The 115343-nt window shown below is 72.7% G+C and carries 93 protein-coding genes (2 of these 93 only partly in view); 42 read left to right on the top strand and 51 right to left on the bottom strand.

The features are described 5' to 3' along the window. From SCK26_RS08655 to SCK26_RS08665, 3 genes are all read right to left on the bottom strand, one after another. Positions 1-1145 carry the 5' portion of an SAV2148 family HEPN domain-containing protein gene (locus tag SCK26_RS08655; RefSeq protein ID WP_318200686.1) on the bottom strand. The gene continues 94 nt to the left of window position 1, outside the view, so only the first 1145 of its 1239 coding nucleotides appear in the window; it begins with the start codon at positions 1143-1145; the stop codon falls past the left edge of the window. Positions 1146-1267: 122 nt separating this feature from the next. Next, positions 1268-2644 (bottom strand): copper amine oxidase, encoded by a 1377-nt coding sequence (locus SCK26_RS08660; RefSeq protein WP_318200687.1) that lies wholly within the window; start codon positions 2642-2644, stop codon positions 1268-1270. 50 nt (positions 2645-2694) lie between these two features. Beyond that, positions 2695-3507, bottom strand: a complete 813-nt coding sequence (locus SCK26_RS08665) for a Tat pathway signal sequence domain protein (RefSeq protein WP_318200688.1) — start codon at positions 3505-3507, stop codon at positions 2695-2697. Positions 3508-3706: 199 nt separating this feature from the next. On the opposite strand from SCK26_RS08665, the gene glgX reads away from it, so the two are divergent. Beyond that, positions 3707-5818 carry a glycogen debranching protein GlgX gene (gene glgX, locus SCK26_RS08670; RefSeq protein ID WP_318200689.1) on the top strand — a complete coding sequence of 704 codons (2112 nt, stop codon included), beginning with the start codon at positions 3707-3709 and terminating at the stop codon, positions 5816-5818. Positions 5819-5848: 30 nt separating this feature from the next. Here glgX and SCK26_RS37950 read toward each other — a convergent pair whose 3' ends face one another. Continuing rightward, positions 5849-6445, bottom strand: coding sequence for an MFS transporter (locus SCK26_RS37950; protein ID WP_412080721.1), 597 nt, complete (start codon positions 6443-6445; stop codon positions 5849-5851). A gap of 119 nt (positions 6446-6564) precedes the next feature. Then, positions 6565-7311: an MFS transporter gene (locus tag SCK26_RS37955; RefSeq protein WP_412080722.1), complete on the bottom strand. Its 747-nt coding sequence runs from the start codon at positions 7309-7311 to the stop codon at positions 6565-6567. 133 nt (positions 7312-7444) lie between these two features. On the opposite strand from SCK26_RS37955, the gene treY reads away from it, so the two are divergent. Continuing rightward, a complete protein-coding gene (treY, locus tag SCK26_RS08680) occupies positions 7445-9811 on the top strand; it encodes a malto-oligosyltrehalose synthase (protein ID WP_318200690.1) in 2367 nt (788 codons plus the stop codon). 244 nt (positions 9812-10055) lie between these two features. After that, entirely contained in the window at positions 10056-11306 is a 1251-nt protein-coding gene (locus SCK26_RS08685) for a M14 family zinc carboxypeptidase (protein WP_318200691.1), read from the top strand. Positions 11307-11445: 139 nt separating this feature from the next. On the opposite strand, the gene SCK26_RS08690 is transcribed toward SCK26_RS08685, so the two are convergent. Both SCK26_RS08690 and SCK26_RS08695 read right to left on the bottom strand, forming a co-directional pair. Next, a complete protein-coding gene (locus SCK26_RS08690) occupies positions 11446-11859 on the bottom strand; it encodes an SSI family serine proteinase inhibitor (protein ID WP_318200692.1) in 414 nt (137 codons plus the stop codon). A gap of 106 nt (positions 11860-11965) precedes the next feature. Then, positions 11966-12517, bottom strand: coding sequence for a DUF1707 and FHA domain-containing protein (locus tag SCK26_RS08695; RefSeq protein ID WP_318200693.1), 552 nt, complete (start codon positions 12515-12517; stop codon positions 11966-11968). A 177-nt stretch (positions 12518-12694) separates the two neighbouring features. On the opposite strand from SCK26_RS08695, the gene treZ reads away from it, so the two are divergent. Next, positions 12695-14440: a malto-oligosyltrehalose trehalohydrolase gene (treZ, locus tag SCK26_RS08700; RefSeq protein WP_318200694.1), complete on the top strand. Its 1746-nt coding sequence runs from the start codon at positions 12695-12697 to the stop codon at positions 14438-14440. A 16-nt stretch (positions 14441-14456) separates the two neighbouring features. On the opposite strand, the gene SCK26_RS08705 is transcribed toward treZ, so the two are convergent. The 4 genes from SCK26_RS08705 to cyc2 form a co-directional block, all read right to left on the bottom strand. After that, positions 14457-15392, bottom strand: a complete 936-nt coding sequence (locus tag SCK26_RS08705; RefSeq protein WP_318200695.1) for an aminoglycoside phosphotransferase family protein — start codon at positions 15390-15392, stop codon at positions 14457-14459. A 53-nt stretch (positions 15393-15445) separates the two neighbouring features. Continuing rightward, entirely contained in the window at positions 15446-16567 is a 1122-nt protein-coding gene (locus tag SCK26_RS08710; protein WP_318200696.1) for an aminopeptidase P family protein, read from the bottom strand. A 181-nt stretch (positions 16568-16748) separates the two neighbouring features. After that, positions 16749-17294, bottom strand: coding sequence for a PDZ domain-containing protein (locus SCK26_RS08715; protein ID WP_318200697.1), 546 nt, complete (start codon positions 17292-17294; stop codon positions 16749-16751). Between the two features lie 197 nt (positions 17295-17491). Next, positions 17492-19654 (bottom strand): germacradienol/geosmin synthase Cyc2, encoded by a 2163-nt coding sequence (cyc2, locus tag SCK26_RS08720; RefSeq protein WP_318200698.1) that lies wholly within the window; start codon positions 19652-19654, stop codon positions 17492-17494. Positions 19655-19807: 153 nt separating this feature from the next. On the opposite strand from cyc2, the gene SCK26_RS08725 reads away from it, so the two are divergent. Together SCK26_RS08725 and SCK26_RS08730 are read left to right on the top strand one after the other, a co-directional pair. Then, positions 19808-20617, top strand: a complete 810-nt coding sequence (locus tag SCK26_RS08725) for an alpha/beta hydrolase (protein ID WP_318200699.1) — start codon at positions 19808-19810, stop codon at positions 20615-20617. After that, complete coding sequence (locus SCK26_RS08730; protein ID WP_318200700.1) at positions 20614-21879, top strand: cytochrome P450; 1266 nt, start codon at positions 20614-20616, stop codon at positions 21877-21879. Before SCK26_RS08725 ends, SCK26_RS08730 begins: the two co-directional genes overlap by 4 nt. A gap of 124 nt (positions 21880-22003) precedes the next feature. On the opposite strand, the gene SCK26_RS08735 is transcribed toward SCK26_RS08730, so the two are convergent. Both SCK26_RS08735 and SCK26_RS08740 read right to left on the bottom strand, forming a co-directional pair. After that, the gene (locus tag SCK26_RS08735; RefSeq protein ID WP_318200701.1) at positions 22004-22651 is read right to left on the bottom strand and encodes a ScbR family autoregulator-binding transcription factor; all 648 of its coding nucleotides are present in this window, start codon (positions 22649-22651) and stop codon (positions 22004-22006) included. A gap of 439 nt (positions 22652-23090) precedes the next feature. Then, entirely contained in the window at positions 23091-23741 is a 651-nt protein-coding gene (locus SCK26_RS08740) for a Tat pathway signal sequence domain protein (RefSeq protein ID WP_318200702.1), read from the bottom strand. A gap of 622 nt (positions 23742-24363) precedes the next feature. Here SCK26_RS08740 and SCK26_RS08745 point away from each other — a divergent pair. The 3 genes from SCK26_RS08745 (at position 24364) to SCK26_RS08755 (ending at position 26268) form a co-directional block, all read left to right on the top strand. Continuing rightward, the gene (locus SCK26_RS08745) at positions 24364-25062 is read left to right on the top strand and encodes a DUF6230 family protein (RefSeq protein WP_318200703.1); all 699 of its coding nucleotides are present in this window, start codon (positions 24364-24366) and stop codon (positions 25060-25062) included. Next, on the top strand, positions 25062-25529 hold the full coding sequence (locus tag SCK26_RS08750; RefSeq protein WP_318200704.1) for a DUF6114 domain-containing protein: 468 nt from the start codon (positions 25062-25064) through the stop codon (positions 25527-25529). The genes SCK26_RS08745 and SCK26_RS08750 overlap by 1 nt, the downstream gene beginning before the upstream one ends. Positions 25530-25812: 283 nt before the next feature. Beyond that, positions 25813-26268 (top strand): TerB family tellurite resistance protein, encoded by a 456-nt coding sequence (locus SCK26_RS08755; protein ID WP_318200705.1) that lies wholly within the window; start codon positions 25813-25815, stop codon positions 26266-26268. A 78-nt stretch (positions 26269-26346) separates the two neighbouring features. Here SCK26_RS08755 and SCK26_RS08760 read toward each other — a convergent pair whose 3' ends face one another. The 8 genes from SCK26_RS08760 to SCK26_RS08795 all read right to left on the bottom strand — a co-directional run bounded on the left by SCK26_RS08760 (position 26347) and on the right by SCK26_RS08795 (position 33846). After that, positions 26347-27303: an ABC transporter substrate-binding protein gene (locus tag SCK26_RS08760; RefSeq protein WP_318200706.1), complete on the bottom strand. Its 957-nt coding sequence runs from the start codon at positions 27301-27303 to the stop codon at positions 26347-26349. Positions 27304-27463: 160 nt separating this feature from the next. Beyond that, positions 27464-28135: an ABC transporter permease gene (locus SCK26_RS08765; protein WP_318200707.1), complete on the bottom strand. Its 672-nt coding sequence runs from the start codon at positions 28133-28135 to the stop codon at positions 27464-27466. After that, positions 28132-28785: an ABC transporter permease gene (locus SCK26_RS08770; RefSeq protein ID WP_318200708.1), complete on the bottom strand. Its 654-nt coding sequence runs from the start codon at positions 28783-28785 to the stop codon at positions 28132-28134. The genes SCK26_RS08765 and SCK26_RS08770 overlap by 4 nt, the downstream gene beginning before the upstream one ends. Continuing rightward, positions 28782-29915 carry an ABC transporter ATP-binding protein gene (locus SCK26_RS08775; RefSeq protein ID WP_318200709.1) on the bottom strand — a complete coding sequence of 378 codons (1134 nt, stop codon included), beginning with the start codon at positions 29913-29915 and terminating at the stop codon, positions 28782-28784. Before SCK26_RS08775 ends, SCK26_RS08770 begins: the two co-directional genes overlap by 4 nt. 512 nt (positions 29916-30427) lie before the next feature. Further along, entirely contained in the window at positions 30428-30835 is a 408-nt protein-coding gene (gene msrB / locus SCK26_RS08780) for a peptide-methionine (R)-S-oxide reductase MsrB (protein WP_318200710.1), read from the bottom strand. 19 nt (positions 30836-30854) lie between these two features. Continuing rightward, positions 30855-32246 (bottom strand): UDP-N-acetylmuramate--L-alanine ligase, encoded by a 1392-nt coding sequence (murC, locus tag SCK26_RS08785; RefSeq protein WP_318200711.1) that lies wholly within the window; start codon positions 32244-32246, stop codon positions 30855-30857. 148 nt (positions 32247-32394) lie between these two features. Next, on the bottom strand, positions 32395-32868 hold the full coding sequence (locus tag SCK26_RS08790; RefSeq protein ID WP_318200712.1) for an indole-3-glycerol phosphate synthase: 474 nt from the start codon (positions 32866-32868) through the stop codon (positions 32395-32397). Between the two features lie 129 nt (positions 32869-32997). Continuing rightward, a complete protein-coding gene (locus SCK26_RS08795) occupies positions 32998-33846 on the bottom strand; it encodes a pyrimidine reductase family protein (protein ID WP_318200713.1) in 849 nt (282 codons plus the stop codon). A gap of 36 nt (positions 33847-33882) precedes the next feature. Here SCK26_RS08795 and zapE point away from each other — a divergent pair, with 36 nt between their 5' ends. The 8 genes from zapE (at position 33883) to SCK26_RS08835 (ending at position 41588) form a co-directional block, all read left to right on the top strand. Further along, positions 33883-34986 (top strand): cell division protein ZapE, encoded by a 1104-nt coding sequence (zapE, locus tag SCK26_RS08800; RefSeq protein WP_318200714.1) that lies wholly within the window; start codon positions 33883-33885, stop codon positions 34984-34986. 200 nt (positions 34987-35186) lie between these two features. Next, complete coding sequence (locus SCK26_RS08805) at positions 35187-35582, top strand: hypothetical protein (RefSeq protein ID WP_318200715.1); 396 nt, start codon at positions 35187-35189, stop codon at positions 35580-35582. An 86-nt stretch (positions 35583-35668) separates the two neighbouring features. Continuing rightward, complete coding sequence (locus SCK26_RS08810; protein WP_318200716.1) at positions 35669-36247, top strand: carbonic anhydrase; 579 nt, start codon at positions 35669-35671, stop codon at positions 36245-36247. Positions 36248-36255: 8 nt separating this feature from the next. Next, positions 36256-37734 (top strand): SulP family inorganic anion transporter, encoded by a 1479-nt coding sequence (locus SCK26_RS08815; protein WP_318200717.1) that lies wholly within the window; start codon positions 36256-36258, stop codon positions 37732-37734. A 105-nt stretch (positions 37735-37839) separates the two neighbouring features. Further along, positions 37840-38832, top strand: coding sequence for a slipin family protein (locus SCK26_RS08820; protein WP_318200718.1), 993 nt, complete (start codon positions 37840-37842; stop codon positions 38830-38832). Positions 38833-38922: 90 nt separating this feature from the next. Further along, positions 38923-40446 carry an FAD-dependent oxidoreductase gene (locus SCK26_RS08825; protein ID WP_318200719.1) on the top strand — a complete coding sequence of 508 codons (1524 nt, stop codon included), beginning with the start codon at positions 38923-38925 and terminating at the stop codon, positions 40444-40446. 95 nt (positions 40447-40541) lie between these two features. Continuing rightward, positions 40542-41387, top strand: coding sequence for a polysaccharide deacetylase family protein (locus SCK26_RS08830; protein WP_318200720.1), 846 nt, complete (start codon positions 40542-40544; stop codon positions 41385-41387). 18 nt (positions 41388-41405) lie between these two features. After that, positions 41406-41588 carry a hypothetical protein gene (locus SCK26_RS08835; protein ID WP_318200721.1) on the top strand — a complete coding sequence of 61 codons (183 nt, stop codon included), beginning with the start codon at positions 41406-41408 and terminating at the stop codon, positions 41586-41588. Here the strand turns inward: SCK26_RS08835 and SCK26_RS08840 are convergent. Further along, a complete protein-coding gene (locus SCK26_RS08840; protein ID WP_318200722.1) occupies positions 41580-42251 on the bottom strand; it encodes an ABC transporter in 672 nt (223 codons plus the stop codon). The two genes, SCK26_RS08835 and SCK26_RS08840, sit on opposite strands and share 9 nt — an antisense overlap. Continuing rightward, positions 42248-43135 (bottom strand): ATP-binding cassette domain-containing protein, encoded by an 888-nt coding sequence (locus SCK26_RS08845; protein ID WP_318200723.1) that lies wholly within the window; start codon positions 43133-43135, stop codon positions 42248-42250. Before SCK26_RS08845 ends, SCK26_RS08840 begins: the two co-directional genes overlap by 4 nt. Positions 43136-43252: 117 nt before the next feature. On the opposite strand from SCK26_RS08845, the gene SCK26_RS08850 reads away from it, so the two are divergent. The 5 genes from SCK26_RS08850 to SCK26_RS08870 all read left to right on the top strand — a co-directional run bounded on the left by SCK26_RS08850 (position 43253) and on the right by SCK26_RS08870 (position 49053). After that, positions 43253-43978 (top strand): aminoacyl-tRNA hydrolase, encoded by a 726-nt coding sequence (locus tag SCK26_RS08850; protein WP_318200724.1) that lies wholly within the window; start codon positions 43253-43255, stop codon positions 43976-43978. 147 nt (positions 43979-44125) lie between these two features. Beyond that, entirely contained in the window at positions 44126-45448 is a 1323-nt protein-coding gene (locus SCK26_RS08855; RefSeq protein WP_318200725.1) for a DUF692 domain-containing protein, read from the top strand. Between the two features lie 196 nt (positions 45449-45644). Next, the gene (locus tag SCK26_RS08860) at positions 45645-46370 is read left to right on the top strand and encodes a DUF4142 domain-containing protein (protein WP_318200726.1); all 726 of its coding nucleotides are present in this window, start codon (positions 45645-45647) and stop codon (positions 46368-46370) included. Between the two features lie 97 nt (positions 46371-46467). Then, a complete protein-coding gene (locus SCK26_RS08865) occupies positions 46468-47256 on the top strand; it encodes a TIGR04222 domain-containing membrane protein (RefSeq protein ID WP_318200727.1) in 789 nt (262 codons plus the stop codon). 180 nt (positions 47257-47436) lie between these two features. Next, on the top strand, positions 47437-49053 hold the full coding sequence (locus SCK26_RS08870) for an alpha/beta hydrolase (protein ID WP_318200728.1): 1617 nt from the start codon (positions 47437-47439) through the stop codon (positions 49051-49053). Between the two features lie 76 nt (positions 49054-49129). Here SCK26_RS08870 and hemQ read toward each other — a convergent pair whose 3' ends face one another. Both hemQ and hemG read right to left on the bottom strand, forming a co-directional pair. After that, positions 49130-49861, bottom strand: a complete 732-nt coding sequence (hemQ, locus tag SCK26_RS08875; protein WP_318200729.1) for a hydrogen peroxide-dependent heme synthase — start codon at positions 49859-49861, stop codon at positions 49130-49132. Positions 49862-49866: 5 nt separating this feature from the next. Further along, the gene (gene hemG, locus SCK26_RS08880) at positions 49867-51318 is read right to left on the bottom strand and encodes a protoporphyrinogen oxidase (RefSeq protein WP_318200730.1); all 1452 of its coding nucleotides are present in this window, start codon (positions 51316-51318) and stop codon (positions 49867-49869) included. 295 nt (positions 51319-51613) lie between these two features. On the opposite strand from hemG, the gene SCK26_RS08885 reads away from it, so the two are divergent. Together SCK26_RS08885 and SCK26_RS08890 are read left to right on the top strand one after the other, a co-directional pair. Continuing rightward, the gene (locus SCK26_RS08885; RefSeq protein ID WP_318200731.1) at positions 51614-52999 is read left to right on the top strand and encodes an FAD-dependent oxidoreductase; all 1386 of its coding nucleotides are present in this window, start codon (positions 51614-51616) and stop codon (positions 52997-52999) included. Between the two features lie 51 nt (positions 53000-53050). After that, positions 53051-53875: a rhomboid family intramembrane serine protease gene (locus SCK26_RS08890; protein ID WP_318200732.1), complete on the top strand. Its 825-nt coding sequence runs from the start codon at positions 53051-53053 to the stop codon at positions 53873-53875. 1 nt (position 53876) lies between these two features. Here the strand turns inward: SCK26_RS08890 and hemE are convergent, their stop codons facing one another. Further along, on the bottom strand, positions 53877-54944 hold the full coding sequence (gene hemE, locus SCK26_RS08895; protein WP_318200733.1) for a uroporphyrinogen decarboxylase: 1068 nt from the start codon (positions 54942-54944) through the stop codon (positions 53877-53879). Between the two features lie 128 nt (positions 54945-55072). On the opposite strand from hemE, the gene SCK26_RS08900 reads away from it, so the two are divergent. The 6 genes from SCK26_RS08900 to SCK26_RS08925 all read left to right on the top strand — a co-directional run bounded on the left by SCK26_RS08900 (position 55073) and on the right by SCK26_RS08925 (position 62991). Next, positions 55073-55702 carry a DUF3000 domain-containing protein gene (locus SCK26_RS08900; protein ID WP_318205962.1) on the top strand — a complete coding sequence of 210 codons (630 nt, stop codon included), beginning with the start codon at positions 55073-55075 and terminating at the stop codon, positions 55700-55702. A gap of 294 nt (positions 55703-55996) precedes the next feature. Then, positions 55997-56653 carry a response regulator transcription factor gene (locus SCK26_RS08905; protein ID WP_069778144.1) on the top strand — a complete coding sequence of 219 codons (657 nt, stop codon included), beginning with the start codon at positions 55997-55999 and terminating at the stop codon, positions 56651-56653. A gap of 147 nt (positions 56654-56800) precedes the next feature. After that, positions 56801-58090, top strand: coding sequence for a ribonuclease D (locus SCK26_RS08910; protein WP_318200734.1), 1290 nt, complete (start codon positions 56801-56803; stop codon positions 58088-58090). A gap of 403 nt (positions 58091-58493) precedes the next feature. After that, on the top strand, positions 58494-59531 hold the full coding sequence (locus tag SCK26_RS08915) for a LacI family DNA-binding transcriptional regulator (protein WP_318200735.1): 1038 nt from the start codon (positions 58494-58496) through the stop codon (positions 59529-59531). A gap of 116 nt (positions 59532-59647) precedes the next feature. Then, positions 59648-60865, top strand: coding sequence for a thiolase family protein (locus SCK26_RS08920; RefSeq protein WP_318200736.1), 1218 nt, complete (start codon positions 59648-59650; stop codon positions 60863-60865). Further along, on the top strand, positions 60862-62991 hold the full coding sequence (locus SCK26_RS08925; RefSeq protein ID WP_318200737.1) for a 3-hydroxyacyl-CoA dehydrogenase NAD-binding domain-containing protein: 2130 nt from the start codon (positions 60862-60864) through the stop codon (positions 62989-62991). The genes SCK26_RS08920 and SCK26_RS08925 overlap by 4 nt, the downstream gene beginning before the upstream one ends. A 53-nt stretch (positions 62992-63044) precedes the next feature. On the opposite strand, the gene SCK26_RS08930 is transcribed toward SCK26_RS08925, so the two are convergent. Next, positions 63045-64061 carry a hypothetical protein gene (locus SCK26_RS08930; protein ID WP_318200738.1) on the bottom strand — a complete coding sequence of 339 codons (1017 nt, stop codon included), beginning with the start codon at positions 64059-64061 and terminating at the stop codon, positions 63045-63047. 73 nt (positions 64062-64134) lie between these two features. On the opposite strand from SCK26_RS08930, the gene SCK26_RS08935 reads away from it, so the two are divergent. Further along, positions 64135-64527 carry an NTP pyrophosphohydrolase gene (locus SCK26_RS08935; protein WP_318200739.1) on the top strand — a complete coding sequence of 131 codons (393 nt, stop codon included), beginning with the start codon at positions 64135-64137 and terminating at the stop codon, positions 64525-64527. Positions 64528-64596: 69 nt separating this feature from the next. On the opposite strand, the gene SCK26_RS08940 is transcribed toward SCK26_RS08935, so the two are convergent. The 10 genes from SCK26_RS08940 to ngcE all read right to left on the bottom strand — a co-directional run bounded on the left by SCK26_RS08940 (position 64597) and on the right by ngcE (position 78317). Continuing rightward, complete coding sequence (locus SCK26_RS08940; protein WP_318200740.1) at positions 64597-66072, bottom strand: ArnT family glycosyltransferase; 1476 nt, start codon at positions 66070-66072, stop codon at positions 64597-64599. A gap of 63 nt (positions 66073-66135) precedes the next feature. Beyond that, positions 66136-67659 carry an amino acid permease gene (locus SCK26_RS08945; RefSeq protein WP_318200741.1) on the bottom strand — a complete coding sequence of 508 codons (1524 nt, stop codon included), beginning with the start codon at positions 67657-67659 and terminating at the stop codon, positions 66136-66138. Between the two features lie 146 nt (positions 67660-67805). Next, on the bottom strand, positions 67806-69770 hold the full coding sequence (gene dxs, locus SCK26_RS08950) for a 1-deoxy-D-xylulose-5-phosphate synthase (RefSeq protein WP_318200742.1): 1965 nt from the start codon (positions 69768-69770) through the stop codon (positions 67806-67808). 157 nt (positions 69771-69927) lie between these two features. Further along, entirely contained in the window at positions 69928-71244 is a 1317-nt protein-coding gene (locus tag SCK26_RS08955) for a sugar ABC transporter permease (RefSeq protein WP_412080723.1), read from the bottom strand. Beyond that, positions 71241-72041 (bottom strand): ATP-binding cassette domain-containing protein, encoded by an 801-nt coding sequence (locus SCK26_RS08960; protein WP_318200743.1) that lies wholly within the window; start codon positions 72039-72041, stop codon positions 71241-71243. The genes SCK26_RS08955 and SCK26_RS08960 overlap by 4 nt, the downstream gene beginning before the upstream one ends. Positions 72042-72328: 287 nt before the next feature. Then, a complete protein-coding gene (locus SCK26_RS08965; RefSeq protein ID WP_318205964.1) occupies positions 72329-73438 on the bottom strand; it encodes a substrate-binding domain-containing protein in 1110 nt (369 codons plus the stop codon). 133 nt (positions 73439-73571) lie between these two features. Then, on the bottom strand, positions 73572-74771 hold the full coding sequence (locus SCK26_RS08970; RefSeq protein ID WP_318200744.1) for an ROK family transcriptional regulator: 1200 nt from the start codon (positions 74769-74771) through the stop codon (positions 73572-73574). Positions 74772-74976: 205 nt separating this feature from the next. Continuing rightward, a complete protein-coding gene (locus SCK26_RS08975; RefSeq protein ID WP_318200745.1) occupies positions 74977-75909 on the bottom strand; it encodes a carbohydrate ABC transporter permease in 933 nt (310 codons plus the stop codon). Between the two features lie 5 nt (positions 75910-75914). After that, a complete protein-coding gene (locus SCK26_RS08980; RefSeq protein WP_318200746.1) occupies positions 75915-76841 on the bottom strand; it encodes a sugar ABC transporter permease in 927 nt (308 codons plus the stop codon). A gap of 30 nt (positions 76842-76871) precedes the next feature. Next, positions 76872-78317 (bottom strand): N-acetylglucosamine/diacetylchitobiose ABC transporter substrate-binding protein, encoded by a 1446-nt coding sequence (gene ngcE, locus SCK26_RS08985; protein WP_318200747.1) that lies wholly within the window; start codon positions 78315-78317, stop codon positions 76872-76874. A gap of 351 nt (positions 78318-78668) precedes the next feature. Here ngcE and SCK26_RS08990 point away from each other — a divergent pair, with 351 nt between their 5' ends. From SCK26_RS08990 to SCK26_RS09000, 3 genes are all read left to right on the top strand, one after another. After that, positions 78669-82472, top strand: a complete 3804-nt coding sequence (locus tag SCK26_RS08990; RefSeq protein WP_318200748.1) for a GH92 family glycosyl hydrolase — start codon at positions 78669-78671, stop codon at positions 82470-82472. A 72-nt stretch (positions 82473-82544) separates the two neighbouring features. Next, entirely contained in the window at positions 82545-83540 is a 996-nt protein-coding gene (gene rfbB / locus SCK26_RS08995; RefSeq protein ID WP_318200749.1) for a dTDP-glucose 4,6-dehydratase, read from the top strand. Between the two features lie 171 nt (positions 83541-83711). After that, positions 83712-84662 carry an alpha/beta hydrolase gene (locus SCK26_RS09000; RefSeq protein ID WP_318200750.1) on the top strand — a complete coding sequence of 317 codons (951 nt, stop codon included), beginning with the start codon at positions 83712-83714 and terminating at the stop codon, positions 84660-84662. Between the two features lie 64 nt (positions 84663-84726). Here the strand turns inward: SCK26_RS09000 and SCK26_RS09005 are convergent, their stop codons facing one another. From SCK26_RS09005 to SCK26_RS09015, 3 genes are all read right to left on the bottom strand, one after another. Next, positions 84727-85314 (bottom strand): NAD(P)H-dependent oxidoreductase, encoded by a 588-nt coding sequence (locus SCK26_RS09005; protein WP_318200751.1) that lies wholly within the window; start codon positions 85312-85314, stop codon positions 84727-84729. A gap of 639 nt (positions 85315-85953) precedes the next feature. Continuing rightward, complete coding sequence (locus SCK26_RS09010) at positions 85954-88764, bottom strand: aconitate hydratase (RefSeq protein ID WP_318200752.1); 2811 nt, start codon at positions 88762-88764, stop codon at positions 85954-85956. A gap of 1542 nt (positions 88765-90306) precedes the next feature. After that, positions 90307-91173, bottom strand: coding sequence for an AraC family transcriptional regulator (locus SCK26_RS09015; RefSeq protein ID WP_318200753.1), 867 nt, complete (start codon positions 91171-91173; stop codon positions 90307-90309). Between the two features lie 285 nt (positions 91174-91458). On the opposite strand from SCK26_RS09015, the gene SCK26_RS09020 reads away from it, so the two are divergent. Further along, positions 91459-92988 carry a helix-turn-helix domain-containing protein gene (locus SCK26_RS09020; RefSeq protein ID WP_318200754.1) on the top strand — a complete coding sequence of 510 codons (1530 nt, stop codon included), beginning with the start codon at positions 91459-91461 and terminating at the stop codon, positions 92986-92988. A gap of 160 nt (positions 92989-93148) precedes the next feature. On the opposite strand, the gene SCK26_RS09025 is transcribed toward SCK26_RS09020, so the two are convergent. Continuing rightward, complete coding sequence (locus SCK26_RS09025) at positions 93149-94918, bottom strand: glycoside hydrolase family 32 protein (RefSeq protein ID WP_318200755.1); 1770 nt, start codon at positions 94916-94918, stop codon at positions 93149-93151. Further along, positions 94861-96039, bottom strand: coding sequence for a LamG-like jellyroll fold domain-containing protein (locus SCK26_RS09030; protein WP_318200756.1), 1179 nt, complete (start codon positions 96037-96039; stop codon positions 94861-94863). Before SCK26_RS09030 ends, SCK26_RS09025 begins: the two co-directional genes overlap by 58 nt. A 210-nt stretch (positions 96040-96249) precedes the next feature. Here SCK26_RS09030 and SCK26_RS09035 point away from each other — a divergent pair, with 210 nt between their 5' ends. Continuing rightward, a complete protein-coding gene (locus SCK26_RS09035) occupies positions 96250-97227 on the top strand; it encodes a carbohydrate kinase (protein WP_318200757.1) in 978 nt (325 codons plus the stop codon). Positions 97228-97516: 289 nt separating this feature from the next. Here SCK26_RS09035 and SCK26_RS09040 read toward each other — a convergent pair whose 3' ends face one another. From SCK26_RS09040 to SCK26_RS09060, 5 genes are all read right to left on the bottom strand, one after another. Continuing rightward, complete coding sequence (locus tag SCK26_RS09040) at positions 97517-98098, bottom strand: SRPBCC family protein (protein ID WP_318200758.1); 582 nt, start codon at positions 98096-98098, stop codon at positions 97517-97519. A 283-nt stretch (positions 98099-98381) separates the two neighbouring features. Then, a complete protein-coding gene (locus SCK26_RS09045; protein ID WP_318200759.1) occupies positions 98382-99413 on the bottom strand; it encodes a medium chain dehydrogenase/reductase family protein in 1032 nt (343 codons plus the stop codon). A 103-nt stretch (positions 99414-99516) separates the two neighbouring features. After that, complete coding sequence (locus tag SCK26_RS09050; RefSeq protein WP_318200760.1) at positions 99517-99753, bottom strand: hypothetical protein; 237 nt, start codon at positions 99751-99753, stop codon at positions 99517-99519. A 142-nt stretch (positions 99754-99895) separates the two neighbouring features. Next, a complete protein-coding gene (locus SCK26_RS09055) occupies positions 99896-100501 on the bottom strand; it encodes a lytic polysaccharide monooxygenase (protein WP_318200761.1) in 606 nt (201 codons plus the stop codon). 156 nt (positions 100502-100657) lie between these two features. Next, positions 100658-102034, bottom strand: coding sequence for a GH1 family beta-glucosidase (locus tag SCK26_RS09060; protein WP_318200762.1), 1377 nt, complete (start codon positions 102032-102034; stop codon positions 100658-100660). Positions 102035-102266: 232 nt separating this feature from the next. Here SCK26_RS09060 and manA point away from each other — a divergent pair, with 232 nt between their 5' ends. After that, on the top strand, positions 102267-103451 hold the full coding sequence (gene manA, locus SCK26_RS09065) for a mannose-6-phosphate isomerase, class I (RefSeq protein WP_318200763.1): 1185 nt from the start codon (positions 102267-102269) through the stop codon (positions 103449-103451). A gap of 362 nt (positions 103452-103813) precedes the next feature. Next, positions 103814-105175 (top strand): cellulase family glycosylhydrolase, encoded by a 1362-nt coding sequence (locus tag SCK26_RS09070; RefSeq protein WP_318200764.1) that lies wholly within the window; start codon positions 103814-103816, stop codon positions 105173-105175. A 262-nt stretch (positions 105176-105437) separates the two neighbouring features. Here SCK26_RS09070 and SCK26_RS09075 read toward each other — a convergent pair whose 3' ends face one another. Together SCK26_RS09075 and SCK26_RS09080 are read right to left on the bottom strand one after the other, a co-directional pair. Continuing rightward, positions 105438-106475 (bottom strand): LacI family DNA-binding transcriptional regulator, encoded by a 1038-nt coding sequence (locus tag SCK26_RS09075; protein WP_318200765.1) that lies wholly within the window; start codon positions 106473-106475, stop codon positions 105438-105440. Continuing rightward, on the bottom strand, positions 106472-108907 hold the full coding sequence (locus SCK26_RS09080; RefSeq protein ID WP_318200766.1) for a glycosyl hydrolase 2 galactose-binding domain-containing protein: 2436 nt from the start codon (positions 108905-108907) through the stop codon (positions 106472-106474). The genes SCK26_RS09075 and SCK26_RS09080 overlap by 4 nt, the downstream gene beginning before the upstream one ends. A gap of 268 nt (positions 108908-109175) precedes the next feature. Between SCK26_RS09080 and SCK26_RS09085 the strand changes: the two genes are divergently transcribed. The 3 genes from SCK26_RS09085 to SCK26_RS09095 all read left to right on the top strand — a co-directional run bounded on the left by SCK26_RS09085 (position 109176) and on the right by SCK26_RS09095 (position 112473). After that, positions 109176-110510: an ABC transporter substrate-binding protein gene (locus tag SCK26_RS09085; protein WP_318200767.1), complete on the top strand. Its 1335-nt coding sequence runs from the start codon at positions 109176-109178 to the stop codon at positions 110508-110510. 164 nt (positions 110511-110674) lie between these two features. Next, entirely contained in the window at positions 110675-111634 is a 960-nt protein-coding gene (locus tag SCK26_RS09090; RefSeq protein ID WP_318200768.1) for a sugar ABC transporter permease, read from the top strand. After that, positions 111631-112473 carry a carbohydrate ABC transporter permease gene (locus SCK26_RS09095; RefSeq protein ID WP_318200769.1) on the top strand — a complete coding sequence of 281 codons (843 nt, stop codon included), beginning with the start codon at positions 111631-111633 and terminating at the stop codon, positions 112471-112473. The genes SCK26_RS09090 and SCK26_RS09095 overlap by 4 nt, the downstream gene beginning before the upstream one ends. A gap of 386 nt (positions 112474-112859) precedes the next feature. Here the strand turns inward: SCK26_RS09095 and SCK26_RS09100 are convergent, their stop codons facing one another. Both SCK26_RS09100 and SCK26_RS09105 read right to left on the bottom strand, forming a co-directional pair. Continuing rightward, positions 112860-113498, bottom strand: a complete 639-nt coding sequence (locus SCK26_RS09100; RefSeq protein WP_318200770.1) for a hypothetical protein — start codon at positions 113496-113498, stop codon at positions 112860-112862. Next, on the bottom strand, positions 113495-114250 hold the full coding sequence (locus SCK26_RS09105; RefSeq protein WP_318200771.1) for a DUF2071 domain-containing protein: 756 nt from the start codon (positions 114248-114250) through the stop codon (positions 113495-113497). The genes SCK26_RS09100 and SCK26_RS09105 overlap by 4 nt, the downstream gene beginning before the upstream one ends. A gap of 244 nt (positions 114251-114494) precedes the next feature. Here SCK26_RS09105 and SCK26_RS09110 point away from each other — a divergent pair, with 244 nt between their 5' ends. Beyond that, positions 114495-115343 carry the 5' portion of a hypothetical protein gene (locus tag SCK26_RS09110; protein WP_318200772.1) on the top strand. Its footprint extends 351 nt past the window's final position, so 849 of the gene's 1200 nt are visible here — the first part of the coding sequence; the start codon lies at positions 114495-114497; the stop codon falls past the right edge of the window.

Genomic DNA, 115343 nt, shown 5'->3' on the forward strand with positions numbered 1-115343 from the left:
AGGCGGCTGCCGTTGCGCAGCACCAGGACCGGCGACTCCATCCCGCGCGCCCCGCGCAGATAGGACTGCACGACGGCGACACCGTCCGCGCCGTCGCCGTCCACCAGGTAGGCGGTGAAGCGGGGCGTCTCGTCGTACACCTGGATCTCGAACGCGCCCGGGTCGCGCAGCCGGGACCGCACCCGGCGCACGTGCAGGATGTTCATCTCGACCGAGCGGCTCAGTTCGCCCCGTTTCATCCCCAGTTCGCGTTCGCGGCGCTTGACCGAGCTGGAGGCCGGATTGAGGAAGAGCAGCCGCACCCGGCAGCCGGACTCGGCGAGCCGGACCAGGCGGCGCCCGGAGAAGTTCTGCACCAGCAGGTTGAGGCCGATGCCGATGGCGTCGAGCCGGCGGGCGCCGCCGAAGATGTCCTCGGCCGGGAACTGGCGCATCAACCGCACCCGGTCGGAATGGACCGCGACGACGTCCGCGTACCGGTCGCCGACCAGGTCCTCGACCGCGTCCACGGGCAGCCGGCGGGCCGAGGGCACGTCCCCGCCCGCGCCGAGCATCTCCAGCAGCCGGGCCGAGGCCCGCTCGGCCTGGCCGAGCACCGCCTCGGACAGGGCCCGGTTGCGCGAGACGACGTTGCGGGTCACCTCCAGCTCGTCCAGGGCGAGTTCGAGGTCCCGGCGCTCGTCGAAGTACGGCTCGAAGCACGGCCAGTGCTGCACCACCAGCTCGCGCAGCTGGGGCAGGGTGAGGAAGCTGAGCACGTTGTCGTCGGCCGGGTCGAGCAGATAACCCTTGCGGCGGCTGACCTCGCGGACGGCGACCGCCCGCTGCACCCACTCCTGCCCGGCCGGCCCGGCCGCGGCCACCACCCACTCGTCGCCGTGGACGGGTTCGTAGACGGGCCGCAGCACGGCGGCCACGACCGCGCGCAGCCGCTGCTCGACGAGGTTCAGCCAGATGTAGGCCCGGCCCGCCCGCTGGGCGCGGGTGCGCACCTCGCGCCAGGCGTCGGCGTCCCAGTCCAGCTCCGGACCGATGGACCCCGCGTCCATCGGCCGGGCCAGGGACACCGCGCCGGGCGGGACGTCTGCGGAGTTCCCCTCGTGACCCTCGTCACCAGGTGGCAGCTCCAGCCCTCCCGAGCCCACCCGCGCACCGCCTTCCGCTCCCGGGCCTTCCCGTCTCAACGATCAAGGAAGCCTACTCCGCGAGCGGTCGGCGGTGCAGCCGGATGGACAGGTCGGTTCTCCGGCTGCCACGCTCAACTACGCTATTGCCAGTGGCCGTTCTGCCATGCCAGTTCCCTGGGAGTGAGCGGATTCATAGCCGTGACGTCCCGGGGGGCGATGGAGAAGCCCTGCCAGTGCACGGGCATGGGCTGCTGGTCCTCGTCGCGGGCGATGTGGTGGAAGCCGACGTTCGCCCAGAGCACGGGGTGGGTGAGGGTCTGGCCGTTCACCCACTTCTCGACGGACTTCGGGTGCCCCGTCGCGCACTTGGGGTTGTCGGCGGCGAACAGCTCGCACTTGTCGTACTGGGTGACGTACAGGTCGTGCCGGGTGAAGTCGCGGCCCGGGTACTTGGTGGTGGGGCCGGGGACCAGTTCGTAGGAACGGGCGTGCCCGTCCTTGTTCTCGCCGGTCGCGCTGACCATCCGCCACCAGCGGTAGGTCTTGTAGTCGCCCGCGAACTCCTTGGCGGCCGTGGTCCGGGTGGTCTTGGCGGTCGGGCCCTCCTGCCGGCCGGAGGGCGGGCTGACGGTGGAGTCGTACTGCTCGACCTTCGTCCGGGAGGAGCCGTCGAGGCCGAAGTCGAGCCGCCAGAAGACGTTGTGGCTGTGGCTGGTCGCGTAGTCCTTGGCGTTCTTGCCGATGGGCCAGCCGCGTCCGTCCCGGGCGTTGTAGTCCTCCCAGGAGAGGCTTCCGGTGGCGCCGACGTTCATGTTGACCGTGCCGTCGTCCTGGAAGCGCCACTCGGTGATGTACTCGTACCAGCCGACCTGGTTGACCGTGTACACCAGCAGGTCCTTGCCCTGCTGCTGGTAGGTCCTGGCCGACTGGACGATGTCGTGCATCCGGTAGGCGTGACCACGCGAACGGGTGGTCGTGCACAGGCCCTTGACGTTCGGGTGGCTCGGGTCGCCGTCCGGGACCTTGACGGTCTTGATGGTGCCGCCGGGGCATTCGCCGGGCGACAGGGTCATCAGCTCCTGGGCGAAGCCCTGGCCGGTCAGGTCGTAGTACTCGTGCTTCCCGTCGTCGTAGGGGACGTGGATCTGGGCCAGTCTGGCGCTGTTGAGCACCTTGATCGGCTTGGTCTCGCCCTTGGGCTGGTAGGAGACGTTCTCCAGGACGAGGCCGGCCTTGCTGTCGTAGCGCCAGCACATCCGCCAGGTCGTGCCGGTGGTGAGCTTCTGTTCGATCGTGTAGGCGGCGCTGCAACCGGGGGCCGCGGCGGGCGCGGTGTGCGGCCGGGCCGCGGCGGGACCGGCCGTGGCCGTCGCGGCGGCGGCCAGCGCGGCCAGCGCGGCCAGGGACAGTCCGGCGGCGGCGGTCTTGCGGACGGCGCGGCCGAGGGCGGGCGGCCGGGCGCCGCCGGACAGGTGCGGTCCGGACAGGTGCTGTTCGGGCAGGTGCTGTTCGGGCATGAAGTGACGGCTCCTTGCCGGAGTCACAGGTGCGGGCGGGCGGCGGCCGGTCAGCCGCGGTCGAGGGCGGCGGTCCGGCGGGTGCTCAGGTCGATCACCAGGTCCCTGGTGTCGATCCACGGGCCGTTTCTGACCTTGGAGAACAGCCGCACGCACCGGTGCGTCCCGCAGTCGTCGAGGACGGCGGGCTGGGCGCCGGGCGCGGCTCGGTAGATGCCGCCGCTCAGCTCCAGCTGGTCCGGTGAGGTGAGGGCCTTGCCGGTGGCGTCCTCGTAGTCCGCCTTGAGGCCCGCGCCGAGCGGGCTCGCGATCAGGACGCGGGCCGCCTCGGCGCTCTCGGCGCGGCTCGGCGGCGGCTGGACGCCGCGCTGGGTGTCCGTCCGCTCGACCTTGCCGGTCCGCAGGTCGACGGTCTTGGTGACGAGTGTGTCGTCCCTGTAGTCGTAGAAGGTCACGTCGGCCCGGCGCGGCGCGTCCGGGTCGTCCGTCTCGCCGGCCTCGGGCTCGGCGAGGTCGACGCTCAGCCGCTGCGGTCCGCGGCCCCCGGCGACGTTCTCGCCCAGGGCCGACAGCCGGCCGGCCAGCGCGGCCTTCTCCACCCGCCCGACCTCGTCGTCGGTGAGCGGGTCGCGGCCCCTGCCCCGCTCCGCCTCGGCGGGCGCCCGCTCCACGACGCCGGGCGGTACGGCGCCCGGGTCCTGCCCGGCCTGTCCCGCGGCCCGGGGGCCGCCGCCGGCCCCTCCGCTCTCGTCGGCGCCCGCCGTGCCGGGCAGGGTGATCGCGACCACGGCGGCGGTCCCCGCCGCCGCGAGGGCCGCGCCGGTCAGTACTTTGCCCAGATGGCGGTGGACTTTCTCGCGCACATCTTCCCCCTGCTCCCCCTCGGTCCCCGGGAGTACGTCTTCGCCCCGCTGATTCGGCGCGTGGCGGGTACCTGAACCGCCACACGCACTGGTCACTTCACAAGAGGGCGGGTGGACCGCGGGAGGTTGCCTCACTTTCGGACAAGACTCGGGGCCGAGCCGGCCCCAGGCGGACGGCACACCTGGGAGAGTCGTATCCATGCAGGTCTGGCCTGGAGAGGCGTATCCGCTCGGCGCCACCTATGACGGCGCCGGAACCAACTTCGCGGTCTTCACGGAGGCCGCGGACCGAGTAGAGCTGTGTCTGCTGCACGACGACGGCTCGGAGACGGCGGTGGAACTGCGCGAGAGCGACGCGTTCGTGCGGCACGCGTACCTGCCGGGCGTGATGCCGGGGCAGCGGTACGGGTTCCGGGTGCACGGCCCGTACGACCCCGGGCGCGGGCTGCGCTGCAACCCGGCGAAGCTGCTGCTCGACCCGTACGCGAAGGCGGTCAGCGGGTCGATCCGGTGGGGCGAGGAGGTGTACGGCTACCACTTCGGGGCGCCGGAGCGGCGCAACGACCTGGACTCGGCGCCGCACACCATGACGTCGGTGGTGATCAACCCGTACTTCGACTGGGGCGACGACCGCCCGCCGCGCACCGAGTACCACCACACGGTGATCTACGAGGCCCACGTCAAGGGCCTGACCATGCGCCATCCGGGGCTGCCGGAGGAGCTGCGCGGCACCTACGCGGGCCTCGCCCACCCGGCGGTCATCGAACACCTGACCAAGCTCGGGGTGACGGCGCTCGAACTGATGCCCGTGCACCAGTTCGTGAACGACCACCGGCTGGTCGACACGGGCCTGAACAACTACTGGGGCTACAACACCATCGGCTTCTTCGCGCCGCACAACGCGTACGCGTCCTGGGGCGACCGCGGCCAGCAGGTGCTGGAGTTCAAGTCGGCGGTCCGGGCGCTGCACGAGGCCGGGATCGAGGTCATCCTGGACGTGGTCTACAACCACACCGCCGAAGGCAACCACCTGGGCCCGACGCTGTCCTTCAAGGGCATCGACAACCCGTCGTACTACCGGCTCACCGACGATCCGCGCTACTACATGGACACCACGGGCACCGGCAACTCGCTGCTGATGCGGTCCCCGCACGTGCTCCAGATGATCATGGACTCGCTGCGGTACTGGGTCACCGAGATGCACGTCGACGGCTTCCGCTTCGACCTGGCGGCCACCCTGGCCCGCCAGTTCCACGAGGTGGACCGGCTGTCGTCGTTCTTCGACCTGGTGCAGCAGGACCCGGTGGTCTCCCAGGTGAAGCTGATCGCCGAGCCGTGGGACGTGGGCGAGGGCGGCTACCAGGTGGGCAACTTCCCGCCGCTGTGGACCGAGTGGAACGGCAAGTACCGGGACACGGTCCGGGACCTGTGGCGGGGCGAGTCGCGCGCGCTGGCCGAGTTCGCCTCCCGGCTGACCGGCTCCTCCGACCTCTACCAGGACGACGGCCGCCGTCCGCTGGCGTCCATCAACTTCGTCACCTGCCACGACGGTTTCACGCTGCACGACCTGGTGGCCTACAACGACAAGCACAACGACGCCAACGGCGAGGACAACCGGGACGGCGAGAGCCACAACCGGTCCTGGAACTGCGGAACGGAGGGCGACACCGACGACCCGGAGGTGCTCGGGCTGCGCGCCCGGCAGATGCGGAACTTCATCGCCACGCTGATGCTGTCCCAGGGCGTGCCGATGATCAGCCACGGGGACGAGTTCGCGCGCACCCAGCGCGGCAACAACAACGCCTACTGCCAGGACAACGAGCTGTCGTGGATCGACTGGCCGGAGGAGGGCGGTGAGCTGCTGGAGTTCACGCGCGCGATGGTGTGGCTGCGCCGTGACCATCCGGTCCTGCGACGGCGCCGCTTCTTCCACGGCCGTCCCGTGGAGGGCACCTACGACGAGCTGTCCGACATCGCCTGGTTCACCCCCGAGGGCGCCGAGATGACCCAGCGGGACTGGGACTCGGCGCAGGCGTCGGCGCTGACGGTGTTCCTGAACGGCAACGCCATCTCCGAGCCCGGGCCGCGCGGGGAGCGCATCACCGACGACTCCTTCCTGCTGATGTTCAACGCCTCGCCCGAGCCGCTGGACTTCGTGGTGCCGGTCGACCACGGCCGGCAGTGGCAGGTGGTGGTGGACACGGCCCGCCCGGAGGGGGTGGAGCCGGGCACGGGCGACAAGGTCGCGGCCGGCGACCGCGTCACGCTGCCCGACCGCAGCCTGACGGTGCTGCGGCGCCCGGCGGAGTGAGCACGCGGCCTCCAAAGGCCCGTCTGACGATCAGCGTCGTCGCCCGAAGCGCGGCGGACGGGAATTGTCGGACAGGCCCTGGCGGGGCCGCGTGTCCGCCACGCGCGCGTGCGGCGCGTTCCCGGGCTCGCCGGCGTACGTCGTCGGGCGCACCGCCAGGGCGAGGACGAGGGCGAGTCCGGCCGCCGTGCTCGCGGCGGCGAAGGCCGCCGCCGGGCCGTGGGACTCCGCGAGGCGTCCGGTGACGGCGACCGCCAGGGCCTGGCCGCCGACGAGGGCGCTGGTGGCCACGCCCATCGTCTCGGCCAGCCGGGACGGCGGAACCGCGCGTTCCAGCAGGCCGAAGACGGTGATCAGGTGGGGGGCGTAGGCGACGCCGAGGACGGTGACGACGGCGTACAGGCCGAACAGGTCCCGCGTGGCGAGCATCGGCAGGGACAGCGCGAGCGCGGCGCCGGTCGCCAGCCGCCAGCGCGTCCCGGCCGCGACGCGCTCCGGTACGGCGGCCATGGAGAGGCCCGCCGCCGCGCTCATCACGCCCATGGCGGCGTACACCAGCCCCGCCTGGTCCGCCTGCCCGAGCCGCCCGGTGAACGCCGTGATCCCCGCCTGACAGGCCCCGGACATCGCCCCTTGAAGCGCCGGCGCGGCCGGCAGACCGGGCACGCAGCGGGGCATCGGGGGGCGGACCCGGAGCGCGCCCGGGTTTCCGGGCGCGGGCGGGGGTGCGTCGGACGCGCCGGCCTCTACGGGTGCGCGCATGGGCGGAACGGCCCGGCGCCTCCGGCCCGGACGGCCCGCACGCGCGCGTGCGCGGACGCGTCCGGCGGATCGGGGACCCGTGCGGGCGCGTCGGGGGCCAAGCGCTCGTCGGCGGGGGCCACGGGCCGGCCGGGGGGCCGGTGGGCGGGAGCCGTCGCGCGGGCGGTCGGGTGGACGGCGAAAGCGGTGCCGCACGTGGCCACCAGGGCCGCCGCGGCGGCCATCGCGCGGGCCGGATGGGCGAGGACCGCGGCCAGGCCGACGAGGGCCGGGCCGAGGACGAACGAGAGTTCGTCCAGGGTGCTCTCGAAGGACAGCGCGGCACCGACCGTCGCCTCCGAGGCGCCCGAGCGGCGGGCGAGGGCGACCAGGCGGGCGCGGGCCAGCGGGCCGACGAGCGGCACGGTGGCACCCGCCGCGGCTCCCAGCGGGGCCAGCGCGGCCGCCGGCAGGCCCGCGAGCGCGCCGGCGACGAGCGCGGCCACGGCGACGGCGTTGGCGAGCGAGAACGCGCGCACCACCGTCCGCTGGCCGTGCCGGTCCGCGAGCCGTCCCACCAGCGGCCCGCAGACCACCTGGCCGAGCCCGAGCGCGCCCCCGGTCAGACCGGCCGTGGCGAGCGAACCGTCCGTGCGGGCGACGAGCAGCACGCTGCCGAACTGGATGGTGGCCGTGGGCAGCCGCCCCAGGAACGACACGCAGGGCAGCAGCGGCCCCGTCAGCCCGATCACTCGCCGATAGGCGTCCCCCGCGCGGCTCCGCCCCGCTTCCCCGTAGTCCCCATCGCTCGATTCCGGACACGCGGGCGTGATCCGGGCACCGGCCGATGACACGAAAGGCGGCGAGCGGGGTACGTAGGTTTCCATGACTTCTGCGCGACCCGGACCGGGGGTGCCCACGGCCACCTACCGACTGCAGCTCCAGCCCGCGTTCCCGTTCGCCGCCGCCGAAGCGGCCGTACCGTACCTGGCGTCGCTCGGCGTCTCGCACCTGCATCTGTCCCCGGTCCTGGAGGCCGTCCCCGGCTCCGTGCACGGCTACGACGTGGTGGACCACACGCGCGTGCGCGAGGAACTGGGCGGCGAGGAGGGCCTGCGCGCGCTCGCCCGCACCGCGCGGGAGCACGGTCTCGGCCTGGTGGTGGACATCGTGCCCAACCACATGGCGATGGTGCCCCGGTACAACCGCGCCCTGTGGGAGGTGCTGCGCGACGGGCCGGGTTCGCCGTACGCGCGCTGGTTCGACATCGACTGGGAGGCACAGGGCGGCCGGGTGCTGCTGCCGGTGCTCGGCGGCCCGGTCGGCTCGGAGCTGGAGCGGCTGCGGGTGGACGGCGACGTGCTGCGCTACCACGACCACGCCTTCCCGCTCCGCCCCGGCACCGAGCGGCTGCCGTTGCCCGAGCTGCTGGACGCGCAGTGGTACCGCCCGGTGTGGTGGCGGCTGGCCCGCACCGAGCTGAACTACCGGCGGTTCTTCAGCATCTCGGAGCTGATCGGGCTGCGGGTGGAGGACCCGGAGGTGTTCGACGCCACCCACGCCACGATCCTGCGGCTGCTGGACGAAGGCGTGTTCGACGGGCTGCGGATCGACCACCCCGACGGCCTCGCCGACCCCGACGGCTATCTCGCGCGCCTGCACGAGGCGACCGGCGGGCGCTGGACGGTCGTGGAGAAGATCCTGGCCGACGGCGAGCGGCTGCCGGCCTCCTGGCCCGTAGCGGGCACCACGGGCTACGACTCCCTGCGGCACGTCGACGGCCTGTTCACGGACCGCACCGGCGCGTACGAACTGCTGGGGCGCTACCGGGCCTACGCGGCGCCGCAGACGGACCGCGGCGGCAACTGGGAGGCCACGGTCCGGCGTGCCGCGTACAAGGTGCTCACCCACGAACTGGCCACGGAGACGGACCGGCTCACCCGGGTGGCCGCCCGGCTGTGCGCCGCCTCGCCCGACCTCTCGCTGCGCGACCGCGCTCCCTGGGCACTGCGGACGGCCGTGGAGGAGCTGCTGGTCCGGATGCGGGTCTACCGGCCGTACGCCTCCGCCGACGCCTCCGCCGTGATCACCGAGGAGGCCGCCGAGGAGGCCCGGCTGGCGTTCGTGGTGCCGGAGGAGGCCGAGGCCGTCTCCGTGGTGCGCCGGCTGCTGGTCGAGCCGCCCGACCCGGCGGCACCGGACCACGCCGACCGGGTGGAGTTCCGTACCCGGTTCGCCCAGACCGCGTCGGCGCTGCGCGCCAAGTCGGTGGAGGACACGGCCTTCTACCGGTACGTGCCGCTGCTGTCGGCGACCGAGGTGGGCGGCGACCCGGGCAGCCCGGGCGTGGCGCCGGAGGAGTTCCACGCGTACTGCGCGCGCGTGCAGCGCGACCGGCCGCTCACCGGCACGGTCGTCACCACCCACGACACCAAGCGCAGCGCGGACGTGCGCGCCGCGCTGGCCGTGCTCACCGAGTGCCCGGACCGCTGGGCGGCGCTGCTCGCCGAGGTCAGCCTCGCCGAGGAGGGCGCGCCGGACGGACAGCTGGCCTGGGCGGCCTGGCAGACGGTGTTCGGGCTGGGCCCGGCCGAGGAGGACCGCGTGCAGCGGGCGCTGCTGAAGCACGCGCGCGAGGCGGGCATGTACACCAGCTGGACCGAGCGGGAACCGCCGTACGAGGACGCGGTGGCGGCCTTCGTCACCGCGGGGCCGTGCGGTCCGCCCGGCGAGCGGGTGGCCGCGTTCCGCAAGGCGCTGGAGCCGCATGTGCGGGCCAATGTCCTCGGCACCGCGCTGGTGCACCTGACGATGCCGGGCGTGCCCGACGTGTACCAGGGCACGGAGGGCGAGTACCGGGCGCTGGTGGACCCGGACAACCGGCGGCCGGCGGCGTTTCCTCCGGAGGCGGCCGGTGAGAAGGGCGCGCTGACCGCGGCGGCGCTGCGGCTGCGCGCCCGGCGCCCGCACGCGTTCGGCGCGGACGCCTCGTACGACCCGCTGACCGCCGAGGGCCCGGCGGCCGACCACTGTCTGGCGTTCGCGCGCTCGGGTGAGGTGGTCACGGCGGTGACCCGGCTGTCGCTGCGGCTCGCGGAGGCGGGCGGCTGGCGGGAGACGCTGCTGCCGCTGCCGCCCGGCCGCTGGGCCGACGTGCTCGTGCCGGGCCGGGAGTTCACCGGCCACGCGCGCGTGGCGGACCTGCTGGACCGGCTCCCGGTGGCCCTGCTGGAACGCGTCCCGGAGGACTGAGAAGGCCCGCGGACACGCGCTCGCGGATGCCGCGCCGTGGCGGTGGCCTCCGAAGGCGCCGGCCGTATCTCTCGCGCGTTCGGGGGTGTCTGTCGTACCGGTGGTGCGCTCGTGGCACACAGTGGAGCGGGTCCCGCCGGTTCCGCGCCCCCGCGCGCTCCCGGGGCCCTCCCCCGCCGACCGCTTGACAGTTCCCCCGCCGCGTGCGGGACTGGGAGGGCGAAGCCGGGCGGACCAGTCGGGGGTGAGTCCTCTGCCGGAGCTGCGCTATCCCAGCGTTCCCGAAATGCTCGCCCGCGCCCAGGTGCTGGCGGCCCGGGAACCCGGGCTGTGCGCCTTGCGCCAGGTGGGTCTCTCGCGCGCGGGAAGACCCCTGCACCTGCTGTCGGTGGGACACGCCCGCCGCGCGGTGCTGGTCGTCGCCGGTGCCCACGCGAACGAGCCGACGGGCGGTTCCACCCTGCTGGTGCTAGCCGAACGCGTGCTGTACGACCGTGAGTTGAGGACGGACACGTCCTGGCACTTCCTGCTGTGCGCGGACCCCGACGGCGCGAGTCTGCACGTGACCCCGGCGCCGCGCAGCCTGCTCGACTACCACCTCGGCTTCTACCGGCCGACGGGCGCTGAGCAGCCGGAGTGGTCGCCGTCGGTGCTGCCTCCGGACCGGCTGCCACCGGAGACCCTCACGCTGACGCGGGTGATAGACGAGCTGCGGCCCTACCTCCAGGTGACCCTGCACGGCACCGATCTGGGCGGCAGCTGGGTGCAGCTGACCCGGGAGGTGCCGGGTCTCGCCGAGCCGTTCGCCAAGTCCGCGGCGGAGCTGCGCATCCCGGTGGAGACGGGGGCCTCGGACGCGGCGGGCTGGCCGGCCTCCGGTCCCGGGGTGCATGTGATGCCCGGCCCGGATACGGGCGTCCCCTATCCGAGCATGCCGGACGACGCCCGGCACAGCACCTGGTACCACGCGCACCGGTACGGCGGTCTGACGGCGGTGGTGGAGGTGCCGATGTGGGCCAGCGACCTGGTGGACGACCCGGCCCCGCACCCGGAGCCCGCCGCGGCCCTGCGCGGCCTGGCCGCCCGGCTGCTGCGGGACGCGCGGCAGGTGGAGCGGGTCCTCGCCGAGGCGCTGCCCCGGCTGGAGGGCGTGGACGGACCGCTGCTGCGGGCCGCGCGGTGGGCGCTGGAGCTGATCCCGGGCCTGGCCGAGGACTGGGCGCACACCTCCCCGGCGGGCACCACGATGGCGTACGTCGGCAGCGTGGACGCCTTCGGGCGGCGGCTGCCGCTGCGGGCCGCGGCGATGCTGCTGCGGGTGCTGCGGGAGGCGGACGACCGGGCGGCGCCGCGCCTGGAGCGGCTCGTGGCCGCCTGGTGCGACGCCTTCGCGCAGCGGTTCCGGGCCCGCTGGGTGCCGTTGGAGCATCAGGTGGAGCACCAGTCCCGGACGGTGCTGGTGGCGGCGCGGCAGGCCCGGGAGCGGGTGGCGTGAGCCGGTGCGGCCCGCCCGCACCACCGGCCGCCGGCCCGGTCACGACCCCGTACGCCGTCCGCCGCCCGGCCGCGGCCCACCGCTCGGCCACCATCCACCGCCCGCCTGCGACCCGCCGCCGGGCATCAAGCGTCAGCCGTCAGCCGTCGAGGGCGAAGACGTGCCGGGTGCGCGCCCGCATCACGCAGGCGCTGGTGTACGTCTCCCGGAAGTCGACCGCCTTGCCGTTCCACCGGCCGAGCGCCCGGGTGGTCACCGGGGCGTAGATCATCGGGCAGAAGACGTTCTCGGCCGGGATGCGCCCGATGTCACCGCCCACGTCGGCGAGTTCGGCGCACGCCTCGGCCGCGCGCGCGTGCCACCGGGGCGGGTCGCAGCGCAGCAGCGCGCCACGGGGGATGCCGGCGCGGGCGTTGCCCTTGGTGACCGTCAGGTAGAGCCAGGTGTCCGCGCGGGCTTCGCGGGTGGCCGCCCGGGCCGGTCCCGCGGTGAGGAGTGCCGCGACGGCCAGCAGGGCCGCGGCCGCCGCCTTCGCTCTGGTGAGGTGAGTCATACCGGTTGCATCGGCACGACGGCCCGCCTTCCCGAGGCCCGCTCACCCGATCGGGACGGCAAAGCGCCTCTCCCGACCGCCAGTTCGAACAGGTTCGGCCGGTGTCCTAGCTCACCGAGAGCCGGAACGCCATCCTGCCGAAGGCGACCTGGTCGCCCTCGCGGACCACGACGGCGCCGGTCACCCGGCGGCCGTTGACGGTCGTGCCGTTGGTGGAGCCGAGGTCCCTGAGCACCCACAGACCGCCCTGGCGGCGGAGTTCGGCGTGCACCCGGGAGACCGTCTCGTGGTTCAGACGCAGCCCGTTGGCGGGGTCGCGGCCGATGCGCAGCGGGTGGGTGTGCTCCGGGTGCGGCAGCAGCAGCTTGGGCAGCCGCTCGGCCTGCCAGGCGCGGCGCAGCCGTACGGTGAATCCGGAGACGGCCTCGACGGTGCCGAGGACCGCGCGGGAGAACCGGTTCTCCTGGGGCAGGTCGGCGACGAGGACGGCGAGTTCGTCGGAGCGGCGCGCGGCGAGCGCCAGTTCCATGCGGCGGACGAACGTGTCGTGCGAGAGCCGGCCGAGGGCGACGCCGTCGCGCAGCACCCGCAGCGCCTTGTCGCGCTCCGCGTCGGACAGGCGCGCGGGGTAGGTGGAGAACTCGAAGGACGACGTCACGCTCGCGATTGTCGGACAGTGAACCCCGGGTGTCCAGAAAACGCGGAATCGGTGCCGCCGGGACGGTACTTCCGCGACACCGGGGCGCCGTGGGCGAATTGGCGAGCGGAATGATCGTCCGGGACGGCACGATGGGGGCGCGGGACATCACGGTGAGCAGACGAAGGGGAACCGTCCGTGCAGTTCGAGGTGTGGGCACCGCAGGCAGACCGAGTGACGCTCCAGTGCGAGGGCGCCACGCGCGCGCTGGCGCGCGATCCCGGGCGCGAGGGGTGGTGGACGGGTGAGGCGGAGGCGGCGGACGGCGCGCGGTACGGGTTCGCGCTGGACGAGGGTCCGGTGCTGCCCGACCCGCGCTCGCGCCGCCAGCCGGACGGCCCGGACGGGCTGAGCGCGGTCGTGGACCACGGGCGCCACGAGTGGCGCGCGCGGTGGGCGGGGCGCGGGCTGCCCGGCGCGGTGCTGTACGAGCTGCACGTGGGCACGTACACCCGCGAGGGCACTCTGGACGCCGCCGCGGACCGGCTCGAGCACCTGGTGGAACTGGGCGTCACCCACGTGGAGTTGATGCCGGTGTGTCCCCTCCCGGGACGGCACGGCTGGGGCTACGACGGGGTGTCGCTGTGGGCGGTGCACGAGCCGTACGGCGGGCCGGAGGCGCTGAAGCGGTTCGTGGACCGGGCGCACGGGCTCGGGCTGGGCGTCGTCCTGGACGTCGTCCACAACCACCTGGGCCCGTCGGGCAACCATCTGCCGCGGTTCGGGCCGTACTTCACGGACACGCACTCCACTCCGTGGGGCGCGGCGGTGAACCTCGACGCGCCGGGCTCGGACGAGGTGCGGGCGTTCCTCGTCGGCAGCGCGCTGGCGTGGCTGCGGGACTACCGGATCGACGGGCTCCGGCTGGACGCGGTGCACGCGCTGTACGACACGCGCGCCCGCCACTTCCTGGAGGAGCTGTCGGCGGCCGTGGACGGCCTGGCCGAGGAGGTGGGCAGGCCGCTGTTCCTGATCGCCGAGTCGGACATGAACAACCCGCGGTTCATCACCCCGCGCGCCGAGCACGGCCTCGGGCTGCAGGCGCAGTGGAACGACGACTTCCACCACGCCCTGCACGTCGCGCTGACCGGCGAGGCGCAGGGCTATTACGCCGACTTCGCGCGGGAGCCGTTCGCCGCGCTCGCCAAGACGCTCACCCGCGGCTATTTCCACGACGGCACGTACTCGTCGTTCCGGGGCCGGCACCACGGCCGTCCGCTGGACCGCGCGCGGACGGCCGGGCACCGGCTGCTCGGCTACAGCCAGACCCACGACCAGATCGGCAACCGCGCCCAGGGCGACCGGCTCGCCGCGCTGCTCTCCCCCGGCCTGCTGGCCTGCGCGGCCACGCTGACGCTGACCGCGCCGTTCACGCCGATGCTGTTCATGGGCGAGGAGTGGGCGGCGGGCACGCCCTGGCAGTACTTCACCGACCACACCGACCCGGAGCTGGCCGAGGCGGTACGACGGGGCAGGCGGCGGGAGTTCGCGGCGCACGGCTGGGCCGAGGAGGACGTACCGGACCCGCAGGACCCGGCGACCCGGGAGCGGTCCTGCCTGGACTGGTCGGAGCCCGGACGCGAGCCGCACGCGCGCGTGCTGGACTGGTACCGGCGGCTGATCGCGCTGCGCCGCGCCCAGAGCGACCTCACCGACCCCGACCTCGCCGCCACGCAGGTGGCGTACGACGGGCAGGCCCGCTGGCTGGCCTTCCGGCGCGGCGACGTACGGGTGGCGGTGAACCTCGGCAAGGAGAGCGCGGCGATCCCGCTGGGCACCGGCCGGGTGGAGGTCCTGGCAGCCTGGGAGCCGGTGCCGGCGCCGGGCCCGGACGGACTGCTGCACGTGCCCGGCGAGTCCTGCGTGGTGCTGACCGGGCCCTGAGGCCCCGGCGGCTCCCTCACGGCTCCGGCTCGTCCTCCGGGAGGTCGGTGACCCGCTCCAGCAGGATCGGTTCCCAGGCGCGGCGCAGCTGGGTCCGCAGCAGGGGCAGGGAGCCGCCCGTGCGGCCCTCCAGGTGGTCGGCGAGCCGGACGACGGTGTCGCAGCGGGCCAGCCACAGGCCGCGCAGGCAGGGGCGGGCGCCGTAGCCGGCGAGGGTGGCGGCGCGGACGGCCGCCGGGGAGCCGACGGCGAGGGCGAGCCCGGCGATGTCCTCGGCGGGGTCGCCGAGGGCCGCCCGCGTCCAGTCCAGGACGCCCCGCACCCGGCCGTCGGCGCTGACCACCACGTGCGCGCCGGTCAGCCCGTGGTGGGTGAGGACGGCCGCACCGGACTGCGCGCTGAGCTGGGCCGCGTTGGCCGGGGAGAACTGGTGCAGCCGGGCGGAGTCGAACTCGTCGGCGGCCGTGAGCCGTTCGGCCGCGTGCACGGCCATCCGGCGCAGCGCCTCCAGCGAGCGCGGCGCGGTGCGGGGCACGCCGAGCGCCTCGGCCTGGCGTCCGGGCACCGCGCGCAGCCCGGTGAGCAGCCCGGCGAGGTCGGCCTCGCCGACGGCGGAGACGTCGTGTTCGTCGGCCGTGCCGCCGGGCACCCGGGTGTCGAGGGTGTAGGCGAGGCCGGGTGCCCAGTCGCCGTGCGCGACGCTGACCGGGACGGCGACCGGCACCTGCGGGCGGACCAGGTCGCGCAGCCGCAGCTCCCGGCGGCGGAGTGCGGACGCCTCGCGGTCGGGGGCGAGGCGCAGCACATGGCGGGCGCCGATCCACCAGGTGTGCTCGCCCTCCTCCGTCACGGGCCGCACGTCGGGCCCTCCGGTGCCGTCGCGGCCCTCCTTGAGCAGCGAACGGACCAGTCGGCGGACGGTGTCCGCGGTGGGTGTCGGTGCCTGGGTCATGGGTGCGGGCGTCGCCGTTCGGGTGTCGTCGGGGCGGGATCTCACGGGCGTCCTCAGTCCACGGTGACCATCTCGCGGGTGGTGTTGTTCAGGCGCCGGCCGCCGTCCTCGGTGACCGTGACGATGTCCTCGATGCGCACCCCGAAGCGGCCGGGCAGGTAGATCCCGGGCTCCACGGAGAAGCACATGCCGGGCACGAGGGGCCGCTCCTCGCCCTCGATCATGTACGGCGGTTCGTGCGTGGTGACGCCGATGCCGTGGCCGGTGCGGTGGATGAAGTACGCGCCGTACCCGGCGTCGGTGATCACCGCGCGGGCGGCGCGGTCGACGTCCTGGCAGGCGGCGCCGGGACGTACGGCCTGGTAGCCGGCCTCCTGGGCGGCGCGCACCACGTCGTGCACCCGGCGCTCCTCCTCGGTGGGTTCGCCGACGTGGACGGTGCGGGTGGTGTCGGAGCCGTAGCCGTCCTTCAGGCCGCCGAAGTCGAGGACGACCATGTCACCGGGCCGGATGACCCGGTCGCCGACCTCGTGGTGCGGGTTGGCGCCGTTGGGGCCGGAGCCGACGATGGTGAAGTCGACCTGTTCGTGGCCGAAGCGGCGCAGCAGGCCGGCGAGGTCCCGGCCGACGTCGGACTCGCGGCGGCCGGCGAAGGGCAGCTTCCGGATCTCCTCGAACGCCTGGTCGGCGGCGGCTCCGGCGGCCGCCAGGAGGTCCAGTTCGGCCTGGTCCTTCACCGCGCGCAGCATGGGCAGGGCGTCGGTGAGGGCGGCGTAGGAGGTGCCGGGCAGGGTCCGCTGGAGGCCCAGCAGGTGCATCGACCAGGCATTGTCGCTGATGCCGAACCGGCCGCGGTCGTCGAGGAGGGCGGCGGTGACGGCGTAGGGGTCCGCGCCGTCGGTCCAGTCGCGCAGCGTCAGCGCGGGAGCGCCGGGGGCCTGCTCGGCGTCCGGGGCCTCCAGGGTGGGCACGACGAGGACGGGGTCGCGGCCGGGGGCGAGGACGAGGACGGTCAGCCGTTCGGTGACGGCGGTGGGCGCGTAGCCGGTGAGCCACACCAGGTCCGGGCCCGGGGCCACGAGCAGCCCGGCGAGGCCGGCGTCGGCCGCGGAGCGCACGGCGCGCTCCATGCGGGCCCGGTAGTCGGCGGCGGTGAAGGGCGTGGTACCGGTCATCCGGGCCTCCGGGCGCTGCGTGGGAAAGGGTGCGCTGACGTCTCGGGCAGCATCCTGCCCGCCCGGCCGGGCCCACGCGAGCCGATCGCCGGAACGGACGTGCGGAGGTACGCGGCGAAGCGGCTGGGCATGGACCCATGATGACGCGTGGGACGGACGGTGACCAGCGGTTCCGGAGGCGTCAGGTGACCAGCCCGGGGGTCACCGTCAGCCGCTGGTGGGCACCGCTGTGGTGGCGCACGGTGAGCGGCAGGGCCGTTCCGGAACGGGAGCGGGCGACGGCGCGGGCGAGGCCGGCGGCGGTGTCGACGCGGGCCGCGCCGAGCTGGAGCACGACGTCCCCGCGGACCAGGCCGGCCGTGTAGCCGGGGCCGGGCACATGGACGGCCACCACCAGCGCGCCCGCCTTCTCGTCGTCGACCACCTCCACGCCGAGGGTCGCGCCGGGCGGAGCGGGGTCCGGGGCGGCGTGGGGCGCGGGGCCGGGCGGCGGGGCCGGGCGGGCCGGCCCGGCGAGCCCGCCGACGCCGGTCATCGTGGCACCGGCCATGCCGATGCCGACGCCGCAGAGCAGCAGTACGGTGCCGGCGCCCGCGCCGAGCAGCAGGGTCCGCAGCCGCCGTGCGCGCCGGGGCGCGGCGTGCGGGCGGCGGGCGGGGCCCGGGGTGCCCTCGTCCTGCCGGTGCTGACCGGGGATCGGCTTGGGCCGCAAAGCGGTCTGTTCCATGGTTCGCTCGCCTCCGGCTGGTGATCTACCCGGACGGGCGGCCCATGACGAGACACGAAAGGATGAGATTGGCCGGAGGGTGGCGGAGGGTATCCCTGGCCGACGAGCCGACACCGGCCGCCTCCTCGGCACGCTCGGCCTCATCCATTCCTCCCGGCCTCGCCGTTCCGGCCGGAGCGGGAGCTGGCTGACGACCCTCAGCCGAGCGACAGGGCCGGAACGGCGGGCGGGCGGTCGGGGAGGAAGCCGTGGGTGCGGCGGCCCAGCCACTCGGCCTTGTAGCGGTCGACGGAGCGGTGCCAGTTCAGGATGCCGGCCAGCCAGTTCTGCAGATCCAGCACATAGGCGGCCATGGCGGTCCTGGCCTCCTCCGACAGCGCCAGGTCGTCGTAGAGGATGGGCAGTTCGTGGGCGATGACGTGCTCGAACTGCCGCATGCGCTGGGTCATCAGGTCGTGGACGACGCTCAGCGCGGGCGGGTAGTCCACGCCGAAGAAGTTCTGGACGACCAGGACGGCGTTGTGGATCTCGCCCTCGTACTCGATCTCCTTCTGGTAGGAGAAGACGTCGTTGAGGAGGCAGGCGTAGTCGATGGCGGCGTTCTCCAGGGAGCGCACCGGACCGCTGGCGTACACCTCGGCCGGGACGGCGGGGCCTTGTCCCATCCGGCACAGGCTCAGGGTGAGGTCCGAGCCGAAGGTGGCGCGCCGCATCTCCAGGTAGTCGACCGGGTCCGGGACGCGGTTCTGGAGCTGGTTGGACAGCTCCCAGACCCAGCTCTCGGTCATCGCGTCCACGGCCGTCTTCAGGGTGCGGCGCTGGTCGGTGGTCATGGCGGCCGTGGTGCGCGTCCACAGGTCGATCAGGGCGCGTTCCATGGCGTTGCCGGGGACGACGGGCGGTTCGCCCTCGACCGGCATGCACTGCGAGAGCCGGGCCGTGGTCAGGCGGGCCGCGGCCAGGTCCCTGCGGTGGCCGTACACCAGCGGGTAGTAGTCGTCGCCGTAGGTCCCCCAGGCGAGCCAGTGGGCGCTGAGATCGAGGGCCTCGGGAGTGGCGTCCGGGTCCAGGCCGGCCGAGCACAGCGCGAGGTCGTAGGCGGCGAGCTTGTCCTCGTCCCAGACTCCCTCCCGCAGGACGCCCATGCGCCGGCACCAGTCGACGAGGTGGCCGCGGGCCTGGTCCAGGTGGGGGCTGAGCTGGAGTTCGTAGGGCATGTACAGGTCGGGGATGCGGGACGGGCCGACCTTCTGGAAGGGCACGTGCGTGTAGGCACGCAGGCGGTTGCGCGCGGCCGGGGCGAGGAGCGCGCCGATGTCGGCGGCCGAGGTGCCGGGGCCGCTCGGCGTCTGCCACGGCGAACGGGACCGCGCGCCCTTGTTCATGTAGCGGCTGGAGCGCAGGTGCCATTCGTGGCCGCCGGACTGCCAGTCCTGGAGGCCCTTGGTGTAGGCGGCGACGGCGACGGCCTCGCCGGGGGTGAGGCCCTTCTCCACGGCGACGGCGGGGACTTCGGTGAGCGCGGTGTGCTCGAACTGATGCAGCCGGGAGGTGAGCACGTCGTTGACGGTGTCGGCGGCTTCCTGGGTGGTGCAGCCGAAGAACGTCTCCAGGACCAGGACGCCGTTGCTGTTCTCGCCCTCCTCCTCGACCTCGCGCTGGTAGGAGAACAGGTCGTTGCGCAGGTGGACGGCGTCGGAGAACGTCTCCATGAGGACGCGCAGCGGGCGGGTGCCGGCGACGGCGGCGGGCACCTCGGCGGTCGCGTACTCCACCAGCCCGGCGGACCAGGGGGCGCCGCCCACCTTGCGGCGCATCTCGATGTACTCGACGGGGTTGGCGATCCGTCCCTCGTTGATGTTGGACAGCTCCCACATGGACTCGTTGAGCAGGTGTTCGGTGGCCACCGAGAAGCGGCGCCGCCAGTCCACGGACATCGCCGGCACGGTGCGCGCCCACAGGTCCTTCAGGCCCGCCTCCACCGGGTTCTCCGGCTCGGGCACGGGCGTGCCGGGGTCGAGCGGCATGAACAGCGGCAGGCGGTCCAGGTGCGCCTTGCCGGCGGCGCGGTCCTGGGTGCGCTTGAACATGTCGAGGAAGTGGTCGTCGAAGAAGAACACCCACACGTACCAGTCGGTGATCAGCGACAGGGCGGGTCCGTCGCAGTCGGGGTGGGTGTAGGCGCACAGGAGTCCGTAGTCGTGTGCCTCCAGGTCGGCCTGGTCCCAGATCCCGGAGCCCTCCAGCATGCCCATCTCGCGCGCCCACCCGGTGGAGTGGGCGCGGGCCTCGTCCAGGTGCGGGTTGAGCCGCGCGGGGTACGGCATGTAGAAGTGCGGGAGTTCGAACGGCTGCGTCATGGCCGGGGCCCTACCCGCGCCCCCGAACCCCCATCCACTCCAAGGCACATGATCACACCATCGCGTGAACCCTCCGGGAAACCGGCAACGCCGGCGGGGGGTTGTGGCGTTGGCTGCCTTGCCGTGCCCGCGGGCGGGGGCCACGGTAGGCGCATGACCTCCTTCGTGCTGCCCCATGAGGTGCGCGGCGACGGCGCCCACAAGGTGTTCGCCGTACACGGCTGGTTCGCCGACCGGTCCGCGTACGCGCCCGTGCTGCCGGACCTGGACCGTACGTCGTTCACCTACGCGCTGGTGGACCTGCGCGGCTACGGCGAGGCCCGGGACGCCCCGGGCCCGTACACGACCGCCGGGGCCGCCGCGGACCTGGTGGCGCTGGCGGACCGGCTCGGCTGGCGGCGGTTCTCGGTGGTCGGGCACTCGATGGGCGGCGCGGTGGCCCAGCGGCTGCTCGCGGTGGCCCCGGACCGGCTGCGCCGGATCGTGGGAGTCTCGCCCGTGCCCGCCTCCGGCCTGCCGCTGGCCGGAGAGCAGGCGGCGCTGTTCACGCAGGCGGCGCACCGGGCGGAGAACCGGCGCGCGATCATCGACTTCACCACCGGCGGCCGCCGTCCCGCCGCCTGGCTGGACCGGATGGTCGCCCGCTCGCTGGAGCGCAGCGACGCCACGGCGTTCGGGGCCTGGCTGGACTCGTGGTCGGGCGACGACTTCAGCGCCGAGGTCGCCGGTGCCGAGGTGCCCGCGCTCGCCGTGGCCGGCGCGCTCGACCCGGCGCTGTCGCCGGAGGTCATGCGGCGGACCTGGCTGTCCTGGTATCCGCGCGCACGGCTGGCGGTCCTGCCCGGCGCCGGGCACTACGCCATGGACGAGACCCCGCTGGAACTGGTCCGTACCGTGGAGGACTTCCTGCGCGCGGAGCAGGAGGACGGGGCGCGGGACGCGGGCCGGGGCGGGCGGGCGTGAGCGGGCGCACGGGCCCGCCGGTGCCGGACGTCTTCGATCCGCGCCGGTACGCCGAAGGCGTGCCCTACGACGACTACCGCGTGCTGCGCGACCATCATCCGGTGGCCTGGCAGGAGGAGCCGGAGGTGCTGGACTGGCCGGCCGGGCCCGGGTTCTGGGCGGTGACCCGGCACGCGGACGTCGTCCGGGTGCTGAAGGACGCGGGGACGTACTCCTCCCACGCGGGCGCGACCCAGATCCGCGACCCCGATCCGGAGGATCTGCCGTTCATCCGGCGGATGATGCTCAACCAGGATCCGCCGGAGCACGGGCGGCTGCGCAGGCTGGTGAGCCGCGCCTTCACGCCGGGACGCGTGGAGCGGTTCGCGGCGGTCGCCCGGGAGCGGGCGCGGGCGCTGCTCGCGGGAGCCCTCGCGCGGGCGCGGGAGGGGGACGGCACGGTCGACCTGGTGGCCGCCGTCACCGACGAGTACGCCCTGCTGAACCTGGCGGATCTGCTGGGTGTCCCGGCGAGCGACCGGGGGCTGCTGCTGGACTGGACGCGGCGGGTCATCGGCTACCAGGACCCGGACGAGGCCGGTCCGCCGGTGCGGGACCGGGCGGGCAGGCCGGTGAATCCGCGGTCGCCGGCGATGCTGCGGGACATGTTCGACTACGCCGGGCGGCTCGCGGCGCACAAGCGGCGGCATCCCGCCGACGACATCATGACGACGCTCGCGCACGACGCCGAACTCGCCGGCGCGGAGCTGGAGATGTTCTTCTTCCTGCTCACCGTGGCGGGCAACGACACCGTGCGCGCCGCGGCCCCGGGCGGCCTGCTGGCGCTGGCGGAGCGTCCGGAGGTGTACGCGGCCCTGCGCGCCGGAAGGGCCGGTCTGCCGACGGCCGTCGACGAGTTGCTGCGCTGGCATCCGCCGGTGCTGACGTTCCGCCGGACGGCCGTGCGCGACACCGAGCTGGCGGGTCGCCGGATCCGGGCGGGCGACAAGGTGGTGGTGTTCCATGCCGCGGCCAACCGGGACGAGCGCGTGTTCGCCGACCCGGACCGGCTCGACCCGACGCGCTCCCCCAATCCGCACGTCTCGTTCGGGGACGGTCCGCACGTCTGCCTGGGCGCTCACTTCGCCCGGCTGCAACTGCGGTTGCTTCACGAGGAGGTGCTGCGCGTCCTGCCGGTCCCGCCGGTCCTCGCCGGACCGGCCGCTCGGCTGGTGTCGAACTTCGTCAACGGCGTCAAGGCCCTGCCGGTGACGGTCGTCTGACGGGCCGGCCCGTGTCGGCGGGCCGGCTCCGGCAGGGGACCAGGCCGTCGGTGCCGACCTCGGTGCCGGCGATCACGGGTGCGGGCGGGGGTCCCGGGACGTGTCCGCCGCCGTGTCGCGGATGTCAGGCGGCACGGACCTCCCGTTCCAGCTGCGTGGCGAGGGTGACGTAGCGGGGACGCCGGTGCACCGGGACGAGGCCCCGGATCACCAGGTGCCACATCTCGGCGACCCTGCGCGGCAGCCGCCCGACGGGTTCGAGCGAACGGCCGGCGACCCGGGTGCCGACGAAGAAGCAGACGAGGGAGTGGGCGACCACTGCCACGTCCAGGTCCCCGTGCAGGTCGGCCTCCCGGACGGCTCCGTTGAACTTGCGGGTCGCGAACTCCAGCCACTCCGTGAACGGATGCCGCAGCGGCGCCCGTACGGGGATGTCGGCGGTGGCGAGGCGGAGCCCGGCACGCGGCACGGGGTCCTCCACGGCGAGCCGGGCGATCCCGAAGGTGGTGCGCATCAGGGCTTCCAGCGAGGAGCAGCCGCGGCCCTCGATGTCGGCCACGAGCTGCCGCGCGGCCTTGGCCTGGAGTTCCAGTATCGCCTGGGCCAGGTCCTCCTTGGCGGCGAAGTGGAAGTACAGGGCGCCCTTGGTGACCTTCGCATGCGCGACGATATCGCTCAGACTGGTGGATTCGTAGCCGTGCCGGTCGAACAGGTCGGCGGCGGCCGTGATGATGGTTGCGCGGGTCTGTTCAGCGCGTAACTGCCTCGCCATCCCGTGACCCCTCCTCGCACCTCAAAAGAACAGGACATGCGGTTTGTTTTCAGTCCCCCGCATACGATAACTCACCGCACGGGATCGGGAGTCCAGAGGTGCACGCACGCGATATGACACGTGTCAGCGGCACGACAGGCGCCGGGCGGACTCCCGGCAGCGGGCGCCGCACGCTTTGATCGTCACGATACGAGGCGGACGTCCGGTTCTCAATGACACGTCGGAGCAGGCGCGAAGCAGGACAACCGGTCGATGCTTCGCGCCCCTGGAGAGCCGAACGCGCCCCGTCGCTCTCTCCCGGACCCGCCCCGTCGCTCTCTCCCGGACACGGCGAAGCCGTCGGCGCGGTCCGCGTGCACACGGACCGCGCCGACGGCGGGTTCGCCGCAGGCGCCGCTCCCGGCTCGCGGCTACGACGCGAACCGGACGGCTCGGCCGGTCAGTTCACGTAGACCCGGACACCCGCGTCGGTGACGGGCGCGTACTTGGCCGTGAAGTAGCCGTTGGCGAAGCACAGCGACGACCCGGAGACCTTGGTGAACTGCTGGTTGGTGAAGGTGATGCTGCTGTCGGCGTTGTCGGCCTTGCCGGTCAGACCGGGCGCCTGGTACACGCAGGTCACGGTGCCCAGCAGAGTGCGCAGCTGGACCGTGGCCTGGATGACCGAGCCGCTCGGGGGCGTGACGGTGAGGGTGCCGCTCGAAGTGATCGTCGCCGAGTACGGCAGGTTGTTGATGGTGATGCCGTTGACACCGAGGACACCGGTGACGTTGCTGGTGCAGGTGTTGCTGTCGAAGGTGTGCGCGGTGACGGACTCGGTGGCCGTGCCGGGCGCGGCCGGGTTGCTGGTGACCTTGGCGGTGAACTGGGACGCGGTGCACTTGACGCCACTGGTGCCGGTCGCGCTGGAGTAGAACGTGGCGGGCGTGCCGGAGGCCAGGGGCGCGGTGAGGGTGTCACCGGCGGCGACGGCGGTGCCGCCCGTGCTGCCGGTGGTCAGGACCGTACCGGCCGCGGACGCCGGGGTGGCCCACGCGAGTCCGAGCGCGGTGGCGGTGGCGGCGAGGGCGAGGAGGGAGCGCGTACGCATGCGGGTGCCTCTCTTCCGAGGTGGGGGACAGATGAGGTGCGGTGGGGGGTGGCGGACGGTGCGTGCGATGCCGCCGGCGCGGGGCCGTGACGCCTTCTCCGTACGCTGCGGATCCGCGACGGCGGCACACCGGGCACCGGCCGAAGGCCTCGGGGTAAGACCTCCGGCCGGGCCGGACGAGGGAGCGGCCGGCACGGCGGAAAAAGAGGGAAAGCGACCCGTGCCGGAGCCGCGCTGCGCGGTGGAGCGGTTGCCGTACAGGGCCGGGAACGCGGCCGGTGCAGTGCCGCTGGACGCGACTGGCGCGCCTGCCGGATCCGGCGCCACGGATCCGTGGAAACTGGGGAAGTTGTAGACCTGATCAACCGTCAGCGTCAAGGCATCGCGGGCGAGTTGTGGCATGCGGGGACGGCACGCGCGGGTCCGTCACCGGTTTTCCACATCTCCCTTGACCCTTCAAACTAACCGGCGGTAACTTCGCCGAAGGCTACTGCCGCGTAACCAGAAAACCCTTGCGCCCGCCGGGAGTCGCGAGGAGAGGTGCGCGGCATTCGCTGTCCGCGCCAGGACACCGCGCCACCTGAAGCCCAATCCGCATTGATTCATGCACATGGGAGCAGACATGGCCTCGTCCCCGGACATCCCGTCCGCCGGCAACACCCCCGAGCACTCGGGGAGCGCCACCCCGTCCGAAGCCGCCGACACCGCCGGTACCAGCGCCGGCGGAACGAGACGCGGGCGGGTCAGGGCCCGCCGCGCCGCGATGATGGCGGTTCCCGCCACCCTCGCGGCCGCCGGTCTCGCGGTCCTCACCGCCCAGGGAGTGCTGGGTGTGCAGTTCGCCATCTCCGGCATGCCGTTCACGGTCACCGCTCAGGACCTGGACGGCACCGGCTTCGAGCAGTTCGGCGCGCTCGACAACATGGCGGAGGGCAGCCCGAACGCCGGGGACACCGGCGGGCAGGTGCTCGTCGTCACCTCCGCGATCAAGGAGGCCACGCTCACCAAGCTGTGCCAGAGCGTCGACCTCGGCGGTACCAACCTGCTGATCACCGCGGGCAACGGCAAGAAGAAGGTCACCGCGACCGACCTGACCACCGACTCGACCGTGCTGTCGGGTGACGCGGAGTTCAACAAGATCGAGATCGGCAACGACGCCAGCACGCTGGACAAGGCGGGCGTGAAGGGTCCGATCGGCGTCTTCAGCCAGCAGGCCGACCACGTGCACATCGCCGATCTGCGGCAGGTCAACTACGCGACCACGGCCGCGGTGTTCAGGCTGCCCGGGCTCAAGCTGCGCTTCAGCGACTCGGGTTGCTGATGGCCGCGCCGGACCGCGCACACCGGGGACCGAGGCTCGCCTTCCGTGGATGGCGGGCCCGCCGGCCGTTCTGGGGCGGGCTGCTGCTCGCCCTGGGCGGCGGCGAGATCCTGCTCACCGAGAAGGCCTCGCTGAAGGTCGTACTGCACATCGGCATGCAGGGCCTGGCCGGTTATCTGCTGCCGACCCTCATGGTGCTGCTGGGCCTGCTGATCCTCTTCAACCCTTCCCAGCGGCTGTTCTACTCCATCACCGGCATGCTGCTCTCTCTGGGCAGCTGGCTCACCTCCAACCTGGGCGGCTTCTTCATCGGCCTGCTCCTCGGCGCCGTCGGCAGCTGCCTGGCCTTCGGCTGGCTGCCGGACCAGGAACCGCGCGTCAGCCGTCGCAAGCGCCGCAGGCAGGCGCGCGCCGCGGCCCGGGCCCTGGCGTCGGAGCGGACGGGAGGAATGGAGCGGGCGGCCTGACCGGAACCGGGAGACCTGGCACCACGAGGTGATGTACGGCCTCTACGACGGCGAGGTGCCCGGCGGTGTCGACGTACCCACGCCTGGCGGCGGCCCCGCTCGCCGAGGGGGCGGGCGGTGCCCTGCCCGCCGTCAGCCGGCACCTGACCGAGCCGCCACTCCGGAGCAGGCACCCGGCGCAGCTCTCCGGAACTTCTCGGCCGCTCCGGTAGTTTCTACGTTGCTGTAGAAGTTATCGCCGGGTGCCGCAAGAGGCGTCCGGCGGCCCGTACAAGGAGTGCACATGGCCCTGTGGGACCGCTTCAAGGAGTCGGCGTCTCAGATGCAGACCCAGTTGCTGGCGAAGAAGAACGACCTGAAGAGCGGCGCGTTCCGCGATGCGAGCATGGCGATGTGCGCGCTGGTGGCCGCCGCCGACGGGACGGTGGATCCCGCGGAGCGACAGCGGGTGGCCCAGCTCATCGCCACGAACGAGGTGCTGCAGAACTTCCCGGCGGACGACCTCAGGCGCCGTTTCGAGGACAACCTGGACAAGCTGACGACCGACTTCGACTTCGGCAAGGTGAGCGTGCTCCAGGAGATCGCCAAGGCGAAGAAGAAGCCCGCGGAGGCCCGGGCCGTCGTGCAGATCGGCATCGTCATCGGCGGCGCGGACGGCGACTTCGACAAGACCGAGCAGGCCGTGGTGCGTGAGGCCTGCTACACGCTGGACCTGCCGCCGCACGAGTTCGACCTCTGAGCGGCGGCCGGAGACCGCGCGGGTGTCACCGGGAACCGGGGACACCCGCGCGGGCCGCGCGTACAGCGGCTGGTGGGGTCAGACGAGTCCGGCGGACTTCAGCCAGGCCCGGGCGACGTCCAGCGGGTCCTTCTTGTCCGCCTGCACCTGGGTGTCCAGGTCCAGCAGGGTCTTGGTGTCGAGCTTGGCGGAGACCGCGTTCAGCGCGTCGACGCCCTTCTTCGGCAGCGCGCCCTTGCGGGCGAGCGGCTGGACGTTCTGGAAGCCGAAGAGGTTCTTCGGGTCCTGGAGGACGACGAACTTCTCCTTGGTGATGTTCGGGTCGGTGGAGAAGATGTCCGCGAGCTGCACGGCGTTCTGCTTCAGCGCCGCCAGCGTCAGCGGGCCGCCCGTGTCCAGCGCCTTGAAGGACTTGAACTCCAGGCCGTAGACGGACTTCAGGCCCGCCAGCCCCTGCTGCCGGGTCTGGAACTCCGGCGAACCCCCGATGACCAGGTCCTTGGCGATGTCCTTCAGGTCGGCGATGGAGGACCCGTCGGTGAGGTGGTACTTCTCCGCGGTGGCCGCGTTGACCGTGACGGAGTCCTTGGACTGCGCCGACGCCGGTTCGAGCAGGGTGAGCCGGGAGTCCAGCCTGGCGTTGATGGCGTCCCCGGTCTCCTTGAGGGTCTTCGGCGTGGCCTTCTTGTCGAGGTGGGCCAGCAGGGCTCCGTTGTACTCGGGCATCACCGACAGGGAGCCGTTCTTGATCAGCCCGTAGGTGGTCTCGCGGCTGCCGATGTTCGGCTTGTACGTCACCTTGATCCCCTTGGCCTTGAGGGCCTCGCCGTAGATGTCGGCGAGCAAGGTGCTCTCGGGGAAGTTGTTGGAACCGACGACCACGCTGTCGCCGTCCGCCTTGCCGCCGGTGAGGGGGTTGTCGGCCTTGTCGTCGCTGGAGGAACAGCCCGCCAGCAGAGCCGTCGCCGCCAGGGCGACCACCGCCGCGCCTCTGCTCTTCCGGATGGACCTGCTGATGTGGGTCGTTGAAGTCACCCGTCGATCCAATCCAGCCGGTTCTCCGTCAGTCAAGTGCCATCGGCCGGCGAATCGTGCCGAGCCGCGGCCGGTTGCGCGCACCGCCTGCCCGCCCCGGCGCCGGAATCCGGCGCCGGGGCGGGCAGGCGGCCCGTGCCGGCCGGCGCGGCGGCCGGCGTCAGCCGCCGCGCCGGCGCACTCCCGGTGACACGGCGAGCCGGGACACCGCCCAGAACACGGCCAGGGTCACCAGGGCCAGACCGGCGACCAGGGTGGCGCCGCCGACGACCTTCTCGTAGTCCTTCTGGTAGAGGCCGTCGATGATGTACCGGCCGAGCCCGCCCAGGCTGATGTAGGCGGCGATGGTGGCGGTGGAGACGATCTGGACGGCCGCCGTGCGCAGTCCGCTCAGGATCAGCGGGAGCGCCACCGGCACCTCCACCTGGAACAGCACCCGTGTCTCGGGCATGCCCATGCCCCGGGCGGCGTCCACCGGCGAGGGGTCGACGGAGCGGATCGCCTCGTAGGTGGTGACCAGGATCGGCGGGACGGCGAGCACGACCAGCGGGATCATCGCCGGCAGCAGCCCGATCCCGATCCAGATGACCATCAGCACCAGCAGACCGAAGCTGGGCAGCGCCCGTCCGGCGGTGGCGAGGAACGCGAGGACGTTGCCGCCCCGGCCGGTGTGGCCGGTGAGCAGGCCGATGGGCAGGCCGATCCCGGCGGCGATGGCCAGCGCCTCCAGGGAGTACCCGACGTGCTCGGCGAACCGGGTGGGGATGCCGTCGTAGCCGTGCCAGTGGGCGCTGTCGCCGAAGAAGGCGCGCGCGAAGTCGAGGACGTTCACCGTCCGGCCCCCTTCCGCGGCATCCAGGGAGTGAGCAGGAAGCGGAGGAGGACCAGCGCGGCGTCGGCGAGCATGCCCAGCACTCCGATGGTCAGCACCGCGTTCACGGCCAGGGCGGGACGGCCGTAGGTCTGGGCGGCGTAGAGCATGTTGCCGAGGGCGCCCTGGTTGCCGATGAGCATGCCGACGCTGACCAGGGAGATGCTGGACACGGTCGCCACCCGCAGCCCGGCGATGATGGCGGGCACGGCGAGGGGCAACTGGATCCGGAAGTACCGGCGTACGGCGCCGAAGCCCATGGCCTGGGCGGCGGCCAGGGTCTCCGGCGGCACCGAGCGGACGCCGTCCACAATCGCCGGGACCAGCACCACGAGGCTGTAGAGCGCGAGCGGGATCATCACCGTCGTCTCGCTCTGGCCGAAGTAGTCGATGAGGATGACGAAGAACGCCAGCGACGGGATGGCGTAGAGGATCGTGGCGATGCCGAGGACGGGCGGGTAGATCCAGCGGAAGCGCACGCAGAGCTGGGCCACGGGCAGCGAGACGAGCAGCCCGGCCAGCACCGGCAGCAGGGCCTCGCGCAGATGCAGCCCGACGAGACCGAGCCAGCCCTGCCCGAGGTCGCTCGGGAGGTCGAAGAAGCCGCTCATCGCCCGGCCGCTCCCTCGGCCGGTTCGGCCACCCGGCTGTGCGCGACCCGGATCGCCTCGGCGATGACCTGCTGGGAGACGACGCCGACGGCGCGCCCGTCGCCGTCGACCGCGACCGCCCATCCGGTCGGCGACAGCACGGCACCGTCGAGCGCGGCGCGCAGCGAGTCGGTGCCGGGCACGAAGGGCCGTCCGTGGTCGAGCAGGTGCTCCCGGTCGACGGCTCCGGCGGTGAGCCTGCCGGGCTCGCTCCAGCCGAGCGGCCTGCCGTCGGGGTCGGTGACGAGGAGATAGGGGGCGGCCGTGGCCCGGGAGGCGAGCGTGCCGGCGTCGGCGTCGGCCGGCACGAGGGGCGCGGTCTGCAACTCGAGCCCGGCGGACGGGAAGAAGGAGAGCCGGCGGATGCCGCGGTCGGCGCCGAGGAAGTCCTCCACGAAGGAGTCGGCGGGCGCGCTGAGCAGTTCGGCGGGCGGGGCGTACTGGGCGAGCCGGCCGCCGGTGCGCAGTACGGCGACCTTGGTGCCGAGTTTGATCGCCTCGTCGATGTCGTGCGTGACGAAGACGATGGTCTTGCCCAATTCGTCCTGGATGCGGAGCAGTTCGTCCTGGAGTCCCTTGCGGACGACGGGGTCGACGGCGGAGAACGGCTCGTCCATCAGCAGCACGGGCGGGTCGGCGGCGAGCGCGCGGGCCACGCCGACGCGCTGCTGCTGGCCGCCGGAGAGCTGGTACGGGTACCGCTTGGCGAGCGTCGCGTCGAGCCCGACCCGTTCCATCAGCTCGGCCGCCCGGGCCCGGGCCTCGCGCCGGGTCCGGCCGAGCAGGCGGGGGACGGTGGCGATGTTGTCGAGGATGGTGCGGTGCGGGAAGAGACCGGCGTTCTGGATGACGTAACCCATCGAACGCCGCAGGGTGTTGACGGGCTGTTGCCGGATGTCCCGGCCGTCGAGGAGGATGCTGCCCTCGGTGGGCTCCACCATCCGGTTGATCATCCGCAGGGTCGTCGTCTTGCCGCAGCCGGAGGGCCCCACGAGCACGGTGATCGCGCGATCGGGTATCTCCAGCGACAGCCGGTCGACCGCGACCGTGCCGTCCGGGTACCGCTTGGTGACTGCATCTATCCGTATCAAAACGCCGCGTACCCTTCGGTCCGACCGCTCTGGGCTGATGCGGGGAGAGTCTAGACCGCGTGTGCGACGACGCCGCGGAGGGAAGGTGACCGCGTCGCTCGGGTCGGCCGGTGCGGACGAGCGCCGGAGCGGACGGACGAGGCCGGTGGCCGGCCGGGCGGGGTGCCGTTCGGGGCCGCTTCGGCCGGGCGCCGGCACGGACAGGCACCGCGGCGGACCGGGAGCCGGCGGGAACGGACGGACGAGACGACCGGGGCGGGTAGACGGCGGAGCGGGCGGCAGCGGCACGTGGACAGAACCGCACCGGCGCACGGCGGGACGGCACCGGCGGCGGTTCGGTTCCGGTGTCCTGATGCCGGGGACAGGAGGGTCCCCGTGTCCTCGGCGTGCACAGTGGCGGCCGGGACGGTGGTTCTCCGGGAAGTACCGGCCGTGCCGCCGCCCCGGTCGTACGCGCGGGCGTGCCGCGGCTCAGGCGGCACGCCCGGACAGTGGGGCCCGGGCCGGTGGCCTCAGTGCTCCGAAGGGACCAGCCGCAGGGAGATCGAGTTGATGCAGTACCGCTGGTCGGTGGGGGTCGGGTAGCCCTCTCCCGCGAACACGTGCCCGAGGTGGGAGCCGCAGCGGGCGCAGCGGACCTCGGTGCGGACCATGCCGTGGGAGCGGTCCTCGATCAGCTCGACGGCGTCGGAGTCCTTCGGGTCGTAGAAGGACGGCCAGCCGCAGTGCGACTCGAACTTGGTGTCGGAGGTGAACAGATCCGCGCCGCAGGCCCGGCAGGAGTACACCCCCTGGGTCTTGGTGTCCGTGTACTCACCGGTGAAGGCCGGTTCGGTGGCGGACCGGCGCAGCACCGCGTACTCGGCCGGGGTCAGCTCCGCACGCCACTGCTCGTCCGGCTTCTCGACGTCGTACGCCATCAGCTCTCAGCCCCTCTACCTACTGCGCGAGACGGTCCAGGATCAGCGGGCCCAGGTCGGTCACGTCGCCCGCGCCCATGGTGAGAACGAGATCACCGGGCTTCGCCATTCCCGCGATCACCGCCGGGATCTCCGTCTTGTCGTGGACGGCGGTCACGTCGGCGCCGGCCGCGCGCGCGGCCTCGATGATCAGTTCGCTGGTCACGCCCGGGACCGGGTCCTCGCGGGCCGGGTAGATGTCGAGCACCACCGAGGCGTCGGCGAGGGTCAGCGCCTGCCCCATCTCCTTGCCCAGCTCCTGGGTGCGGGAGAACAGGTGCGGCTGGAAGACGACGAGGATGCGGGCGTCACCGGCGGCGCCGCGCATGGCCTCCAGGTCGGCGGTCATCTCGGTCGGGTGGTGGGCGTAGGAGTCGATCACCTGGACGCCGGCCGACTCGCCCTTGAGCTGCAGGCGCCGCTTGACGCCGGTGTAGGCGGCGAGGGCGGGCGCCAGTTCGGCGGCGGGGATGCCGAGGGCGGCGCCGGCGGTGAGCGCGGCGACCGCGTTGAGCGCGTAGTGCCGGCCGGGCACGGAGACGGCGAAGGTCAGCTCCTGTCCGTCCAGCACGACCGTGACCCGGCTCTTCAGCCCCTGCGGGACGATGGACAGCACCCGCACGTCGGCGTCCTCGGTCTCGCCGTAGGTCACCACCCGCACCGCGCCCGCGCGCACCCGACGGGTCAGCTCCCGGGCGCCCTCGTGGTCGGCGGAGACGACCAGGGTGCCGCCCTCGGTGATCCGGCCCACGAAGGTCTCGAAGGACTCGTGGATCTCGTCCATGGAGGCGTAGTTGGCGTGGTGGTCCAGCTCGACGTTGAGGATGATGGCGACCTCGGGCGCGTACTTGTGGAAGCTGCGGTCCGATTCGTCCGCCTCGGCGACGAAGATGTCACCGTCGCCGTGCAGCGCGTTGGAGCCGGGCGCGTCCAGGTCGCCGCCGATGGCGTACGACGGCTTCAGGCCCAGCTCGGTCAGGGAGACCGCCAGCATGGAGGTGGTGGTGGTCTTGCCGTGGGTGCCGGCCACGGCGATCGGCCGCAGTCCCGTCATCAGCGCGGCCAGCGCGTCGGAGCGGTGCACCACCGGGATGCCCAGCTCGGCGGCGCGGACCAGCTCCGGGTTGTCCTCGCGGATCGCCGACGACACCACGACACAGCTCGCGTCGTCGGCGAGGTGCCCGGCGGCGTGGCCGATGTGCACGGTGACGCCCAGCGCCCGCAGCGCCTCCGCGGTCGCCGACTCCTTGGCGTCGCTGCCGGCCACCGCGGCCCCGCGCTGGGCCAGGATCTTGGCGATGCCCGACATCCCGGCGCCGCCGATGCCGATGAAGTGCGGTCGGTCCATGGCGGTAGGAAGGCCGGGTGCCATGCGTTATCTCCCCAGAGACGGTACGAGCTGAAAGCAGGCCTAGCCTATGCGCTCGGGCACCGCTCCCCCCGCAAGGGGCGCGGGGCAGCCGCCTCCGGTGGCGCGCCGGCATCCCGGCCGGCGCTCACCGGCCGTCCCGGCGGAGCGCCTACGCCTTGCTGTGCGAGAACAGCTTCAGCACCGGCACCCCCACCTTGTGCCGCGCCCGCGAGGCCCAGTCCCGGTGGAAGAACTCCTCCACGTAGTGCGGATCGGTCAGCACGATCACCTCGTCGGCGCCGACCTCGGCCACCAGTGCCTTCAGCGCGTCCAGCGGGTGCTCCTCCACGAGCCGTCCCTCCGCCGCGCTCCCCGCTGAGCGCAGCGCCTGGAGCGACACGTCGAGGGCCTGCTGCCCGACGCTGCGCGCCTCGCGCCCCTCGGGGGTGTCCCCTTCCCGCACCGCCTCGTCGAGTTCGCCGAGCGCGATGTCGTCGATGGCCCGCAGCAGCCGGTCCGCCTGTTCGCCGCGCGGCTGGAGCATCACGTGGAAGGAGACGGGCTCGTCTCCGTGCAAGGTGGTGACGAACTCCACGTCGGCGGACGTCAGGGCCTTCTCGATCATCAGAACGCTTGTGAACACCAGGCGCCTCTTCTCCTTAGAGGGCCCGGCAGGGCCCCTGCGGAAACCATCCTTCCCCGTGATCGCACGGGTACTGCCGGATTAAGTCTGCCCGCCGGAAGCTAACCGGAACGGCTGCTTCCGCTGTTTTCAAGGCCGACGGTAGCTCCCGAAGAGGAATCCGTCCTCCTCCAGCAGGGACGCGAGTGCGAAGCGGTGCGGAACGGCGACCGCCGGTCCCCCGGCGATGCGCTGCGCACCGCCCGCCGTCAGCGTCGGCGAGACGGTCAGGCACAGCTCGTCCAGCACCTCCGCGGCGATCAGCTGCCCGAGCAGCCGGGGGCCGCCCTCGGTGAGCAGCCGGGTGTAACCGAGGCCGGCCAGGGCCTCGACGGCGCGGGCGGGCTCCACGCCCGTGCCCTCGCCGGCGGACAGCACCCGGGCCCCGGCCTTCTCGGCGGCGGCGACCCGGTCGGGGGCGGCGGCGGCCCCGGTGAGGATCAGCGTCGGGACCAGGGGCGAGGTGAACAGGGGCAGCGTGAGGTCCAGGTCCAGGCTCGCGGTGACGATCGCGATCGCCGGAACCGGTCCCTGTCCGGCGGCCGCGCGGGCCCCGGCGAACTCGGCGCGCACCCGGGCGGGACGGTACCCCTCCTGCCGTACCGTTTCCGCTCCGACCAGCACGACGTCCGAGAGCGCCCGCAGGGTGCCGAAGATCCGCATGTCGGCGGCGTTGGAGAGGGGCTTGGAGTGGCCGTCGTGCTGGGCGGCGCCGTCCAGGGAGGAGACCATGTTGGCCCGCAGCCACGGCCGCGGGGCGGCGCCCGGCGCGGGGTCCGGGTAGGCGTAGGCGGCGGCCAGTTCGGCGAGGCTCCACTCCCGGTCCACGGCCGCGGCGGGGCCGGCCGGTCCGCCGGCGGCGGTGCGGGCCGCGCCGTCCGGCGCTCCTGTGGGGTCCTGGGCTGCTGTTTCTTCGGTCACAGGGAAGAGGCGTCGCATCCGTGCAGTGTGACACGGCGCTTAGCATGGATGACCGTGTCCTCCTCCAGCACCGCTCCCGGTTCCGGCCCCCTGACCGACGCGGGCCCCCTGTCCCTGTGCGCCCGCGAGCCGCACGTGCCCGCGGACCGGCTGGTCGCCGAGATGGTGCCGCCGCCGCGCTTCGACTCGGTCCGCTTCGCCACGTACCTCCCGGACCCGAACCAGCCCAGCCAGACGGAGGCCGTCAAGGTCCTGGAGGGCTTCGCCGCCGGGCTGGGCGAGCCGCGGGCGTCCGGCGGCGGCCTGCGCGGCTTCCTCGGCTTCGGCCGGGCGAAGGCGCACAAGGCCCCGGCCGGCCCGCGAGGCGTGTACCTGGACGGCGGCTACGGCGTCGGCAAGACCCACCTGCTGGCCTCCCTGTGGCACGCCGCCCCGGCCGACCCGTCCCGCAAGGCGTTCGGCACCTTCGTGGAGCTGACCAACCTGGTCGGCGCGCTCGGCTTCCAGCAGACCGTGCGCACGCTGTCCGGGCACAGCCTGCTGTGCATCGACGAGTTCGAGCTGGACGACCCCGGTGACACGGTGCTGGTGTCGACGCTGCTCGGCAAGCTGGTCGAGGCGGGCGTGGCGCTGGCCGCCACCTCCAACACGCTGCCCGGCAAGCTGGGCGAGGGACGCTTCGCCGCCGCCGACTTCCTGCGCGAGATCCAGGGCCTGTCGGCCCACTTCCGCGCGCTGCGCATCGACGGCGAGGACTACCGCCACCGCGGCCTGCCCGAGGCCCCGGCGCCCTTCTCCGACGAGGAGGTCATGAAGACGGCCTTCGCGACCGAGGGTGCCTCGCTGGACGACTTCCCGGGCCTGCTGGAGCACCTGGCCAAGGTGCATCCGAGCCGGTACGGCGCGCTGACCGACGGGGTGCGGGCGGTGTGCCTGACCGGCGTGCGGCCCGTGCCGGACCAGTCGACGGCGCTGCGGCTGGTGGTCCTCGCCGACCGGCTCTACGACCGCGAGGTCCCGGTCCTGGCCTCGGGGCTGCCGTTCGACCGGCTGTTCAGCGAGGAGATGCTGAACGGCGGCTACCGCAAGAAGTACTTCCGCGCGATATCCCGGCTCACCGCGCTGGCCCGGGACGCGAAGGGGCTGATCGGCGCCTAGTCCGCGCCACCCAATATTCGATCAACTGCTGCGGGTCAAGGGCGATTTCACGCCACGTGACCCGCAGTTTTCACGCTCTCTGAGCCCGTTAACCTCCAGTTAACCCTGCAAAGGACTTTGCCAGGCTAAGGTGTTTCTTGACCATCCATTGACCAACGCTTGGTCTGGACTAGAAACGTGAACACGGTGGAGGGGGGCTCATGTTCCGCGGTACAGCCGTACGGAGCCTGCTCGCCGTCCTCGGCGTGGTGCTCCTCGCGCTCCAGCTCCGCACGGGCACCGGAGTCTTCGCACCCGCGCACGCGTTCGGTCAGACGCTGACCGAGGCGCAGACCGGAACCGCTCCCTCCACGCAGCCGGCGCGCGCCGGGGCGGACACGATCCGCGCCCCCGGCTCCCCGGACCTGCCCGTCGGCGTCCCGCACGCCCGTGACCGGCACCGCGGTCCGGCGGCCGGATGGCCCGACGAGAGCGCCCTCATATCCGGCCGGGCGGCCACCGCGAGCCCGCCGGCACGTGCCCACGGGCCGCTCCACCCCGTCCCCGGAGCCCTCAGACCCCACACCCCGGCAGCGCTTCAGGTCTTCCGCTGCTGAGATCCGGGCCGCACTCCCTCGCCCCCCCCACAACCGTCGTTCAAGTCCGACGCGCCGGGCAGGCGCGCCAGGAGGAACCCACACACATGCAGCCCCTCATCGACAACGCCCGCACCTTCGGACAGCGCCCTGAGGAGTTCGCCAAACTCGCCGAAGGCCAGTCCCCGCAGGTGCTGTTCATCACCTGCTCCGACTCCCGGGTCGTTCCGGCCCTGATCACGGGCGCCCGCCCCGGCGAGCTGTTCGAGCTGCGCACCGCAGGCAACATCGTCCCGCCCTACGCCTCCGAGCACCCGACCAGCGAGGCGGCCACCATCGAGTACGCCGTGGAAGTGCTCGGCGTCCGCGACATCGTCGTCTGCGGCCACTCGCACTGCGGTGCCGTCGGCGCCCTGGTGCGCGGCGACGACCTCACCGCCGTACCGGCCGTGCGCGACTGGCTGGTCTCCGCCACCCCGCGCCCGTCCGGCAAGGCCGAGGACCCGGAGGTCGCCGACGGCGTGCAGAGCCACATCCTGACCCAGCTGCTGCGGCTGCGCTCGTACCCCTGCATCGAGCGGCGGCTGGCCGAGGGCGAACTGAACCTGCACGCCTGGTACTACGAGGTGCACACCGGCGCCGTACGGACGCACCGCCAGCAGACCGACGCTTTCGAGGCCCTGTGAGTCCGCCGATGACCGACAACCGCACCCTCATATCCCGTTTCCCCCACCTGAAGCAGGACTTCGCCGCCTCGCTCGTCGTCTTCCTGGTCGCCGTTCCGCTGTGCGTGGGTGTGTCCGTCGCCTCCGGAGCCCCGGCCGAACTCGGCCTGGTGACCGGCATCGTGGGCGGCCTCGTCACCGGATTCATGCGCGGCAGCAGCCTGCAGGTGTCGGGCCCGGCGGCCGGCATGACCGTGCTCGTCTACGAGGCGGTCAAGGAGTTCGGCCTGCCGGTGCTCGGCGTGATCGTGCTCGCCTCCGGTGTCATCCAGGTGGCCATGGGCCTGCTGCGGCTGGGCCGTTACTTCCGTGCCATCTCCGTCTCCGTCGTCGAGGGCATGCTGGCCGGCATCGGCCTGGTCATCATCGCCGGACAGCTGTACCCGGCGATGGCCGCGAAGGCCCCCGACTCCGGGCTCGCCAAGATCGCCGAGCTGCCCGGCGCGCTCGTGGACGCCTTCGGCGACACCGGCGCCCTGTCCTCGCTGGTGGTGGCCGCGGGCACCATCGCGGTGCTGCTGCTGTGGAAGCACGCCCCGGAGAAGGCGCGCACGGTGCCCGGCCCGCTCGCCGCGGTGGGGCTCGCCACACTGGCCGTGTTCGCGCTGGACCTGCCCGTGGCCACGGTCGAGGTGCAGGGCCTGCTCGGCTCCGTGCAGCCGCCGCCGCTGAGCGCCTTCGGCGAACTGGCCGGTATCGGACTGCTGGGCACGGTCGTCGCGTTCACCTTGATCGCGTCCGCCGAGTCCCTGTTCAGCGCCGCGGCCGTGGACCGGCTGCACTCCGGGCCGCGCACCGAGTACAACAAGGAACTCATCGCCCAGGGCACCGGCAACATGGTGTGCGGGGCACTCGGCGCGCTGCCGATGACCGCGGTGATCGTGCGCAGCGCGGCCAACGTCCAGGCCGGCGCCCGCACGAAGGCCTCCCGGGTGCTGCACGGCGTGTGGCTGCTGCTGTTCGCGGCACTGCTGCCCGGTGTGCTCGGCTACATCCCGATCCCGGCCCTCGCGGGCATCCTGATCCACGCGGGCGCCAAGCTGATCCCGGTCCGCTCGCTGGGCACGCTGTGGCGCGAGCACCGCGGGGAGGCGGTGGTCCTCGCCGTCACCGCCGTCTCCATCGTCGCGGTCAGCATGTTCGAGGGCGTGCTCATCGGTCTGGCGCTGGCGGTGGTGAAGACCGCCTGGGAGGCCTCGCACGTCAGGCTGGACGTCGTGGACGAGGGCGCGGACGTGGTGGAGGCCCATCTGACGGGCAACGCGACCTTCCTGCGGCTGCCGAAGATCCTCGACAGCCTGGAGTCGCTGCCCCAGGACCGTCCGGTCCGGCTCGACCTGTCCGGGCTGCACCACCTGGACCACGCCTGCCGCATGGCCCTGGACAACTGGGCGGCGCGGCACAGCTCGGCCGGGATCGATCCGGTGAAGCTGGTCACGGCCGCGTGAGAACGGGCCCGTGGGGCCGGAGCGCCGGTACCTCTCGGCATCCGGGCCCTACGGGCCTATCGTGGCAACAACAGACAAAACCGACCTCTGGGCGAGGAGGTCACCATGGTCGAGTACCTTCTGGTGGCCGTTGTGGCGGCGGTCTGCGCCGGTGTCGTGTACCTGGCGTCGGCGGCCCGGGTGGTCAAGCAGTACGAACGCGGGGTGCTGTTCCGGCTCGGCCGGGTCAACGGTGACGTACGGCCGCCGGGCCTGAACCTGATCATTCCCTTCGTGGACCGGCTGCAGAAGGTCAACATGCAGATCGTGACGCTGCCGGTCCCGGCCCAGGAGGGCATCACCCGCGACAACGTCACCGTCCGGGTGGACGCGGTCGTCTACTTCCGGGTGGTCGACGCGGCGAGCGCCCTGGTGAAGGTCGAGGACTACAAGTTCGCGGTCTCGCAGATGGCGCAGACCTCCCTGCGGTCGATCATCGGCAAGAGCGATCTGGACGATCTGCTGTCCAACCGCGAGAAGCTCAACCAGGGCCTGGAGCTGATGATCGACAGCCCGGCGGTGGGCTGGGGCATCCAGGTCGACCGGGTGGAGATCAAGGACGTGTCCCTGCCGGACACGATGAAGCGGTCGATGGCCCGCCAGGCCGAGGCGGACCGGGAGCGCCGGGCCCGGATCATCAACGCCGACGCCGAGCTCCAGGCGTCCAGGAAGCTCGCCGAGGCCGCCCAGCAGATGTCCGACACGCCGACCGCGCTCCAGCTGCGGCTGCTGCAGACGGTGATGGCGGTGGCGGCCGAGAAGAACTCCACGCTGGTGCTGCCGATCCCGGTGGAGCTGCTGCACTTCCTGGAGCGCGGCAACCGGCCGTACCCCCAGGACCAGGACCGGCCCGCCACGGCCGGGCACATCGACAGCGGTCCCCGGCAGCGGACCGACGGCGGACCACCGCACGCCGACGGCGGCACGCGAACCGACGAGGCCGGCGGGCAGCCCGCCGAGAGCGCCTCGCGGCCCGCCGGCGACGAACCCCACCACGCGGACGGCGCACCGCCCCTGCTCCCCGCGGCCGGCACCGCCGGCGGCCCGCCGCCCCGGTGAGGGGCCCGGACCGCCTCCCGGCCGGCGAGGCGGCGTGTCCCCCGGCGGAGCCGCAGACGTGAGCCGGGCCGCCAGGGGTACCCGGCGGGCATGCGCGAGCAGCGGAAGGTCACCGATTCGTACTGGCTGCACACCGCTCCGGGGCCGGACCACCCGGTCGTGGACGCGGATCTCGAGGTGGACGTGGCCGTGGTCGGCGCGGGCATCGCCGGGCTGAGCACCGCCCACGCGCTGGCCCGGGCCGGGCGGCGGGTGGCGGTGCTGGAGGCCGGGCGGGCGGCGGCCGGGGTCACCGGCCACACCACGGCCAAGCTGACCGCCCAGCACACGTTGGTCTACGACCGGCTGCGGCGCACCCGGGGCCCGGACGGGGCCCGGCTGTACGCGCGTTCGCAGTCGGAGGCGATCGAGCACGCGGCACAGCTGGTGGCGGAGCTGGACATCGACTGCGAGTGGGAGACCCGGGACGCCTACACCTATGTCCGCGACCGGTCGCGGGTGGCCGAGGTGCGGGCGGAGGCGGACGCCGCCCGGCAGGCGGGGCTGCCGGCCTCGTTCACCACGGAGACCGGGCTGCCGTTCCCGGTGGCGGGCGCGGTCCGGGTGACCGGGCAGGCGCAGTTCCATCCGGTCAAGTACCTGCGGGCGCTCACCGCCGACCTGCTGCGGCTCGGCGGCCGGGTGTACGAGCACACGCGGGTGACCGGGCTGACGGAGGGCGAGCCGTGCCGGCTGGCGACGGCGGCGGGTCCCGTGGTGACCGCCCGGGACGTGGTGGTCGCCACCCACTACCCGGTGTTCGACCGGGCCCTGCTGTTCGCCCGGCTGTCCCCGCGCCGGGAGCTGGTCGTGGCCGGGCCGCTCGGCGACGGCCCGGATCCGCACGGCATGTACATCACCCCGGACGAGAACACCCGCTCGGTGCGCACCGCTCCCCACGGCCCGGACGGGCGGCGGCTGCTCGTGGTCACCGGGGAGCACTTCACTCCGGGCACCGGCGATCCGCAGGCCGGGTTCGACCGGCTCGCCGCCTGGGCGGAGACGCACTTCCCGGGCGTGACCCTGGACCATGCCTGGGCCACCCAGGACAACGAGTCCACCGACACCGTCCCGCTGGTCGGCCCGTTCCATCCGGCGGCCCGGCACACCTATGTCGCCACCGGCTTCGGCGGCTGGGGCCTGAGCGGCGGGATCATGGCCGGGCTGCTGCTCACCGCGCTGATCACCGGCCGGGACTGCCTCTGGCGGGGACTGTACGACCCGCGCCGGCTGAAGTCGGTGGTCCGCGAGGCGCCGTCGCTGCTGAAGACGCAGGCGGAGGTGGCCCGGCACTTCGTCGGCGACCGGCTGAAACCGCCGGCCTCGGCGGCGGATCTGGCGCCGGGCGACGGCGCGCTGGTCCGCCGCGGCGGCGAACGGCTGGCCGTGCACCGCGACGACGAGGGCGCCCTGCACGCGGTGTCCGCCCGCTGCACCCACCTCGGCTGCCTGGTCTCGTTCAACCGGGCCGAGCGCGCCTGGGAGTGTCCCTGCCACGGCTCGCGGTTCGCGGTGGACGGCTCGGTGCTCCAGGGTCCGGCGGTCGAGCCGCTGGAGCGGCGGGAGCTGGACTGACCGGCGGGGAGCACCGCCCGCCGGGCGGGTGAGGTCACCACTCTCCTGGACGGCAATTAAGCATATAAACCGACATACAGACTTAAATTTGTACGGTGACTCCACTCGTACGTCGTCTCGCCGCCCTCTGTCTCCTCGGTGCCGCGCTCACCGCCTGCGGCACCGCCGGCGGGCACCGCCCCGCCTCCCCCGCCTCCCCCGCCCCCGGCTCCCCCGCGCCCGCCCGTCCCCCGGTCCTCGCGCCGGGCCCCGGCGGGCTGACCCCGGTCTTCGAGCACGGTCCGCGCACCCGGGGCCGGACGGTCGCGCTCACCTTCGACGCCGACATGACCGCCGACCAGGGACCCCGCGCGGCCTCCGGCGAGCGCTTCGACAACCCGGGGCTGATCCGGGCGCTGCGCGAACTGAAGGTGCCGGCGACGGTGTTCATGACCGGCCGCTGGGCCGAGCAGTACCCGGCCGAGGCCCGCGACCTGGGCCGCGACCCGCGGTTCGAGGTGGCCAACCACTCCTGGAGCCACTACGCCTTCACCGGCGACTGCTACGGCCTGCCCACGGTCGACGCCGGCCGGATGCGGGCGGAGGTCGAGCAGGCGTACGCCTCCCTGCGCGCGGCCGGCGTGCCGCACCCGATGCCGTACTTCCGCTTCCCGGGCGGCTGTTACGACCAGCGGGCGCTGCGCGCGCTCGGCGGGCTCGGGGTGACCGCGGTGCAGTGGGACGTGGTCAGCGGCGACGCGTTCGCCACGGACGCCGACGCGGTGGCCCGGCAGGTGCTCGACGGCGTCAAGCCGGGCTCGGTGGTCGTCCTGCACTGCACCCGCAGCGCCGCCCCGACCACCGAGCGGGTCGTGCGGACGGTCGTACCGGAGCTGCGCAGCCGCGGCTACCGGTTCGTGAAGGTCTCCGAGCTGATCGGCCAGGCGGGCCCCGGCCGTTGACCGTCCTACGCTGAGGGTATGAGCGACGAGGACTACTGCACCATCGCGGACGCGGCCCGGCCCCCGAAGGCCGACGGCCCGCCGTACGCGGACTGCGTGCTGTGCCGGGAGCCGACCGAGTACCCGGAGGCGTACAAGGGCATCACGCTGTGCCCGGTGTGCGAGTGGCAGGAGGCCCAGCGCACCGCCTGCTCAGGGTGACCGGCGGCCGGTGAGCCAGGCCGCGGCGGCGCAGGCGGCGGCCGCGAGCAGCGCCGCGCCCGCCAGCGGCAGCAGCGGCACCGGTGCCCGGCCGGCCTGCGAGCCGGTGACCAGGCCGCTGACTGCGGCCCGCGCCGGGGAGCCGGACGCCACCACCGCGAGCAGCGCGCCGAGCAGCATGGCGGGCACCGCGCGCCCGGTGGAGCGCAGTACCGGCGGGCCGGTGAGCGCGCCGACGGCCGTGCCGAGCAGGGCGCAGACGAGCGCGGCCGGCAGCCCGGCGGCCAGCGCCCGCGACGGCGGGACGCGCACCCGGTGCCCGGTGCTCGCCGGATCGCTGATCAGGGTCACCACCACGGTGGCGGCGACGCCCAGCAGTACGGCCGCGAGCAGCGCGGTCAGCAGGCAGGCGAGGTGCGCCCGGACCGGGCCGCGCGCGGCGGCGGCGCAGGCGCGGGCCGCGGACGGCTCGCCGGTGACGCAGATCCGTGCCAGCCAGGCGGCCACCGGCAGCAGGAAGGCGGCGGTGTACCCGAGCGAGTCCAGGACCGGCCGCCCGCTCTCCACCCCGACGGCCAGGAAGACGGCGTAGAGGATCACCGGGGGCAGCCAGCGCTGGGAGCGCAGCAGCAGGTCGGCCTGGTAGCGCAGGAGGACGGTCACGGGTGGCTTCCGGGGTCGGGCGGCGGGGGGCCGGGGTCGACGCGGACCACGTGCCAGGGCGGGCGGGCGGTGAGCAGGGCGCGCAGCACGACGTCGGAGTGGGAGGCGGGGACGGTCAGGCGATGGCTGCCGGGCGCCTGCTCCTCGGCGGCGACGGCGGCCCGCAGCGCCTCCGGGGGCAGCGGCCCGTCCGGCGCCCCCTGGACGACCACCACGGTGACCGACCCGTCCGCCGCCGGGCCGGCGCTTCCGGTACGGCTCCGCAGAGCGCCGTCGGCCACGGTGTACGTCGCGTCGGGCGCTCCGGCGAGCCGGCGCGGGTCGTGGTCCACGAACACCACCGCTCCCCCGGCGGCCGTCCGTTCGGCCACCGCCCGGTCCAGTTCGGCCCGCGCCGCCGCGTCCAGCCCGGTCCACGCCTCGTCCAGCACCAGCAGTTCCGGATCGCCGAGCAGGGCCTGGGCGACGGCCACCTTCTGGCTGCCGCCCTTGGACAGCCGCGCCATCGCGGTACCGGCGTACGCGCCCGCGCCGAACCGCTCCAGCCAGGTGTGCGCGGCGCGGACGGCGGCCTTGCGGCCGAGGCCGTGGAGGGTGCCGAGGTGGGTCAGATAGCCGGCGGCCGTGAAGGGCAGCGCGGACGGGAACCGCTCGGGCACGTACGCGGTGCGCGGCCGGCCGGTGACGCGGCCCTCGGAGGGCGCGTCGAGCCGGGCGAGCAGCCGCAGCAGCGTGGACTTCCCGCTGCCGTTGGCCCCCGCGATCCGGACCAGGGTGCCGGGAGCGACGGCGAGGTCGATCCCGCGCAGCACCCAGGGCCCGCGCACGCCGTAGCGACGGCCCACGGCGGTCAGGCACAGCTCACGGTCACGGTCACGGCGCATGGAGGCCATTGTGACGCGGCGGGCCCGGCTGCGGCCCCGGCTCTTCGGCCACGTCCCGGACCGTGGCGGGGACCGCGCGTTGATCGGCGCGCCGGCGGGTTCGTAGGCTGGGCTCCCGTGAGCCACGATCCCGCCCCCTCCGCCCACCCGTTCCGCGCCGAGCCCGATCCCCGTGACGAGGCACCGCAGTACGTGCTGCCCCTCGTCGTACGCATCGAGCGGAGCGCCCCGCCCGCCCGGACCGACGCGCTGGAGACGGCCGCGCGGGCCGTGCTCGTGCTGCTCGGCGACGAGCGCGCGCACGGCGACGGTGAGTGGGCCGAGGCGGTGCGGAACTGGCAGGACGCGCGCATCCGGAAGGTCGTCCGGCGGGCCCGGGGCGCCGAGTGGCGGCGTGCCGAGGCGCTGCCCGGGATCACGCTGACCGGCAAGTCGGCGCAGGTGCGGGTGTTCCCGCCCGTCCCGCTGGACGGCTGGCCCAAGGATCTGGCGAAGCTCCAGGTGTCGGGCACCGAGCTGGACGACCCGGAGCCGCCCGTCGCCGCCGGCCCGGCGCGGCCGGTGCTCTGGCTCAACCCGGACCTGGAGATGTCGGCCGGCAAGGCGATGGCCCAGGCCGGGCACGGCGCCCAGCTGGCCTGGTGGGCGCTGTCCGACGCGGAGCGCGCCGCGTGGCGGGACGCCGGCTTCCCGCTGGCCGTCCGCACGGCCGGCCCCGCCGACTGGTCCCGGCTGACCGCCGCCGGACTGCCCCTGGTCCGCGACGCCGGCTTCACGGAGATCGCGCCGGGCAGCAGCACGGTGGTGGCGGACCATCCGGCGCTGCGCCGGCCCGGCGCCTGACCGTCTGCCTCATCCGTCCCGGGCCGGCGCAGCGCCGGAACCTCAAATGTTGCTCTGAACGCGTCAGAAGCGGGGTTCACGGCCGGACGGCGGGGCCATATCCCCCTCGCTCGACGCACGGGCACGGGCCGAGGAGGGGGAGGCACCATGCGGCTGGGGACCGGGATCGGATGGCGGCCGGAGATCGCGGACGCCGTGGAGGCGATGGAGGGCATCGACTGGGTGGAGGTCGTGGCGGAGAACGTCTGCCCCGGCCATCTCCCCCACTCGCTGCTGCGGCTGCGCGAGCGCGGTGTGACGGTGGTGCCGCACGGTGTCTCCCTCGGCCTCGGCGGCGCGGACCGCCCCGACGAGGGCCGGCTGACGGCGCTCGCCGAGCGGGCGGAGGCCCTCGGCGCACCGCTGGTCACCGAGCACATCGCCTTCGTCCGGGCGGGCGGCGCGCTCACCGCGTCCCCGCATCTGGAGGCCGGTCATCTGCTGCCGGTGCCGCGCACCCGGGACGCGCTGGACGTGCTGTGCGAGAACGTCCGCATCGCGCAGGAGGCGCTGCCGGTGCCGCTGGCCCTGGAGAACATCGCCGCGCTGTTCTCCTGGCCGGGCGAGGAGCTGACGGAGGGGCAGTTCCTGTCCGAGCTGGTCGAGCGGACCGGGGTGCGGCTGCTGATCGACGTGGCCAACCTGCACACCAACCACGTCAACCGGCACGAGGACCCGGCCGAGGCGCTGGCCGCGCTGCCGGTGGAGGCGATCGCCTACGTCCATGTGGCGGGCGGCTTCGAGCGCGACGGCGTCTGGCACGACAGCCACGCGCACCCCGTGCCCCGCCCGGTGCTCGGCATCCTGACCGACCTCGCCGCCCGGGTCGCACCACCGGGAGTGCTGCTGGAGCGGGACGAGAACTTTCCCGGACCGGCGGAGCTGGAGCGGGAGCTGGCTTCCATTCGGGAGGCGGTGGCGGCCGGGCGCGCTCGGGGGCGGGCGGCGGGGAGTACGGCGGTGCGGGGCGCCGTCGGCGGCGGGGCCGGAGGCGTCGGTGTCCTGGCGCGGCCGGCGGCGGGGGTGCGCGGGCGGCTCGCGGTGGCCCAGACCGCCGTGCTGTCGTCGCTGGTGGCGGGGACGCCGGTGCCGGAGGGGTTCGACCGGGTGCGGATGGGGGTGCAGGCGCGGGCGCTCGCGGCCAAGCGGGCGGGCGTGGTGGCGAAGGTGGCGCCCGAACTCCCGGTGATCCTCGGAGCGGACTACCGGGAGGCGTTCCTGGAGTACGCCCGCCGCCGTCCGATGCGGGCCGGCTACCGCCAGGACGCGCTGGACTTCGCCGGTCACCTGCTGAAACCGGGCCGCCCGGGCGACGCCCGCGCCCACCGCGCGCTGCGGGACTGGTGGCTGGACCGCGCGGGCCCGGCGCCGAGGAAGCCGGGGCTCCTGGCGCGGGTACTGCGGCGGCGGGCCCTGCGCGAGCACCTCTGAGAAGCGCGGGGCCGCGTCTGTCCCGCGGCTCCGCCGCTCGCGCGCGACCGGCCACCACGCACCCGCACCCGCCGGCCGGCCGGCCCCACCACCGACGGCGCCCCGTCCCGGCCCTCGGCCCCGCCGCGTCCGCCCGAGCGAGCCGGCCCCGGCTCTCCCGGTACGATGCCACCTCCGCTCCCACTCCCGAGGCACCATGCGACCCCGACCCCCCGTCACCGGCCGAGGCATCTTCAGCGGTACCGGGCTCATCGTCACCGCGCTCGCGGCGACGGCCGTGGCCCTGCTGGTCCCGCTCTGGTCGTACGCCGGCCGGACGGATCCCGCGGGCGCGGCCGGGCCGGGCACGCGGACGGTGACGACGCCGTACGGACCGCTGTCCGACGCGGACCGGGACTTCGTCACCAAGGTCCGGCTGGCCGGGCTGTGGGAGCTGCCGGCCGGGGACATGGCGCGGCGCAAGGGGACCACTCCGGCCGTCCGCGCGGCCGGACAGCACCTCGTGGACGGCCACACCGCCCTGGACGCCCATGTCCGCACCGTCGCCACCCGGCTCGGCACCCCCCTGCCCAACGAGCCGAACGCGGAGCAGAAGCGCTGGCTGGCCGCCCTGGACGCGGCCCGGGGCGAGGACTTCGACCGGCGGTTCGCCGCCCTGCTGCGGCTCGCGCACGGCCGGGTGTTCACCGTCGTCGCGCAGGTCCGGGCCGCTACCCAGAACTCCCTGGTCCGTGATCTCGCCGACGACGCGAACGCCACCGTCCTGGACCACATCAGGGTGCTGGAGGCTACCGGGTACGTCGACTTCGCCGCGCTGGCCCGGGATCTCGCGGCCACTCCCACACCCGTGCCGGTCCCGCCGGAGACCGACCCGGCCGCCGCCGTGCCGGTCACCCCGTCACCGCCGCCCGACGGTCCCTGATCCGCGCCGGAAACGGAACGTCACATACCGGCGACAGTGCGTCCGCATAGTGAACAGAGCATGGTGTTCGCCCGGACCTCTGGCATACAAACAGCTCATGTTCTGGGTGCTCCTCCTCTTCCTGGCCTGGGCTTTCGCCGGTACGGCCTGCGCCCGCCTCTGCCTGACGGCCGTACGCGCGGACACACCGGATGCGACGGACATACCCGGCGCGCCGACGGCCGGCGAGCGCGAACTGACGCTGTACGAGGCCGCGTTCCTCTCCGGCGGCCCCGCCCGGGTCGCCGATGTGGCCCTCGTCTCCCTGGCCCGCCAGCGCCGGCTGCTGCTCGCGCACACCGGCTGGGCCACGGTCGTGGACCCGCGGGGCCGCGACGAGATCGAACAGTCCGTCATAGGCGCCATAGGGCCCGAGGGCCAGTCGCGGATCGCGGCGGCGCGGGCGCGGGCCGCCGGCGCGGAGGCCGTGCGCCGCCTGGCCGACGGCCTGGTGCGCGCGGGGCTCGCGGTGCCCGAGGGCGCGGGGACGACGGTGGGCTCCGCCGTCCGCCGGGTCCGGGCCGCCGCGCTCGCCGTGGCCGTGCTCGGCACGACGGCCCTGCTGCTGCCCGGTGACACCGGGACACCACGCCCGCTGATGGGCGCCTGGTTCGCGCTGCCGCTCGTGCTGACCCTGAGCTGCCTGGCCATCGCCCGCTTCGAGACGCACCCCTACTCGCCCTGGGCCTCTCCCGCCGGTCAGCGGCTGCTGCGCCCGCTGACCGGGAAGCCGGCCCGGGACGAGCGGTCGTTCCTCACCTCCGTCGCCGTCCGCGGCATCCGCGCGATCGGCGAGCCGGAGCTGCGCGCGGCCTTCACCCACCGCGACCAGCCCTGGCGCGAGTGACCCGGAGCGGCCCGGAGCGGCCGGGAGCGCCGGAGGACTCCGGGGGCGCACGGGGAGCATTGGCGCCGACACCGGCCGGGCGGTGCTTGCCTTCCGTTCCCGGCCGTACGGAATATCCCTTGTGTGCGCGCCGGGCCGTGGCAGCCGTGCCACCGCCGCCGCGCAGCGAAGGGATACGCGATGAGAGCTGCCGCCCTGTACTCGGCCGCCGGGTCCTTGCTCCTGACCACGCTGGCCGCGGCCCCGGCGGGCGGCACGCCCGGCACCGCGCACGTCCCGGCCGCTCCCGGCGCCGCCGAAGCGCGCGGCACCGCGGTGGCCGTGGCCCGCGCCCGGGCCGCCGGCATCGACTTCGGCCCGTGCCCCGAGGCCGAGGTGCCGGGGACGCCGGCCGGTGTGCGGTGCGGCACCGTGAGCGTCCCGCTGGACTACGCCCACCCGGACGGCACGCAGATCAGGCTGACCGTCAGCCGGGCCCGGGCCACCCAGAAGGACCCGCACAACAGCAAGCGCAAGATCCCACGGCAGGGCTCGCTGGTCTTCAACCCGGGCGGCCCCGGCGCCTCCGGCATGTACTTCCCGCTGATCGGCACGGTGCCGCGGTGGCAGCGGATCGCCGCCGTCTACGACCTGATCGGCTACGCCCCGCGCGGAGTGGGCCGGTCGGCGCCGCTGTCCTGCGAGGATCCCAAGCGCTTCTTCAAGGCGCCCACCGCGGCGCCCGTGCACCCGTCGGAGGCGTACAAGCGGGAGCGCGTCGCGGAGGCGAAGGCGTACGCACGCGGCTGCGCCCGGCGGTCCGGGAGCCGGCTGCGGTTCTACACCTCGCTGAACAACGCCCGGGACCTGGACGTGCTGCGGGCCGCGCTGGGCGAGGACCGGCTGACCTTCCTGGGCGCCTCGTACGGCACCTACTTCGGCGCGCTGTACGCGGCGATGTTCCCCTCGCACGTGCGCCGCATGGTGCTGGACGCGGCGGTGGACCCGGACCCGCGGAAGGTCTGGTACCGCAGCAACCTGGAGCAGTCGGCGGCGTTCGAGGACCGCTGGGCGGACTTCCGCCAGTGGATCGCCCGGCACGACGACGTGTACCGGCTCGGCACCACGTCCGCGCGGGTGCAGCGCGGCTACGACATCGCGCGCGAGCGGCTGGCCGGGAAGGCGGCGGGCGGCAAGGTGGGCCCCGGCCAGCTCCAGAACGTGTTCCTGACCGCCGGGTACTACGAGGACTACTGGCCGAGCCGGGCCGCGGCCCTCTCGGCGTACCTGCGCGGCGACCCCGGGCCGCTGGTGCGGCTGGCCGTACCGGACCCGAAGACGGCCGCCGAGGCGGAGAACTCCTCGGCGGTGTACACCGCCGTCGAGTGCAACGACGCGCCCTGGCCGACGGACTGGGAGGTGTGGGACCGCGACAACACCCGGCTGGCCCGGGTGGCGCCCTTCGAGACCTGGGACAACGCCTTCACGAACCTGCCGTGCGCCTACTGGCCGGCGCCCCGCCAGCGGCCGCTGGATGTGCGGACCGGGCCGGGCGAGCTGCCGCCGGTGCTGATCCTGGCCGCCGAGCGGGATGCCGCGGCGCCGTACCAGGGGGCGCTGGAGACGAACCGGCGGCTGGCCGGGTCGGTGCTGGTGACGGAGCGGGACGCGGGGACGCACGGGATCGCGGGCGGGCCGAACGCGTGCGTCAACGGGTACCTGGACGCGTATCTGCTTCAGGGCCGGGTCCCGGCGCGGCACACGTCGTGCGCGCCGCGCCGGCCGCCCGCGGCGGTCCGGTCCGCCAAGGGCGCCTAGGCTCCGGTCCGCCGTCGGGCGGGTGCGGGAGCGTGGTGGACGCTCGCGCCGTCGCCCGCGGACCCGGCCGGGCGCCTTACGCCAGGCCCGCCACCAATTCGCCGATGTCCTTGCGGCGGCCGGTGAAGAACGGGACTTCCTCCCGGACGTGCATGCGGGCCTCGGAGGCGCGCAGGTGGCGCATGAGGTCGACGATGCGGTACAGCTCGTCGGCCTCGAAGGCGAGGATCCACTCGTAGTCGCCGAGGGAGAACGAGGCGACCGTGTTGGCGCGCACGTCCGGGTAGCCGCGGGCCATCTTGCCGTGGTCGGCGAGCATCCGGCGGCGGTCCTCGTCGGGCAGCAGGTACCAGTCGTAGGAGCGCACGAACGGGTAGACGCTGACGTAGTCGCGGGGCGTCTCGTCGGCGAGGAACGCCGGGATGTGCGAGCGGTTGAACTCGGCCGGGCGGTGCAGCGCCATGTTCGACCAGACCGGCTCCAGCGCGCGGCCGAGCTTCGTGCGGCGGAAGAGGTTGTACGCCTCCTGGAGCTGGTCGCTGGTCTCGGCGTGCCACCAGATCATGAGGTCGGCGTCGGCGCGCAGACCGGAGACGTCGTAGGTGCCGCGGACCGTGACGTCCTTGGCGGCGAGCTGGTCGAACAGCTCCTGGACCTCGTCGGCGTAACCGGCGCGGTCCTCCGGCAGGACGTCCTTCAGCCTGAAGACCGACCAGAGGGTGTAGCGGATGACCTCGTTGAGGTCCTTGGCCAGCTTGCCCTTGTTCGGGATCCTGCCGGGCTCGGTGGTGGGGGCGTCGTCACTCATGGTCCCTATTCTCCCGCTCCGCCGTGCAGGCTCTGCACCGGGTTGGCGGTCAGCTCCCGCACTCCGCTCCGGTCGCCGCCCAGCTCGTCCACCGCGGCGTACGCGCTCGCGACGCACGCCGGGATGCCGACGCCGTCGTACTGGGCGCCGCACACCGCGAGCCCCGGGAGCCCGGCGATGTGCTCGCGGACGCGGGCCACGCGCGCGTGGTGCCCGACGGGGTACTGGGGCAGGCCGTCGGTCCAGCGGGTGACCCGGGTCTCCACCGGCACGGCGGCCAGGCCGACGGCCTCGCGCAGGTCGTGCCGGGAGACCTCCACCAGGTCTTCGTCGTCCCGGCCGAGGATCTCCGTCTCGCCGTGGCGGCCCACGGAGGTGCGCAGGACCACCGTCTCCGGGTCCTCCTCGGCGATCCAGTCCCACTTGTGGGAGGCGAAGGTGGACGCCTTGATGGTGCGGCCGTCGACGGGCGGCACGAGGAAGCCGCTGCCCTCGGGCAGGCGCGCGTCGGCGCGCCGGTAGGCGAGGGTGACCAGGGCCATGGAGGCGTACTCGACGGCGGCCAGCTCGGCGGCGGCTCCCGGGGACTCGGCGCGCAGCAGCCGGGCGGCGGCCGGGGCGGGTACGGCGACGACGACCGCGTCGGCGCGCAGCACGCGCTCGCCCGCGGTGATCCGCCAGCCGTCCGGCTCCCGGCGCAGTTCACGGGCGGGCGTGCGGGTGAGGATCTCGCCGCCGCGGGCGCGCACCGACTCGGCGACCGCGAGCGGCAGCCGCCCGACGCCGCCGGCGATGCCCATGAAGACGGGCCCGGTCCGCTGGTGTGCGGCGGCCTGCGCCTGGATCTCGCGGACGCCCTCGGTGAGGGAGGCGTGGGCGCGGGCGGCCTGGAAGAGCTGCGGGACGGCCGAGCGCATCGAGATGCGGTAGGCGTCACCGGCGTACACGCCGCCGAGCAGGGGTTCGACGAGCCGGTCGACGACCTCGCGGCCGAGGCGGGCCGCCACGTACTCGCCGACGGCCACGTCGTCGCCGGTCTCGGTGCGGGGCAGGTCGGCGTCGCGTTCGATGCGGGCCAGGCCCTCGTCGGAGAGGACGCCGGAGAGCGCGGCGGCGGTGCCGGGCACGCCCATGACGTGGCCCTTGGGCATGGGCCGCAGGGCACCCCGGGTCCAGATGGAGGCGGTCGCGGTGGCCGGCGGCCGGAGCGCCTCGCCGAGGCCCGCCTCGCGCGCGAGGGTCACCGCCTCGGGGCGGCGGGCCAGCATGGACTCGGCGCCGAGGTCGACCCGGACGCCGGCGATCTCGCCGGGCAGCAGCTTGCCGCCGACGCGGTCGCCGGCCTCCAGCACGGTCACGCGCGCGCCGCGCTCCAGCAGGCGGTGCGCGGCGGCCAGCCCGGCGATGCCGGCCCCGATGACGACGACGTGCCCCAGGCCCCTACCCGTTGTGCTCATGTCCCCCACTCTCTCAGACCCCGCCGACACCGCCCGCGGGGCCCGGTGCCCGGCGCCCGGCCGGGCCGTGACCGCCTCGGGACCGGCTCCGCCGAACGTTCCCGCGCGTCCCGCCGTCGCCGCCTGCGCGCACTCCGCGCGCCGCGCGCCGTCCCCGGGCTCCGGCCGGGGTCTTGCCGGCCGCCTCGCCGCGCGCGCGGCCCGCTGCCGTCGGCCCGTCCGGCGCCGGAGTGCGGTGAGCGGCCCGCGGGGGGCGGGCGGGATGGCGCAGGGGGGCGGCCCGTAGCGTGTTCCCATGAGCATCGGCGGCGGCAGGGAACGGCTGGTCGTGATCGGGGGCGACGCCGCGGGCATGTCCGCGGCGTCGCAGGCGCGGCGGCTGCGGGGGCCCGGGGAGCTGGAGATCGTGGCGTTCGAGCGCGGCCACTTCACCTCCTTCTCGGCGTGCGGCATCCCCTACTGGGTGGGCGGCCAGGTCCCGGACCGGGACCGGCTGATCGCGCGGACGGCGCAGGAGCACCGCGCGCGGGACATCGATCTGCGGATGCGCACGGAGGTCACGGAGATCGACGTGGCCGGGCGGCGGGTGCGCGCGCGGGACGTCGATTCCGGCGCCGAGTCCTGGACCTCGTACGACAAGCTGGTCATCGCCACCGGTGCCCGGCCGGTCCGCCCGGACCTGCCCGGTGCGGACGCCCCCGGGGTGCACGGCGTGCAGACGCTCGACGACGGCCAGGCCCTGCTGGACACCCTGGAGCGCACCCGTGGCCGCAGGGCCGTGGTCGTGGGCGCCGGGTACATCGGTGTCGAGATGGCCGAGGCGCTGATCAACCGGGGCTTCGAGGTGACGGTCGTCAACCGGGGCCGGGAGCCGATGTCGACGCTGGACCCGGACATGGGCCGGCTGGTGCACCGGGCCATGGAGGGCCTCGGCATCACCATGGTCGACGACGCCGAGGTGACCGGGATGCTCACCGATGAGGGAGGCCGGGTGCGGGCGGTGGCCACGCGGGACGCCGAGTTCCCGGCGGACGTGGTGGTCCTGGGCATCGGCGTCCGCCCGGAGACGTCCCTCGCCCGGGCCGCCGGACTGCCGCTCGGCGCCCACGGCGGACTGCTCACCGATCCGGCGATGCGGGTGCGCGGGCAGGAGGACATCTGGGCGGGCGGCGACTGCGTGGAGGTGCTGAACCTGGTCTCCGGGCAGGAGCAGTACGTGCCGCTCGGCACCCACGCCAACAAGCACGGCCAGGTCATCGGCACCAACGCGGGCGGCGGCCACGCCACCTTCCCCGGTGTCGTCGGCACGGCGGTGAGCAAGGTGTGCGACCTGGAGATCGCCCGCACCGGCCTGCGGGAGAAGGACGCCCGGCGGGCGGGGCTGCGGTTCGAGACGGTCACCATCGAGTCGACCAGCCGCGCCGGCTACTACCCGGGAGCCGCGCCCATGACGGTGAAGATGCTCGCCGAGACCCGCACGGGACGGCTGCTGGGCGTGCAGATCGTGGGCCGGGAGGGGGCGGCGAAGCGGGTGGACATCGCGGCGGTGGCGCTCACCGCGCGGATGACGGTGGAGCAGATGACGGCCCTGGACCTGGGCTACGCGCCGCCGTTCTCACCGGTGTGGGACCCGGTGCTGGTGGCCGCGCGCAAGGCCGCGTCGAAGGTGCGGTCGGGCTGACCCACGGCGGGCGCGCTGATAGGCGGGCGCGATCGCGGGCACTACTGGTGTGTGGTCATCCCCGTCCATGACGTGAACCCGGTGCGCCGCACCCCTTGGGTGACGTACGCGCTCATCGCCGCCAACGTGCTGGTGTTCGTCACCACGCCCGGCATGGCCAGGTCCGTGACCGGCGGCACGGATCTGGCGCAGCTGTGCGATCTGCATGCCTTCCTGGACCACTACGCGGCGGTCCCCCGGGAGCTGATCCACGACCGGCTGCCCCGGCTGGTGCCGACCGGGGAGGTCGGCGTGGGCCCGCACGGTCCGGGCTGTGTCGTGGCGCCGCCGGGTTACGACAAGTCGCCGCCGCTGTCGGTGTTCACGGCGATGTTCCTGCACGGCGGCTGGCCGCACCTGCTGGGGAACATGCTGTTCCTGCTGATCTTCGGCAACAACGTCGAGGACCGGATGGGCCACATCCGCTTCTTCCTCTTCTACGTGGTGTGCGGCTACGCGGCCGGCTACGGCTTCGCACTGCTCAACGCCACCTCCGCCGACCCGCTGATCGGCGCGTCCGGCGCGATCGCCGGGGTGCTCGGCGCCTATCTGGTGCTGTATCCGAGGGCCAGGGTGTGGGTGCTGGTGCCGTTCCTGGTGTTCCTGCCGCTGCGGCTGCCCGCCTGGCTGGTGCTCGGGTTCTGGTTCGCGCTCCAGGCGGTGTACTCCGCCGGGCACGGGGTGTCCGGCGCGGGCACGGTGGCGTACATGGCGCATGTGGTCGGCTTCGTGGCGGGCATGCTGCTCGCCTGGCCGCTCAAGCCCGGTACGCCGCCCCCGCCGGAGCCGCCCGGCCTGCTCTTCGGCAGGCGCGCGCGGCCCCGCACCACCTGGTGAGTCAGCGCGCGGTCGCGGTGTGGACGTACTCCACGAGCCGGGTCAGCGCGTCCGGGTCGGTGTTCGGCATGACGCCGTGACCGAGGTTGAAGACGTGCCCCTCCAGGCCGGCGGCGGCGTCCAGCACCTCGCGGGCCTTGGCCTCGACGGTGTCCTTGTCGGTGAACAGCACGGTCGGGTCCAGGTTGCCCTGGAGCGCCTTGCCGGGGCCGATGCGGCGGGCGGCCTCGTCCAGCGGGACGCGCCAGTCGACGCCGACGACGTCCGCGCCGGCCTCCCCGAGGAGCTTCAGCAGCTCGCCGGTGCCGACGCCGAAGTGGATGCGCGGCACGCCGTACCCGGCGACCGCGTCGAAGACCTTCGCGGAGGCCGGCATGACCGAGCGCCGGTAGTCCGCGGGGGCCAGCGCGCCGGCCCAGGAGTCGAAGAGCTGGACGGCGCTCGCGCCGGCCTCGATCTGCACCTTCAGGAAGGCGGCCGTGATGTCGGCGAGCCGGTCCAGCAGGTCGGCCCACAGCTCGGGGTCGCCGTACATCATCGCCTTGGCGTTCTCGTACGTGCGCGAGGGACCGCCCTCGACCAGGTAGCTCGCGAGGGTGAACGGCGCGCCGGCGAAGCCGATCAGCGGGGTGGCGCCCAGCTCGCGGGTGAGCAGGCCGATGGCCTCGGTGACGTACGACACGTCCTCGGGGCCGAGGTCGCGCAGCCGGGCCAGGTCGGCGCGGGTGCGGATGGGCTGCTCGACGACCGGGCCGACGCCGGGCTTGATGTCCAGGTCGATGCCGATGGCCTTCAGCGGGACGACGATGTCGCTGAAGAAGATCGCCGCGTCCACGTCGTGCCGGCGCACCGGCTGGAGCGTGATCTCGGTGACCAGTTCGGGCCGCATGCAGGACTCCAGCATGGGGACGCCCTCGCGCACCTTGCGGTATTCGGGCAGGGAGCGGCCGGCCTGGCGCATGAACCACACGGGGGTGTGCGGCACGGGTTCGCGCCGGCACGCCTTGAGGAACGCGCTGTCGTACGTGGCTGCGGGCCCCTGGCCCGTGGAGGTGTCGTTCGCGGTCACGGGGCAAGTCTCGCATGACACCGGTGACCGGCGGCGCGGGGTGTCTTGCCCTGCACGAAGCCCCGCTTCCCCTTACTCTTCCCCGCATGGCTGCGGCTCAGGGACGACTGTCGGACGACGCTGACGGAATGGACGACGCGGAGGACACCGCTCAGACGCGGGGGGGCGGCGGGCTGCCGCCGGCGTTCCGGGCGGCGGTCGACGCGCTGCGTGCGGCGCGGCCGCGGCCGCAGGTCGAGGTGGAGCCGACGCCCGCCCCGCAGCGGCTCGCCCCGTTCGCGTACGCGCTGGAGGCGGTGGTGGTCGACGGCGAGCAGGAGCTGGCCGACGGGCGGCTGGTGCTGCTGCACGACCCGGACGGGCACGAGGCGTGGCGGGGCACGTTCCGGCTGGTGACACTGGTGCGGGCGGAGCTGGAGCCGGAGATGGCGGCCGATCCGCTGCTGCCGGAGGTGTGCTGGTCGTGGCTGACCGGGGCGCTCCAGGCGCGCGGGCTGGCCTGCGGCGAGCCGAGCGGCACGATCACGCGCGCGGGCTCGCACTACTTCGGCGGGCTGGCGGAGCGGCCCGCCGCCTCGCAGATCGAGATCCGCGCCTCCTGGACGCCGCGCGAGGGCCTGGGCGGGGTGCCGGACACGGCCGCCCATCTGATCTCCTGGTGCGATCTGCTGGCGCAGGTCGCGGGACTGCCGCCGGCCGGCCCCGGGGACGCGTCGGTGGTGACCCTGCCGCAGCGCAGGGGTCCGCAGTCGCGGTAAGGCGGCGTCGCGGCCGGGGGCCATGGTTCCGGTGAGGGGTCGTCGCGAAACGCCGTATTGACCATCTCTTTGTCGATACGGCCACTTTCCGTACTCGAATCGCACTCGCTCGGACCGACTCGATCTTCGGATGATCGATCGTGTGTCCGAATTGCACAGATTGTTACTCACTAGATCGTGATCACTCCCTAAAGGCGGACGAGTTTGCTGCCGAAGACGACTGTGACCTTGAAAGCACGGTTCGTCCCGGCTTCCTCCCCACAAGCCGGCCCCGTCCCCCACCCAGGAGGCCTGGTGTCCGTTCTCCTTGAGCAACCCGCAAGCCTGGTCGCCTACCGCCCGAACAAGCCGACCGCCATGGTGGTCGTGGCCGACCCGCGCGTCCGCTCCACCGTCACCCGCCACCTGTGGGCGCTCGGAGTGCGCGATGTCATCGAAGCCTCGTCCATCGCGGAGGCTCGTCCCCGCATCGGCAACCCCCGCGACATCTGCGTCGCCGACGTCCACCTCCCCGACGGCTCCGGCCTCACCCTGCTGTCCGAGACCCGGGCCGCGGGCTGGCCCAACGGACTGGCGCTCTCCGCCGCCGACGACATCGGCGCGGTCCGCAACGCGCTGGCCGGCGGCGTCAAGGGCTACGTCGTCACCGGCACCCGCACCAACATCGGACTCCCCGCCCGCCCCGGCGCCGCTCCCCTCGGCGCCGCCCGTATGCACCGCCGCCCCCCGGGTGCCCCGAGCCACCCGGGCGGCTACCGAGAGCTGTCCGGACGCGAGGTCGAGGTGCTGCGGCTGGTCGCGGAGGGCCAGTCGAACAAGGCGATCGGCGTGTCCATGGGCCTGTCCGCCCTCACCGTCAAGAGCCACCTCGCCCGCATCGCCCGCAAGCTGGGCACCGGGGACAGGGCCGGCATGGTGGCCGTCGCCCTGCGCACCGGCATCATCCACTGAGCCCACCCGGTGCCCCCTTCGGCGCAACCCCGCCTCCCCTCCGGCCCACCGGACCCGCCCCGGCTCTGACCGGTTTACGCCCCTGCCAGGCCCGTCGACGGAACGTTCCGTCGACGGGCCCCGTGCGCACACGGATACCCTTGACAGGTGACCGACGCCCAAGACACCGCAGCAGACAGCTCCCTGCGCACCACCGGAGGCACTCCTCCGGACGACGCCGGATCTTCTGTGACGGGGGCGCCGACTCCGTTGCTCGAGCCCCGCGAGGGCATTCCGCCCGTGGTCGCCGACGAGGCGGCCCTCGCCCGGGTCACCGCCGCCTTCGCCGCCGGCACCGGCCCGGTCGCCGTGGACGCCGAGCGCGCCTCCGGCTACCGCTACGGTCAGCGCGCCTACCTGGTGCAGCTGCGCCGCGAGGGCGCCGGGACCGCGCTCATCGACCCCGTGGCCTGCCCCGACCTGTCCGGGCTCGGCGCGGCCCTGTCCGACGCCGAGTGGGTGCTGCACGCGGCCACCCAGGACCTGCCGTGCCTGCGCGAGATAGGCATGGTCCCGGCCCGTCTGTTCGACACCGAGCTGGCCGGACGGCTGGCCGGCTTCCCCCGGGTCGGCCTCGGCGCCATGGTCGAGGGCGTCCTCGGATACGTCCTGGAGAAGGGCCACTCCGCCGTCGACTGGTCGACCCGGCCGCTGCCCGAGCCGTGGCTGCGCTACGCCGCGCTCGACGTCGAGCTGCTCGTCGACCTGCGGGACGCCCTGGAGAAGGAGCTGGAGCGGCAGGGCAAGCTGGAGTGGGCGCTGCAGGAGTTCGACGCGATCGCGACGGCGCCCCCGCCCGAGCCGCGCAAGGACCCCTGGCGCCGTACGTCCGGAATGCACAAGGTGCGCCGCCGCCGGCAGCTCGCCGTGGTCCGGGAGCTGTGGGAGACCCGGGACCGGATCGCCCGGCGCCGGGACGTCTCGCCGGGCAAGGTGCTCAGCGACGCGGCCATCGTGGAGGCCGCGCTCGCCCTGCCGGGCAACGTGCACGCCCTCGCCGCGCTGAACGGCTTCGGGCACCGCATGGGACGGCGGCAGCTGGAGCAGTGGCAGGCCGCGGTGGACCGGGCCAAGGCGCTGCCGGAGGCCGCGCTGCCGCAGCCCGGGCAGTCGGTGGCGGGTCCGCCGCCGCCCCGGGCGTGGGCCGACAAGGACCCGGCCGCGGCGGCCCGGCTGTCCGCCGCGCGGGCCGGGGTGTCCTCCCTCGCCGAGCGGCTCGCCATGCCGCAGGAGAACGTGGTCTCCCCGGACACCGTGCGCAGGATCTGCTGGGAGCCGCCGCAGGTGGTCGACACCGAGTCCGTGGCGGCCGCGCTCGCCGGGTACGGCGCGCGTCCGTGGCAGATCGAACTGGTGACGCCGGTGCTGGTGGACGCGCTGCCGGCCAAGGGCGCCTAGGGCCTGTCCCGGCTCACGCGGAAAAAAAGACGTCGAGATCACGCCAAGATCCTGGGACGGTACGCGGCCGGGAGGAACAGGCCCACCACGGGCTTTGACGCGGAAGGCGAACCGGTCGACCGCGCAGGCGGTCGTCGAGGCGATCAGGGCCAGGCCGCGGGTCACGCAGTCGTGGCCGGCGTGAGCAGGACGGCGCGCGGGGCGGCGGCCGGGGACGCGCAGGAGCCGAGGTCGCGGTGGCGCCGAGGCGCGGTGACGTTGACGGCCCGGACGCCGGTGCGCGACCTGCCGCTCCACGCCGACCGGCCGGCCCCGGCGAACGGGTCACGATCGGCGTGCCCGGCTGGCAGACTCCCGATGCGTCCGCCGCACGTTCCGCGCTGTACCGCATGGAGCCCGCCTGATGACCTCGTCCCCGCGTCCCCGCGTCACGATCAAGGACGTCGCCGCCCGCGCCGGCGTGTCCAAGGGCGCCGTGTCCCTCGCCTTCAACCACAAACCGGGACTGTCGGAGGCCACCCGTGACCGCATCTTCGCGGCGGCCCGGGAGCTGGGCTGGGCGCCGAGCCACACCGCGCGGTCGCTGGCCGGGGCGCGCGTGGACGTGGTGGGCCTGGCGATCTGCCGGCCGGCCCGGATGCTGGGCCTGGAGCCGTTCTACATGGAGTTCGTCTCGGGCGTGGAGAGCGTGCTGAGCGAGCGCTCCTGCTCGCTGCTGCTGCGGCTGGTGCGCAGCCCCGAGGAGGAGGCCGGACTGCTCCAGGCGTGGTGGCAGGGCCGGCACATCGGCGGGGCCATCGTGGTCGACCTGCGCGCGGACGATCCGAGGGTGCCGGTGGTACGGCGGCTCGGGCTGCCCGCGGTCGCCGTCGGCCATCCCTCGCTGACCGGCGGGCTCACCTCGGTGTGGACGGACGACACCACGGCCGTCGGCGAGGCGGTGCGCTATCTCGCGGCGCTCGGCCACCGCAGGATCGCCCGGATCGGCGGGGCGGCGGCCCTCGGGCACTCCGGCATCCGCGCGGCGGCGTTCGACGCGGCCGGACGGTCGGCGAGGCTGGCCGGGGCCTGGCAGGTGGCGACCGACTTCTCCGGGGAGGCGGGGGCGCGGGCGACGCGCACGCTGCTGACGGCGGCGCCCGGGGAGCGGCCGACGGCGATCGTGTACGACAACGACATCATGGCGGTGGCGGGCCTGGCGGTGGCGGCCGAGATGGGGCTGCGGGTGCCGGCCGACGTGTCGTTGCTGGCCTGGGACGACTCCCAGCTGTGCCGGCTGACCCATCCGACGCTGTCGGCGATGAGCCATGACGTGCACGGGTTCGGGGCCGAGGTGGCGCGGACGCTGTTCGAGGTGATCACGGGAGAGGGTCCGGACTCCCGTCCGGCGCGCACGCCGGTGCTGGTGCCGAGAGGTTCGACGGCTCCCCCGAAGGTGTGACGTTCACCGCTCCCCCGTACAGGACTGTGCAGCTACGTTACTGATAAGTAGCATGGGGCTGAGCGCGCGCTCAGCGCAACGCAGCAGTGCCATCCCGCATCTGGAGGAGAGCCATCGTGCCTCGTACCGTCAGGGACGTCGTCTTCGTCGACGGCGTCCGCACCCCGTTCGGCAAGGCGGGCCCGAAGGGCATCTACCACGAGACCCGCGCCGACGACCTCGTCGTGAAGGCGATCCGGGAGCTGCTGCGCCGCAACCCCGGGCTGGACCCGAAGAAGATCGACGAGGTCGCCATCGCCGCGACCACGCAGATCGGCGACCAGGGCCTGACCCTCGGCCGCACGGCCGGCATCCTCGCGGGCCTGCCGCAGTCCGTGCCGGGCTACTCCATCGACCGCATGTGCGCCGGCGCGCTGACCGCCGTGACGACCACCGCCGGTTCGATCGCGTTCGGCGCCTACGACGCCGTCATCGCCGGCGGTGTCGAGCACATGGGCCGCCACCCGATGGGCGAGGGCGTCGACCCGAACCCGCGCTTCGTCTCCGAGAAGCTGGTCGACGAGTCCGCCCTCTTCATGGGCATGACCGCCGAGAACCTGCACGACCGGTACCCGTCGATCACCAAGCTGCGCGCCGACGAGTACGCGGTCCGCTCGCAGGAGAAGGCCGCCAAGGCGTACGCCGACGGCAAGATCCAGGCCGACCTGGTGCCGATCTCGGTGCGCCGCACGAGCCCCGAGGGCGGCGAGACCGGCTGGGGCCTGGTCACCGCCGACGAGCCGATGCGCCCGGGCACCACGCTGGAGAACCTGGCCGGCCTGAAGACGCCGTTCCGCGTCCACGGCCGGGTCACCGCGGGCAACGCGGCCGGCCTGAACGACGGCGCCACCGCGTCGGTCATCGCGAGCGAGGACTTCGCCCGCGAGAACGGCCTGCCGGTCAAGATGCGCCTGGTGTCCTACGCCTTCGCGGGCGTCGAGCCGGAGGTCATGGGCTACGGCCCGATCCCGGCCACGGAGAAGGCCCTCGCCAAGGCGGGCCTCTCCATCTCCGACATCGGCCTGTTCGAGATCAACGAGGCCTTCGCCGTCCAGGTCCTGGCCTTCCTGGAGCACTACGGCATCGCCGACGACGACGCGCGCGTCAACCAGTACGGCGGCGCCATCGCCTTCGGTCACCCGCTGGCCTCCTCCGGCGTCCGGCTGATGACGCAGCTGGCCCGCCAGTTCGAGGAGCAGCCGCACGTCCGCTACGGCCTGACCACCATGTGCGTCGGCTTCGGCATGGGCGCGACGGTCGTCTGGGAGAACCCGCACTTCGAGGGGGACAAGTGAGCACCACCGCCGAGCTTCTGAAGCAGGCCTCGGACCTGTTCCCCGACGAGGTCGTGACGTCCGCGCACGTACGTCACTTCGACCTCCCGTTCGGCGCCGGCCGCTTCGCGCTGATCACGCTGGACAACGGCCTGGACCACACCAAGCCGACCACCTTCGGCCCGGCCTCGCTGGCGAACCTGAACACCGCCGTCGACCAGGTCGAGAAGGAGGCGGCCGAGGGCGGGATCGTCGGTGTCGGCATCACCGGCAAGCCGTTCATCTTCGCCGTCGGCGCCGACCTCAAGGGCGTCGAGCTGCTGAAGGAACACGAGCACGCGCTCGCCATCGGCAAGGGCGGCCACGAGGTCTTCAAGCGGCTGTCGAAGCTGGCCGTCCCGACCTTCGCGTACTACAACGGCGCGGCCATGGGCGGCGGCGTCGAGGTCGGTCTGCACTGCTCCTACCGGACCGTCTCCAAGGCGATCCCGGCGTTCTCGCTGCCCGAGGTCTTCCTCGGCCTGGTCCCCGGCTGGGGCGGCTGCACCCTGCTGCCGAACCTGATCGGCGCCGAGAAGGCCGTCTCGGTCATCATCGAGAACTCGCTGAACCAGAACAGGCAGCTCAAGGGCCAGCAGGTCTTCGACCTCGGGATCGCCGACGCGATCTTCGAGGGCGCCGACTTCCTGGAGCAGTCGCTGATCTGGACGGCGCGGGTCCTCAACGGCGACGTCACCGTCGAGCGTCCGGTGATCGACCGCGGTGAGGCCTGGGACCAGGCCGTCGCCAAGGGCCGGTTCATCGCCGACGGCAAGGTGCACGGCGCGGCCCCGGCCGCCTACCGCGCCCTGGACATCATCGCCGCCGCCAAGAACGAGGACCTCCAGCAGGGCTTCGACGCCGAGGACCAGGCCCTCGCCGACCTGATCATGGGCGGCGAGCTGCGTGCCGGCATCTACGCCTTCAACCTCGTCCAGAAGCGCGGCAAGCGTCCCGCCGGCGCCCCGGACAAGAACCTGGCCCGCCCGGTCACCAAGGTCGGTGTCGTCGGCGCCGGTCTGATGGCCTCGCAGCTCGCCCTGCTGTTCCTGCGCCGCCTGGAGGTGCCGGTCGTGCTGACCGACATCGACCAGGAGCGCGTCGACAAGGGCGTGGGCTACGTCCACGCCGAGATCGACAAGCTGCTCGGCAAGGGCCGGATCAACCAGGACAAGGCCAACCGCCTCAAGGCGCTGGTCACCGGTGTCCTGGACAAGGCCGAGGGCTTCGCGGACGCGGACTTCGTCATCGAGGCCGTGTTCGAGGAGATCGGCGTCAAGCAGCAGGTGTTCGCGGAGGTCGAGGCGGTCGCCCCGGCGCACGCGATCCTCGCCACCAACACCTCCTCGCTGTCCGTGACCGAGATGGCGTCGAAGCTGAAGCACCCGGAGCGGGTCGTCGGCTTCCACTTCTTCAACCCGGTCGCGGTGCTGCCGCTGCTGGAGATCGTCCGCGGCGAGCAGACCGACGACGCGTCCCTCGCGACCGCGTTCGCCGTCGCCAAGAAGCTGAAGAAGACCGCGGTGCTCGTCAAGGACGCCCCGGCGTTCGTCGTGAACCGCATCCTGACCCGCTTCATGGGCGAGATCCAGAACGTCATCGACGAGGGCACCCCGGTCGAGGTCGCCGAGAAGGCCGTCGAGCCGCTCGGGCTGCCGATGTCCCCGCTGGTGCTGCTGGAGCTGGTCGGCCCGGCGATCGGCCTGCACGTCTCCGAGACGCTGCACGGCGCCTTCCCGGACCGCTTCACGGTCTCCCCCAACCTCAAGGCGGTCGTGGAGGCGGGCAAGCGCGGCTTCTACGTCTACGACAGCGGCAAGCCGGAGCTGGACCCGGAGGTCGCCGCGCTGCTCAAGCAGGGCGATGCCGTCCTGACCGAGGAGCAGGTGCGGGCGCGGGTGCTGGACGCGGTGGCCCAGGAGATCGGGCTCATGCTCGACGAGGGCGTCGTCGCCGAGGCCCAGGACATCGACCTGTGCCTGATCACGGGCGCCGGCTGGCCCTTCCACCTGGGCGGCATCACGCCGTACCTGGACCGCGAGGGTGTCTCCGAGCGCGTGAACGGCAAGAAGTTCCTGGCACCGGGCGTGGCGAGCGTCCCGGCGTAACGCCGTACGGCACGGGAAAGGGCCCCCGCCACGGCGGGGGCCCTTTCCCGTGCTCAGACCTGCCGCCACGCCTCCAGCGCCAGCCCCGGTTCGTCCTTGCGCCGGGTCGTCAGCAGCTGTCCCGTCGACGGCGACAGCGTCGCCGCCACCACCCGGCCGGTCTCGTCCACGGCGAGGGACACCAGCGCGTCCAGCGGCAGTTCGGGGCCCGACTCGGTCCACCAGGCCCCCGCCGACTCCTGCTCGGTCGGGTACGCGGCGAAGGCGACCCGGCGGCTCGCCGTTCGCTGGGCCAGCAGCGTGCAGTCGTACCCGTCGAGGTCGCAGCGGACCGCCGAGACCGGTCCCGGGCCCGCCGCGGCCAGCAGCGTGACCGGTTCGCCGCCGGGCCGCCAGGCGCACAGGGCGTCGTCGGTGCCGGTGTAGAAGACGGTCGTGCTGTCCGGGGAGGTGGCCAGGGCGCGCAGGGTGCCCGGACGGACCGGGGTCCGCAGGGACTCCTGGAGCACGGGCACGGCGCCCGGCGACTCCTGACGCCAGTACAGCAGGCCCTGCGGGACGGCGGCGTACAGCTCCACCGTGCCGGACGCCCCGGTCACCGCGGCCAGTTGGTCCTGCACCTCGCTGCCCTTCAGGTCCCGCCAGGGGCCCCAGCCGCCCTTCTCCTTCTGGCCGAGCATGCTGACCCCGCCGCCCCGGTTCCGCACGAACACATGGGCGCGGCCCTGCGCGTCGACCGTGACCGCGGGAGTGCCGGTGCGGTCGCCGGTGCGGTTCGGGTGGCCGATCGGGTGCCAGTCCAGCGCGGCCAGGTGCGGACGGAAGTGCGTGGAGTGCACCAGCCCGGACTCGCCCTTGACGGTGGGCCGCCAGGACACCAGATGGGCATAGCCGTCGGCGCCCTGGCCGATCGCCAGGACGGAGTGCAGCTTCTGGTCGCCGCCTATCTTGCGAGGAGCGGACCAGGGGCCGCCGGGGCCGCGCTCCGCCCGGCACAGGACGGCGTCGCCCGACAGCTGGTACGCACTGAGCCGGCCGTCTCGGCCGCGAAGGAACCAGTCGCCGTTCACCGGTTCACTTTAAGCCGCCCGGGACCGGCCACGGGGCACGCCCCCCGGGCCCGGGCCGTGGGACCCTTGCGGTATGACCGGCTCCCCCGACGCCTCGTCCCGCCCCGCCCCGCAGCTCGTCGTCGTGGACGGCGCGAACGTCGTCGGGTCGCGGCCCGACGGCTGGTGGAAGGACCGCAGAGGGGCGGCCGAGCGGCTGCGGGACCGGCTGGCGGGCGAGGGCCTGCCCGGGCATCCGGGGCCGGTGGAGATCGTGCTGGTGGTCGAGGGCGCGGCCCGCGGCGTGGCGTCGGTGCCGGGCGTGCGGGTGGAGTCGGCGCCGGGCAGCGGCGACGACCGCATCGTGGAACTGACCGCCGGCAGCCCCGGCCGTCCCCGCCTGGTGGTGACCGCCGACCGCGAACTGCGCCGCCGGGTGACGGAACTGGGCGCCGAGGTGACGGGCCCCCGCACGATCCTGGGCTGACCCGCACCCACGACGGCCCCGGCCGGCCGCCGGGAGCCGCTCCCCGCCACGGGTGACGCCGTGTGCCCGCTACGGCCCCGCGCCCGGACTCGCCGCCGCGCGGGCGTACAGGATCGCGCCGTCCACCCGGGCGATCTCGGTGTAGCGCGTCGTCAGGAGGCGGCGCAGGGTGGGCAGGCGGGCGGGGGCGTAGGGCTCGCCTCGGGAGTCGTCGGCGATCAGGGCCGGGGCGTGCGCGGTCAGTTCGCGGCGGAAGACGGGCCAGGCGCCGGGGACGGCGTACGCCTCGCCGACCCGGGAACCGTCCCGGCCGCCGCTGTAGTTGGTGAGCAGGCCCGCGGTCAGGTAGCGGGTAGCGGGGGTGCGGCCGGCCAGCCAGTACGTCTCGGGGTGTATCCCCCACACCAGGACCCGGTCGCCGGGTGCCGTGCGGTGCGCCAGGGCCGCCGCCAGGCGCTCGGCGTGGGCGAGTTCGGGGCGCGGGGCGAGCAGGCCCCAGGCGACGAAGAGGGCGCAGGCGCAGCCGGAGGCGAGGACGGCGGCAAGGCGCCGCTTGTCCGGCAGGACGTGCAGCGCGGCCGTGGCCAGCAGCGCGAGCGGCGGGACGAGTTGCAGGTAGTAGTGGCCGAAGAAGTGGCAGCCGGCGGCCACGGCGACGGCCGAGGAACCCAGCCACAGCCACAGCCAGGGCCACGGCTCGCCCGCTCGGGCCCGGCCATCGCGCAGGGCTCGGGCGATCGGCGGGAGCAGTCCCGCCGAGGCCGCCGCGAGGATCGCCGCGTTGGCCAGGGCGCGGCCCAGGACGTGGAGTCCGGAGCCGGTGACGGAGGCGTAGGCGGCGGAGCCGGTCACCGTCCAGAACAGGAAGCCGGCCGGGTCCGTCAGCAGGGCCGCGCCGAGCACCGGCGCGGCGAACCCGGCCGCGAGCCGGGGCAGGCCCGCCCGGACGGCACCGCGCCGGCACAGCGGCCAGAGCACCGGCAGCAGTACCGCGCCGCCGGTCTGCTTGGTCAGGAAGGCGGCGGCGACGGCGGCCCCGGCCGCGCCCCAGCGCCCCCGGTCCGCGCACCACAGCGCGGCGGCCGTCCACGGCAGTATGAACACCTCGAAGGTGGCGGCCTGGGCGTCCTCGGGGTTGAGGCCGACCGACACCAGCAGGTACAGCACCCCGGCGGTGCGGCCGGCCCTCTCGCCCCAGTGGCGGCGGGCCACGGAGGCGAGCAGCACGGCGGTGAGCAGCTGGGCGAGGACGGCGAGGATCCGCAGGGGGAGGAGGGAGCCGGAGCCGCACAGCGCGAACGCGGCCTCGTACAGCCAGGGCAGCAGCGGCGGCTTGCGGTCCACCACCGTGTCGTAGAGCTGCCCGCCCTGGGCGAGCAGCCGGGCCTCGACGGCGAGGTAGCCCTCGTCGGGGTTCCACAGCGTCGGGACGAAGGAGGGGATCCGGGTGACGCAGGCCAGGGCCGCCAGCAGGGGAAGCAGTCGCGTCCAGTACGCCGTCCGGGTGATCGCGGTCCGTGCGGGGGCGAGCGGGGCGCCGAGCATGGTCAGACGCTATCGGGCCCCGGGGCGCTGCGCGGCTAGGGACGTACGGGGTGTCGGCGGGTGTCAGGGGGCCGGTCCGGTGGGCGGGCGCGGGGCCTCCTTCGCCGTGGCGCGCTCCCGCGTGGCGAGCCGGCTGTGCGAGCGGCCGTAGAGGAAGTAGACGACGAAACCGATCAGCATCCAGATCGCGAACCGCAGCCAGGTCTCCGCGGGCAGGTTCAGCATCAGCCACAGCGAGGCGAGCACCGACAGCACCGGGACCGCCGGGACCAGCGGGGTACGGAAGGCCCGGGGCAGGTCGGGACGGGTGCGGCGCAGGATGATCACGCTGAGCGCGACCACGGCGAAGGCGAAGAGGGTGCCGATGTTCACCAGCTCGGCCAGTTCGCTGAGGCTGGTGAAGCCCGCCACGACCGCGATGACGACGCCGAGCAGGATGGTCGACCGGTAGGGGGTGCGGAATTTCGGGTGGGTCTGGGAGAAGAACCGTGGCAGCAGCCCGTCCCGGCTCATCGCGAAGAACACCCGGGACTGGCCGAGCAGCAGGATCATGCACACGGTGGTCAGGCCGACCGCGGCGCCGAAGCTGATCAGGCCCGCGTACCAGGGGTGCCCGGTGGCCTTGAACGCGTCGGCGAGGGGCGCCTCCACGGACAGCGAGCTGTACTTCTGCATGCCGGTGACGACGATCGACACGGCCACGTACAGCGCGGTGCAGATGACCAGGGAGCCGAGGATGCCGCGCGGGACGTCGCGCTGCGGGTTGCGGGTCTCCTCGGCGGCGGTGGCGACGACGTCGAAGCCGATGAAGGCGAAGAAGACCACGGAGGCGGCGGTGAAGATGCCCATGACGCCGAAGTGGGAGGGGGCCCAGCCGAACATCAGCTGGATCAAGGGTGCCTTGAGGCTGCCGCCGGCCGCTACGGGCTGCTCCTTGGGGATGAACGGGTCGTAGTTCGCGCCCTTGACGAAGAAGGCGCCCGCGATGATCACGACGAGGACCACGATCACCTTGACCGCGACGACCACCGAGGTGACCCGCGCGGACACCTTCATGCCGACGACGAGGATGGCGGTGAGCAGCAGGACGAGCGCCGCGGCGAGGATGTCGAAGCCGAAGCCGGTGGCCCCGTCCCGGCCGCCGAGCGCCCCGGGCAGGTGCCAGCCCCAGTTGTCGAGCAGCGAGTGGATGTAGCCGGACCAGCCGACCGCGACCACCGCCGTGCCCAGCGCCAGTTCCAGGACCAGGTCCCAGCCGATGGTCCAGGCCGGGAGTTCGCCGAGCGAGGAGTAGGAGAAGGTGTAGGCGGAGCCGGCCACCGGGACCGTGGAGGCGAACTCGGCGTAGCAGAGGGCCGCGAGCGCGCAGGCGGCGCCGGCCACCACGAAGGACAGCGAGACGGCGGGGCCGGCGGTGTTCTTCGCCGCCGTGCCGGTGAGGACGAAGATGCCGGTGCCGATGATGACACCGACGCCGAAGACGGTCAGGTCCAGGGCGGACAGTGACTTCCTGAGCGCGTGCTCGGGTTCCTCGGTGTCCTGGATGGACTGCTCGATGTTCTTCGTCCGGAACAGGGTGCTGGTCACGAACCCACCTCCCACGCTTGCCGGCCTCGGCATGATCGAGAGGGCCGGTGGTGCGGTTTGACCCGGCACAGGCAGGTTCACGCAAACGGGCCGGTTCCGCCACCTGGGGGGTGGCGGGACCGGCCCGTCGGGCACGCTCGCCCGTGTTAGTCGCGCGCGGGCTCCGCGGAGTCCACGGCGTCGCCCGTGCGGTCGACGGCGGTGCTCCCGCTCGAGCGCAGCCGGGAGTCGGGCAGGCCGTCGAGCTTGGCGACCAGGCCGGTGACCTGGCGCGCGATGTCGGGCGCGGTCAGCCCGATCTCGGCGAGGACCTCGGCGCGGGAGGCGTGGTCGAGGAAGCGCGGCGGGACGCCGAAGTCGCGCAGCGGCACGTCCACGCCCGCGTCCCTGAGGGCCTGGGCGATCGCGGAGCCGACGCCGCCGACGCGGCTGTTGTCCTCGACGGTGACGACGACCCGGTGCCGTTCGGCCAGCGGGGCCATGGCCTCGTCGACGGGCTTGACCCAGCGCGGGTCGACGACGGTGGTGGAGATGCCCTGCTTGTCGAGCAGGCCGGCGATCTCCAGGCACATCGGGGCCAGGGCGCCCACGGAGACCAGCAGCACGTCCGGGCGCTCGGTGCCGCTTTCGCGCAGCACGTCCATGCCGCCGACCCGGCCCACGGCGGGTACGGCGGGGCCGACGGCGCCCTTGGAGAAGCGCACCACGGTCGGCGCGTCCGCCACGGCGACGGCCTCGCGCAGCTGGGCCCGCACCTGGTCGGCGTCGCGCGGCGCGGCCAGCCGCAGCCCGGGCACCACCTGGAGGATCGACATGTCCCACATGCCGTTGTGCGAGGCGCCGTCGGTGCCGGTGATCCCGGCCCGGTCCAGCACGAAGGTCACTCCGCACTTGTGCAGGGCCACGTCCATCAGCACCTGGTCGAAGGCGCGGTTGAGGAAGGTGGCGTACACCGCGAAGACCGGGTGCAGGCCGCCGTAGGCGAGGCCGGCCGCGGAGACGGCGCCGTGCTGCTCGGCGATCCCGACGTCGTACACCCGCTCGGGGAAGCGCTTGGCGAACTTGTCCAGGCCGACCGGCTGGAGCATGGCGGCGGTGATCGCGACGATGTCCTCGCGCTCCTCGCCGAGCTTGACCATCTCCTCGCCGAAGACCGAGGTCCAGTCGGCGCCGGAGGTGGCGATCGGCAGCCCGGTGTCCGGGTGGATCCTGCCGACGGCGTGGAACCGGTCGGCCTCGTCCTGGAGGGCGGGCTGGTAGCCGCGGCCCTTCTCGGTCAGGCAGTGCACGATCACCGGGCCGCCGAACCGCTTGGCCCGGGTCAGCGCCGACTCCAGCGCCTCGATGTCGTGGCCGTCGATCGGGCCGAGGTACTTCAGGCCCAGGTCCTCGAACATGCCCTGCGGGGCGATGAAGTCCTTCAGCCCCTTCTTGGCGCCGTGCAGGGTCTCGTACAGCGGCTTGCCGACGACCGGGGTGCGGTCGAGGATGTCCTTGGTCCGGGCGAGGAAGCGTTCGTAGCCGTCGGTGGTGCGCAGGGTCGCCAGGTGGTTGGCGAGGCCGCCGATGGTCGGGGCGTAGGAGCGTTCGTTGTCGTTGACGACGATGACGAGCGGGCGGTCCTTGGCCTCGGCGATGTTGTTCAGCGCCTCCCAGGCCATGCCGCCGGTCAGCGCCCCGTCGCCGATGACGGCGACGACGCGGCTGTCCCGCTCGCGCAGCTGGTTGGCCTTGGCGATGCCGTCGGCCCAGCCGAGCACGGTGGACGCGTGGCTGTTCTCGATGACGTCGTGCTCGGACTCGGACTGCGCCGGATAGCCCGAGAGGCCGCCCTTCATCTTCAGCCGGGAGAAGTCCTGCCGGCCGGTGAGCAGCTTGTGCACGTAGGACTGGTGGCCCGTGTCCCACAGCACCTTGTCCTCGGGCGAGTGGAAGACCCGGTGCAGGGCGATGGTCAGCTCCACCACACCGAGGTTCGGGCCGAGGTGGCCGCCGGTCTTGGAGACAGCGTCGACGAGGAAGGTGCGGATCTCCTCTGCCAGCTGGTCCAGCTCCTCCAGGCTGAGCCGGTCCAGATCGCGCGGTCCCCTGATGCGGGTCAGCAGCGGCACCCGTGCCTCCTTGAACTAGAGCTGATCGAGCTGTTGCCGGGCTCGCCCGAGTCTAATGCCGGGCCCGACGGGCACCCCGAAGGGGCGCGGAGAACCGTGTGACCAGCCACGACGGGCCGGTACACGGTCACTCCGCGCCCCTTGGGGGAAGCGGGTGCTAGGCGCGGCCCGCGGTCTTCTGCGTCTTGCGGGTGAGGGAGTCGATCACGACGGTGGTCAGCAGGACGGCGGCGGTGATCATGTACTTCACCGGCTCCGCGATGGACTGGAGCTGGAGACCGTACTGGATGGACACGATCACCAGCACGCCCAGCAGCGCGTTCCAGGTCCGGCCGCGCCCGCCGAAGAGCGAGGTGCCGCCGATGACGGCCGCGGCGATCGCGTTCATCAGCAGGTCGCCGGTGCCGGCGCTCTGGTTGGCCGAGGCGATCTTCGAGGCCAGGAACAGGCCGCCGATGGCCGCGAACCCGCCGGAGACGGCGAAGACGGAGATCCGGACCGCCGTGACGTTGATGCCCGCGCGCCGGGACGCCTCGACGCTGCCGCCGAGCGCGAAGACCTTGCGGCCGTAGGTGGTGCGCCGCAGCAGGAAGTCCGTCGCGACCAGGAAGACCAGGAAGACCACCGTGGCCAGCGGCAGGCCCTTGTACTGGTTGTACATGTAGGCGGCGGCGAAGGCGACCACGGCCAGCAGCACCGTGCGCAGCACCGTGTCGCTCAGCGGCCGGGACGGGATGCCCGCGGCCTCCCGGCGCCGGTTGCCGAGGAAGGAGCTGAGGAAGAACCCCGCGACCACGACCACGGCGAGCCCGTAGGCGGCGGCGACGTCCGAGAAGTAGTACGTGGTCAGCTTGGCGACCAGCCCGTCGCCGTCCAGGTTGATCGTGCCGTCCTCGCCCAGCACCTTCAGCATGAAGCCGAGCCAGAACAGCAGGCCGGCCAGCGTGACGGCGAAGGCGGGGGCGCCGAGCACCGCGAAGAAGAAGCCGTGCAGCGCGCCGATGGCGACACCGGCGGCGACGGCGAGGAGGACGGCCGCCCACTCGGGCCAGCCCTGGTTGACCGCGAGGACGGCCATCAGGGCGCTGGCCGCGCCGCTGACCGAGCCGACCGAGAGGTCGATCTCGCCGAGCAGCAGCACGAAGACGATGCCGACGGAGATCATGCCCGTGCCGACCATCGTGATCGTCACGTCGTTGATGTTCTGCGCGGACAGGAAGTTGGAGTTCAGCACCTGGAAGATCACGCAGATGATCGCCAGGCCCACGATGACGGGCAGCGAGCCCAGCTCGCCGGCCTTCATCTTGCGCTTGAACTCGTGCCAGTAGCCGAGCAGGCCCTCTTCCTGCACCAGCAGGCGCGGGTCGACGGCGGTGACCGCGGCGGCGGCGGCCTCGGGGTTCTCGACCGGGGTCGCCTCCTTCGGCGAGGCCTTGTCGAGGTCGGTGGCGGAGGTCTTGTCGATGCTGCTCACTGGGAAGCCTCCCCGTTCGCGCTGGACGTGCGCGCGGCACGGCGGGTCACGGCGTTGTCGGTGGCGCCGGTGATGGCGGAGATGATCTCCTCCTGCGAGGTCGTCTTGACCTCGAAGACGCCGTTGTTGCGGCCGAGGCGCAGGACGGCGACCTTGTCGGCCACCGCCTTCACGTCCGCCATGTTGTGGCTGATCAGGATGACGGCGTGGCCGCGCTCGCGCAGCCGTTCCACCAGGTCGAGCACCTGGGCGGTCTGCTCGACGCCGAGCGCCGCGGTGGGCTCGTCGAGGATGACCAGCTTGGGGTCCCCGAGCATGGAGCGGGCGATGGCCACGGTCTGGCGCTGACCGCCGGAGAGCGAGGCGATCGGGATGCGGACGCTCGGGATGCGGATCGAGAGCGTGGTGAGCAGCTCGCGGGCGCGGCGCTCCATCTCGACCTCGTCCAGCACGCCCCACTTCCTCAGCTCACGGCCGAGGAAGAGGTTGCCGACGACATCGATGTTGTCGCACAGCGCGAGGTCCTGGTAGACCGTCGCGATGCCCAGGGCCTGGGCGTCGTGCGGCCTGCTGATCGACACGGGCTTGCCATCCCATTCGATGGCACCCTCGTCGATGGGGTGGACGCCGGCGATCGTCTTGACCAGCGTGGACTTTCCGGCGCCGTTGTCGCCGACCAGGGCGACCACCTCACCGGCGTGGATCTCGAGCTCTACGTCGGTGAGCGCCTGAACGGCACCGAATCGCTTGGAGACCCCGCGCAACGCCAGCACGGGCGTAGCGGACACGTGAACCATCTCCTTCGCCGCCTGACCCGGCGGGAGGTTGTGCAGAAATGCAGGGTGGGTGGGTTGGGAACAACCCTTGTGGGTGGGTTGGGAACAACCCTTGTGGGTGGGTTGGAGACAACCCTTTTGGGTTGGGAGCAACCCGGGGGGCGTTCCGTCCGGCGCCCCGGGGCCGAGCTTGCGGGGCTGTGTGAATGCGCCGGGGCGCCGGAGGAGCCTGGTGCGGCCGGCCGTGGTCCGGGCCGCGGGCGTTCAGGGGTCGAACGCCGCGTGGCCGGAAAGGGACCGGGTGCCGCTTACTTGTTCAGGCCGAGCTTGTCGCAGGCGGCCTTGTACTTGCCGGAGCAGATCTCGTCGATGGTGTAGATGCCGTCCTTGACGACGGTGTCCTTGATGTTGTCCTTCGTCAGGGAGACGACCGGGACCAGCACGGACGGGATGTCCTTGGCGCTGGCGCTGGAGATCTTGTCCTTGGCGATGGAGTCCAGGCTCTCACCCTTGGCGAGCGCGACGGCCATCTGCGCGGCGGTCGCCGCCTCCTGCGGGTACGACTTGTACACGCTCATGTACTGGTCGCCGGTGACGATGCGCTGCACACCGGCCAGCTCGGCGTCCTGGCCGGTGACCGGGATGTTCAGGCCCGCGGCCTTGTTGGCGGTGATGATGGCGCCGGCCATGCTGTCGTTGGCGGAGTAGACGCCCACGATGTTCTTCTTGCCGACGGCGGAGATGGCCGCCTCCATCTCGGAGTTGGCGTTGTCCGGCGCCCACTCCTTGGTGTCGTACTCCTTGGCGATGGTGACCTTGCCGTCCAGGACGGAGTGCGCGCCGTCCTTGAACTGCTTGGCGTTGGGGTCGGTCACCGAGCCGTTGATCATGACGATCTTGGAGGACTTGGTGGCCTTGTCGCCCAGCGCCTTCAGCAGGGCCTCGCCCTGGGTCTTGCCGACCTCGACGTTGTCGAAGGAGGTGTAGGCGCTGATCGGGCCCTCGGCGAGGCGGTCGTAGGCGACGACCTTGATGCCCTGGTCCACGGCCTTCTTCACGGAGTTCTGGATCGCCTTGGCGTCCACCGCGTCGATGATCAGGACGTCCACCTTGTTGGTGATCATGGTGTCGACCTGCTGGGCCTGCAGGTTGGCGTCCTGCCGGGCGTTGTTGTACTCGACCTTGCCCTTGCCGTTGGTCAGCTCGGCGACCTTCTTCTCGATCATCGGCCGGTCGAACTTTTCGTACCGCGCGGTCTTGTTCTCCGGAAGGAGCAGACCGACCGTGATGTCGTCGCCCTTCTTGGCGGACGACGCGGAGGAAGAGTCGTCGTTGCCCTTCGACTCCTTGGCGCTGCCACAGGCGGCCAGCGAGACGGCCATCGCACCCGCGGCAACGGCAACGGCGGCACGACGCATACGTGCGTTCACTTGAGAAACCTCCCTGACGAGGCCGCGTCGTTGCGGCCGAGGTGGCTGGAAGTCAACTCGGCCACACGTGCGACGTCAAGAAGTAAATCCTTAACGAGATGGCAACGGTGCCATCCGTTCTCTAAGTGAAGGCAGGGGTGGCGACGGGCAGGGAGCCTTCCAAAAGGGTGGAATCACCCATCTCGCTGAGCGCGAGGGCGAGCGCCCCGAGCACCTCCGCGCGGCCGCCAAGTGCCCCGGGCAGTACGGACAGTTGACGGGCGGCGCTGGGAATGGCGTAGCGGCCGACGGACTCCCTGATCGGCCCGAGCACCAGCTCCCCGGCCTCGGCCAGATCGCCGCCGAGGACGACCCGGCTCGGGTTCAGCAGATTGCAGAGATTGGCCACTCCGCTGCCGATGTGGCGGCCCACGTCGGCGACCACCCGGCGGCAGCCCGGGTCCCCGTCCCTGGCCAGCCGGACGATGCCCTCCATGGTCAGGTCGGGTCCGTGGCTGGGCTGGAGCAGCGGCAGCACATAGCGCGCCGCCGCGAAGGTCTCCAGGCAGCCGCGGTTGCCGCAGCGGCAGACCGGGCCGGACTCGTCGAGCGTGATGTGCCCGATCTCGCCGGCCGTGCCGCCCGGACCGCGGTAGATCTTGCCGTCGATCACCAGACCGGCGCCGACACCGCTGGCCACCTTGATGTAGGCCAGGTCGCGCACGCCCTTGCCGCTGCCCCAGACCAGCTCGCCGAGGGCGCCGAGGTTGGCGTCGTTGTCCACGTGCACGGGCACGCCGAGCCGCTCGCGCAGCTCCTCGGCGGGCTTGGTGCCGCCCCAGCCGGGCAGGATCGCGGTGGACCCGAGGGTCCCGGACGACACATCGATCGGGCCCGGTACGCCGAGGCCGACGCCGGCCACCTTGGTCCGGTCCACGCCGGTCGCCGCGATCAGCCGGTTGACCAGCTGTTCGGCGCGGTCGAAGCCCTGGTCGGCGGAGGCGTCGACGTCCAGCGGCTCGGCCTCCTCGGCCAGCACCTGGTGGGCGAGGTTCCCGACCGCGACGCGCAGATGGGTGTGCCCGAAATCGACCCCGATCACGATGCCGGCGTCCCCGCTCAGGCTGACGCTGCGGGCCCGCCGCCCGCCCGCCGAGGTGGGCGTGACCTCGACGGTTCCGCCGTCCTTCAGCTCCCGCACGATGTTGGAGACGGTGGCTGCGGACAGCCCGGTCGTCCGCGCGATCTCCGCCTGAGTGAGGGACCCGGCCAGCCGTACGGCCCGGACCACCCGCTCCAGGTTGGCTCGGTGCAGCGACGACTGCGACCCTGGAGTCTCCACGACGACCTCCTGAGCGCGGGGCCGCTTCGGCGAGGCCCCGTGTATGTCCAACTAGTGAACTCTAAGCTGAGCCGTTCGGGGCGACTCACGTCAAGAGGTTGAACCGTTTCCGGGTCTTCGGCGCACAGCGGCGCACACCGCTCCGGATGCCGGAACGGTGTGCGCACGCGCAATCACGGGGTGTGGCCCCGCCGGGTGGCCGGGGCTACTTCAGCGCTCCCGCGGTGAGCCCCTGGACCACCTGCCGCTGGAAGACGATGTACGCCGCGAGCACCGGCAGCATCGCCATGACCAGGCCCGCGAACAGGCCGGACCAGTCGCCCTTGTAGCCCTGGCTGACCGCGAGCTGGACCAGGCCCTGGGTGAGGACCTTCTTGTCCGGGTCGGTGTTCAGCACCGTGGGCAGCATGTACTGGTTCCACTGGCCGAGGAAGTTGAAGATGCCCACGCTGATCAGCCCGGGCTTGGCCATGGGCAGCATGATCTGGAAGAACGTACGCGTGTGCGAAGCACCGTCCACGAAGGCGGCCTCCGCCACCGAGGTGGGCAGGGTACGGAAGAACGCCGTGAGGAAGAACACCGTGAACGGCAGCGAGTAGGCGATGTAGACCAGGATCAGGCCGTGGATCGTGTTCAGCAGGCCCATGTTGTTCACGACGTAGAAGAGCGGGACCAGCGCGAGCATGACCGGGAAGCTCATACCGCCGACGAACAGGTAGTAGAGGAAGCGGTTGCCCGGGAAGTCGAACCGGGCCAGCACATAGGCGGCCATCGAACCGAGCACCAGGGTGCCGACGAGCGAGCCGCCGACCACCAGGACGGTGTTCAGGAAGTAGTCGCTCATATGGGCGTCGGTCCAGGCGCGGGACCAGTTGTCGAAGTGCAGCCGGTCCGGCAGGGACCAGGGCGAGCCGAAGATGGAGCCGTCGTCCTTGAAGGACGTCATCACCGCCCACACCAGCGGCATGACCACCATGATCGCCCAGATCACGAGGACGCCGTGGGAGAAGACGTTGAGGACGGTCCCCTCCTTGCGCCGCCCGGGGGGCCGGTGCCCGGGGGCCGCGTGCGGGTCCGTCTTGTACACGGTGGCGCCGGACTCGGCCGGCGGCGGGACGGGGGTCTCGGTCGTCTTCATCGGTTTCAGAACTCCAGCCGCTCGCGACGGCCCAGCCGCATCACGACGGCCGCGAACGCGAGCGTGACGATCAGCAGGGCGACGCCGATGGTGGTGGCGTACGCGGCCTGACCGTCCCGGAACGCCTTCTGGTACACGTAGAGGACCATCACGGTGGTCGAGTAGTCCGGCCCGCCCGGTCCCGTCGTCATGATCTGTACGACCGCGAACGACTCCGCGCCGAGCGCGAGGATGCCCATGTAGACCCAGCCGGACCGCACGGTGTCCCACAGCAGCGGCAGGGTGACGCGGAAGAAGGTGGTGGCGCGGCTCGCGCCGTCCAGCAGCGCCGCCTCGTACAGCTCGGCCGGGATCGAGGCCATGCCCGCGGAGAACAGGACCACGAAGAAGCCGACCGTGGACCACACGAGCACCGCCATCACGCACCACAGGGCGAGGTCCGGATCGCCCAGCCACAGCGGCTGCACGCCGTCCAGGCCGATGCCGCGCAGAACCGAGTTGATCGCTCCGCTGTCCGGGTTGTACGCGAAGGCGAACAGCAGCGAGACGATCGCGATCGAGAGCACCTGCGGAAAGAAATAGACGATTTTGTAGAAGGCCGAGCCCCGCACCCCGGAGATGACGGGGCCGCCCCTTCTCCGTCGTCCGCCCACATTGATCATGAAGGCGAAGAACAGCGCCAGACCGAGCGTCACCACCGGCAGCACCAGAGCGAACAGGAGACTGTGCCGCAACGACTTCCAGAAGATGTCGTCGTCCAGCATCCTCTCGTAGTTGTCGAACCCGACCATCTTGAAATCGGGGCTGAGGCCCGTCCAGTCCGTGAACGAGTAGTAGACGGACTGGATGAACGGCCATACCACGAAGAGCGCGTACAGTCCCAGGGGCAGTGCCAGAAACCCCACGATGAACCGGTACTTGCCGTGCTGCATCGCCACTCCGGTGCTGTCAGGGTGCGGGGATCACTGGTGCTTGTAGTGCTTGATGGAGGTGTCCTTGGCCGCCTCGTCGGCGAATGCCTGGATCTTCTTGACGGTCTCGGCCGGGGTCAGCCGGCCGGCCATCATCTCGCCGAGACCGGACACCCCGATCTTCTCCTTCTGCAACTGCACGTACCAGTCCTGCAGCCGGGGGTTCACCACGTTGTCTCCGGCCTTGTCCAGGGCCGCCACACCGGACTTCAGGCCCGGGGTGAGGGTGATGCCGGAGGTGCCGCCGTTGTACGCGGTCAGCGACTTGACCTTGGCGGTGAAGTTCTTCGAGGACGCCTCGGAGAGCATGATGCGCAGCTGCTCCATGCCGCCCTCGGCGTTCTTCGCCTTGGCCGGGACGATGAAGGGCTCGCCGCCGGAGGCCCAGATGGTGCCGAACGGCATCTTGTCGGCGCTGTCGAGGCCGGAGGGCGCGGAGACGGCGAGGCCGAAGTCGGGCGGGATGACGTTGGCCGACTCGTTCTCCACCCAGGAGCCGTTCGGGAGGAACAGCGCCTTGCCCTTGGCCCACGCGGTCTGCGACTGGATGTGGTCCAGGCCCGGAGTGCCCTGGAGGACGTAGCCCTTCTTGTACAGCTCGTAGTAGGCCTCGAAGCAGGCCTTGACCGCGGGGTGCTTCCAGGCGTTGGGCTCCAGGTTGTCGATGGCGTCGAGCACCTCGCGCCCGCCGACCTTGCCGATCATCGGGTACAGCGAGAAGGGGATGTAGTACGGGTACTTGCCCGCGTAGGTCCAGCCCGCGATGCCCTTCTTCTTGGCCTTCGCGCACAGCGCGAGCATGTCGTCCCAGGTCTCCGGGTAGGCCGCGTCCAGGGAGTCCAGGGCCTTCTGGGAGTACCAGACGCCGTAGACCGTGTAGGCGTAGTACAGGATCCAGACCGGGTCGCCGTCGAACTGGCCCATCTCCACGATGCCGGGGCGCAGCGTGTCGCGGACCTTCTTCTTCGGGTCGTCGTACGACGGCGCGTCCAGCAGCGCGGTGAGGTCGGCGAGCTGGTTCTTGCCGACGAGGACGCCCATGTCCATCTGCTCCGCGCCGGAGTTGTCGATGAGGTCCGGCGGGGTGCCCTGGTTGAAGCGGGGCTGGAGGGTGGACTGGATCTTCTGGGTGGCCGCGAACTTCACCTTGGCCTTGGGGAAGTCGTGCTCGTAGATCTTCACCGCGTCCTCGGCGTACTCCTTGCCGAAGCCGCCGTCGAAGAGGACGAACTCCATGCCCTCGGTGTCGTTGACGCCGAGCGGGTTCTTGGCGGTCTTCTTGCCCTGCTTGGCCTTGTCCTGTCCGTCGCCGCCGCTGCTCGCGCAGGCGGACAGCAGTCCCATCCCCGGTGCGGCGACCAGACCAAGCGCCGCCGAACGCTTGATCAGATCACGACGGCCGACGCCTTCGGCACCGTGGTGCGCAGTGGATCCCATGCTCAAGTCCTCGCCTTCTCCAGGACTCAGGCGGTGAACCGGATCCTGGCCGGCACCGCAGGTCGGGTCGTGCAGGGTTGTGCGGGGTCGTGCGGGAAATGCCGACAGGTATAGTCCACTTACCGGCGGCGGACAAGATCGAGTGCATGGTTCCCCCTGGGTCTTTTCCGAGTTGAGACCTGCCGGAAATATGAGCCCGCGCCGGCTGCCGCGCGGGAAAAACTCGCGACATTACTCCCTGAATGCCATAGTCAACACCCTTGACATCACCGGCCACTTGACCACCTACTTATGCTGCGCCCCGCAGCTGACAACGTTGTCCGGAGAGGGTGCAGGAGGGGAAATCCGTAGATGCAGCGGAGAACTCGGCACAGATGGGGTCCGGCGGCCGCGCTCACGGCCGCCTTCGTCATGGCCGTCGGCGCGCAGGGCGCGGCGGTGGCCCTGCCCGCCAAGGCCCCGGCGGCCGACCGGGAGTTCGCTTCCTCGTTCGAGGCGGGCGAGCCGGCGCCGGACTGGCTGAACACCGTGGACACCGGCCCGGACGGAGCCGAGCGGGCGTCGGGTGTCGACGGCGGGTACAGCAGCGGCATCCCGGGCAATGTGACCGACCATGTCACCGAGGTCCGGGCCGGCGGCGAGAACGCGGGCGCCGGCGAGGTCAAGGAGAACCTCGTCGACGGCGAGCCCGGCACCAAGTGGCTGACGTTCGAGCCGGCCGGCTGGGCGGAGTTCGACCTGGACAAGCCGGCCGCGATCGCGACGTACGCGCTCACCTCGGCCAACGACCACGCCGAGCGCGACCCCAGGGACTGGACCCTGAAGGCCTCCGCCGACGGCACGCACTGGACGACGGTCGACACCCGCTCGGGCGAGACCTTCTCCGAGCGGTACCAGACCAAGTCCTACGACCTGGCCGAACCGGCCCTCTACCAGCACTTCCGGCTGGAGGTGACGCGGAACAACGGCGCTGCGGACATCCTCCAGCTCGCCGATGTGCAGTTCTCGACCGGAGGCGGCGGCGGTCCGGTGCCGCACGACATGCTGACGCTGGTGGACAAAGGCCCGAGCGGCTCCCCGACCGCCAAGGCGCGGGCCGGCTTCACCGGCAAGCGCGCTTTGCGCTACGCCGGCCGGCACACGGCGGACGGCCGCGCCTACTCGTCCAACAAGGTCTTCGACGTGAACGTGAAGGTCGGCCGCGACACGGAGCTGGCGTACCGGATCTTCCCGTCGATGGCCGACGGCGACCGCGACTACGACGCCACCAACGTCTCGGTCGACCTCGCCTTCACCGACGGCACCTACCTCAGCGACCTGGGCGCGGTCGACCGGCACGGCTTCCCGCTCACGCCGCGCGGGCAAGGCGCGTCGAAGGCGCTGTACGTCAACCAGTGGAACGAGGTGGCCGCGCGGATCGGCCCGGTCGCGGCCGGCAGGACGGTCGACCGGATCCTGGTGGCCTACGACTCCCCCGCCGGCCCGGCCGAATTCCGCGGCTGGCTGGACGACGTGAGGCTGCGGCCGGTGGCGCCCGAGAGGCCGAAGGCACACCTGTCGGACTACGCGCTGACCACCCGGGGCACCCACTCCAGCGGCAGCTTCTCGCGCGGCAACACCTTCCCGGCGACCGCACTGCCGCACGGCTTCAACTTCTGGACGCCGGTGACCAACGCGTCCTCGCTGAGCTGGCTGTACGAGTACGCGCGCGCGAACAACGCGGACAACCTGCCGACGATCCAGGCGTTCAGCGCGAGTCACGAGCCCAGTCCGTGGATGGGCGACCGGCAGACCTTCCAGGTGATGCCGTCGGCCGCGGCCGGCACCCCGGACACCGGCCGCGAGGCCCGCGAACTGGCCTTCCGGCACGAGAACGAGACCGCGCGGCCCTACTACTACGGCGTCCGGTTCGAGAACGGCCTCAAGGCCGAGCTGGCCCCGACCGACCACGCGGCCGTGCTGCGCTTCACCTATCCCGGTGACGACGCGAGCGTGCTGTTCGACAACGTCACCGAGCAGGCCGGGCTGACGCTCGACACTGAGCACGGCACCGTCACGGGCTACTCGGACGTGAAGTCGGGCCTGTCCACGGGCGCCACGCGGCTGTTCGTGTACGGCGAGTTCGACAAGCCGGTGACGGACGGCGCGGCCAAGGGCGTGCAGGGCCATCTGCGCTTCGCCGCGGGCGCCGACCGCACCGTCACGCTGCGCCTGGCGACCTCGCTGATCGGCGTCGACCAGGCGAAGGAGAACCTGCGCCGGGAGATCCCGGACGGCACGTCCTTCGGCACCGTCAAGGCGCGCGCCCGGCACGCCTGGGACGAACTGCTCGGCAAGGTCGAGGTGGAGGGCGCGAGCGCGGACCAGCTGACCACGCTCTACTCCGGCCTGTACCGGCTGTACCTGTACCCCAACTCCGGTTTCGAGGAGGTCGGCGGCAAGGACCGCTACGCGTCGCCGTTCTCGCCCATGCCGGGCCCGGACACCCCCACGCACACCGGCGCCAGGATCGTGGACGGCAAGGTGTACGTCAACAACGGCTTCTGGGACACCTACCGCACCACCTGGCCGGCCTACTCGTTCCTGACGCCCACTCAGGCCGGTGAGCTGGTCGACGGGTTCGTGCAGCAGTACAAGGACGGCGGCTGGACCTCACGCTGGTCCTCCCCCGGCTACGCCGACCTGATGACCGGCACCTCCTCGGACGTGGCGTTCGCCGACGCCTACGTCAAGGGCGTGCGGTTCGACGCGAAGGCGGCGTACGACGCGGCCGTGAAGAACGCGACCGTCGTACCGCCGGCGCCGGGCGTCGGCCGCAAGGGCATGGCCGTCTCCCCGTTCCTCGGCTACACCCCGACCGACACGCACGAGGGCCTGTCCTGGGCGATGGAGGGCTACGTCAACGACTACGGCATCGCGAGGATGGGCGAGGCGCTGTACAAGAAGACGGGCGAGAAGCGCTACCAGGAGGAGTCGGCGTACTTCCTCGACCGCGCCCGCGACTACGTGAGGCTGTTCGACACCGGTGCGGGCTTCTTCCAGGGCCGGGACGCCAAGGGCGCCTGGCGGGTGGACTCCGCGAAGTACGACCCGCGGGTGTGGGGCCACGACTACACCGAGACCAACGGCTGGGGCTATGCCTTCACCGCGCCGCAGGACAGCCGGGGCCTGGCCAACCTGTACGGCGGCCGGCGGGGCCTCGCCGACAAGCTGGACGCCTACTTCGCCACCCCGGAGACGGCCTCCCCGGACTACGTGGGCTCCTACGGCGGGGTCATCCACGAGATGACCGAGGCACGGGACGTCCGGATGGGCATGTACGGCCACTCCAACCAGGTCGCGCACCACGTGCTGTACATGTACGACGCGGCCGGCCGGCCGTGGAAGACGCAGGCGTATGTGCGCGAGGCACTGTCCCGGCTGTACACCGGCAGCGAGATCGGGCAGGGCTACCACGGCGACGAGGACAACGGCGAGCAGTCGGCCTGGTATCTGTTCTCCGCGCTCGGCTTCTACCCGCTGGTCATGGGCAGCGGCGAGTACTCCATCGGCTCGCCGCTGTTCAAGAAGGCGACCGTGCACCTGGAGAACGGCCGGGACCTGGTGGTGCGGGCGCCGCGGAACAGCGCGAAGAACGTCTACGTCCAGGGCGTGCGGTTCAACGGCCGTCCGTGGACGTCGACCTCGCTGCCGCACTCGCTGCTGGCCAAGGGCGGGGTGCTGGACTTCTCCATGGGCCCGAGGCCGTCGGCCTGGGGCACGGGCGAGGACGCGGCGCCGGTCTCGATCACGCGGGACGACAGGGTGCCCGAGCCGCGCGCGGACGTCCTGAAGGGCGAGGGAGCGCTCTTCGACGACACCTCGGCGACGAGCGCGGCGGTGACCTCCGCCGACCTGCCGGTGCGGGGCGCCGTGAAGCCCGTCCAGTACACGCTGACCTCGGGCGCCGACCACGCCACGGCGCCGACCGGCTGGACGCTCCAGGGCTCCGCCGACGGCACGGCCTGGCGGACCCTGGACCACCGCACCGGTGAGACGTTCGCCTGGGACCGCCAGACCCGCGCCTTCACCATCGCGGCGCCGGGCACGTACACCCGCTACCGCCTGGTCCTGGACGGCGAGGCCACCCTGGCGGAGGTGCAACTGCTGGCCTGACCGGCCTCGCGGCCACGGCAGCCGGGCGGGAACCGATCGACGCGGTGATCGGTTCCCGCCCATACTGCGTCCATGAGACTGCTGGTCACCGGCGGAGCCGGGTTCGTCGGCTCGCACTTCGTGCGCACTCTGCTCGACGGCGGCTACCCGGGCCACGAGACGTCCCGGGTGACCGTCCTCGACCGGCTCACCTACGCCGGTCGCCGGGACAACCTGCCCGCGGCCCATCCCCGGCTTCAGTTCGTGCGCGGCGACATCTGCGACGCGGAGCTGCTGGACCGGGTCCTGCCCGGGCACGACGCGGTGGTGCACTTCGCCGCGGAGTCGCACGTGGACCGGTCGCTCCGGTCGGCGCACGCGTTCGTCCGCACCAATGTGCTCGGCACCCAGACCCTGCTGGACGCCTGTCTCGCGGCCGGCACCGAGCGGTTCGTCCATGTGTCCACCGACGAGGTCTACGGCTCCGTGGCCGCAGGCTCCTGGACGGAGGACCACCCGCCGCTGCCCAACTCCCCCTACGCCGCCTCCAAGGCGTCCTCGGACCTGCTCGTCCGCGCCTGCCACCGCACGCACGGCCTGCACGTGTCGATCACCCGCTGCTCCAACAACTACGGCCCCCGCCAGCACCCCGAGAAACTGATCCCGCTGTTCGTCACCCGCCTGCTGGAGGGCCGGCCCGTGCCGCTGTACGGCGACGGGCGCAACGTGCGCGAGTGGCTGCACGTGGGTGACCACTGCCGGGCGGTCGCGCTGGTGCTCGACCGGGGCGGGCCCGGCGAGATCTACAACGTCGGCGGCGGCGAGGCGCGCACCAACCGGGAGGTCACCGAGCGGCTGCTCGCGCTGTGCGGCGCCGACTGGTCGCGGGTGCGGCACGTACCCGACCGCAAGGGCCACGACCTGCGCTACGCCCTGGACGACGGCAGGATCCGCGAGGAGCTGGGCTACGCCCCGCGGATCCCGTTCGAGCGGGGACTCGCCGACGTCGTCGCCTGGTACCGCGACAACCCGGGCTGGTGGAAGGCCGTCCGCCCGGCCCGGCACCTCCCGGTAGGCGGCGCCGGCTGAGCCGTGCGGCCGTCTTTGCCGTTCGGCCGGCCGCGCCGCACCGGCGGGTACGGCGACAGCGGCTTTCGAGGACGGCTTGGTAGAAAGGCATCGCGACACCGCGGTCCGGCTTCGCGGTCCGCCGCTCCACCGCACCGCTCGTCACCGCGCCGCCCACGACAGGAGCTACCCATGGTGCAGGCCGTACCACCGCCGGGGCTCACCCGTCCGGACTCCCCCGCGCCCATCCCGCCCGACCCGGCCGGCCCCCGTGAGCTGACGCTCGACGGCGGCGGCGGAGTACAGCTGTCGGGCCTGCTGGCCGAACCCGATTCCGGGCAGGCGCCCCGGGCCGTGGTGGTCGCCCTGCACGGCAGCGGCATGCGGGCCGGCTACTTCGACAACCGGGCGCGGCCGGGGCTGTCGCTGCTGGAGCTGGGCAGCCGGCTCGGCTACACCGTGCTGGCACTCGACCGCCCGGGCTACGGCGCCTCGGCCGCCGCGCTGCCCGAGGGACAGGACCTCGCCGGACAGACCGCCACGCTCGGCTCGGCCCTGGCCGACTTCGCCGGACGGTGGCCGTCCGGCGCCGGGTTCCTCCTGCTCGCCCACTCCGGCGGCGGCCGGCCGGCGCTGTCCCTCGCGGCGGCCGGCGCCCTGCCCGGCCCGCTGATCGGGCTGGACCTGTCCGGCCTGGGCGGCGCCTTCGCCGTGGAGCCCGACCAGTTGCCCGGCGCCGGCGCGCCCGGGGCCTGGCGGCGGCACTGGGGGCCGGTGCGGCTGTATCCGCCGGAGGCCTTCCGGCAGGGGCAGCGGCTGGTGGCCCCGGTGCCCGCCACGGAGGCCGGCGAGACCCTGGCGTGGCCCCGGATGTACCCGGAGCTGGCGGCCCGGGTGCGGGTGCCGATCCGGTTCACCTTCGCCGAGCAGGAGCAGTGGTGGCGCACCGACGAGGAGGCGGTGCGCGCCCTGCTGGCACCGCTCGCCGCACCGCGTGCGGTGGTGGAGCGGCTGCCCGACGCCGGGCACAACATCAGCCTCGGCTGGGCCGCCCGCACCTATCACCTGCGGGTCCTGGCCTTCCTGGAGGAGTGTCTGCTGGCCCACGAGGCGGCGCCGTCCGTGCGTCCGCCCGCCGGCTGACCGCCGCCCGCGTCCGTCCGGCCGCCCCCGGGGTCCTCGCGGCCGGCCGCCCGCGGCGCGCGGCTCAGCCGGCGTAGGGCCGGGCGGCGCGGCCCTCACGCAGCGTCAGGCCCCACCAGGCCAGCTGGTCGAGCAGCACGGAGGCGGCCTTGCCGGCGCCGTCGGCGTCCTGGAGGCGGCCCCGCTCGTCGAACTTCTCCCCGGCCATGTGGAAGCTGACGGTGTCGCGCAGGGTGACGGCGTGCAGTTCGGCGAAGACCTGCCGCAGCTGCTCCACGGCCCGCTGGCCGCCGGCCATGCCGCCGTAGGAGACGAAACCGACGGGCTTGGCCCGCCATCCGCCGTAGACGTAGTCGAGGGCGAGCTTGAGCGAGGCCGGGTAGCCGTGGTTGTACTCCGGCGTGATGACGACGTATCCGTCGAGTCCGCCGATGCGCTGGGCCAGGGTGCGGGTGCCCTCCCGTGGCTCGGCGGCGTCCAGGGTGAGCTTCAGTTCCTCCACGAGCGCCGGTTCGGAGAGGTCGATGACGTGGACGTCCATGTCCTCGCGCCGGCCGATCTCGGTGAGGAACCACTGGGCGACCTTGTCGGCGAACCGGCCGGTGCGGACGCTGCCGATGATGACGCCGATCTTCAGCGGGGTCGTGGACACGGGGAACTCCTCGTACGGGTCGGGGAAAGGGATGAGGCAAGGAGAATGACGAGCGGGGGCTACGGCGACCGGGCCGGCCGGCGCGAGGGCCTCGCGGCTGTGCGTGGTGAGCTTGCCGCGCGCCCCCTCCTGACGGCACGGCACTTCGGTGAGCGCCGGCGGCCTGGGGCCCGCCGTCGCCGGCAACAGGACGAACGTAGAAGCTCAAGTCCACTTGAGGTCAAGCGCCGGCCGGGAGGGATTCGGCGGACAGGTCACGCACCACGGGGCGCACCGGCCCCACGGACCGTCACGCGCGCCACCCGTACCACACAGGGCCGCGTGCGCTCCGGCAGGCGCGCGCCGGGATCACCCGGTCGGGCTAGCGGAGCGGGTTGACGGGGTCGGCGGTGGCGGCGGTACAGTCGAGGTCACGACCTTATGACAACGATGTCGCCGGGCTCGGCGGTCACGCCGGTCACGCGCTCCCCGACCCTCCTCCCCGGGCAGGTACCCCACCCCCCTCGCCTGCCCGGCTCGCGGACCCGGTGCACTCGGCCACCGGGTCCGCCCAGAGCAGTCCGGGCACTTGGGCGGTACGGCGAAGGGCCGCGCCCCCGGGTGCCGGGAGCGCGGCCCTGTGCCGCTGTGCCGCGCCGCTTACTTGCGGATCAGGTTGCGCAGCACGTACTGCATGATGCCGCCGTTGCGGTAGTAGTCGGCCTCACCCGGGGTGTCGATGCGGACGACCGCGTCGAACTCGACACCGGTGTCGGTGGTGACCTTCACCGTGCGCGGGATACGGCCCTCGTTCAGCTCGGTGACGCCGGAGAAGGAGAACGTCTCCTCGCCGGTCAGACCGAGGGAGGCGGCGGAGGCGCCCTCCGGGAACTGCAGCGGCAGGACGCCCATGCCGATGAGGTTCGAGCGGTGGATGCGCTCGTAGGACTCGGCGATGACGGCCTTCACACCGAGCAGCGCGGTGCCCTTGGCCGCCCAGTCGCGGGACGAGCCGGAGCCGTACTCCTTGCCGGCCAGGACGACCAGCGGGATGCCGGCGGCCTGGTAGTTCTGCGAGGCGTCGTAGATGAAGGAGATCGGGGCACTCCCGTCACCTTCGGCGGCCCGCGTGAAGTCGCGGGTGTAGCCGCCCTCGGTGCCCGGCGCGATCTGGTTGCGCAGGCGGATGTTGGCGAACGTGCCGCGGATCATGACCTCGTGGTTGCCTCGGCGGGAGCCGTAGGAGTTGAAGTCACGCCGCTCGACGCCGTGCTCGGTGAGGTACTTGCCGGCGGGGGTGTCGGCCTTGATGGCACCGGCCGGGGAGATGTGGTCGGTGGTGACCGAGTCGCCCAGCTTGGCCAGGACGCGGGCACCGGTGATGTCCTCGACCGGGGCCGGGTCCATGGTCATGCCCTCGAAGTACGGGGGCTTGCGGACGTAGGTGGACTCCGCGTCCCACTCGAAGGTGTCGCCGGTCGGGATCGGCAGCGACTGCCACTGGGCGTCGCCGGCGAAGACGTCGCTGTAGGACTTGGAGAACATGTCCTCGCCGATGGCGCCCGCGACGACATCATTCACCTCGGCCTCGGAGGGCCAGATGTCCTTCAGGTAGACCGGGTTGCCGTCCTGGTCGGTGCCGAGGGCCTCGCGGGTGATGTCCAGCTTCATGGAGCCGGCGATGGAGTAGGCGACGACCAGCGGCGGGGACGCCAGGTAGTTCATCTTGACGTCGGGGTTGATGCGGCCCTCGAAGTTCCGGTTGCCGGAGAGGACCGAGGTGACGGCGAGGTCGTGGTCGTTGACGGCCTTGGAGACCTCCTCCGGCAGCGGGCCGGAGTTGCCGATGCAGGTGGTGCAGCCGTAGCCGACCAGGTTGAAGCCGAGCTTGTCCAGGTACGGCGTGAGGCCGGCCTTGTCGAAGTAGTCGGTGACGACCTTGGAGCCCGGGGCCAGGGTGGACTTCACCCACGGCTTGCGGGTCAGGCCCTTCTCGACCGCCTTCTTGGCCACCAGGGCGGCGGCGACCATGACGTACGGGTTGGAGGTGTTGGTGCAGGAGGTGATGGCCGCGACCGTCACCGCACCGTGGTCCAGCTCGTAGGTGGTGCCGTCGGGAGCGGTCACCTGGACCGGGTTGGACGGGACGGCACCGGTGCCCTGGCCGTGCTGCGGGGCGCCCGCGCCGTTGTCCTGGTGGCCGTAGGCCGGGGCGTCGGAGGCCGGGAAGGACTCGGCGCTGGCCTCGTCCACCGGGGAGGCGGCGGCGTCCGCGGTCTGCGCGACCGGCGCCTCGACGTAGTTGAGGACGTCCTTGGCGAACTGCTGGGCGGCCTCGGCGAGGACGATGCGGTCCTGCGGGCGCTTCGGGCCGGCGATGGAGGGGACGACCGTGGAGAGGTCCAGCTCCAGCTTCTCGGAGAAGTCGGGCTCGGCGGCCGGGTCCAGCCAGAGGCCCTGCTCCTTGGCGTACGCCTCGACCAGCGCGACCTGCTGCTCGGAACGGCCGGTCAGGCGCAGGTAGCTCAGGGTCTCGTCGTCGATCGGGAAGATGGCGGCGGTGGAGCCGAACTCCGGCGACATGTTGCCGATGGTGGCGCGGTTGGCCAGGGAGGTGGCGGCCACGCCCTCGCCGTAGAACTCGACGAACTTGCCGACCACACCGTGCTTGCGGAGCATCTCGGTGATGGTGAGCACGAGGTCGGTGGCGGTGGTGCCGGGGCTCAGCTCGCCGGTGAGCTTGAAGCCGACGACGCGCGGGATGAGCATGGAGACCGGCTGGCCGAGCATGGCGGCCTCGGCCTCGATGCCGCCGACGCCCCAGCCGAGGACGCCGAGGCCGTTGACCATGGTGGTGTGCGAGTCGGTGCCGACCAGGGTGTCGGGGTAGGCCTTGCCGTCGCGGACCATGACGACACGGGCCAGGTGCTCGATGTTCACCTGGTGGACGATGCCGGTGCCCGGCGGGACGACCTTGAACTCGTCGAAGGCGGTCTGGCCCCAGCGCAGGAACTGGTAGCGCTCCTTGTTGCGGCCGTACTCCAGCTCGACGTTCTGCTTGAAGGCGTCGGCGGTGCCGAACTTGTCGGCGATGACGGAGTGGTCGATGACCAGCTCGGCCGGCGCCAGCGGGTTGATCTTCGCCGGGTCGCCGCCCAGCTCCTTCACGGCCTCGCGCATCGTGGCCAGGTCCACGACGCAGGGGACACCGGTGAAGTCCTGCATGATCACGCGGGCCGGCGTGAACTGGATCTCCTGGCTGGGCTGGGCCTGGGAGTCCCAGCCGCCGAGGGCGCGGATGTGGTCGGCGGTGATGTTCGCGCCGTCCTCCGTGCGGAGCAGGTTCTCCAGCAGGACCTTGAGGCTGTACGGCAGCCGGGCCGAGCCCTCCACCTTGTCCAGCCGGAAGATCTCGTACGACTCGCCGCCCACCTGCAGCGTGCTGCGGGCGTCGAAGCTGTTCGCCGACACGACAGTCTCCTTCATTGATGTGCGCGTACCACCGTCAATCCTGCCGCCACGCCGGCTTGGCCGAACCAGTAAGGTCAGGCTAAGTTAGGCATGCCTTACCAGTGTGGCGACCGCGGTGCGCCTCGGCAGATATCTCGATGTCGAGATAACAGTAGTACATAGGCGCGGCCTGGTCATGTCCGCACGCCCCATGTCCGTCTCACCGGACCCCGGCCGGTCTCGATGAACTCCGGCCCGGTCCCGCCACCGGCCGTTCGCGACATTCGCACAAGACCCGTGCCGGCCGCCCCCGCACCATCGCCCTATGAACGACCACGACGCACAGCACACGCAGCCGACGCACGTGGACCGCGACGGACCGCGGGAACCGGTCGAAGTTCCTTGAGATCGGCCGAGGCGCGGCGGGGCGGACACCCGGTGACCCCGGTGACCCCGGGTAACCGGCGTGATCGCGCCGGCACGCCGGACGGAACGGGAGCGCCGGAGCCGGCCCGTCTCCCGGCCGGCCCGCGGTCGCCGCGTGGCCGCCCGGCGGCTGCCGCACGGGGATGCCGACGCGCGCACGCCGCCGTCACCAACCGGTGCGGAGGCGGCCGGCGCCACCGCTTCGCGCGGAGGCGAGGCGAGGCGACCGGCGATCGACCGTCCGGACCGGCCCTCCCGTCGCACCGGCCACGGCCTTGCGGCCCGGGACGTCCGGCCACCTCCGGCCCGCCCCCCAGCCCGCCCGGAACACTGGCCCCGGCGGCCCCGGCGCGCCGCTCCCCCGCTCACGACCCGGCACCCTCGCCGCTGCCCAGCCCCCCGGCGGCCAGTCCTCCCGCCACGCCGGCCACGGCCTTGCGGCCCGGGACGTCCGGCCACCTCCGATCCGACTCGCGACCCGGCGCCCTCGCGGCTGCCCGGGACCACATCCGGGCGGCCAGTCCTCCCGCCACGCCGGCCACGGCCTTGCGGCCCGGGACGTCCGGCCACCTCCGATCCGACTCGCGACCCGGCGCCCTCGCGGCCGCCCGGGACCACATCCGGGCGGCCAGTCCTCCTGCCACGCCCGCCACGGCCTTGCGGCCCGGACGTCCGGCCACCTCCGGCCCGGTTCACGACCCGCCCGGAACACGGGCCCCGGCGCCCCCGGCGCGCCGCTCCCCCGCTCACGACCCGGCACCCTCGCCGCTACCCGGGACCACTCCCCGGTGGCCAGCCCTCCCGCAACGCCAGCCACAGCCTTGCCGCCCGAGACGCCCGGCCACCTCCGGCCCAGCTCACGACCCGCCCGGAACACGGGCCCCGGCGCCCCCGGCGCGCCGCTCCCCCGCTCACGACCCGGCACCCTCGCCGCTACCCGGGACCACCCCCCGGCGGCCAGCCCTCCCGCCACACCCGCCACAGCCTTGCCGCCCGAGCCGCCCGGCCACCTCCGGCCCGGCTCACGACCCGTCCAGAACGCGGGCACCCGCGGCCCCGGCACACCGGTCCCCGCTCGCGACCCGGCACCCTCGCCGCTGCCCGGGACCGGCATCCCGGCGGCCATGTGGTGTCCGTTCACACGGAAGTGCGCTCCACGGGGATCCACAGCTCCGCGTCCGCCTCGGTCCGGTCCTGTACGGGGCCGACCCGCAGTATCTCGGGGCCCGGTCTGCTGCGGTACGGGTTGGACGGGAACCACTGGGTGAACACGTCCCGCCACAGGTGCTGGAGCGCCCGGGGGAACGGGCCGGAACTCTCGAAGACGGCCCACGTGCCCGCCGGAACGGCGAGGACGTCCAGACCCTCGGGGGCGTCGGCGCCGGTCACCACTCCGTGGTAGTAGTCCAGCCCGGTCCCCTCCGCCCGGCTCGGGTCGAGCCGGTCGCTCACCCCGACGATCCCCTCCGGCTCCTGGTCGGACAGCGCCGCCATGCGCCCGAGCGTCTCCGGGCCGATGCCCCGGACGAAGTCGGCGATCGCCTGGTTGACCCCCTCGTGGACGAGCGGGACGCGGGCCTTCCTGCCGACCACACGGAAGGCCGGCTTCTCCGCGATCCGGTAACGCATGCTGCCGCTCCCCTCGATGACGAGACGGAAGGACATCCGGGGCTGGGAGCGCAGGGCCGCGCCGGTCCGCCGGGCCTCGCCCGGCCCCACGCCGTGGACGGCGCGGAACGCGCGGGCGAAGGCCTCCCCCGAGCCGTAGCCGTAGCGCGTCGCGACGTCCATCAGCGTCCGCTCGCCGGCGAGCACCTCGGCGCCCGCCACCGTCAGCCGTCTGCGGCGGATGTACTCCGACAGCGGGATGCCCGCCAGCGCGGAGAACAGCCGGCGGAAGTGGTACTCCGACGTCACCGCGATGCGCGCCAGCTCGGCCACGTCGATCGGCTGGTCGAGATGCGACTCGATGTGCTCCATGGCCTGGTTGAGCCTCTCCAGCACCCCGGCCTCCTTCCCTTTCACTCGCTCACGCCAGGAAGGCACCACCCTGCCGGACCCGGCGGCCCGTGCCCGTCGCGGCCGGCCGCGACGCGACGAACCAGGGCATTCTGGGCGGCATGTCGCCGTATCGGCGTGTCGGATGCCGTACGGCCGCGGGAGGTTCGGCCTGACCTTTCGGTTTGTCCGCCGGCACGTTGGGCCCGACGGGTTGACGGACGGTCATCTCATCACCCGAACAGACCCCCCTGGCGAGCACCATCTCATATCTGAGATAGCCTCAAGGTCATGTCAGACGACTACCTCGTACGCATCGGCAAGCTCATCCGTGACGCCCGGCAGCACCGGGGCTGGACGCAGGCGCAGCTCGCGGAGGCGCTCGGCACCAGCCAGAGCGCGGTGAACCGCATCGAGCGCGGCAACCAGAACATCAGCCTTGAGATGATCGCCCGAATCGGTGAAGCCCTGGACAGCGAGATCGTGTCCCTGGGCTACGCGGGTCCGATGCATCTGCGCGTGGTCGGCGGTCGCCGGCTGTCCGGTGCCATCGACGTCAAGACCAGCAAGAACGCCTGCGTGGCCCTGCTGTGCGCGACGCTGCTGAACAAGGGACGCACGGTGCTGCGCCGGGTGGCGCGCATCGAGGAGGTGTACCGCCTGCTGGAGGTGCTGAACTCCATCGGCGTCCGCACCCGCTGGATCAACGACGGCGTCGATCTGGAGATCGTGCCGCCCGCCGAGCTGGAGATGGCGGCGATCGACGCGGAGGCCGCCGTGCGCACCCGCTCGATCATCATGTTCTTCGGCCCGCTGCTGCACCGCATGGACCGCTTCAAGCTGCCGTACGCCGGCGGCTGCGACCTGGGCACGCGGACCATCGAGCCGCACATGATCGCCCTGCGCCGGTTCGGACTGGACATCGCGGCCACCGAGGGCCAGTACCACGCCCAGGTGGACCGCTCGGTCCGCCCGGACCGGCCGATCGTGCTGACCGAGCGCGGCGACACCGTGACCGAGAACGCGCTGCTGGCCGCCGCCCGCCACGACGGCGTCACGGTCATCCGCAACGCCTCCTCCAACTACATGGTCCAGGACCTGTGCTTCTTCCTGGAGGCGCTGGGCGTGAAGGTGGAGGGCATCGGCACCACCACGCTCACCGTGCACGGCGTGCCGAACATCGACGTCGACGTCGACTACTCGCCCTCCGAGGACCCGGTCGAGGCGATGAGCCTGCTGGCCGCCGCCGTGGTCACCGAGTCGGAACTGACGGTGCGCCGGGTCCCGATCGAGTTCCTGGAGATCGAGCTGGCGGTCCTGGAGGAGATGGGCCTCGACCACGACCGCAGCCCCGAGTACTGCGCGGACAACGGCCGTACGCGCCTGGTCGACCTGACGGTCCGGCCCTCCAAGCTGGAGGCGCCGATCGACAAGATCCACCCCATGCCGTTCCCGGGCCTGAACATCGACAACGTCCCGTTCTTCGCGGCCATCGCGGCCACCGCGCAGGGCAAGACCCTCATCCACGACTGGGTCTACGACAACCGCGCCATCTATCTGACCGACCTCAACCGCCTCGGCGGCCGGCTCCAGTTGCTGGACCCGCACCGGGTCCTGGTCGAGGGCCCGACCCGCTGGCGCGCGGCCGAGATGATGTGCCCGCCGGCCCTGCGCCCCGCGGTGGTCGTCCTGCTGGCGATGATGGCGGCGGAGGGCACGTCGGTGCTCCGCAACGTCTACGTCATCAACCGCGGCTACGAGGACCTGGCGGAACGCCTGAACTCGATCGGTGCGCAGATCGAGATCTTCCGGGACATCTGAAAGATCGCCGGGCAATGACCTGGTGAAGCCTCTGCGACCCGCCTTCGCGCCCGAGTCGGAGCAGCGTGACCAGGCGATGCGCCGGCCCGGCCCGCGGTGGGATCGCGGGCCGGGCCGGCATGGGCGTGGGCGACCAGGGCCGTCGAACGGGGTGGCCGGGTCAGTCGGTCATGTTGCCCATCTTCCAGACGGTCATGGACTTGACGACACTGCCTTCGCCGAAGAGGCGCAGGCCGAGGGAGTCCTGGCGGAAGGGGTAGGCCCGGGTCGTGAGGGACTTGTGGTTGTTCGCGTACGCCTCGACCATCGAGCGGTCGACGAACACGTCGAGCGTCAGGGTGCCGTTGGAGAGAGCCAGCGGGCCCTTGTGGACGCCGAAGTCCGGCTCGGCGCTGGAGTTGTTCCCGGAGCGCGTCCGGTCGACACCCAGCTGTCCCGCGGGCGCGTCGTAGAACAGGCGGGTCCGTTCCTCGTCGCCGGGGCTGCGGAGCACGTCGAGTCCGAACGTGCCGGCGGTGCCGCGTTCCATCGTCAGCTTGATGTGCAGCATGTCTCCCTTGATCCCGGCCAGGCGGGTGTTGGCGTCGGCGAGGGAGGCCGGCTCGGCGATGTCCAGGAGGGGTGCGCCGGTGTGGAGGCGGGAGACCTCCTCCACGGGGCGGAATCCGAGGTCGCCGTCGGGCCGCATGGACAGTTCGATGGGCAGGCCCGCGTTGTGGGCCCAGCCGGCGTCGTAGTGGGCGCGTTCGGTGCGACGGTCCTGGGCGATGCTGAAGACGAGGGAGCGTCCCTTGTCGTCCACCGTTCCGCTGGGGCCGGTGAAGTGGTCGCCGTAGTCCATGAGCCGGGGTTCGGTGGTGTCGGGGGTCCAGCGGCGGGCCTGGGCGTCCCAGGTGCCGACCCAGTAGTAGACGTACCGGCTGCTGTACTCGCCGGGGCCGGCGGGGAAGGCCGGGTTGACGAGCAGGGCCCGGCGCTCGCGGCCCTGGGCGTCCCTTCCGATGGGCAGGAAGGTGGGCAGCTCCCAGACCTGTCCGGTCTTGGGATGGGCCGCCACGTCACCGACCATCAGGGGGCCCGAGTAGGTCCAGTCGGTGAGGTTCTTGGAGGTGTAGAGGAGGGCGGTGCCGCCGATGTCCTTGCCGTCGGTGGTCTGCACGCCCGAGCCCATCAGCTGGAACCAGGTGTCTCCCTCTTTCCAGACGAAGGGGTCGCGGAAGTCGCCGAAGCGGACCTTGCGTCCGGCACCGACGTTCAGGTCGGCCGTCTGGCTGGTGACGAGGGTGGGGTGCATCTTCCACTCGACGAGGTCACTGTCGCCGGGGTCGACGGGGCGGGCGAGACCGGTGGCCTGGTTGGGGCGCCGGGAGTCGTCGCCGGCGGTGAACAGCAGGACGGGCACGCCGTTCTCGTCGAAGGCGGCGTCGCCGGACCAGACCCCGTCGGGGGCCACACTGTCCTCGGTGGGCGCGAGGGCCACGGGCAGGTCGCGCCAGTGGACCAGGTCCTCGCTCACCGCGTGTCCCCAGCTGATGTTGTGCCAGTAGGGGCCGTGGGAATTGTGCTGGTAGAAGAGGTGGTACTTGCCCTTGTACTGGATGGGGGCGTGGGGCTCGTTCATCCAGTGGTTCGGGGCGGTGAAGTGATAGCCGGGACGGTAGCGGTCACCGTCGTAGCGCGAACGGTCCATCTCCATGCGGGCCTTGGGGATGGCGCCGCCCGCGAAGGTCTGCACGTCCCTCTGGTGGCCGGCCGTGACCGATGCCGGGGCGAGGGCACTGTTGTGGATCTTCACCTCGTCGATGAGTCCGTTGAACATGTTGACGGCGAACGTGCCGTTGATGATGGCGGGCTGGTCGTGACGGCCGATGATCAGGGGAACGTCGGCCTTGGCCAGCCGTGCGCCGGCAGGGACGGCGGTCTGGGCCACCTGCTCGCCGTCGAGGAAGAGCCTGATGGCTCCCTCGCCCGGGGCGACACGGCTGACAGGTGCGCCCACTTGCCCGCGGCGAGGGCCGCCTGCTCGGGGACCGTCGTCTCGTACCACGCGTCGCCGGTTCCGATGCCGAACTGCCACCTGCCGTGCCGGCCGACCCCGAGGCAGAAGCCCCGCTTGGCCGCCTTGTCCTGCTGGTTGACGACAACGGACGGTTTGCCGTCGTCTCCCCACTCGAACGCACGCGGCGCGACCCACGCCTCGACGGTCAGGCCGTCCGTGGACAACTGCGTCTGCGCCGCGGCGCGGGAGACCCAGGTGGAGTAGCCGTCGAACAGCAGGGCGCCGGAGAGTACGCCGTCGGCCTCGTTCTTCGGGCGCCAGAGCGGGTCGCTGTCCGGCTTGTACTGCGCGTCGTTGAAGACGTAGCTGATGGGGTCGGCGGCCTGGCTGACCTTCTCCCTGGTCGTGGTGCCCTTCCCCTCGCTGAAGTCCCAGTGAGCGGCGAGGCCCCTCTGCGAGGGATCGGGCGCGGGGTCGGTGCCGACGCGGACGTCGTCGAGTTTGATGTGGCCCCAGCCGCCGGTGGCCCTGTCCACGAGGGTGACGCGCACCTGCTCGCCGAGGTGTTCGCGGGCGTCCCAGGTGACACGGCGGTACGCCTCGTCGTCGGTTCCGGTGGCCTTGTACAGGACGGTTCCGTCGAGTGTGGTCAGGGCGGCGTAGAGGTCGTTCTCGTTCCGGCCGCCGGAGACCAGGGCACTGACCATGCCGGTGCCGGTCAGGGTGAACGGCTCGGACGTCACCGTCCCGGTGGCAGCGTCACCGCCCGCGTGGAATCCCCACAGGTGGTAAGAGCCCTGCTGGTTGAAGCAGCAGCCCCAGCCCCAGCCCGGCTCGTCGGTGACCGCCCCGTTGAAGGCGGTTCCCGTGGTGGTCCAGCCACGCAGGTCGCCGGACTCGAAGCCGGGATTCGACAGCGCGGTTCCGGCCGCACCGGCGGTCTGTGTCATCAGGGGTGATGTCAGGCCCAGGCATATCGCGAGCGCGAGCAGCAGGCGCAGCAGACTGCTCCTGGTCGCGGACGCGGGTGTCGCTGGTGCACGGGTTCGCATACGAACCTCCGTGGGTGTGGGGTGGAGGTGAACAGGTGGAGCGGGACGCCGGCCCTCGGCGCGGCACGGTCCGGGGCCGGCACGTATGGGGAGGGTCCGGGGATTCAGGAGCGCCGGACGGGGACGATCGGCGGCCACCAGGCCGTCCCGGCCACCCCCGAGGGGATCATCCGACCGCCCCGCGCCCTATCTGAGAGGCAGACGGTCACCATGGCCCGACCCGGGTCCCCCCGCGGCGTCGACGTCCTCGGCGAGTGCGTCGCCGACATCTTCGAGGACCGCGACCGGTCCGATTCCGGCGGACTGGCCCTGCGGGCGCTGGCCGGTGGAGGCCCTGCCAACACCGCCGTCGCCCTCTCCCGCCTCGGCACCCCCACCCGCTTCCTCGGGCGTCTCTCCAACGACGCCTTCGGCACCCCCTTCCGCGCCCGCCTCAGCGCCTCCGGCGTCGACCTGACCGGCAGCGTGACCACCTCCGAGCCCAGCACGCTCGCCGTCGCCGAACTCGACGCGACCGGCCAGGCCGCCTACACCTTCTACGCCGACGGCGCCGCCGACTGGCAGTGGACCGACAGCGAACTCGCCGCGACGCGGAACGACGACGCGATCTGCCTGCACACCGGCTCCCTCGCGCTGATCCGCCGGCCCGGCGGCAGCCGCGTCGAGGAACATCTCGCTCGGGTCCGCGAGCGCGCCACCCTGTCCATCGACCCCAACGTCCGCCCCCTGCTCGTACCGCCCGCCGCCTACCGCGAACGGCTGTCCCACTGGTGCGCCGTCGCCGACATCCTCCGCCTCAGCGAAGACGACTGTTCCCTCCTCCTGCCGGAGGCCGGGCTCGACGAGGCGTGCGACATCTGGCACGCGGCCGGCGTCCGCCTCGTCGTCATCACCCTCGGCGGCAACGGCGCCCTCGCGTCACTCGACGGCGTGCGCGGCACCGTCACGGCTCCTGCTGTCACCGTGGTCGACACCGTCGGCGCCGGGGACTCCTTCACCGCCGGCCTCCTCCACCGCCTCGCCGCCCTCGGGCACCTCGGCGGCCGACTCGACACGCTGACCTTCGACGACGTCACGGACGCCTGCGCGTTCGCCGCCCGCGTCGCCGCCCTGACATGCTCCGTCCCCGGCGCGAACCCGCCCTGGGCGGATCAGATGGAGCCGGGGCCGACGTCAGTCAGTTCCTGACGCGACGAACGGGCCGATGCCGCCGCACCCCGCCCGACGTGCTGCTCGGCGGGTCAGGGAGGGGTGCGGCGGCATGTCTGGCAAGGTCGCGTCGCCGGCGGCACTTCGCCGGGCACCGGCTCGCGGCAGGAAGTGGGAGTACTTCCGCGGCGTGGACCCGGGGCCGGAGTGCCCCAGCCGCGTCCGGGACTCCGCCCGGACCCATGTGCCGAGCGGGCGGTTGACACACATGGAGCAGGTCATGGCGGCCGCGGTGAGTCCCACCGGCCGGTCCCCGTCCGGTTCGCGGCTACCCGGCCGCCCGGGTCTCCGCTTCGCGCTTGAGGTTGCCGACCCAGTTGTGCAGGGAGTTGTCGAGCGCGGCCTGCAGGGCTGCCTGGTCGGCGAGGACCGGAGCGCCCGCCCAGGACTCCTCGGTGTGGACGAGGACGCCGTTCCTGGTCGGGGTGAAGGTCCACACGTGGACGGCGGTGATGCCCTGGGCCGGACCGCCCCAGGCCAGGCGCTTGCCGTAGTCGGCCTGCCTGACGGTGGAGGTGATGTCCAGCCCCTCGGTGCTCCAGCGGAAGACCGAGCCGGGACGCAGGCGGCCTGGAGTGTCCTTGACCACGACGTCCACGTCCGGCTGCCACGACGGCCAGTTCGCGACGTCTGTCTGCGCCTTCCAGACCGTGTGGAGCGGCGCGTGGATCAGGATGCTGTCACGGGTGATCACCGGCGCGCTCTCGTCGATGCGCACATCGGCGGTGTGCCGGGTGGTGGCGGTGGTCCTGGCCGGGCCCTCATCGGTGAGGGCGGCGGCGGTGCCGGTTGCGGCAAGGACGAGCGTAGTGGTCAGGACGGCGGACTTGGCCGCGGTGGTGACGCGCATGATGGTGGCCTTGGGAAGGGGTTCGAGGAACCGTTGCGGAGTGGGCGGCAGGGCGGAGGTTCGAGGGAGAGGGACGGCGCCGAGCGGACGTCCCGGGCAGCCGGCGCAGCCGTCAGCCGCTCGGCTCGCGCGCGGTTCCCGACGCCGGGTCCCCGGTGCTCATCGGTGCCCATCACCGTGAAGGCGGCGGCAACGTCCATGCGGTGGATCGGATGAGCCCGGCGCCTGGGTGTGGTCGCCGTTCCGGCGGCGGGATGCGTGTGTGACGGCTCCGCGCGATGTGTCAGGCGCGCAGGACGACCTTTCCGGCGACGGTGCCGGACTCGGCCAGCCGCATCGCTTCGGCGGCCTGGGCGAGGGGCAGTTCGGCGGCGATCCGAGCGGTGATCTCACCCCGGCGCAGCGCTTCGAAGACCTCGGTGAGGTCGTCGCGCAGCCGGGCCCGGAAGCGGTCGCGGTTCAGGGCGCGGCCGGCCCAGACGTTGAAGAAGTAGGCGTGGCGGCGGTTGGGCAGGGTGTTCCAGAGCCAGACCCGGGCCAGCAGCTTGAGGACGGGCCACTGCTTGGAACCCTCGTCGTCGCGGGTGGCGGCGGTGCCGTAGGAGACGAGCGTGCCGCCGGGGGCGAGCAGGCTCCAGGAGTCGGCGATGCCGCGGCCGCCGACGTGGTCGAAGACGGCGTCCACACCGCGCGGGGCGAGTTCACGGACGCGGACGGGGATGTTCTCCGTGCGGTAGTCGACCGGGGTCACGCCCTGCTCCCGCAGCGCGGCGTGGTGACGTGCGGAGGCGGTGCCGATCACCTGCGCGCCCGCGGCCCGGGCGAGCTGGACCAGGACGGACCCCACGCCTCCGTTGGCGCCGTGCACCACAACGGTCTGACCGGCGCGCACCCGGGCCTTGCGGTGCAGCATCTGCCAGGCCGTGATGCCGTTGATCACCACGGTCTCCGCTTCCGCGGCGCCGATCCCGTCGGGGACGGGCACCAGGTCGGCGGCGTCGAGGACCACGTGGCTGGCCCAGCCGCCGACCTTCAGCAGCGCGGCCACCCGGGTGCCGGCCAGGCCCGCGTCGACCCCCTCGCCGGTCGCCGCCACGGTGCCGACCAGGTCGTAGCCGGGGACGAACGGGAAGGGCGGCTGGTCAAAGTAGCGGCCGCGGCGCATCTGCTGTTCCGCGAAGGAGACACCGGTGGCTTCCATACGGACGACGACCTGGCCCGGGCCGGCGGTCGGGACGGCCCCGTGCCGCACCTCGAGCCCCTCCGGCTCGACCTTGCCCGGCAGCACGACCTCGACCATCGCTGCGGTGTTCATGACGACCTCCCTCGACTCGCACCACCCTCGTTACTGGCTGGCGCTTTCGTTAGAAGTTATAACTCAAACGGCGAGTGATGGTCAAGAACGTTCGTAACAGGGTCTAACAGGAGTGGCTGTGCGCCGGGCGAGTTCGTGCGCACGCGGCGTCGGTACGGCTCCGCGCCGGGAGCACCTCGTCGGCCTCGACGGCGATGCGCGTCGTGGGGTGGCGGGTGCGCGGTGTGCCGTCCTCGGAGAGGATCACGATGTCTCCGAGCATCTTCTCGACGGCCTCGCCGCCCGCGACCGGTGCGCCGCTTCCGGGGAACACGGCGTCGGCGAAGTCACCGCTGTCCACCCACCTTCGCGCAGGCGCGATCAGGTTGACCGCGGCGTTCGTGTGTACGGGACGGGGGCCGGCGCGGTACGGCCGTGGCCGGCGTGCGGGAACTGCTCACGCCGGCCACGGCCGGTGGTTCAGGGGTGCTCGGGGACGGGGGTCAGAACGTCACGTCCGAGCAGGCGTAGAACGCGTTGCCCGTGTCGGCGATGGTCCACACGCCGAGGATGACGTGGTGGCCGCTCAGCCCGGTCGGCAGGGTGCCGCTGTGGCTGAGGGTGGCCGGCGGCTGCTTGCCGCCATAGGGGACCGTCAGGAACGGGGTCGTGTTCAGGTCGGCGCGCGTCAGGGCGTGACCCTGGTTCCAGCCCTGCTTGGTGACGTAGTACCGGAAGTCGGTCGTCGCGTGCCGCGCCTCGAACTGCCAGCGGAAGGTGTAGCTCTGACCGCCGGTGACCTTCGTGGTGGGCCACTCCGTGCCCTTGGGGGTGCGGGCGCCGTCGAGCTGGCCGAACCGGGTCTCGCCGCCGGAGCAGAGCTGCCCGTCCGCCGGTCCGCCCGCAGGGAAGCCCTTGGGGCCCTCGACGCTCTGCGGTTCCCACTGGATCTCGCCGCAGCCCCTGACCGTGCCGTCGGCGCACAGCAGTTGCCTGCTGACGGGGAGGTCGGTGTAGCCGTGTCCGCTGGCACCGCCGGCGGACAGGGCGAAGGCTCCGGCGGTGGTGAGGCCTAAGACGGCCGCGTACAACTTGGCCTTGGTGCGCATGTAGCCGCTCCTCGGAACGTGGGGAGTTCGGTGAGCTGAACCGTGCGTGTTGGTCTAGACCAAGCCCAGGCTATTGCGGTTGGTGGGACATGTCCATACCAATGGACGCCGGTCCGTCGCGCCTCCGTCACCCGCTCCGCGTCCGCGGCGGTCACCTCACGCCTGCGCCGCGATCACGGCGCGGTACCAGTGGTAGCTGTCCTTGGGAACGCGCCGCTGAGTGGCGTAGTCGACGTGCACGAGACCGAACCGCTTCCCGTAGCCGTACGACCATTCGAAGTTGTCGAGCAAGGACCACACGTAATAGCCCCGCACGTCGACGCCCTCCGCGCGCGCCGCGGCGACCGCCCTGAGGTGGCCGTCCAGGTAGGAGATCCTGTCGGCGTCGTGGACGGTCCCGCCGGCGTCCGGCACGTCCTCCTCCGCGGAGCCGTTCTCCGTGATGTGGACCGGCGGCAGCGCGTCGCCGTAGCGCTCCCTCAGCTCCACCAGGAGGTCGCGCAGGGTGTCCGGCGCGACCGGCCAGCCCATGGCCGTATGCCTGGCCTCCGGCATGCCGGCCCCCTCGAAACGGTTGTCGTCCGCCGTACGGGTGCGGGGGTCCGCGTCGCGGTACGGCGCGTCCCTGACGACGGAGGGGGTGTAGTAGTTGATGCCGAGGAAGTCCAGGGGCGCGGAGATGACGTCCAGGTCCCCGTCGCGGCGGAAGGTCTGCCGGCGGACGAGCTCCTCCCAGGTGTCGTCCTCGGACCGCGGATAGCGCCCGCCGAGCAGCGGCTCGGTCCAGATCAGGTTGCGCTGGGTCTCGGCGCGCAGGGCCGCGGCCACGTCCCGGGGGTCGTCGGTGGCGGGCAGGACGCGGTCGAGGTTGAGCGCGATCCCGGTCTCCCGGGCGCCCGCTCCGCGCAGGACCGGCACGGCCAGCCCGTGCGCCAGGAGCAGATGGTGCGCGGCGGCCAGGGCCGGGGTCCCGGCGCGGACACCGGGAGCGTGCACGCCGTTCGCGTATCCCAGGAAGGCGCTGCACCACGGCTCGTTGAGGGTGATCCACCGGGGCACGCGGTCGGCGAGCGCGTCGGCGACCAGCCGCGCGTAGTCGGCGAACCGGTGCGCGGTGTCCCGGTCGCGCCAGCCTCCCCTGTCCTCCAGCTCCTGCGGCAGGTCCCAGTGGTAGAGCGTCACGGCGGGCTCGACGCCGGCGTCCAGCAGAGCGTCGACCAGGCGGTCGTAGAAGGCCAGACCCGCCGCGTTCGCCGGGCCGGAGCCGGCCGGCTGCACCCGTGGCCAGCTCACCGAGAACCGGTACGACCGCACGCCCAGCCGCTTCAGCAGGGCGATGTCCTCCGGGTAGCGGCGGTAGTGGTCGCACGCCGTGTCACCGGTGTCTCCCCCGGCCACCGCCCCGGGGCGCCGCGCGAACGTGTCCCATATGGAGGACCCTCGGCCGTCCTCGCGGGTGGCGCCCTCGATCTGGAAGGCCGCCGTGGCCGCGCCGAAGACGAAATCGGGAGGGAAGGCGGGAAAGTCGCTCACGGGAGACCTGCCATCTGTCGTCGGCGGTTGCGGCCAGAAGCTTGGTTGAGTAAACCGGTTTTGTAAAGCTGAACAGGGAAAGATTGAGTGATACCTCCGGTAATTTACTAAACAAAGACTCAACCAACGTCCTCATCTGGACATCGTTGTCAGGCGCCGGGCAGAGTGGCCGTCCGCGGAGATCCGTCCGCACCCCGCCGGCCTCCCTCCGCCCGAAAGGAACCACCACTCCATGGACCGCCTCACCAACGCCGTCCGCCCCTATCCGTGGGGCTCGGTCACCGCGCTGCCCGAGCTGATGGGTGTCGCCCCGGACGGCTCGCCCCAGGCCGAGTTGTGGATGGGTGCGCATCCCGCCGCACCGTCCCGGCTGGAGCGCGGCGGCCGGTCGCTGGGGCTCGACGAGGTCGTCGAGGCCGATCCGCGGCGGGAGTTGGGGGACGCGTCCGTACGGCGGTTCGGGCCGCGGCTGCCCTTCCTCCTCAAGTTGCTGGCGGCCGACGCCCCGCTGTCCCTCCAGGTGCATCCCGACCCGGCCCGCGCGGCCGCCGGATACGCCCGGGAGAACGCCCGGGGCATCCCGCTCGACGCGCCTCACCGCACCTACCGGGACGCGCAGCACAAACCGGAGATGATCGTCGCGCTCACCCCGTTCGAGGGCCTGTGCGGGTTCCGTCCGCCGCGCGAGTGCGCCGAACTGCTGGACGCCCTGCGGGTGGACCGGCTGGCTCCGTACGCCGCCGCACTCCGCTCGGCGCCGGAGGAGGACGCGCTGCGGGAGGTCTTCTCGGCCTTCCTCGCCCTGCCGCCGGACCTGCTCGCCGAGATCGGCGGCGCGCTGGCGGCGGCGGCCCGGCGGCCCGGACCGCTGCGGGACGCCTTCGCCGGGTACGACGCGATAGCCCGCGCCCATCCCGATGACCCCGGTGTGCCGGCCGCCCTGCTGGTCCGGCAGGTCCGGCTGGCGCCCGGCGAAGGTTTGTTCCTCGGGCCGGGCGTGCCGCACGCCTATGTGAAGGGGCTGGGCGTGGAGGTCATGGCCGCCTCGGACAACGTCCTGCGCTGCGGCCTGACGAGCAAGCACGTGGACGTCCCGGAACTCCTGCGCGTGGTCCGCTTCGACGCGCTTCCGGCGGCGGTGGTGCGGCCGGTGCGCGCGGCGGCCGGCGAAGAGGTGTACCCGGCGCCCGTCGACGACTTCCGGCTGTCCCGCCTCGCCGTGGACGGCCGCGGCGGCGCCCGCGTCCTGCCGGCGTCCCGCCCCCAGATCCTGGTGTGCACCGCCGGCGCGGTCCGCCTCGCCGGACCCGGGCAGGAGGTCGTCCTCCCGCCGGGGGCCTCCGTCTTCGTGCCGGCCGGAGAAGCGGTCACCGCCTCCGGTGAGGGAACGGTGTTCCGGGCCACCACAGGTGTATGACGTCAACTGAACTCCAGCTAAACTTAACCGGTTTGGCTCAGATGGTTGTCACCTCTACCGTCTCGCTCTAGCCTCTCTTCCAGCCACCGATGAAGACATTTCACGCCACTTCTTTTCCGGCGGGTTCGTCCATAGGTGTTCTTCCTCGGTGACTTGTCGTCCCGCTGTCCGGTGTGAGCCGCATTCCGACGCCCGGGCAGCGGGATTCCGGACCGGCTCGCCCATGTCCCTGCCGGTCCGCCGGCGCCTGTTCGGTGCCGGCACGGCGAGCCGGAAGCACCTTCACGGAGCCGAAAGCAGCGCGTGGTGTCCGCCGCGGACGTCGGACGTCCCGGCCGCACGCGCCATCACTTGGAGAGCAGATGATGAGAAAGAGACTGGCCACCGCGGCGGGAGCGCTGCTGGCCTTCGCCGCCTCGCTACTGGCCGCACCGTCCTCCGCCCAGGCGCAGCCCCAGGCCCAGGCCCAGGCCCAGGCGGCCCCGGGCTTCCACGTCGCCGACGGCCGGCTGCTGGACGCGAACGGCGCCGACTTCGTCCTGCGGGGCGTGAACCACGCACACGCCTGGTACCCCACCAGGACGGCTCAGGCACTGAAGGACATCAAGGCCCTGGGCGCCAACTCCGTGCGGGTGGTGCTGGCCACCGGCGACCGGTGGACCCGCAACGACACCGCGGACGTCGCCGCCGTCGTCGCGCAGTGCAAGCAGAACCGGCTCGTCTGCGTCCTGGAGGCCCACGACACCACCGGCTACGGCGAACAGGCCGGAGCCGTCACCCTCGCCCGCGCCGTGGACTACTGGATCGGTGTCAAGGACGCGGTACAGGGTCAGGAGAAGTACGTCATCCTGAACATAGGGAACGAGCCGTACGGCAATTCCGGCTACACGTCCTGGACCTCCGACACCGCGAACGCCATCGCCCGGCTGCGGGCGGCCGGATTCCGGCACACGCTGATGGTGGACGCCCCGAACTGGGGCCAGGACTGGTCCTTCACCATGCGCGACCACGCGGGGGAGGTATTCGCCGCGGACTCCGAGCGCAACACGGTCTTCTCGATCCACATGTACGGCGTGTTCAACACCGCCGACAAGGTCAAGAGTTACCTTGACCGGTTCACCTCGCAGCGTCTTCCCATCGTCGTAGGGGAATTCGGCAACATGCACTCGGACGGCGATCCGGACGAGGACGCCATCATGTCCACCGCGCGGCAGCTCGGCGTGGGCTACCTCGGCTGGTCCTGGAGCGGCAACGGCGGTGGTGTCGAGTACCTGGACATGGCCACCGGCTTCGACGCCGCGCGCCTCACCTCCTGGGGACAGCGCATCTTCTCCGGCACCGACGGCATCAAGCAGACGGCGAAGGAGGCCGGTGTCTTCGGTGACGGCGGCACCACTCCGGCGCCCGCGAGCTGCTCGGTCGACTACCGCCTCAGCGACTGGGGCACCTCGTTCAACGCGGACGTCACCATCCGCAACACCGGCACGACGGCCGTCAAGGGCTGGCAGCTCGCCTTCGCCTTCCCCGGGAACCAGAAGCTCGGCTCGGTCTGGAACGCCAAGGCCGTGCAGCAGGGCAGCGAGGTGCGGGCCACCAACGAGTCCTGGACCGAGACGATCCCCGCCGGCGGTTCCGTGAGCTTCGGCTTCAACGGCTCCTCCACCACCGCCAACGGCGTCCCGGCCGCCTTCACCCTCAACGGCGGCACCTGCGCGAAGGGCTGACCCTCCGACCCGGCACGCCGAAGGGCCGCGTCCGCACCGGACGCGGCCCTTCCGCACGACTCGGGCGCGCGGACCGTGGAGCACCGGTCCGCGCACGCCGGCCGTGCAACAGCCCGGGCACACCGGCCGCAGAACAGCCTGGGCCCACCGGCCGTGACACAGCCCGCGCGCGCCAGCCGTGGAACCCCCCGGGGCCGGACGCATCCGGGGCCGGGCGGGCCGCGACCGGTTCGGCCCGCCCGCCCCCGGCCGCGGCCCGCCCCTACCCGCCCGCGCCCGGTGCCGGCGCGGTGGAGCCGCGCGGGGTGAGGGACGGGGTCGGTACCTGGTGGCCGTCGGTGGGGACGCCGTTGAGCACGTCGAAGAGGACGCGTGCCACCTCGGCGCCGAAGTGGTGCACGTCGTGGCTCATGGCCGACAGGGTCGGGTGGGTGATCCGGCACAGCTGGGAGTCGTCCCACGCCAGCAGCGACAGGTCGTCGGGGACGGTGAAGCCCATCTCGGCCGCGACGCCCGCGCCGGCGACCGCCATGATGTCGTTGTCGTAGACGATCGCGGTCGGCCGGTCGGCGGCGAGCAGCAGGGTGCGGGTGGCCCGGGCACCCTCCTTCTCGTCGAAGCCGGTGGCGATCTGCCGCGCCTCCTCCAGGCCCAGTTCCCGGGTCGTGTCGGCGAAGGCTCGGGCCCGGATGGCGCTGTGTCCGAGGTCGGACGGGCCGCCGACGCGGGCGATGCGCCGGTGGCCGAGGGCCGCCAGATAGCGGACGGCCTCGGCGACCGCCGACGCGTCGTCCGTCCACACCGCCGGGAACGTGCCCGTGAGGCAGGGGTGGCCGACGGCGACGGCCGGCATGCCCAGCCCTTGCAGGGCGGGCACCCGGGGATCGTCCTCGCGGAAGTCCACGAGGATCGCGCCGGCGATCATCCGGCCGCGCCACCACTCCTGGTAGAGCGCGGTCTCCTCGTCGAGGTCGCGCACCAGCCGCAGCAGCAGGGAGCAGGACCGCTCCGCCAGGACACTCTCGATGCCCGAGATGAAGTCCATGTAGAACGGCTCCAGGCCGAGCAGCCGGGCGGGCCGGCACAGGGCCAGCCCGATGATGTCGACACGCCGGCTGGACAGGCTGCGCGCGGTGGCGCTGGGGGCCCAGCCCAGCTCCCGGGCCGCCGCGAAGATGCGTTCGCGGGTGGCATCCGAGACGCCGGGCTTGTGGTTGAAGGCGAGCGACACCGCCCCCTTGGACACCCCGGCCCGCGCCGCGACGTCCTTGATGGTGACGCGGCCCCCGGCCCCGCTCACACGATGTCCACGCAGAACAGTGCGGCCCTGACGGCGTCGGCGGTGACCGGGCCGCAGCCCTCGACCCGGATGCGCGTGCGCTCGCCGGGCAGGAGGGTCTGCCGGCCGCGGTCGCAGACGGCGGCCGGACCCAGCCGGTCGGGCTGGAGCAGCAGGTCTCTGACGAGGGTCTGGGCGCTCACCACGACGTCGACTCTATCCCCCTGTCCGGAAACGGGCTCCAGCGTGACGTCGTACCGGGGGCGGGGATAGGCGAAGTCCTTGTCGGGGACGGGGAAGTGCACGGCGCGCAGTCCTGTCCCGCCGTCGGCCCCGCTCGGGCCGGCGGGCTCCTCCGCGTCCGCGACCAGGAACTCGCTGGCGGTCCGCGGGTCCGGTACGAGGTGCTCGGGTACGGCGGTCCGGGCGACGGAGCGGGGCTGCGCGACCAGCTCGATCACGGCCTCGCCGACCGTGCCGCCGTCGGCGTCCAGTCGCCGCAGGGTGACCGTCGTACGCCAGGGCGTGGCGGCCTGGTTGACGGCGGCGAGCACCAGTCCGTCGGGGTCCGGGCACAGGGTGAGCAGCCGGTCGGCGTAGACGCGGCGCAGCTCGTGGTAGAGCGGCTTGGGGCGGCCGTCGCCGTCGATGGCGGCCCAGGAGGTCACCGGCCAGCAGTCGTTGAGCTGCCAGACGATCGTGCCCGCGCACACCGGCCAGTGCGAGCGCCAGTGCTCGATGCCGGCGGCGACGGCACGGGCCTGCACGAGCTGGGTCAGGTAGTGCCAGCGGTCGAAGTCGTCCTCGGGCAGCGGGAAGTGGCGGGCGACGCCGCGGTTCAGCTTGCCGTTGCCGTCCTCGGCCTTCTGGTGGTGCAGCATGCCCGGGGAGTCGGGCGCGAGGCGTTCGCCGGGCAGCGCGCGGCGCAGGGTGGTCAGGGCGGGCGGGGCCTGCCAGCCGAACTCGGCGACGAAGCGGGGCACGCTCGCCCGGTACTCGGCGTAGTCCTGGCGGTTCCACACCTCCCAGGAGTGGTGGGTGCCGTGGGCGGGGTCGTTCGGGTGGTGGTCCCAGGAGCCGGACCAGGGGCTGCCCGCGGTGTAGGGGCGGGTGGGGTCGAGTTCGGCGACGATGCGGGGCAGCAGGCCCAGGTAGTAGCCCTCGCCCCAGGAGTCCCCGGCGAGCGGCTCCTCCCAGTCCCAGTCGCGGAAGCCCCACAGGTTCTCGTTGTTGCCGTTCCACAGCACCAGCGACGGGTGCGGCATCAGCCGGACAACGTTGTCGCGCGCCTCGGCCTCGATCTCCCCGCGCAGTGGCTGTTCCTCCGGGTAGGCGGCGCAGGCGAAGAGGAAGTCCTGCCAGACCATCAGGCCCAGTTCGTCGCACGCGTCGTAGAAGGCGTGGTCCTCGTAGATGCCGCCGCCCCAGATCCGGACCAGGTCGACTCCCGCGTCCGCGGCCTGGGCGAGGCGGGTGCGGTAGCGCTCGGGGGTGATACGGGAGGGGAAGGCGTCGTCGGGGATCCAGTTGACGCCGCGCGCGAAGATCCGTACGCCGTTGACGACGAGGGTGAAGCCGGTGCCGTGTTCGTCGGCGGAGCGGTCCAGTCCGATCGTGCGGAAGCCGATCCGGCGGTGCCAGGTGTCGAGCGGGCCGCTGTCGTCGCTCAGGGTGAGGTCCAGGTCGTACAGGGGCTGTTCGCCGTATCCGCGCGGCCACCACAGGCGCGGGTCGGGGACCTCCAGGCCGAGGACCGCCTCGTCGCCGGTCAGTTCGGCCTCGGTCCGTACGCCGGCCACCTCGGCCGTGACGCGCAGCCGCTTGTCCCGTCCCCGCTCGGTGCGCTCGACGCGCAGCCGTACCTCGACGCGGCCGGTGTCCTCGGCCACGGTGACCAGGGGGCGCACCTCGGCCAGGCGCGCGGTGGACCAGTGCTCCAGCCGGACCGGCCGCCAGATGCCCGCGGTCACCAGCGTGGGCCCCCAGTCCCAGCCGAAGTTGCACGCCATCTTGCGGATGTACTGGCTGGGTTCGGGATAGACGTTGGGCCGCTGTCCGGTCACCGCGCGGACGGCCGCCGCCTCGTCGTAGGCGGAGGCGAAGCGGACCTCCAGTTCGCCGGTGCGTCCCGTGACGTCGAACCGGTAGGTGCGGTGCATGTTGCGGGTGGTGCCGAGGGGGCGGTCGGCGAGGGTGAGGGACGCGGCCGTGTCGAGGCCCTCGAAGACCAGGTCGGTGCGTTCGTGGCCGCTGTCGTGGCCGAGCCGGCGGACATAGGTCCAGGCGCGGCGCCCCACCCAGGCGACGTCCGTCTCGTTGCGGGCGATGAACGGGTCCGGGATGGCCCCGGCGGCGAGGAGATCGGTGTGCACACAGCCGGGCACCCGGGCCTCGAGCAGTTCCTCCCCGTGGCGCAGGCTCCAGCCCTCGGTGAGCGGGGTGACGTCCTTCATGGTGCGGCTCCAATCGCCTGACTCAGGCCGGTCGACGGACAACGGCGCACAACCTAACGCGCTGATCACAGAGCTGTCCATAAACCGGTCTAGCTACGCCACCGTAACGAGGCGAAACGGAATCCGCATGTCACAGGATCATGACGCACCTGACGGTAACGATTGCGCATCACGGTGGAAATTGAAGCTTTACCGGTTCACCAGCGGCTGACATAGTGCCGACATCCCACTCGCAGAGCTGAGCCGCAATCCTGGAGGAGCTGGGCACATGGGGAAGAACACGACGTTCACGGGGCGTCGGTGGCGCGGCGGGCTGCTGGCCGCCGCGGTGCTGACCGTCGCGGGATGCAGCGGCGGAGGCACGGTCTCCGGTGAGACGGCGAAGGCACCGGCCGACCCGGCCGACGCCTCGGGCACGATCAAGGTCCTCACCCACCGCACCGACCTCGTGCAGAACGGGACGATGGCCCGGTACGCCGAGGAGTTCAACAAGGTCTACCCCGAGGTGAAGGTGAAGTTCGAGGCCCTCACCGACTACGAGGGGGAGGTCAAGATCCGGATGAACACCGACGACTACGGTGACGTCCTGATGATCCCGGCCGCCGTGGCCAAGAACGACTACCCGAAGTTCTTCGCCCCGCTGGGCACCGCCGCCGAACTCGGCGGCACCTACCGGTTCAGCGACAAGACCGAGGTGGGCGGCAAGGTCTACGGGATCGCGCAGTTCGGCACGGCCAACGGCTTCGTCTACAACAAGGCCGTCTGGAAGAAGGCCGGCGTCACCGCCTGGCCGACCACCCCGCGGGAGTTCCTCGCCGACCTGAAGGTCGTCAAGGCGAAGACGGACGCCCTGCCGTACTACACGAACTTCAAGGACGGCTGGCCGCTGACCGCCTGGAGCAACAGCATCGGGTCCGTCACCTGCGACGCCAAGGCCAACGACAAGCTCGCCGGCGCCGTCTCGCCGTGGCGCGAGGGCAGCGAGCTGAACGTGATCGACTCCCTGCTCTACGACGTCGTCAAGGGCGGCCTGTCGGAGAAGGATCCCAACACCACCAACTGGGAAGCCTCCAAGGGCATGATCGCGCAGGGCAAGGTCGCCACCATGCAGCTCGGCTCCTGGGCCATCACCCAGATGCGCGACGCGGCCGAGAAGGCCGGCGCCGACCCGGACGACATCGGCTTCATGCCGTTCCCCGTGCAGAAGGACGGCAAGTACTGCGCCGTCCTCGCCTCCGACTACCAGCAGGCCGTCAACGCGCACTCCTCGCACAAGGCGGCGGCGCGGGCCTGGATCGACTGGTTCACGCAGAAGTCGGGCTACTCGGCCAAGGAGGGCGCCGTCCCCGCCCTGAAGTCCGCTCCCATGCCCGGCACGTTGAAGGATTTCGTTGACAACGATGTCAGCTTCCAGGAGCGCTCCGAGGTGAAGACCGGCGAGGTCAACGCGATCGACAACGCGGCCGAGATCGGTCTGAACAAGCCCGACTACCGCCAGAAGCTGATCGACCTGGCCCGCGGCGCGCAGCACGGCAGCCTCGACGACTTCTTCGCGGACCTGGACAAGCGGTGGAACGAGGCGGCGCGGACCGCCGGTTCCTGACCGGTGCCGGACCGGACCGGCCGTCTGGGGCCGGTGCCGGTCCCGACCCGCCGGTTCCCGGCCGGCGCCGGACCCGACCGATTCGACCGGACGCCGCCGCCGGCCCCGTCCGCACCGGACGGGGCCCGCCGCCGCCGTATCACCCGCGCAGACGGAAGGCCGAGATGACCGAGACGACCCACACGGCACCCGCCAAGGTGCCCCGCGCCGCTGCATCGCCCGGCACGGCACCCGCCCCCGACGGCAGCCGCCGGGGCGGGCGCGTGCTGCGCCGGCTGACCCCCTGGCTGTTCCTGGCCGTTCCCCTGGCCCTGCTGGTCACGTTCACGTACGTGCCGGTCGGGAACATGATCTATTACAGCTTCACCGACTGGGACGGCGTCAGCCCCGACCGCCACTTCACCGGCGTCGACAACTACGAGCAGATCTTCACCCGGCCCGAGCTGTTCCGGGTGTTCTTCGTCAGCTTCTACTACCTCGCCGCCTCGGCCGTGCAGATCGTGATCGCCCTGTACTTCGCGACCGTGCTCAGCTTCGACCTGCGGTTCCGCAACCTGTTCAAGGGGATCCTGTTCTTCCCCTACCTGATCAACGGCGTGGCCATCGGCTTCGTCTTCCTGTACTTCTTCCAGGACGGCGGCACGCTCGACTCGGTGCTGTCCTGGTTCGGCGCCGGCTCCGACCACGCCTGGCTCGGCGATCCCGAGTCGGCCAACACCTCCCTGGCCGGAGTGTCCGTCTGGCGGTTCACCGGACTGAACTTCGTGCTGTTCCTCGGCGCGATCCAGTCGATCCCGGCGGAGCTGTACGAGGCCGCCCAGCTCGACGGGGCCTCGCGCTGGCAGCAGTTCCGGCACATCATCGCCCCGAGCATCCGGCCGGTGCTCAGCCTGAGCGTCATCCTGGCGGTCTCCGGCTCGCTGTCGGTGTTCGAGATCCCCTACATCATGACCGGCGGCGCGACCGGCACGACGACGTTCGTCATCCAGACGGTCAAGCTCGCCTTCCAGTTCAACAAGACGGGTCTGGCCTCGGCGGCGGCCGTCGTCCTGCTCCTGATCATCCTGCTGATCACCTGGATCCAGCGCCGCCTCGTGCCCGACGAGAAGGTGGACCTCGTATGACCTCGCCCCTGCCCGCCCGCCGCCGGATCGGCCCCGCGCTGACCTACCTGTCGCTGATCGTCGCCTCGCTGGTCGTGCTGGTGCCGCTCGTCGTCGTCTTCCTGACCTCCCTGAAGACCTCCGAGGAGGTGGCGGACGGCGGTGCGCTGTCGCTGCCGGACGACTGGCTGAACTTCGGCAACTACGTGACGGCGTTCAACGACGGCAAGATGCTGTCCGCCTTCGTCAACACCACCGTCATCCTGCTGTTCTCCATCACCGGCACGGTGCTCATCGGGTCGATGACCGCGTACGCCATCGACCGCTTCCGCTTCCGGGCGAAGAAGCCGGTCATGGCGCTGTTCCTGATCGCCACCCTGGTGCCCGGGGTCACCACCCAGGTGGCGACCTTCCAAGTGGTCAACAGCTTCGGGCTGTTCAACACCATCTGGGCGCCGATCCTGCTGTACATGGGCACGGACATCGTGTCGATCTACATCTTCCTGCAGTTCATCCGCGGCATCCCGGTGTCGCTGGACGAGGCCGCGCGGCTCGACGGGGCCAACTCCCTCACCATCTACTGGAAGATCATCCTGCCCCTGCTGAAGCCGGCGATCGCCACGGTGGTCATCATCAAGGGAATCACCGTGTACAACGACTTCTACATCCCGTTCCTCTACATGCCGTCCGAGGACCTCGGCACCATCTCCACCGCGCTGTTCCGCTTCAAGGGCCCGTTCGGCGCGCACTGGGAGAACATCTCGGCCGGAACGATCCTCGTGATCGTGCCGACCCTCGTCGTCTTCCTCTTCCTCCAGCGCTACATCTACAACGGCTTCGCCCAGGGCGCGACGAAGTGACCCGCGGGGCCCCGCCGCGCCGCCGCGGCGGGGCCGGCCGGCTGCCTCGCCGGCCTCTTCCGGGCGAAGGCGCCTCCGGGGACGCGGACGAGATCGACGGCCGGCAGGGTCGGTGCGGCGGGCGTGGGCCGCTCCCCCGGGGTCCGCGGCCTGCTCGGCGGGGCCGGAGCAGGCCGGGCCGGCCCGCCCGTCGTCGTCCGGAGCCCCGCATCGGTGTTCGGCCCGAAGCCCCGCTCGAAGCACCGCGTGCACCAGCGGCCAGGCCGCCCACCACGGTGAAGCCGGGCACCGCGCGCCACCGCCGTCCCGCGCCCGCGCTCCCGTCCGGCGTGCCGTCCACGGTGCCTCCCTCAGCGGGCTGTACCGGATGCTCCGGCCGGCGCTCCTCACCCCGCTCCCAGCTCCACCGTCGTCGTGACGCGGGTGAGCGACGGCCGCCTCGGCACCGAGCCGAAGCCGAAGCGGACGGGCGGTTCGACCGGTGCCAGGCCGCCGAGGTCGGTGCCGGCGAAGGACCCGCAGAGCGCGCGGACCGTGCGCAGGTCCCGTGCGCCGTACCACTCGCGGCGGCCCGCCCGGGCGCTGCCCCGGGTGCGGACGCCGGGCAGCAGCAGGCGGGCCGGGACGTCGGTGAGCGCGCTCCACGCCGGACGGCGGGCGAGCGGGCCGGGCACGGCCCGCAGCAGCAGGCCCAGAGGCGGTCGCGGCCCGGTGACGAAGCACAGCCGGAGCGGGCCCGCGCCGACGGTCCAGGTGCCGTCCGCGATGCCGACCCGCACCGGTACGACGCGGACGGTGTCGAAGACGTAGGTGCCGCCGATGAAGGCCGCCGTCTGCGGCGTCGGCGTCAGCAGCAGGCGTTCGCCGTCCGGGAGTTCCAGCATCACGTCGCTGAACGCGCCGAACGGCGACCGCTGCCAGTGGCCGAGCACGGCACGGGTGCCGCGGGAGGTGCCCAGGCCCGCGATCCAGCCCTCGAAGCGCACCGTCCGGCGGCGCGCGGCCGGCCGGCGGACCCGGCTCATCCGCGGCCTCCCACGGTGCCGGCCGGCCCGGTCCCAGGACGTCGGCGGGCGGGCACCGAGGCGCCCATCCACACCTGCCCGACTCCGTCCGAGAAGTGCACGACGGGCTCGCCGGCGGGCGCCGGCGGGCCCGCGCCGGCGGTCAGCGTCTCCCGGAGTTCCTCGACGGTGGCGGTGGCCAGCGGCCAGGGTTCGTGTGCCACGGGTGTCTCCCACAGCAGACCGAGCCGGCGGGTGTACGCCCGCCGGCGCGAGGTCAGCCGGACGTCCCGCTCGGCGGGCCGCTCGATCGGGTCACCGGAGCGGACGGCCAGCCGGCAGGAGGCGTGGCCCGGCCGCCTGCGGCCGGTGTAGCGGACGGTCTTTCCGCCCCGGGTGACCTGGAGCGCGCCGCGGTGGAACGGCGCGCCGATCGCCCGCGCCGCCGGGATGACCGGGCAGGCGACCTCCAGGGAGAGGAACCACAGCCCGTCCCGGCCGTTCGGGTGCCGGACGTAGGTCCTCAGGCCGGTCTCCGCGAAGGTGGGGAGCCCGGGCACCCGGGCCGGTACGCCGGCCGGGCGGACGTCCGCCATCACGAAAGGGGTGAGGCCGCCCCAGGCGCTGCCGTCGTACTCCTCCACCACCAGAGGCTTCGGAACCAGTGCCCGCACCGCCTGTGCCGGGTGGGCCCAGTGGACGGACGTCTGTGTCAGCCGGCCGGCCCACGGCACCGGCAGCCGCACCCGCCGCTCCGCCGTGTACGCCACCACGGGCGCCGGGTCCCCCCGCCCGGACGGCCGGAAACGCGCGGGCCGGGCGCGGGCGCGGCAGGCCGGGTCACACAGCGAACAGCCCAGGGCACCGCACGAACGGAGGAAGCCTCCGGCCGTCCGGGCGTGGGCGGTGGCCGGGGCGGTCGCCCGGCTGAAACATGAACCCGGTGCCCTGACGTCCGCCCACGGTGCGGCGACGGGGGCACCCCACCGCCCCCGAATCGTCACAGGAGTGGCCTCCATGACCTTCAATCCCCTGGAGCAGCGGGGCATCCCGCTGGACCGTCAGGTGCGCAACTGGCGTGAACTCAACGTCCAGCCGATCGACCCCGACCGCTGTGACCCGTACACCCGCTGCCGCATCATCACCATGAACGGCATCGAGGTGGAGGCGATCCTCTTCAGCCATCAGCTCGCCCGCAACACGGCCGACCCGGAGGTGAAGCGGCAGCTGGCCCGGACCCGCTACATCGAGGCCCAGCAGCAGAAGGTGGTCAACTGGCTGCTGCCCGGCGTCTCCTCGGTGCTGGAGACGACCATCGCCTACGAGCAGGTGGCGGTGGACCTCACGGCGTGGGTGGCGCGGATGGAGCCGGACCCGTATCTGCGGCAGGCGTACGAGTTCGGGGTCCTGGAGGACTTCGACCACCTGTACCGGTACGCGAACCTGTACGAGATGATCGAGCACCGCAAGGCGGAGTCGATCGTCGACAACCTCACCGAGGTCATGCCGGGCCGGCCCACCAAGTTCCACCACCGCGACCCGTACGACAACGTCCGCGACCCCTACGACAAGACGGTCGCGAGCCCGCTGTCGAAGCTGCACGCGCTGACGATCATGTCCGCGGAGCAGCAGACCATGAACTTCTACATGAACACCGGCCCCACCTACATGGAGCCGATCGCGCGGCAGCTGTACCAGGAGATCGGGCTGATCGAGGAGGAGCACGTCACCCACTACGAGTCCCTGGTGGACCCGGGCGAGACCTGGTGGGAGCAGCTGGTCAACCACGAGTACAACGAGTGCTACCTCTACTACTCCTTCATGGAGCAGGAGAGCGACCCCAAGGTCAAGGCGGTCTGGGAACTG

Origin of the sequence: Streptomyces sp. SCL15-4 (assembly GCF_033366695.1) — a bacterium.
Classification (GTDB): domain Bacteria; phylum Actinomycetota; class Actinomycetes; order Streptomycetales; family Streptomycetaceae; genus Streptomyces.

Coding starts and splice junctions, on each gene's coding strand:
- SCK26_RS08660 (WP_318200687.1), bottom strand. CDS start 2,644: ATGCCCGAACAGCACCTGCCCGAACAGCACCTGTCCGGACCGCACCTG.
- glgX (WP_318200689.1), top strand. CDS start 3,707: ATGCAGGTCTGGCCTGGAGAGGCGTATCCGCTCGGCGCCACCTATGAC.
- SCK26_RS37950 (WP_412080721.1), bottom strand. CDS start 6,445: ATGTCCGGGGCCTGTCAGGCGGGGATCACGGCGTTCACCGGGCGGCTC.
- treY (WP_318200690.1), top strand. CDS start 7,445: ATGACTTCTGCGCGACCCGGACCGGGGGTGCCCACGGCCACCTACCGA.
- SCK26_RS08690 (WP_318200692.1), bottom strand. CDS start 11,859: ATGACTCACCTCACCAGAGCGAAGGCGGCGGCCGCGGCCCTGCTGGCC.
- SCK26_RS08705 (WP_318200695.1), bottom strand. CDS start 15,392: ATGACCCAGGCACCGACACCCACCGCGGACACCGTCCGCCGACTGGTC.
- SCK26_RS08710 (WP_318200696.1), bottom strand. CDS start 16,567: ATGACCGGTACCACGCCCTTCACCGCCGCCGACTACCGGGCCCGCATG.
- SCK26_RS08715 (WP_318200697.1), bottom strand. CDS start 17,294: ATGGAACAGACCGCTTTGCGGCCCAAGCCGATCCCCGGTCAGCACCGG.
- cyc2 (WP_318200698.1), bottom strand. CDS start 19,654: ATGACGCAGCCGTTCGAACTCCCGCACTTCTACATGCCGTACCCCGCG.
- SCK26_RS08725 (WP_318200699.1), top strand. CDS start 19,808: ATGACCTCCTTCGTGCTGCCCCATGAGGTGCGCGGCGACGGCGCCCAC.
- SCK26_RS08735 (WP_318200701.1), bottom strand. CDS start 22,651: ATGGCGAGGCAGTTACGCGCTGAACAGACCCGCGCAACCATCATCACG.
- SCK26_RS08740 (WP_318200702.1), bottom strand. CDS start 23,741: ATGCGTACGCGCTCCCTCCTCGCCCTCGCCGCCACCGCCACCGCGCTC.
- SCK26_RS08745 (WP_318200703.1), top strand. CDS start 24,364: ATGGCCTCGTCCCCGGACATCCCGTCCGCCGGCAACACCCCCGAGCAC.
- SCK26_RS08750 (WP_318200704.1), top strand. CDS start 25,062: ATGGCCGCGCCGGACCGCGCACACCGGGGACCGAGGCTCGCCTTCCGT.
- SCK26_RS08755 (WP_318200705.1), top strand. CDS start 25,813: ATGGCCCTGTGGGACCGCTTCAAGGAGTCGGCGTCTCAGATGCAGACC.
- SCK26_RS08770 (WP_318200708.1), bottom strand. CDS start 28,785: ATGAGCGGCTTCTTCGACCTCCCGAGCGACCTCGGGCAGGGCTGGCTC.
- msrB (WP_318200710.1), bottom strand. CDS start 30,835: ATGGCGTACGACGTCGAGAAGCCGGACGAGCAGTGGCGTGCGGAGCTG.
- murC (WP_318200711.1), bottom strand. CDS start 32,246: ATGGCACCCGGCCTTCCTACCGCCATGGACCGACCGCACTTCATCGGC.
- SCK26_RS08795 (WP_318200713.1), bottom strand. CDS start 33,846: ATGCGACGCCTCTTCCCTGTGACCGAAGAAACAGCAGCCCAGGACCCC.
- SCK26_RS08805 (WP_318200715.1), top strand. CDS start 35,187: ATGTTCCGCGGTACAGCCGTACGGAGCCTGCTCGCCGTCCTCGGCGTG.
- SCK26_RS08810 (WP_318200716.1), top strand. CDS start 35,669: ATGCAGCCCCTCATCGACAACGCCCGCACCTTCGGACAGCGCCCTGAG.
- SCK26_RS08815 (WP_318200717.1), top strand. CDS start 36,256: ATGACCGACAACCGCACCCTCATATCCCGTTTCCCCCACCTGAAGCAG.
- SCK26_RS08820 (WP_318200718.1), top strand. CDS start 37,840: ATGGTCGAGTACCTTCTGGTGGCCGTTGTGGCGGCGGTCTGCGCCGGT.
- SCK26_RS08825 (WP_318200719.1), top strand. CDS start 38,923: ATGCGCGAGCAGCGGAAGGTCACCGATTCGTACTGGCTGCACACCGCT.
- SCK26_RS08835 (WP_318200721.1), top strand. CDS start 41,406: ATGAGCGACGAGGACTACTGCACCATCGCGGACGCGGCCCGGCCCCCG.
- SCK26_RS08845 (WP_318200723.1), bottom strand. CDS start 43,135: ATGCGCCGTGACCGTGACCGTGAGCTGTGCCTGACCGCCGTGGGCCGT.
- SCK26_RS08855 (WP_318200725.1), top strand. CDS start 44,126: ATGCGGCTGGGGACCGGGATCGGATGGCGGCCGGAGATCGCGGACGCC.
- SCK26_RS08860 (WP_318200726.1), top strand. CDS start 45,645: ATGCGACCCCGACCCCCCGTCACCGGCCGAGGCATCTTCAGCGGTACC.
- SCK26_RS08865 (WP_318200727.1), top strand. CDS start 46,468: ATGTTCTGGGTGCTCCTCCTCTTCCTGGCCTGGGCTTTCGCCGGTACG.
- SCK26_RS08870 (WP_318200728.1), top strand. CDS start 47,437: ATGAGAGCTGCCGCCCTGTACTCGGCCGCCGGGTCCTTGCTCCTGACC.
- hemQ (WP_318200729.1), bottom strand. CDS start 49,861: ATGAGTGACGACGCCCCCACCACCGAGCCCGGCAGGATCCCGAACAAG.
- hemG (WP_318200730.1), bottom strand. CDS start 51,318: ATGAGCACAACGGGTAGGGGCCTGGGGCACGTCGTCGTCATCGGGGCC.
- SCK26_RS08885 (WP_318200731.1), top strand. CDS start 51,614: ATGAGCATCGGCGGCGGCAGGGAACGGCTGGTCGTGATCGGGGGCGAC.
- SCK26_RS08900 (WP_318205962.1), top strand. CDS start 55,073: ATGGACGACGCGGAGGACACCGCTCAGACGCGGGGGGGCGGCGGGCTG.
- SCK26_RS08915 (WP_318200735.1), top strand. CDS start 58,494: ATGACCTCGTCCCCGCGTCCCCGCGTCACGATCAAGGACGTCGCCGCC.
- SCK26_RS08935 (WP_318200739.1), top strand. CDS start 64,135: ATGACCGGCTCCCCCGACGCCTCGTCCCGCCCCGCCCCGCAGCTCGTC.
- SCK26_RS08940 (WP_318200740.1), bottom strand. CDS start 66,072: ATGCTCGGCGCCCCGCTCGCCCCCGCACGGACCGCGATCACCCGGACG.
- SCK26_RS08960 (WP_318200743.1), bottom strand. CDS start 72,041: ATGGTTCACGTGTCCGCTACGCCCGTGCTGGCGTTGCGCGGGGTCTCC.
- SCK26_RS08965 (WP_318205964.1), bottom strand. CDS start 73,438: ATGCGTCGTGCCGCCGTTGCCGTTGCCGCGGGTGCGATGGCCGTCTCG.
- SCK26_RS08975 (WP_318200745.1), bottom strand. CDS start 75,909: ATGAAGACGACCGAGACCCCCGTCCCGCCGCCGGCCGAGTCCGGCGCC.
- SCK26_RS08980 (WP_318200746.1), bottom strand. CDS start 76,841: ATGCAGCACGGCAAGTACCGGTTCATCGTGGGGTTTCTGGCACTGCCC.
- ngcE (WP_318200747.1), bottom strand. CDS start 78,317: ATGGGATCCACTGCGCACCACGGTGCCGAAGGCGTCGGCCGTCGTGAT.
- SCK26_RS08990 (WP_318200748.1), top strand. CDS start 78,669: ATGCAGCGGAGAACTCGGCACAGATGGGGTCCGGCGGCCGCGCTCACG.
- rfbB (WP_318200749.1), top strand. CDS start 82,545: ATGAGACTGCTGGTCACCGGCGGAGCCGGGTTCGTCGGCTCGCACTTC.
- SCK26_RS09000 (WP_318200750.1), top strand. CDS start 83,712: ATGGTGCAGGCCGTACCACCGCCGGGGCTCACCCGTCCGGACTCCCCC.
- SCK26_RS09020 (WP_318200754.1), top strand. CDS start 91,459: ATGTCAGACGACTACCTCGTACGCATCGGCAAGCTCATCCGTGACGCC.
- SCK26_RS09030 (WP_318200756.1), bottom strand. CDS start 96,039: ATGCGAACCCGTGCACCAGCGACACCCGCGTCCGCGACCAGGAGCAGT.
- SCK26_RS09035 (WP_318200757.1), top strand. CDS start 96,250: ATGGCCCGACCCGGGTCCCCCCGCGGCGTCGACGTCCTCGGCGAGTGC.
- SCK26_RS09040 (WP_318200758.1), bottom strand. CDS start 98,098: ATGCGCGTCACCACCGCGGCCAAGTCCGCCGTCCTGACCACTACGCTC.
- SCK26_RS09045 (WP_318200759.1), bottom strand. CDS start 99,413: ATGAACACCGCAGCGATGGTCGAGGTCGTGCTGCCGGGCAAGGTCGAG.
- SCK26_RS09055 (WP_318200761.1), bottom strand. CDS start 100,501: ATGCGCACCAAGGCCAAGTTGTACGCGGCCGTCTTAGGCCTCACCACC.
- manA (WP_318200763.1), top strand. CDS start 102,267: ATGGACCGCCTCACCAACGCCGTCCGCCCCTATCCGTGGGGCTCGGTC.
- SCK26_RS09070 (WP_318200764.1), top strand. CDS start 103,814: ATGATGAGAAAGAGACTGGCCACCGCGGCGGGAGCGCTGCTGGCCTTC.
- SCK26_RS09080 (WP_318200766.1), bottom strand. CDS start 108,907: ATGAAGGACGTCACCCCGCTCACCGAGGGCTGGAGCCTGCGCCACGGG.
- SCK26_RS09085 (WP_318200767.1), top strand. CDS start 109,176: ATGGGGAAGAACACGACGTTCACGGGGCGTCGGTGGCGCGGCGGGCTG.
- SCK26_RS09090 (WP_318200768.1), top strand. CDS start 110,675: ATGACCGAGACGACCCACACGGCACCCGCCAAGGTGCCCCGCGCCGCT.
- SCK26_RS09095 (WP_318200769.1), top strand. CDS start 111,631: ATGACCTCGCCCCTGCCCGCCCGCCGCCGGATCGGCCCCGCGCTGACC.
- SCK26_RS09100 (WP_318200770.1), bottom strand. CDS start 113,498: ATGAGCCGGGTCCGCCGGCCGGCCGCGCGCCGCCGGACGGTGCGCTTC.